The organism is Streptomyces subrutilus (assembly GCF_008704535.1).
GTDB classification, from domain to species: Bacteria; Actinomycetota; Actinomycetes; order Streptomycetales; family Streptomycetaceae; genus Streptomyces; species Streptomyces subrutilus.
Genome location: NZ_CP023701.1, coordinates 5997670 through 6111030 on the forward strand (window position 1 = coordinate 5997670; position 113361 = coordinate 6111030).

General features: G+C 73.3%; 106 protein-coding genes, 7 tRNA genes and 1 pseudogene (1 of these 114 only partly in view). 90 read left to right on the top strand and 24 right to left on the bottom strand.

Annotated features, from left to right (window positions below; all coding sequences use genetic code 11):
• The first annotated feature begins 53 nt into the window (after positions 1-53).
• The 5 genes from CP968_RS26610 (at position 54) to CP968_RS26630 (ending at position 6599) form a co-directional block, all read left to right on the top strand.
• Entirely contained in the window at positions 54-1247 is a 1194-nt protein-coding gene (locus CP968_RS26610; protein WP_150520405.1) for an argininosuccinate synthase, read from the top strand.
• 87 nt (positions 1248-1334) lie between these two features.
• On the top strand, positions 1335-2762 hold the full coding sequence (gene argH / locus CP968_RS26615; RefSeq protein ID WP_150520406.1) for an argininosuccinate lyase: 1428 nt from the start codon (positions 1335-1337) through the stop codon (positions 2760-2762).
• A gap of 199 nt (positions 2763-2961) precedes the next feature.
• Positions 2962-3510 (top strand): TetR/AcrR family transcriptional regulator, encoded by a 549-nt coding sequence (locus CP968_RS26620; protein ID WP_150520407.1) that lies wholly within the window; start codon positions 2962-2964, stop codon positions 3508-3510.
• On the top strand, positions 3510-5054 hold the full coding sequence (locus tag CP968_RS26625) for an MFS transporter (protein WP_150520408.1): 1545 nt from the start codon (positions 3510-3512) through the stop codon (positions 5052-5054). The genes CP968_RS26620 and CP968_RS26625 overlap by 1 nt, the downstream gene beginning before the upstream one ends.
• 69 nt (positions 5055-5123) lie before the next feature.
• Positions 5124-6599, top strand: a complete 1476-nt coding sequence (locus tag CP968_RS26630) for a membrane-associated oxidoreductase (RefSeq protein ID WP_150520409.1) — start codon at positions 5124-5126, stop codon at positions 6597-6599.
• A 15-nt stretch (positions 6600-6614) separates the two neighbouring features.
• Here the strand turns inward: CP968_RS26630 and CP968_RS26635 are convergent, their stop codons facing one another.
• A complete protein-coding gene (locus CP968_RS26635) occupies positions 6615-7322 on the bottom strand; it encodes a lysophospholipid acyltransferase family protein (protein ID WP_189829001.1) in 708 nt (235 codons plus the stop codon).
• A gap of 241 nt (positions 7323-7563) precedes the next feature.
• On the opposite strand from CP968_RS26635, the gene CP968_RS26640 reads away from it, so the two are divergent.
• From CP968_RS26640 to CP968_RS26650, 3 genes are all read left to right on the top strand, one after another.
• Positions 7564-8751, top strand: coding sequence for a glycerophosphodiester phosphodiesterase (locus CP968_RS26640; protein ID WP_150520411.1), 1188 nt, complete (start codon positions 7564-7566; stop codon positions 8749-8751).
• Positions 8752-8824: 73 nt separating this feature from the next.
• Positions 8825-9346, top strand: a complete 522-nt coding sequence (locus tag CP968_RS26645) for a sigma-70 family RNA polymerase sigma factor (RefSeq protein ID WP_150520412.1) — start codon at positions 8825-8827, stop codon at positions 9344-9346.
• A 37-nt stretch (positions 9347-9383) separates the two neighbouring features.
• Positions 9384-9890: a GNAT family N-acetyltransferase gene (locus CP968_RS26650; RefSeq protein WP_150520413.1), complete on the top strand. Its 507-nt coding sequence runs from the start codon at positions 9384-9386 to the stop codon at positions 9888-9890.
• A 48-nt stretch (positions 9891-9938) separates the two neighbouring features.
• On the opposite strand, the gene CP968_RS26655 is transcribed toward CP968_RS26650, so the two are convergent.
• Positions 9939-10355 carry a hypothetical protein gene (locus CP968_RS26655; protein ID WP_150520414.1) on the bottom strand — a complete coding sequence of 139 codons (417 nt, stop codon included), beginning with the start codon at positions 10353-10355 and terminating at the stop codon, positions 9939-9941.
• Positions 10348-10716, bottom strand: coding sequence for a hypothetical protein (locus tag CP968_RS26660; RefSeq protein ID WP_150520415.1), 369 nt, complete (start codon positions 10714-10716; stop codon positions 10348-10350). Before CP968_RS26660 ends, CP968_RS26655 begins: the two co-directional genes overlap by 8 nt.
• 68 nt (positions 10717-10784) lie before the next feature.
• On the opposite strand from CP968_RS26660, the gene CP968_RS26665 reads away from it, so the two are divergent.
• The 9 genes from CP968_RS26665 (at position 10785) to CP968_RS26710 (ending at position 22717) form a co-directional block, all read left to right on the top strand.
• Positions 10785-11438, top strand: a complete 654-nt coding sequence (locus CP968_RS26665) for an HAD-IA family hydrolase (protein ID WP_150520416.1) — start codon at positions 10785-10787, stop codon at positions 11436-11438.
• Between the two features lie 375 nt (positions 11439-11813).
• A complete protein-coding gene (locus CP968_RS26670; RefSeq protein WP_150520417.1) occupies positions 11814-12893 on the top strand; it encodes a methionine ABC transporter ATP-binding protein in 1080 nt (359 codons plus the stop codon).
• Positions 12890-13558: a methionine ABC transporter permease gene (locus CP968_RS26675; RefSeq protein ID WP_150520418.1), complete on the top strand. Its 669-nt coding sequence runs from the start codon at positions 12890-12892 to the stop codon at positions 13556-13558. Before CP968_RS26670 ends, CP968_RS26675 begins: the two co-directional genes overlap by 4 nt.
• Before the next feature lie 132 nt (positions 13559-13690).
• Positions 13691-14554, top strand: coding sequence for a MetQ/NlpA family ABC transporter substrate-binding protein (locus CP968_RS26680; protein ID WP_150520419.1), 864 nt, complete (start codon positions 13691-13693; stop codon positions 14552-14554).
• 197 nt (positions 14555-14751) lie between these two features.
• Positions 14752-15438, top strand: coding sequence for a GNAT family N-acetyltransferase (locus CP968_RS26685; protein WP_150520420.1), 687 nt, complete (start codon positions 14752-14754; stop codon positions 15436-15438).
• 79 nt (positions 15439-15517) lie between these two features.
• On the top strand, positions 15518-16720 hold the full coding sequence (gene cbiE / locus CP968_RS26690) for a precorrin-6y C5,15-methyltransferase (decarboxylating) subunit CbiE (protein WP_150520421.1): 1203 nt from the start codon (positions 15518-15520) through the stop codon (positions 16718-16720).
• A gap of 258 nt (positions 16721-16978) precedes the next feature.
• Positions 16979-20206: a nicotinate-nucleotide--dimethylbenzimidazole phosphoribosyltransferase gene (gene cobT / locus CP968_RS26695; RefSeq protein ID WP_150520422.1), complete on the top strand. Its 3228-nt coding sequence runs from the start codon at positions 16979-16981 to the stop codon at positions 20204-20206.
• 420 nt (positions 20207-20626) lie between these two features.
• Entirely contained in the window at positions 20627-21862 is a 1236-nt protein-coding gene (gene cobA / locus CP968_RS26705) for a uroporphyrinogen-III C-methyltransferase (protein ID WP_150520423.1), read from the top strand.
• 42 nt (positions 21863-21904) lie between these two features.
• Positions 21905-22717 carry a TrmH family RNA methyltransferase gene (locus CP968_RS26710; RefSeq protein ID WP_150520424.1) on the top strand — a complete coding sequence of 271 codons (813 nt, stop codon included), beginning with the start codon at positions 21905-21907 and terminating at the stop codon, positions 22715-22717.
• Positions 22718-22793: 76 nt separating this feature from the next.
• Here CP968_RS26710 and CP968_RS26715 read toward each other — a convergent pair whose 3' ends face one another.
• Positions 22794-23981 carry a serine/threonine-protein kinase gene (locus CP968_RS26715; protein WP_150520425.1) on the bottom strand — a complete coding sequence of 396 codons (1188 nt, stop codon included), beginning with the start codon at positions 23979-23981 and terminating at the stop codon, positions 22794-22796.
• Between the two features lie 552 nt (positions 23982-24533).
• On the opposite strand from CP968_RS26715, the gene CP968_RS26720 reads away from it, so the two are divergent.
• The 3 genes from CP968_RS26720 to CP968_RS26730 all read left to right on the top strand — a co-directional run bounded on the left by CP968_RS26720 (position 24534) and on the right by CP968_RS26730 (position 26397).
• Positions 24534-24719: a hypothetical protein gene (locus CP968_RS26720; RefSeq protein WP_150520426.1), complete on the top strand. Its 186-nt coding sequence runs from the start codon at positions 24534-24536 to the stop codon at positions 24717-24719.
• Positions 24720-24930: 211 nt separating this feature from the next.
• Complete coding sequence (locus tag CP968_RS26725) at positions 24931-26037, top strand: phosphotransferase (RefSeq protein WP_150520427.1); 1107 nt, start codon at positions 24931-24933, stop codon at positions 26035-26037.
• A gap of 66 nt (positions 26038-26103) precedes the next feature.
• Positions 26104-26397, top strand: a complete 294-nt coding sequence (locus CP968_RS26730; protein WP_150520428.1) for a TFIIB-type zinc ribbon-containing protein — start codon at positions 26104-26106, stop codon at positions 26395-26397.
• Between the two features lie 64 nt (positions 26398-26461).
• On the opposite strand, the gene CP968_RS26735 is transcribed toward CP968_RS26730, so the two are convergent.
• The 5 genes from CP968_RS26735 to CP968_RS26755 form a co-directional block, all read right to left on the bottom strand.
• Positions 26462-26533, bottom strand: a tRNA-Val gene (locus tag CP968_RS26735).
• Between the two features lie 51 nt (positions 26534-26584).
• Positions 26585-26656 (bottom strand) — tRNA-Val (locus CP968_RS26740).
• Positions 26657-26676: 20 nt separating this feature from the next.
• Positions 26677-26748: transfer RNA gene (locus CP968_RS26745), tRNA-Val, on the bottom strand.
• 1 nt (position 26749) lies between these two features.
• Positions 26750-26823, bottom strand: a tRNA-Cys gene (locus CP968_RS26750).
• 39 nt (positions 26824-26862) lie between these two features.
• Positions 26863-26935: transfer RNA gene (locus tag CP968_RS26755), tRNA-Gly, on the bottom strand.
• 179 nt (positions 26936-27114) lie between these two features.
• Here CP968_RS26755 and CP968_RS26760 point away from each other — a divergent pair.
• The 3 genes from CP968_RS26760 to CP968_RS26770 all read left to right on the top strand — a co-directional run bounded on the left by CP968_RS26760 (position 27115) and on the right by CP968_RS26770 (position 29922).
• Positions 27115-28200 (top strand): chorismate-binding protein, encoded by a 1086-nt coding sequence (locus CP968_RS26760; protein WP_167536853.1) that lies wholly within the window; start codon positions 27115-27117, stop codon positions 28198-28200.
• Positions 28197-29018 carry an aminotransferase class IV gene (locus CP968_RS26765; RefSeq protein WP_150520430.1) on the top strand — a complete coding sequence of 274 codons (822 nt, stop codon included), beginning with the start codon at positions 28197-28199 and terminating at the stop codon, positions 29016-29018. The genes CP968_RS26760 and CP968_RS26765 overlap by 4 nt, the downstream gene beginning before the upstream one ends.
• A gap of 61 nt (positions 29019-29079) precedes the next feature.
• The gene (locus CP968_RS26770) at positions 29080-29922 is read left to right on the top strand and encodes a GNAT family N-acetyltransferase (protein ID WP_150520431.1); all 843 of its coding nucleotides are present in this window, start codon (positions 29080-29082) and stop codon (positions 29920-29922) included.
• A gap of 24 nt (positions 29923-29946) precedes the next feature.
• Here CP968_RS26770 and CP968_RS26775 read toward each other — a convergent pair whose 3' ends face one another.
• Entirely contained in the window at positions 29947-30462 is a 516-nt protein-coding gene (locus CP968_RS26775) for a DsbA family protein (protein WP_150520432.1), read from the bottom strand.
• A gap of 197 nt (positions 30463-30659) precedes the next feature.
• On the opposite strand from CP968_RS26775, the gene CP968_RS26780 reads away from it, so the two are divergent.
• Positions 30660-31118, top strand: a complete 459-nt coding sequence (locus CP968_RS26780) for a hypothetical protein (protein ID WP_150520433.1) — start codon at positions 30660-30662, stop codon at positions 31116-31118.
• A gap of 114 nt (positions 31119-31232) precedes the next feature.
• On the top strand, positions 31233-31406 hold the full coding sequence (locus tag CP968_RS26785) for a hypothetical protein (RefSeq protein ID WP_189829002.1): 174 nt from the start codon (positions 31233-31235) through the stop codon (positions 31404-31406).
• Here CP968_RS26785 and CP968_RS26790 read toward each other — a convergent pair.
• Both CP968_RS26790 and CP968_RS26795 read right to left on the bottom strand, forming a co-directional pair.
• On the bottom strand, positions 31347-31973 hold the full coding sequence (locus CP968_RS26790; RefSeq protein ID WP_150520434.1) for a CGNR zinc finger domain-containing protein: 627 nt from the start codon (positions 31971-31973) through the stop codon (positions 31347-31349). The two genes, CP968_RS26785 and CP968_RS26790, sit on opposite strands and share 60 nt — an antisense overlap.
• A gap of 217 nt (positions 31974-32190) precedes the next feature.
• Positions 32191-32604, bottom strand: coding sequence for an SsgA family sporulation/cell division regulator (locus tag CP968_RS26795; protein ID WP_030011909.1), 414 nt, complete (start codon positions 32602-32604; stop codon positions 32191-32193).
• A gap of 177 nt (positions 32605-32781) precedes the next feature.
• Here CP968_RS26795 and CP968_RS26800 point away from each other — a divergent pair, with 177 nt between their 5' ends.
• Complete coding sequence (locus CP968_RS26800; RefSeq protein ID WP_150520435.1) at positions 32782-33228, top strand: TIGR02611 family protein; 447 nt, start codon at positions 32782-32784, stop codon at positions 33226-33228.
• Between the two features lie 46 nt (positions 33229-33274).
• Positions 33275-33346 (top strand) — tRNA-Val (locus tag CP968_RS26805).
• 59 nt (positions 33347-33405) lie between these two features.
• Here the strand turns inward: CP968_RS26805 and CP968_RS26810 are convergent.
• Positions 33406-34195, bottom strand: a pseudogene (locus CP968_RS26810) (SCO7613 C-terminal domain-containing membrane protein); the annotation flags it as partial.
• Between the two features lie 577 nt (positions 34196-34772).
• Here CP968_RS26810 and CP968_RS26815 point away from each other — a divergent pair.
• Complete coding sequence (locus CP968_RS26815; RefSeq protein ID WP_150520436.1) at positions 34773-35288, top strand: SRPBCC family protein; 516 nt, start codon at positions 34773-34775, stop codon at positions 35286-35288.
• Between the two features lie 38 nt (positions 35289-35326).
• A tRNA-Val gene (locus CP968_RS26820) sits at positions 35327-35398 on the top strand.
• An 85-nt stretch (positions 35399-35483) separates the two neighbouring features.
• Here CP968_RS26820 and CP968_RS26825 read toward each other — a convergent pair.
• Complete coding sequence (locus CP968_RS26825; RefSeq protein ID WP_150520437.1) at positions 35484-36209, bottom strand: 3'-5' exonuclease; 726 nt, start codon at positions 36207-36209, stop codon at positions 35484-35486.
• Positions 36210-36441: 232 nt separating this feature from the next.
• Between CP968_RS26825 and CP968_RS26830 the strand changes: the two genes are divergently transcribed.
• Positions 36442-37044: a DUF4365 domain-containing protein gene (locus tag CP968_RS26830; protein WP_150520438.1), complete on the top strand. Its 603-nt coding sequence runs from the start codon at positions 36442-36444 to the stop codon at positions 37042-37044.
• Positions 37041-38270: a hypothetical protein gene (locus tag CP968_RS26835; RefSeq protein WP_373304116.1), complete on the top strand. Its 1230-nt coding sequence runs from the start codon at positions 37041-37043 to the stop codon at positions 38268-38270. Before CP968_RS26830 ends, CP968_RS26835 begins: the two co-directional genes overlap by 4 nt.
• Before the next feature lie 183 nt (positions 38271-38453).
• On the opposite strand, the gene CP968_RS26840 is transcribed toward CP968_RS26835, so the two are convergent.
• Both CP968_RS26840 and CP968_RS26845 read right to left on the bottom strand, forming a co-directional pair.
• Positions 38454-38990, bottom strand: a complete 537-nt coding sequence (locus tag CP968_RS26840) for a DUF4232 domain-containing protein (protein ID WP_150520439.1) — start codon at positions 38988-38990, stop codon at positions 38454-38456.
• Between the two features lie 66 nt (positions 38991-39056).
• Complete coding sequence (locus CP968_RS26845; protein WP_150520440.1) at positions 39057-39554, bottom strand: GNAT family N-acetyltransferase; 498 nt, start codon at positions 39552-39554, stop codon at positions 39057-39059.
• Positions 39555-39720: 166 nt separating this feature from the next.
• Here CP968_RS26845 and thrS point away from each other — a divergent pair, with 166 nt between their 5' ends.
• The gene (thrS, locus tag CP968_RS26850; RefSeq protein WP_150520441.1) at positions 39721-41697 is read left to right on the top strand and encodes a threonine--tRNA ligase; all 1977 of its coding nucleotides are present in this window, start codon (positions 39721-39723) and stop codon (positions 41695-41697) included.
• An 81-nt stretch (positions 41698-41778) separates the two neighbouring features.
• A complete protein-coding gene (locus CP968_RS26855; protein ID WP_150520442.1) occupies positions 41779-42339 on the top strand; it encodes an HIT family protein in 561 nt (186 codons plus the stop codon).
• Positions 42340-42576: 237 nt separating this feature from the next.
• On the opposite strand, the gene CP968_RS26860 is transcribed toward CP968_RS26855, so the two are convergent.
• Entirely contained in the window at positions 42577-44241 is a 1665-nt protein-coding gene (locus CP968_RS26860; RefSeq protein ID WP_150520443.1) for a hypothetical protein, read from the bottom strand.
• Between the two features lie 151 nt (positions 44242-44392).
• The gene (locus tag CP968_RS26865) at positions 44393-46594 is read right to left on the bottom strand and encodes an elongation factor G-like protein EF-G2 (RefSeq protein WP_150520444.1); all 2202 of its coding nucleotides are present in this window, start codon (positions 46592-46594) and stop codon (positions 44393-44395) included.
• A gap of 256 nt (positions 46595-46850) precedes the next feature.
• On the opposite strand from CP968_RS26865, the gene pgsA reads away from it, so the two are divergent.
• The 18 genes from pgsA to CP968_RS26955 all read left to right on the top strand — a co-directional run bounded on the left by pgsA (position 46851) and on the right by CP968_RS26955 (position 65161).
• Complete coding sequence (gene pgsA / locus CP968_RS26870) at positions 46851-47516, top strand: phosphatidylinositol phosphate synthase (RefSeq protein WP_150520445.1); 666 nt, start codon at positions 46851-46853, stop codon at positions 47514-47516.
• Entirely contained in the window at positions 47516-48418 is a 903-nt protein-coding gene (locus tag CP968_RS26875) for a phosphatidylinositol mannoside acyltransferase (RefSeq protein WP_150520446.1), read from the top strand. The genes pgsA and CP968_RS26875 overlap by 1 nt, the downstream gene beginning before the upstream one ends.
• Positions 48418-49581 carry a glycosyltransferase family 4 protein gene (locus CP968_RS26880; protein ID WP_150520447.1) on the top strand — a complete coding sequence of 388 codons (1164 nt, stop codon included), beginning with the start codon at positions 48418-48420 and terminating at the stop codon, positions 49579-49581. The genes CP968_RS26875 and CP968_RS26880 overlap by 1 nt, the downstream gene beginning before the upstream one ends.
• Before the next feature lie 143 nt (positions 49582-49724).
• A complete protein-coding gene (locus CP968_RS26885; RefSeq protein WP_150520448.1) occupies positions 49725-50267 on the top strand; it encodes a LemA family protein in 543 nt (180 codons plus the stop codon).
• A 219-nt stretch (positions 50268-50486) separates the two neighbouring features.
• Positions 50487-51404 carry a pyridoxal 5'-phosphate synthase lyase subunit PdxS gene (pdxS, locus tag CP968_RS26890; RefSeq protein ID WP_150520449.1) on the top strand — a complete coding sequence of 306 codons (918 nt, stop codon included), beginning with the start codon at positions 50487-50489 and terminating at the stop codon, positions 51402-51404.
• A gap of 6 nt (positions 51405-51410) precedes the next feature.
• The gene (pdxT, locus tag CP968_RS26895; protein WP_150520450.1) at positions 51411-52004 is read left to right on the top strand and encodes a pyridoxal 5'-phosphate synthase glutaminase subunit PdxT; all 594 of its coding nucleotides are present in this window, start codon (positions 51411-51413) and stop codon (positions 52002-52004) included.
• Positions 52005-52061: 57 nt separating this feature from the next.
• On the top strand, positions 52062-52814 hold the full coding sequence (locus tag CP968_RS26900) for a YebC/PmpR family DNA-binding transcriptional regulator (RefSeq protein WP_150520451.1): 753 nt from the start codon (positions 52062-52064) through the stop codon (positions 52812-52814).
• Between the two features lie 139 nt (positions 52815-52953).
• On the top strand, positions 52954-53484 hold the full coding sequence (gene ruvC, locus CP968_RS26905) for a crossover junction endodeoxyribonuclease RuvC (RefSeq protein WP_150520452.1): 531 nt from the start codon (positions 52954-52956) through the stop codon (positions 53482-53484).
• Positions 53481-54113 carry a Holliday junction branch migration protein RuvA gene (gene ruvA / locus CP968_RS26910; RefSeq protein WP_150520453.1) on the top strand — a complete coding sequence of 211 codons (633 nt, stop codon included), beginning with the start codon at positions 53481-53483 and terminating at the stop codon, positions 54111-54113. Before ruvC ends, ruvA begins: the two co-directional genes overlap by 4 nt.
• A 108-nt stretch (positions 54114-54221) precedes the next feature.
• Entirely contained in the window at positions 54222-55298 is a 1077-nt protein-coding gene (ruvB, locus tag CP968_RS26915; RefSeq protein WP_150520454.1) for a Holliday junction branch migration DNA helicase RuvB, read from the top strand.
• 165 nt (positions 55299-55463) lie between these two features.
• Positions 55464-55931, top strand: a complete 468-nt coding sequence (gene yajC / locus CP968_RS26920) for a preprotein translocase subunit YajC (protein ID WP_150520455.1) — start codon at positions 55464-55466, stop codon at positions 55929-55931.
• Between the two features lie 155 nt (positions 55932-56086).
• Entirely contained in the window at positions 56087-57862 is a 1776-nt protein-coding gene (gene secD, locus CP968_RS26925) for a protein translocase subunit SecD (protein ID WP_150520456.1), read from the top strand.
• Between the two features lie 3 nt (positions 57863-57865).
• Entirely contained in the window at positions 57866-58921 is a 1056-nt protein-coding gene (secF, locus tag CP968_RS26930) for a protein translocase subunit SecF (RefSeq protein ID WP_150520457.1), read from the top strand.
• The gene (locus tag CP968_RS26935; protein ID WP_150520458.1) at positions 58918-59472 is read left to right on the top strand and encodes an adenine phosphoribosyltransferase; all 555 of its coding nucleotides are present in this window, start codon (positions 58918-58920) and stop codon (positions 59470-59472) included. Before secF ends, CP968_RS26935 begins: the two co-directional genes overlap by 4 nt.
• A 308-nt stretch (positions 59473-59780) precedes the next feature.
• Positions 59781-62204 (top strand): RelA/SpoT family protein, encoded by a 2424-nt coding sequence (locus CP968_RS26940; RefSeq protein ID WP_150520459.1) that lies wholly within the window; start codon positions 59781-59783, stop codon positions 62202-62204.
• 36 nt (positions 62205-62240) lie between these two features.
• The gene (locus tag CP968_RS26945) at positions 62241-63620 is read left to right on the top strand and encodes a serine/threonine-protein kinase (protein ID WP_150520460.1); all 1380 of its coding nucleotides are present in this window, start codon (positions 62241-62243) and stop codon (positions 63618-63620) included.
• Positions 63610-64035: an effector-associated constant component EACC1 gene (locus tag CP968_RS26950; RefSeq protein WP_150520461.1), complete on the top strand. Its 426-nt coding sequence runs from the start codon at positions 63610-63612 to the stop codon at positions 64033-64035. The genes CP968_RS26945 and CP968_RS26950 overlap by 11 nt, the downstream gene beginning before the upstream one ends.
• Positions 64019-65161, top strand: coding sequence for a caspase, EACC1-associated type (locus CP968_RS26955; RefSeq protein WP_150520462.1), 1143 nt, complete (start codon positions 64019-64021; stop codon positions 65159-65161). The genes CP968_RS26950 and CP968_RS26955 overlap by 17 nt, the downstream gene beginning before the upstream one ends.
• A gap of 88 nt (positions 65162-65249) precedes the next feature.
• Here the strand turns inward: CP968_RS26955 and CP968_RS26960 are convergent, their stop codons facing one another.
• Complete coding sequence (locus tag CP968_RS26960) at positions 65250-66479, bottom strand: DUF349 domain-containing protein (RefSeq protein WP_150520463.1); 1230 nt, start codon at positions 66477-66479, stop codon at positions 65250-65252.
• 189 nt (positions 66480-66668) lie between these two features.
• On the bottom strand, positions 66669-67451 hold the full coding sequence (locus CP968_RS26965) for a peptidylprolyl isomerase (protein ID WP_150520464.1): 783 nt from the start codon (positions 67449-67451) through the stop codon (positions 66669-66671).
• A gap of 153 nt (positions 67452-67604) precedes the next feature.
• Here CP968_RS26965 and CP968_RS26970 point away from each other — a divergent pair, with 153 nt between their 5' ends.
• From CP968_RS26970 to CP968_RS26985, 4 genes are all read left to right on the top strand, one after another.
• Positions 67605-68318: an MBL fold metallo-hydrolase gene (locus CP968_RS26970; RefSeq protein ID WP_150520465.1), complete on the top strand. Its 714-nt coding sequence runs from the start codon at positions 67605-67607 to the stop codon at positions 68316-68318.
• Positions 68319-68328: 10 nt separating this feature from the next.
• Entirely contained in the window at positions 68329-69591 is a 1263-nt protein-coding gene (hisS, locus tag CP968_RS26975; protein ID WP_150520466.1) for a histidine--tRNA ligase, read from the top strand.
• Between the two features lie 184 nt (positions 69592-69775).
• A complete protein-coding gene (locus CP968_RS26980) occupies positions 69776-70393 on the top strand; it encodes a vitamin K epoxide reductase family protein (protein ID WP_150520467.1) in 618 nt (205 codons plus the stop codon).
• A gap of 40 nt (positions 70394-70433) precedes the next feature.
• Positions 70434-71792: a replication-associated recombination protein A gene (locus CP968_RS26985; protein ID WP_150520468.1), complete on the top strand. Its 1359-nt coding sequence runs from the start codon at positions 70434-70436 to the stop codon at positions 71790-71792.
• 81 nt (positions 71793-71873) lie between these two features.
• On the opposite strand, the gene CP968_RS26990 is transcribed toward CP968_RS26985, so the two are convergent.
• Positions 71874-72794 carry a DUF2470 domain-containing protein gene (locus tag CP968_RS26990; protein WP_373304134.1) on the bottom strand — a complete coding sequence of 307 codons (921 nt, stop codon included), beginning with the start codon at positions 72792-72794 and terminating at the stop codon, positions 71874-71876.
• 55 nt (positions 72795-72849) lie between these two features.
• Between CP968_RS26990 and rpsD the strand changes: the two genes are divergently transcribed.
• Positions 72850-73461 carry a 30S ribosomal protein S4 gene (rpsD, locus tag CP968_RS26995; RefSeq protein ID WP_150520470.1) on the top strand — a complete coding sequence of 204 codons (612 nt, stop codon included), beginning with the start codon at positions 72850-72852 and terminating at the stop codon, positions 73459-73461.
• Positions 73462-73578: 117 nt separating this feature from the next.
• Here rpsD and CP968_RS27000 read toward each other — a convergent pair whose 3' ends face one another.
• Positions 73579-75780, bottom strand: a complete 2202-nt coding sequence (locus tag CP968_RS27000; protein WP_229886897.1) for an ATP-binding protein — start codon at positions 75778-75780, stop codon at positions 73579-73581.
• Between the two features lie 147 nt (positions 75781-75927).
• Between CP968_RS27000 and CP968_RS27005 the strand changes: the two genes are divergently transcribed.
• From CP968_RS27005 to nusB, 14 genes are all read left to right on the top strand, one after another.
• Positions 75928-76359, top strand: a complete 432-nt coding sequence (locus CP968_RS27005; RefSeq protein WP_150520471.1) for a DUF948 domain-containing protein — start codon at positions 75928-75930, stop codon at positions 76357-76359.
• A 5-nt stretch (positions 76360-76364) separates the two neighbouring features.
• A complete protein-coding gene (locus CP968_RS27010; protein WP_150520472.1) occupies positions 76365-76709 on the top strand; it encodes a DUF6167 family protein in 345 nt (114 codons plus the stop codon).
• Positions 76709-79378 (top strand): alanine--tRNA ligase, encoded by a 2670-nt coding sequence (gene alaS / locus CP968_RS27015; protein WP_150520473.1) that lies wholly within the window; start codon positions 76709-76711, stop codon positions 79376-79378. Before CP968_RS27010 ends, alaS begins: the two co-directional genes overlap by 1 nt.
• Positions 79378-79848 carry a Holliday junction resolvase RuvX gene (gene ruvX / locus CP968_RS27020; protein ID WP_150520474.1) on the top strand — a complete coding sequence of 157 codons (471 nt, stop codon included), beginning with the start codon at positions 79378-79380 and terminating at the stop codon, positions 79846-79848. The genes alaS and ruvX overlap by 1 nt, the downstream gene beginning before the upstream one ends.
• A 129-nt stretch (positions 79849-79977) precedes the next feature.
• Complete coding sequence (gene mltG / locus CP968_RS27030) at positions 79978-81780, top strand: endolytic transglycosylase MltG (protein ID WP_150520476.1); 1803 nt, start codon at positions 79978-79980, stop codon at positions 81778-81780.
• 6 nt (positions 81781-81786) lie between these two features.
• Entirely contained in the window at positions 81787-82614 is an 828-nt protein-coding gene (locus CP968_RS27035; RefSeq protein WP_150520477.1) for a shikimate dehydrogenase, read from the top strand.
• Positions 82615-82803: 189 nt separating this feature from the next.
• A complete protein-coding gene (aroC, locus tag CP968_RS27040) occupies positions 82804-83988 on the top strand; it encodes a chorismate synthase (protein WP_150520478.1) in 1185 nt (394 codons plus the stop codon).
• A 35-nt stretch (positions 83989-84023) separates the two neighbouring features.
• The gene (locus tag CP968_RS27045) at positions 84024-84506 is read left to right on the top strand and encodes a shikimate kinase (protein WP_150522149.1); all 483 of its coding nucleotides are present in this window, start codon (positions 84024-84026) and stop codon (positions 84504-84506) included.
• Positions 84503-85594 (top strand): 3-dehydroquinate synthase, encoded by a 1092-nt coding sequence (gene aroB, locus CP968_RS27050; protein ID WP_150520479.1) that lies wholly within the window; start codon positions 84503-84505, stop codon positions 85592-85594. The genes CP968_RS27045 and aroB overlap by 4 nt, the downstream gene beginning before the upstream one ends.
• Entirely contained in the window at positions 85591-86031 is a 441-nt protein-coding gene (gene aroQ, locus CP968_RS27055) for a type II 3-dehydroquinate dehydratase (protein ID WP_150520480.1), read from the top strand. The genes aroB and aroQ overlap by 4 nt, the downstream gene beginning before the upstream one ends.
• A gap of 100 nt (positions 86032-86131) precedes the next feature.
• On the top strand, positions 86132-87004 hold the full coding sequence (locus CP968_RS27060) for an AAA family ATPase (RefSeq protein ID WP_167536854.1): 873 nt from the start codon (positions 86132-86134) through the stop codon (positions 87002-87004).
• Positions 87005-87349: 345 nt separating this feature from the next.
• Positions 87350-88456, top strand: a complete 1107-nt coding sequence (locus CP968_RS27065) for an aminopeptidase P family protein (RefSeq protein ID WP_150520481.1) — start codon at positions 87350-87352, stop codon at positions 88454-88456.
• A 58-nt stretch (positions 88457-88514) separates the two neighbouring features.
• Positions 88515-89084, top strand: a complete 570-nt coding sequence (gene efp / locus CP968_RS27070) for an elongation factor P (protein ID WP_150520482.1) — start codon at positions 88515-88517, stop codon at positions 89082-89084.
• Positions 89085-89087: 3 nt separating this feature from the next.
• Entirely contained in the window at positions 89088-89522 is a 435-nt protein-coding gene (gene nusB, locus CP968_RS27075; RefSeq protein ID WP_150520483.1) for a transcription antitermination factor NusB, read from the top strand.
• A gap of 184 nt (positions 89523-89706) precedes the next feature.
• Here nusB and bldD read toward each other — a convergent pair whose 3' ends face one another.
• Positions 89707-90207, bottom strand: coding sequence for a transcriptional regulator BldD (gene bldD, locus CP968_RS27080; protein WP_030841550.1), 501 nt, complete (start codon positions 90205-90207; stop codon positions 89707-89709).
• Positions 90208-90479: 272 nt separating this feature from the next.
• On the opposite strand from bldD, the gene pyrR reads away from it, so the two are divergent.
• From pyrR to CP968_RS27150, 14 genes are all read left to right on the top strand, one after another.
• A complete protein-coding gene (pyrR, locus tag CP968_RS27085) occupies positions 90480-91082 on the top strand; it encodes a bifunctional pyr operon transcriptional regulator/uracil phosphoribosyltransferase PyrR (protein ID WP_150520484.1) in 603 nt (200 codons plus the stop codon).
• Between the two features lie 112 nt (positions 91083-91194).
• Positions 91195-92184 carry an aspartate carbamoyltransferase catalytic subunit gene (locus tag CP968_RS27090; protein ID WP_150520485.1) on the top strand — a complete coding sequence of 330 codons (990 nt, stop codon included), beginning with the start codon at positions 91195-91197 and terminating at the stop codon, positions 92182-92184.
• A 2-nt stretch (positions 92185-92186) separates the two neighbouring features.
• On the top strand, positions 92187-93473 hold the full coding sequence (locus tag CP968_RS27095; RefSeq protein WP_150520486.1) for a dihydroorotase: 1287 nt from the start codon (positions 92187-92189) through the stop codon (positions 93471-93473).
• Complete coding sequence (locus CP968_RS27100) at positions 93470-94051, top strand: PH-like domain-containing protein (protein ID WP_150520487.1); 582 nt, start codon at positions 93470-93472, stop codon at positions 94049-94051. The genes CP968_RS27095 and CP968_RS27100 overlap by 4 nt, the downstream gene beginning before the upstream one ends.
• On the top strand, positions 94048-95211 hold the full coding sequence (carA, locus tag CP968_RS27105; protein WP_150520488.1) for a glutamine-hydrolyzing carbamoyl-phosphate synthase small subunit: 1164 nt from the start codon (positions 94048-94050) through the stop codon (positions 95209-95211). The genes CP968_RS27100 and carA overlap by 4 nt, the downstream gene beginning before the upstream one ends.
• Positions 95204-98512, top strand: coding sequence for a carbamoyl-phosphate synthase large subunit (gene carB / locus CP968_RS27110; RefSeq protein WP_150520489.1), 3309 nt, complete (start codon positions 95204-95206; stop codon positions 98510-98512). The genes carA and carB overlap by 8 nt, the downstream gene beginning before the upstream one ends.
• A gap of 84 nt (positions 98513-98596) precedes the next feature.
• Entirely contained in the window at positions 98597-99706 is a 1110-nt protein-coding gene (locus tag CP968_RS27115) for a quinone-dependent dihydroorotate dehydrogenase (RefSeq protein ID WP_150520490.1), read from the top strand.
• Positions 99707-99720: 14 nt separating this feature from the next.
• A complete protein-coding gene (gene pyrF, locus CP968_RS27120) occupies positions 99721-100566 on the top strand; it encodes an orotidine-5'-phosphate decarboxylase (RefSeq protein ID WP_150520491.1) in 846 nt (281 codons plus the stop codon).
• A gap of 372 nt (positions 100567-100938) precedes the next feature.
• On the top strand, positions 100939-101262 hold the full coding sequence (locus CP968_RS27125) for an integration host factor (protein ID WP_008740406.1): 324 nt from the start codon (positions 100939-100941) through the stop codon (positions 101260-101262).
• A 61-nt stretch (positions 101263-101323) separates the two neighbouring features.
• Positions 101324-101887 (top strand): guanylate kinase, encoded by a 564-nt coding sequence (gmk, locus tag CP968_RS27130; protein WP_150520492.1) that lies wholly within the window; start codon positions 101324-101326, stop codon positions 101885-101887.
• 68 nt (positions 101888-101955) lie between these two features.
• A complete protein-coding gene (rpoZ, locus tag CP968_RS27135; protein ID WP_030879741.1) occupies positions 101956-102228 on the top strand; it encodes a DNA-directed RNA polymerase subunit omega in 273 nt (90 codons plus the stop codon).
• 118 nt (positions 102229-102346) lie between these two features.
• Positions 102347-103564 (top strand): bifunctional phosphopantothenoylcysteine decarboxylase/phosphopantothenate--cysteine ligase CoaBC, encoded by a 1218-nt coding sequence (gene coaBC, locus CP968_RS27140; protein ID WP_150520493.1) that lies wholly within the window; start codon positions 102347-102349, stop codon positions 103562-103564.
• Between the two features lie 194 nt (positions 103565-103758).
• Complete coding sequence (metK, locus tag CP968_RS27145) at positions 103759-104967, top strand: methionine adenosyltransferase (protein ID WP_150520494.1); 1209 nt, start codon at positions 103759-103761, stop codon at positions 104965-104967.
• 47 nt (positions 104968-105014) lie between these two features.
• The gene (locus CP968_RS27150; RefSeq protein ID WP_373304117.1) at positions 105015-107153 is read left to right on the top strand and encodes a primosomal protein N'; all 2139 of its coding nucleotides are present in this window, start codon (positions 105015-105017) and stop codon (positions 107151-107153) included.
• 229 nt (positions 107154-107382) lie between these two features.
• Here CP968_RS27150 and CP968_RS27155 read toward each other — a convergent pair whose 3' ends face one another.
• Positions 107383-107910, bottom strand: coding sequence for a hypothetical protein (locus tag CP968_RS27155; protein ID WP_150520496.1), 528 nt, complete (start codon positions 107908-107910; stop codon positions 107383-107385).
• 295 nt (positions 107911-108205) lie between these two features.
• On the opposite strand from CP968_RS27155, the gene fmt reads away from it, so the two are divergent.
• The 6 genes from fmt to CP968_RS27185 all read left to right on the top strand — a co-directional run.
• Positions 108206-109150 carry a methionyl-tRNA formyltransferase gene (gene fmt, locus CP968_RS27160; protein WP_150520497.1) on the top strand — a complete coding sequence of 315 codons (945 nt, stop codon included), beginning with the start codon at positions 108206-108208 and terminating at the stop codon, positions 109148-109150.
• A 61-nt stretch (positions 109151-109211) separates the two neighbouring features.
• Complete coding sequence (locus tag CP968_RS27165) at positions 109212-110690, top strand: RsmB/NOP family class I SAM-dependent RNA methyltransferase (protein WP_150520498.1); 1479 nt, start codon at positions 109212-109214, stop codon at positions 110688-110690.
• A gap of 139 nt (positions 110691-110829) precedes the next feature.
• A complete protein-coding gene (rpe, locus tag CP968_RS27170; protein WP_150520499.1) occupies positions 110830-111516 on the top strand; it encodes a ribulose-phosphate 3-epimerase in 687 nt (228 codons plus the stop codon).
• 138 nt (positions 111517-111654) lie between these two features.
• Positions 111655-112668 carry a sugar-binding transcriptional regulator gene (locus CP968_RS27175; protein ID WP_150522151.1) on the top strand — a complete coding sequence of 338 codons (1014 nt, stop codon included), beginning with the start codon at positions 111655-111657 and terminating at the stop codon, positions 112666-112668.
• A gap of 134 nt (positions 112669-112802) precedes the next feature.
• Positions 112803-113024, top strand: a complete 222-nt coding sequence (locus CP968_RS27180) for a CarD family transcriptional regulator (protein ID WP_053676605.1) — start codon at positions 112803-112805, stop codon at positions 113022-113024.
• A 49-nt stretch (positions 113025-113073) separates the two neighbouring features.
• On the top strand, positions 113074-113361 hold the 5' portion of the coding sequence (locus CP968_RS27185) for a guanyl-specific ribonuclease (RefSeq protein WP_150520500.1). The gene runs 189 nt beyond the window's last position; 288 of the gene's 477 nt are visible here — the first part of the coding sequence; it begins with the start codon at positions 113074-113076; its stop codon lies beyond the right edge, outside the window.

The window sequence follows — 113361 nt, forward strand, 5'->3', positions numbered from 1 at the left end:
ACGGAGTAGTGCATAGTTATGCCTGTCGTTGAATGCACCGTAAGGAGAAACCCGTGACCGAGCGCGTCGTACTCGCCTACTCGGGCGGCCTGGACACCTCCGTCGCCATCGGCTGGATCGCCGAGGAGACGGGCGCCGAGGTCATCGCCGTTGCCGTGGACGTCGGCCAGGGCGGCGAGGACCTGGACGTCATCCGCAAGCGCGCACTCGCCTGCGGTGCCGTCGAAGCCGAGGTCGCGGACGCCCGTGACGAGTTCGCCGACGAGTACTGCCTCCCGGCGATCAAGGCCAACGCCCTCTACATGGACCGGTACCCGCTGGTCTCGGCGCTCTCCCGGCCGACCATCGTCAAGCACCTCGTCGCCGCCGCCAACAAGCACGGCGCCTCGATCGTCGCCCACGGCTGCACCGGCAAGGGCAACGACCAGGTCCGCTTCGAGGCCGGCATCGCCGCCCTCGGCCCCGACCTCAAGTGCATCGCCCCGGTCCGCGACTACGCCATGACCCGCGACAAGGCCATCGCCTTCGCCGAGAAGGCCGAGCTGCCGATCGCGACCACCAAGAAGTCCCCGTACTCCATCGACCAGAACGTCTTCGGTCGCGCCGTCGAGACGGGCTTCCTGGAGGACATCTGGAACGCGCCGATCGAGGACATCTACGAGTACACCTCGAACCCGGCCGTCCCGCGCGAGGCCGACGAGGTCGTCATCTCCTTCAAGGCCGGCGTCCCGGTCGCCATCGACGGCAAGCCCGTCACCGTCCTCCAGGCCATCCAGCAGCTCAACGAGCGCGCCGGAGCCCAGGGCATCGGCCGGATCGACATCGTCGAGGACCGCCTCGTCGGCATCAAGTCCCGCGAGGTGTACGAGGCCCCGGGTGCGATCGCGCTGATCACGGCCCACCAGGAGCTGGAGAACGTCACCGTCGAGCGCGAGCTGGCCCGCTACAAGCGGCAGGTCGAGCAGCGCTGGGGCGAGATGGTCTACGACGGCCTGTGGTTCTCCCCGCTCAAGCGGGCCCTGGACGGCTTCATCAACGAGGCGAACCAGCACGTCACCGGCGACATCCGGATGACCCTGCACGGCGGCCGCGCCGTCGTCACCGGCCGGAAGTCCGACGAGTCGCTGTACGACTTCAACCTCGCCACCTACGACTCGGGCGACACCTTCGACCAGTCCAAGGCCCAGGGCTTCATCGAGATCTTCGGCCTCTCCTCGAAGATCGCGGCGCGTCGCGACCTCGCCTGAGTCGTTACCGCAGTACCACGGCCGGCTCCCCGTTACCTCCGCGGCGGGGAGCCGTCCGCACATCCACCGTCTTGAGGAGCAGTACCTGTGAGCAGCAACAACGGTGACGTCCGGCTCTGGGGCGGCCGGTTCGCCGACGGTCCCGCCGAGGCCCTCGCGAAGCTGTCCGCGTCGGTCCACTTCGACTGGCGCCTCGCGCCGTACGACATCGCCGGCTCGCGCGCCCACGCCCGCGTGCTGCACAAGGCGGGCCTGCTCACGGCCGACGAGCTCGACCGCATGACCGCCGGCCTGGACCTCCTCGAAGCCGACGTGGCCAGCGGCTCCTTCACCGGCACCATCGCCGACGAGGACGTGCACACCGCCCTGGAGCGCGGCCTGCTGGAGCGGCTCGGCGCCGACCTCGGCGGCAAGCTGCGCGCCGGCCGGTCCCGCAACGACCAGGTGGCCACCCTCTTCCGGATGTACCTGCGCGACCACGCCCGCACCATCGGCGGCCTGATCGCGGACCTCCAGGACGCGCTGGTCGGCCTCGCCGAGAGCCACGCGGACGTGGCCATGCCCGGCCGCACCCACCTCCAGCACGCGCAGCCGGTGCTCTTCGCCCACCACGTACTGGCCCACGTGCAGTCGCTGTCCCGGGACGCGGAGCGGCTGCGCCAGTGGGACACCCGCACCGCCGTCTCCCCGTACGGCTCGGGCGCCCTCGCCGGGTCCTCGCTCGGCCTGGACCCGGAGGCGGTCGCCGCCGACCTGGGCTTCGAGCGCGGTTCGGTCGGCAACTCGATCGACGGGACGGCCTCGCGGGACTTCGTCGCCGAGTTCGCCTTCATCACCGCGATGATCGGGATCAACCTCTCCCGGATCGCGGAGGAGATCATCATCTGGAACACGAAGGAGTTCTCCTTCGTCACCCTGCACGACGCCTTCTCCACCGGCTCGTCGATCATGCCGCAGAAGAAGAACCCGGACATCGCCGAGCTGGCGCGGGGCAAGTCGGGCCGCCTCATCGGCAACCTGACCGGTCTGCTCGCCACGCTGAAGGCGCTGCCGCTCGCCTACAACCGCGACCTCCAGGAGGACAAGGAGCCGGTCTTCGACTCCTGCGACACCCTGGAGGTCCTGCTGCCGGCCTTCACCGGCATGATGGCCACCCTCACGGTCAACCGGGAGCGGATGGAGGAGCTGGCGCCCGCCGGCTTCTCGCTCGCCACCGACATCGCGGAGTGGCTGGTCAAGCAGGGCGTGCCGTTCCGCGTGGCGCACGAGGTGGCCGGCGAGTGCGTCAAGGTCTGCGAGGCCGAGGGCATCGAACTCGACCAGCTGACCGACGCGCAGTTCGCGAAGATCTCCGAGCACCTGACCCCGGAGGTCCGCACCGTCCTCAACGTCAAGGGCGCCCTGGCCTCCCGCAACGGCCGCGGCGGCACCGCGCCGTCGGCCGTCGCCGTGCAGCTCACCGAGGTCAAGGCGGACCTGGTCATCCAGCACGCCTGGGCCGTGCACAAGCAGTAGGCGCGCAGCCGTCCCGCGGGGGCGGCCGGAGCGGGGCGGCCGGAGCCGTCTGCTCCGGCCGCCCCCGCGGCGTTTTCACGCCGGGCCCCGCTCCGCCGCCCAGTCCCGCAGGGCGTCGAAGTCGGCCCGGGCCGCGCGTACGCAGCCGATTTACTGATCGATTGAGACGTTGATGTCTCAATCGGGTTATGCTTGTCTCATGGCCATGGATCGTGACCAGGTGCTCCGCGACGCGGCGGCCCTGCTCTCCCGCAAATCGACCGCCACGATGGACGAGGTCGCCCGCACCGCCGGCATCGGGCGCGCGACCCTCCACCGGCACTTCGCCGGCCGCGACGCCCTCGTACGGGCCCTCGAAGAGCTCGGCATCCGCGAGTTCGAGGGGGCCTTCGACCGCGCCCGCCTCGACGAGGGCACGGCGGTCGAGGCCCTGCGGCGGCTCGTCGCCCAGGCCGAGCCCAACGCCCAGCTGCTGGCCTTCCTCGTCACCGAGAACCAGCTCTTCGAGGGCGAACAGGTCCACGAGGGATGGGCCCGCCTCGACGCGCGCGTCGGCGCGCTCTTCCGGCGCGGCCAGCAGGAGGGCGACATCCGCATCGACCTGAGCGCCGCCTGGCTCACCGAGGCCCTCTACGGCCTCATCGGCGCCTGCGCCTGGGCCGTCATGGACGGCCGGGTCGCCCCCAAGGACTTCCAGTACATGATCACCGAGTTGCTGCTCGGTGGAGCACGACGGAGTGTGGAGTGATGAGCCGTACCGAAGAGCTGAACCGGCAGAAGGGGGCGGAGGGCAAGAGCCCCGGGCGCTGGCTGGCGCTGTCCGTGCTCGTCCTGGCCGTCCTGCTGGTCGCCGTGGACGCGACCGTGCTCGGCCTCGCCACCCCGGCCCTCAGCGAGGACCTCAAGCCCTCCGGCACCCAGCTGCTGTGGATCGGCGACATCTACTCGTTCGTCATCGCCGGCCTGCTCGTCTCCATGGGCTCCCTCGGGGACCGCATCGGCCGCAAGAAGCTGCTCCTGCTCGGCGCCACGGCCTTCGGCGCCGTATCGGTCCTGAACGCCTACGCGAACAGCCCCGAGATGATGATCCTCGCCCGGGCCCTGCTCGGCGTCGCGGGCGCCACGCTGATGCCGTCCACCCTGGCCCTCATCCGCAACATCTTCCACGACCCCAAGGAGCGCAGCCTCGCGATCGGCATCTGGGGCGCCACCGCCTCGGCCGGCGCGGCGGTCGGCCCGGTCGTCGGCGGAGCCCTGCTCCAGCACTTCTGGTGGGGCTCGGTCTTCCTCATCAACCTCCCCGTGATGGCCGTGCTCGTCCTCGTCGGCATCAAGCTGCTGCCCGAGTCGAAGAACCCGGTCGCCGGCCCCTGGGACCTGGTCAGCGTCGCGCTCTCGCTGATCGGTGTCATCGGTGTGGTCTACGCGGTCAAGGACGCCGCCACCCACGGCCTTACCTGGGGCGTCTGGGCCGCCGCCGTCATCGGCGGAGGCTGCCTGTACGCCTTCGTGCGCCGCCAGTTCACCCTGCCGTCGCCGCTGCTGGACATGCGGCTGTTCAAGCACCGGGGCTTCTCCGGCGCCGTCCTCGCCGACCTGCTCACCGTCTTCGGCCTCTCCGGGCTGGTCTTCTTCCTCTCCCAGTTCCTCCAGCTCGTCCAGGGCCGCGACCCGCTGGAGGCCGGTCTCGCCGAGCTGCCCGCCGCCATCGGCGCGGTGGCCACCGGCCTGGTCGCCGGCCGCTACGCCCGCAAGTACTCGGTACGGGGCCTGGTCGCCGGCGGCCTCGGCGCCATCGGCCTGGCCCTCGCCGCGCTCACCGTGATCCACAAGGAGACCGGCTACCCGCTGCTCGGCGCGGCCCTGCTCGTCGTCGGCCTCGGCGCCGGCTTCTCCTTCACCGTCACCGCCGACGTGATCCTCTCCAGCGTCCCCAAGGAGCAGGCCGGCTCGGCCTCGGCCGTCTCCGAGACCGCGTACGAACTCGGCGCCGCCCTCGGCATCGCCCTGCTCGGCTCCATCGTCACCGGCGTCTACCAGGGCTTCACCGCCCCGGCCTCCGTCCCCGCGCCCGTCGCCGAAGCCGCCCACGAATCCCTCGGCGGCGCCGTCGAGGCCGCCAAGTCGCTGGACCCGGCCACCGCCGAGCAGATGGTGGGCGCCGCCCAGGTCGCCTTCGTCGACGGGCTGCGGCTCGCCTCGGGCGTCGGCGCCGTCGTCCTGCTGGCCACCGCGGTGGCCGCCTGGTTCCTGCTCCGCGGCCAGAGGCTCCAGGACGGCATCGAGCACTGACGCACCGCCAACGCACGGCGCCCCGAACCCTGTTGACAGTACGCCCGGACGCGGGACACCATCCCGGCGATGGAGATCAACGATCTGACCCCGGCCGAACGCCTCCTGTGGGAGGCGTTCCCGCGCGGCGGGCGCGTCGATTTCCGGACCGCCCCCGACGAGGACGCCGCCGGGGGCGCGGACTGGGGGCCCGAGCGCACCGTGCGCGCCGAGGTGGTCACGGCCCTGCTCCTGGGCGGCCCCCGCGCCCCGGGCCGGGTCGCCGGTCTCAACGTCCGGGGCGCCCGGATCACGGGCAAGCTGAACCTGAAGTTCGCCGTCGTCGAGCACGCCATCCGGCTGCGCGGCTGCTGGTTCGAACGCTCGCCCCTGGTCTACGGCGCCCAGCTGCGCGCCCTGGTGCTCAGCGACTCGGCGATGCCCGGCCTCACCGCCACCTCCGTCACCATCGAGGTCGTGCTGCGGCTGCCCTGCTGCACGATCACCGGGCCCGTCCGGCTCGCCGGCGCCCGCATCGCCGGCGGCCTCTTCCTCCAGCGCGCCGTCATCGGCACCCCGGGCGCCGCCGATCCGGGCGCCGAGCCGCCGCTCCAGTTCAACCACGCCGACATCGGCACCGACGTCATCGCCACCGACCTCACCGTCCACGGCCAGACCCGCGTCAACGGCGCCACCGTCGGCGGCCAGATCAACCTCGACGGCGCCCGCCTGCTCGCCCCCGGCGGCACCGCCCTGCACGCCGAGACCCTGACCGTCGGCACGGACCTGCGCGCCATGCGGATGGAGGCCCGCGGCCGGGTCAACCTGACCGGCTCGCGCATACCGGGCCAGCTCAACTTCGCCTACGCCCGGTTCGTCAACCCCGGCGGCGTCGCCCTGCGCGCCTCCAGCTGCCTGGTCGGCGAGGTCTGGCTGCGCTCCTGCGAAACCATCCAGGGCAGCCTCAACCTGCGGCGCTCCCAGTTCGACCGGCTGCACATGCCGCCCGAGACCTGGCCGGAGGAGATCCGCATCGACGGGCTCACCTACCGCGCCCTCGCCCCGCACCTCCCGGCCGCCCAGCGGCTCCCGGCCCTGGAGCGCGAGGAGTCGGGCTACGTCCCGTACGCCTACGAGCAGCTCGCCGCGTCCTACCGCACCGCCGGTGACGAGGCCGCCGCCCGGACCGTCCAGCTCGCCAAGCTGCGCCGCCACCGGCGCACCCTGCCCCGGCACGCACGGGCCTGGGGGCTGCTCCAGGACGTCACCGTCGGCTACGGGTTCCGGCCGCTGCGCGCGGCGGGCTGGCTGCTGGCGCTGCTGGTGACCGGGGCGGTCGCGTTCGCGCTGCACGCGCCGCGGCCGCTCAAGCCGGGGGAGGCCCCGGACTTCAACCCGCTGTTCTACACGCTGGACCTGCTGGTGCCGATCATCGGCTTCGGCCAGGAGTCGGCCTACGCGCCGGGCGGCTGGTACCAGTGGCTGTCGTACCTGCTGATCGTGACCGGCTGGATCCTCGCCACCACCACCGCGGCGGGCGTCACCCGGTCCCTGCAGCGACAGTGACCGGGTGACGCCCGGTCAGGCGGCCTTCGCCTTGGTGGCGTACATGTCCACGTACTCCTGGCCCGACAGCCGCATGACCTCGGCCATCACCGAGTCGGTGACCGCGCGCAGCACGTAGCGGTCGCGGTCCATGCCCTCGTAGCGGGAGAACTCCATCGGCTCGCCGAAGCGGATCGTGACCTTGCCCGGGCGCGGCATGCCGGCGCCGCCGGGCTGGAGCTTGTCGGTGCCGATCATCGCGAACGGGACCACGGGGGCGCCGGTCATCAGGGTGAGGCGGGCGATGCCGGTGCGGCCGCGGTACAGCCGGCCGTCGGGGGAGCGGGTGCCCTCGGGGTAGATGCCGAAGACCTTCCCCTCGTCGAGGATGCGGCGGCCGGTCATCAGGGCCGCGACCCCGCCGTTGGCGCCGTCGCGGTCGACGGGGATCATCCCGGAGCCGGTGAAGAACCACGCCATCAGCCGGCCCTTGAGGCCCTTGCCCGTCACGTACTCGTCCTTGCCGATGAAGTGGACCGTGCGGTCGCACACCAGGGGCAGGAGCATCGAGTCGATGAAGGTCAGGTGGTTGCCCGCGAGGATCACCGGCCCGGAGCCGGGAATGTTCTCGACGCCCTCCACACGGGTGCGGATCAGCGTACGGATGACCGGTCCGACAGTGGCTTTGATGAGCGCGGTACGGAACAACGTGGGCCCTCCGGCATCGAAAAGCGGTTCGCGCACACCGCCCCGCGGGCGGGGGTGCAGGTGAGGACGATACTCGCGGCCCGGGCCTGATCGCACATCGGGCTCACGTGTCGGATACGCAGTGTTGACGCGCGTTCCGGCCGTGTTCCGCCGCAGCACCCCCTCCCGACACCGCCCCTTGCCTACCATCGGCACGCCGACCGCGGGCCGTCGGGCGTTTCCGGGACAGCAGGGAGACCGGGACCGCGGGCCCCGTTCACGACGAGGAGTGGCAGTCATGGCACAGGGTGGGGCAGCGCGGCGCGCGGTACTGGGGGCGGCGGTCCTGGCGGCCGGTACGGGCATCACCGGACTCGCGGCGGGAACCGCGTCCGCGGCGCAGGCCGCACCCGGGGACGGGGGCCGCGGCGGCGGGCCGGACCGGGGGCTGCGGGACCTTCCGTACCCGACGGTCATCGGGCACCGCGGCGCCAGCGGGTACCGGCCGGAGCACACGATGGGCTCCTACCAGCTCGCCCTCGACCTCGGGGCCGACGTGATCGAGCAGGACCTCGTGCCGACCCGGGACGGGCACCTGGTGTGCCGGCACGAGAACGAGATCGGCGGCACCACCGACGTCGCCGACCACCCCGAGTTCGCCTCCCGGCGCACCACCAGGTCCGTCGACGGGGTCGCGGTCACCGGCTGGTTCACCGAGGACTTCACGCTGGCCGAACTGAAGCGGCTGCGGGCCAAGGAGCGCATCCCGGCCCTGCGCCAGCGCGGCACCCTCTACGACGGCCGGTGGGAGGTGCCCACCTTCGAGGAGGTGCTGCGCTGGGCCGACCGCGAGGGCGCGCGCCGCGGCCGGAAGGTCTGGCTGTACGTCGAGACCAAGCACCCCAGCCACTTCCGCTCGCTGGGCCTCGGCCTGGAGGAGCGCCTCGCCACCCTGCTGCGCCGCCACGGACGCGACGGCCGCGGCGCGCCCGTCATCCTCCAGTCCTTCGAACCGTCCAGCATCCAGCGGCTCGCCCGGCTGGTCGCCGCCCCGCGGGTGGTCCTGCTCTCCGCGGCGAACACCCGCCCGTGGGACTTCGAACTGGCCGAGGACCCCCGTACGGTGGCCGACCTCGTCACGCCCGCGGGCCTGAAGTGGATCGCGGGCTTCGCCCAGGGCATCGGCCCCACCATGGACCTGGTCCTGCCGCGCGACGCGGCCGGCGGGCTCGGCGCCCCCACCGGGCTGGTCGCGGACGCGCACGCCCGCGGGCTGGTCGTGCACCCGTACACCGCGCGCAACGAGAACTCCTTCCTCCCGGCCGAGTACCGCAAGGGCGCCGATCCGGCCGCCTACGGGGACGCCTTCGGCGCGTTCCGCCGCTACTTCGAGCAGGGCATCGACGGGATCTTCACCGACAACCCGGACACCGGACTGCTCGCGGCCGAGGACTTCCGCCCGGGCCGCCGCCCCGTCAACCGCTGAGCGGAGCTTCCCGTACGAGTGGGCCGGGCGCGACGGGGAAACCGCCGGGCCCGCCCGGTTCGTCCCGCCCGGCATGGACCTGTTGAAGGCTGATCTGCTCGACGAGCTCGGCCCGTTGCTCTCCGCCGAGGCGGCCGCGGAGGCCCCGGGCGCCGGAGTGGACCCCGCCGACCTGGAACAATCCGTCTGGGTCCGGCTGCTGGAGAGCGGCCCGGGCCCCCCCGACCCCACCGGCCGCGCCCGGTGGCTGCGCCGGGCCGTGCGCGCCGAGGCCCGCCGCGCCCGCCGGCGCGCACGGCGCGAAATCCCCTACGGTTCGGCCCCCGCGGACGCGGGCGGCGCCCCGGAGGACGCCCTGATGCACGGGGAGGCGAACCGGGCGCTGCGGTCCGCCGTCGCCCGGCTGCCCGGACGCTGTCCGGAACTGATGGGGGCGCTTCTTTCGCCAAGAGACCTCACCTACCGTGAAATCGCAGGAGAGTTGGGTATCTCACAAGGAAGTTTGGGGCCCGTCCGTTCCCGTTGCCTGGGATGTCTGCGCAGAATGCTGGCTGCAGAGGTTGCGGCTCCTGGCCTGCGGGGAAAGGAGCGGTAGACCACGGGGCTACCAGGTGAGCGGGAGGCATGCGCACATGGGCATGAGCGTGACCATATCGGCGGCGGCTGCCGAGGATGCCGAGCAGATCCTCAAACTGCAGTACCTGGCGTTCCAGCGCGAGGCCGAGCTCTACGGCAACTACCTCATCCAGCCGCTCACCCAGTCCCTGGACTCCCTGAAGGCCGAGCTGGCCGCGGACACGGTCCTCGTCGCCCGGCTCGGGGGCGAGGTCGTCGGCACCGTCCGCGGCAACGTCGACGGGGACGGCACCGGCCGGATCGCCAAGCTGTGCGTCCACCCGCGGCTGCAGGGCCACGGCCTCGGCGCGCGCCTGCTGCGCGCCGTCGAGGAGGCCCTCGCCGGCCACGACGGCACCGTCCGCTTCCGTCTGCACTCCGGTCACCGCAGCGAGTCCAACCTGCGGCTCTACCGCAAGGCGGGCTACCTCGCGGTCGGTGGACGCACGGCATCCGACGGGGTGCAGCTGGTGATCCTGGAGAAGGACGCCAAGGACCCGACCGAGTTCGCCGTCAGCGCGTAGGACGGGGCCCGGCTCCGGACCCCGTGTCCGGAGCCGTCCGCCCGCACGTCAGCGCCTGCGCCGCAGCCAGAGCATTCCGGTGACGGGCAGGATCACCGGGATGAACAGGTAGCCCATCCCGAAGTCCGACCACACCGTCGCGTCGGGGAAGGCCTCCGGCCGCACCAGGGTCCAGGTGCCCACGGCCAGCACGCCCGCCAGCTCCGCCGCGCAGCAGACCAGCGCCGCCTTGCGGGCCCGCTCCCCGCCCCGCACCAGCGAGTACGTGATGAAGGCGTAGGCCAGTGCGGCCACCCCGGAGAGCGCGTACGGCAGCGGGGCCCGGTCGAACTCCGTGGAGATCTGGTAGGCGGAGCGCGAGACCGCGCCCACCACCATCACCCCGTACAGCCAGACCAGCAGCAGGCCCGGTCCGGAGACGAGCCGCTTGCGGGCCGCGGGTGTTTCGGTCGTCGTGTCAGGCACCGGTGGTTCCCCAGATGTCGTAGAGCCGCACTTCGAGGACGGCCAGCACGACCGCGCCCGCGGCCACCGTCACCGAGCCCCACTTGGTGCGCTCGGTCAGCGAGAGCATTCCGGCGGCGGGCACGGCCGCGAAGGCGCCGATCAGGTAGGCCACGAAGATCACCGCGCCCTCGTCCGGCTTCCCGCCCTGCGCCAGCCTGACCAGCCCCACCACCAGCTGGGCCAGGACCAGCACGGTCACCACGGCCATGCCGATGAAGTGCCAGTCCTTGGTCGGCTGGTCCCGCCAGGCGGCATGGCCGCACCAGGCGGCGAGGGCGAGTGCGGCCACGCCGATGGCGACCGTCAGGGCGTCGAGCATGCAGCGAGGGTATTACGGGCCGAAAGACCCGATGCGCGCACCCCTGGGCCCGCGCTTGTCTGGAAGGTATGAAACTGCACGCCGACGCCCTCCTCTTCGACAACGACGGCACCCTCGTCTCCTCCATGGACTCCGTCCACCGCTGCTGGACCCGCTGGGCCCGGGAGTACGGGATCACCGAGGAGCGGTTCGCCGCGGTCGAACTGCACGGCCGACCCGCCGCCGAGATCATCGCCGAGCTGCTGCCCGCCGAGCGGCGGGCCGCCGCGCTCACCCGCATCGAGGCCCTGGAGGTGGAGGACGTGGCGGGCGGCGTCGTCCTGCTCCCCGGGACCGAGGAGCTGCTGTCCGCGCTCCCGGCCGGCCGCTGGGCGGTGGTCACCTCCGCCACCCGCCCGCTCGCCGAGGCCCGCCTGCGCGAGGCCGGCATCGGCGCCCCGGTGCTGGTGGCGGCCGACGACGTCACCCGCGGCAAGCCGGACCCCGAGCCCTTTCTGCTGGCGGCCGGGCGGCTCGGCGCGGACCCGGCCCGCTGCGTGGTCTTCGAGGACGCCCCGGCCGGTCTCGCGGCCGCCCGGGCGGCCGGCATGCGGACCGTGGCCTTGACCACAACGCACCCCGCCGGAGAGCTGCGCGCCGACCTGGTCGTACCCGACCTGTCCGCCGTGTCCGTGCAGGTCGGCGCGGGTGGCCTGACCATCGGGACGGACGGCCGGCCCTGACCGTTGTCGTCCGGTATGCGGTCGAAAAACGTCCGCATACCGGACGAGCTGGATCGTTCACGGGATACGTCTGCTTTACTTGGGCCCATGACCACGACGAGCAGCCGCACCCTTGCGACCGAGGCGACGATGACGCCCGGTGCTCGTTGTATGTGTCGAATGCGCGCCTTCTGAGGGCCCACCACCGCACCTCGCGCCCCGAAGCGAGATCGGCCGAGCCGCTCCGCCACCGCTCCCGGCAGCGCGGACCGTTCCTGCCCCCCGTGCGCGTCGACCCCATCGTCTTCTGACGGTTCGACCCGTATCGCGTCCCCAGATGTTTGCCCCGTGCATGGCACCCCGCTGCGCCGTGCACTCGACAGCGACGGAAATCCTGTGATCACCACATCGGGCCTCACGAAGGTCTACCAGTCCCGTGGCCGCGAGGTCACCGCCCTGGACGGCGTCGATCTCCACGTCCGCGAGGGCGAGGTCTTCGGAGTCATCGGCCAGAGCGGCGCCGGCAAGTCCTCCCTGATCCGCTGCGTGAACCTGCTGGAGCGCCCCACCACCGGCACCGTGAGCGTCGGCGGGGTCGACCTCACCGCGCTGGCCGGCCGCGGCCGCCGCGCCTCCAGGGAACTGCGCGAGGCCCGCAGCCGCATCGGCATGGTCTTCCAGCACTTCAACCTGCTGTCCTCGCGCACCGTCCGGGGCAACGTCGAGCTGCCCCTGGAGATCCTCGGCGTCTCCGGCCGCGAGCGCTCCCGCAAGGCCCTGGAACTCCTCGACCTCGTCGGCCTCGCCGACAAGGCCAAGGCCTACCCCGCCCAGCTCTCCGGCGGCCAGAAGCAGCGCGTCGGCATCGCCCGCGCCCTGGCCGGCGACCCCAAGGTGCTGCTCTCCGACGAGGCCACCAGCGCCCTGGACCCCGAGACCACCCGCTCCGTCCTCCAGCTGCTGCGCGACCTCAACCAGCAGCTCGGACTGACCGTCCTGCTCATCACCCACGAGATGGACGTCGTCAAGTCCGTCTGCGACTCGGCCGCCCTGATGAAGAAGGGCCGGGTCGTCGAGTCCGGCACCGTCGCCGAACTGCTCGCCACCCCCGGCTCCGAGCTCGCGGCCGAACTCTTCCCCGTCAGCGGCGCCGCCACCGGCCCCGACCGCACCGTCGTCGACGTCACCTTCCACGGCGACGCCGCCACCCGGCCGGTCGTCTCCCAGCTGGCGCGCACGTACAACATCGACATCTCGATCCTCGGTGCCGCGATGGACACCGTCGCCGGGCGCCAGATCGGCCGGATGCGCATCGAGCTGCCCGGCCGCTACGAGGACAACGTCGTCCCCGTGGGCTTCCTGCGCGAGCAGGGCCTCCAGGTCGACGTCGTCGACGCGGACGCCGAGGTCGAGGCGGACACCGACGCCGTACGCGACACCGAGACAGCCGCACTGGTCAAGGATGGTGCCAAGTGACCTGGTCCGAAATGCAGCCCCTGCTCAGCCAGGGCACCTACGACACCCTCTACATGGTGCTGTGGTCCACCCTGGTGACCGTCCTGGGCGGACTGCCCATCGGCATCCTGCTCGTCCTCACCGACAAGGGCGGCGTGCTGCAGAACCAGCCGCTCAACAAGGTCCTCGGCGTGATCGTGAACATAGGCCGCTCGCTGCCGTTCATCATCCTGCTGATCTTCCTGATCCCGGTCACCACGGCCGTCGTCGGCACCTTCATCGGCCCCACCGCGATGATCGTCCCGCTCGCCATCGGTGCCATCCCCTTCTTCGCCCGGCTCGTCGAGACGGCCGTCCGCGAGGTGGACCACGGCCTGATCGAGGCCGTCGAGTCCATGGGCGGCTCCGTCCCCACCCTGGTCGGCAAGGTGCTCCTCCCGCAGGCCCTGCCCTCCCTGGTCGCCGGCGTCACCACCACGGTCATCACCCTGGTCGGCTACTCCGCCATGGCGGGCGCCGTCGGCGGCGAGGGCCTCGGCTCCAAGGCCATCACCTACGGCTTCCAGCGCTTCGAGACCGGCTTCATGGTCGCCACCGTCGTGGTCCTCATCGTGCTCGTCACGGTGATCCAGCTGATCGGCGACGGCGTCGTCCGGCTCCTGGCCCGCCGCGGCCGCACCGCCTGAGACCACGGGCCGCACGGCCCGCCCCCACCACCGCACCACCACCGCACCACCCCCGAAAAAAGCCCGCACTTGTCGTGCTTGGGCCCCCACCAGCAAGTCCTCGGTACTTGTTCAGTCAGAAAGGCACTCTTCGTGCGCAAGAACATCAAGCTCACCGCCCTCGCCGCCACCGCCACCGCGCTCACCCTCGGCCTCACCGCCTGCGGCAGCTCCTCGGACCCGTCCTCCTCCAAGGCCGACGGCGGCAAGGCCGACGAGAGCAAGCCGCTCGTCATCGCGGCCTCCCCGAGCCCCCACGCCGACATCCTGAACTTCGTCAAGGACAAGCTCGCGGCGAAGGAGGGCCTCAAGCTGGAGGTCAAGGAGTTCACGGACTACGTCCTGCCGAACACCGCCACCGAGCAGGGCCAGGTCGACGGCAACTACTTCCAGCACAAGCCGTACCTCGACGACTTCAACAAGAAGAACGGCACGCACATCGTGCCCGTCGTGAACGTGCACCTGGAGCCCCTCGGCCTGTACTCCAAGAAGGTCAAGGCCCTCACGGACATCAAGGCCGGCCAGACCGTCGCCGTCCCCAACGACACCACCAACGAGGGCCGCGCGCTCCAGCTGCTCGCCGCGAACAACCTGATCACCCTCAAGGAGGGCGTCGGCACCAGCGCCAAGCTGTCCGACATCACCGACAAGAAGGGCCTGGAGTTCAAGGAGCTGGAGGCCGCCACGGTCCCGCGCGCCCTGAACGACGTGGACGCCGCCGTCATCAACGGCAACTACGCCATCGAGGCCGACCTGTCGCCCGCCAAGGACGCCCTGATCCTGGAGAAGGCCGAGGGCAACCCCTACGCCAACTTCCTCGCGGTCAAGGACGGCAACCAGAACGACCCGCGCGTCCAGAAGCTCGCCAAGCTCCTGAACTCCGACGAGGTCAAGAAGTTCATCGACGAGAAGTACCAGGGCTCGGTCGTGCCGGCCTTCGGCGCCCCGCAGTCCTGACCCCTCCCCGGCCCCGCGCGCCCCACCGGCGCGCGGGGCCGAGCGCTGCCCGCTCCCGGGCAACCCCGGCCCTGCGCCCACCCCGCCGGATGCTGCATGCTGTGGCTACGACCCGCACGAACGGTCCGCACCGACGGTCCCGCACCACGGTCGTCCCGCACCACGGTCGCACCACGGTCACAGGCTTGGAGCTGCGCATGACTACCACCTTTCCGGACGTCACCATCAGCACGGACCGGCTGGTACTGCGCGCCTTCGAGGAAGAGGACGCCCTCGCGCTCGCCGAGATGATGAACGACGAGCACGTCACCGCCTGGACCACCGCGCCCCACCCCTACACCCACGCCGACGCACACGCCTGGGCCACCCGCCGCTCCCACGCCGAACGCACCGAGGGCCGCGGCATCGTCCTCGCCGTCACCGAATTCCTCACCCAGCGCCTCGTCGGCATCGTCCACCTCCGCAACACCAACTGGCGCACCCGCGCCACCGAGGTCGGCTACGTCACCGCCCCCTGGGCCCGCGGCGAGGGCTACGCCAGCGAGTCCGTGCTCGCCGTCGCCCAATGGCTCTTCCGCGACCAGGGGTTCGAGCGCCTCGAACTGCGCACCGCCGCCGACAACACCGCCTCGCAGCAGGTCGCCCAGAAGATCGGCTGCATCAGCGAGGGCGTCCTGCGCAACGCCTGGATAGTGCGCACCCAGAACCCCGACGGCACCTGGGCCGACACCCGCACCGACCTCATCGTCTGGAGCCTGGTCCCCGAGGACCTCGACGACGCCGAGGGGTACGAGGGCTACGACGGGTACGACGCCTACGCGGGCGACGGTTTCGGCCGCCGCACCGGGGCGAGCGGCTTCGCCGTCGGCGCCGACTGGAACTGACCCGATGACCAGGTAGTCTCACCGTGCCCGACCCCCCTGACGAAGCCCCGCCTGACCGCACTCCAGGAGACTGACGACGATGGCCGACCGGGTCACGGTGATCGGCTGGGACGGCTCGCCCCTGACCGCGGCGGCCCGGTCCGCGCTCTCCGCCGCCACCCTCGTGGCCGGCGCCGCGCACCACCTCGCGCTGCCCGAAGTCCCGCCCACCGCCGAGCGCATCCGCCTCGGCAGCCTCGGCCTCGCCGCCCGCCGCATCGCCGGCCACCGCGGCACGGCCGTCGTCTTCGCCGACGGCGACCCCGGCTTCTTCGGCGTCGTACGGACCCTGCGCGCCCCCGAGCACGGCCTGGAGGTCGAGGTCGTCCCCGCCGTCTCGGCCGTCGCCGCCGCCTTCGCCCGCGCCGGCATGCCCTGGGACGACGCCCAGGTCGTCGTCGCCCACCCCCGCACCCTGCGCCGCGCCGTCAACGTCTGCCGCGCCCACGGCAAGGTCGCCGTCCTCACCTCGCCCGGCGCCGGCCCCGCCGAACTCGCCCTCCTGCTCGACGGGGTGCACCGCACCTTCGTCGTCTGCGAGGAACTGGGCACCGACAAGGAGCAGGTGAGCGTCCTCACCTCCGACAAGGCCGCCGACCACACCTGGCGCGACCCCAACGTCGTCATCGTCATCGGCGGCTCGCAGCAGGCCGCCCCCGCCGAACCGGGCTGGCGCCTCGGCCAGCACCCCGCTACCTCCGCCGCACGCGGCTGGGCCCGGCCCCAGGCCGACGCGGGGGAGGGGCAGACCTCCCAACTGCGCGCCGCCCAGCTCGCCCGGCTCGGCCCCCGCCCCGGCGACCTCGTCTGGGACATCGGCTCGGGCTCCGGCGGCGTCGCCGTCGACGCGGCCGCGCACGGCGCCGCCGTCATCGCCGTCGACGCCGACCCCCTCGCCTGCGAACGCGTCACCGCCGCCGCCCGCCGGCGCGGCGTACTGCTCCAGGTCGTCGCCGGACGCGCCCCGCACGTCCTGGAGGACCTGCCCGAGCCCGACGTCGTCCGCGTCGGCGGCGGCGGGGCCGAGGTCGTCGCCGCGGTCGCCGACCGCCGCCCCGAACGGATCGTCAGCCACGCCTCCACCCGCGACGAGGCGGAGGCCATCGGCCGCGCGCTCACCGAACACGGGTACACCGTCGAGTGCGCCCTGCTCCAGTCCGTGGACCTGGACCCCCGCACCTGGGCCGAACAGGACCGTTCCGTGGTCTTCCTGCTGTCCGCGGAACGCCCCCCGGCCCGCTGAGACGGGGGCCGGGGTAGGCTGGCCGATCGTCGTACCGCCCGGTGAACCGGGCACCGCGGCACGGCCGGACGCGCGACGTGGCGCAGTCCACAGCGGACCGCGGCGGTTATGGCCGCCGCGGTGGCGAACGGGCGCGACAATGCTTAGTGGTTGTCGTGGAGACGTCCGCGAGGCGAGCGCGTCGTACGGCGACCCCGCTCGTTGGTCACGTGGGCGCCGGGCGATCGAAGAGGCAACACCGATGGGCGAGGGGTACGCATGACTGACACCGGCCAGGTTCCGGGCGAGGGTCTCCCGGACAGTGCGGGCATGGTGGATCAGCAGGCCATCCCCGCCCCGGTCCAGATCCCGGCACCGGCTACCGGGAGCTACGCCTTCCAGGACCTCGTGGACGACCCGGCCGAACCGGAGGACGAGGAACTGCTGCTCATGCCGAGCGGCCAGGGCGCGTGGAGCGACCCGCAGGTGGTGCCGCCCGCCCCCGCCTTCCCCGCCCCGTCCTACGCGGACGCGCCCTACGGCGCCGAGCCCGCCTACCAGCAGGCTCCGGCCGCGTACGCCGAGCCCGCCGCGTACCCCGACTTCACCCGGCCCGCCTACCCCGAGGCCTCCTACAGCGCGGGTGCCCACGAGGCCGGCGGCCGCGACTCCGGCTCCCTCGACCTCGGCGGACTCGTCGGCCCGCCCCCGGTCGCCACCCCGATCCCGGTCGCGCCCGCCACCCCCATCCGCCGTCCGCTGCACATGGGCCCGCCCGTCCCCGAGGCCACCGGCGGCGTCGTACGGTCCCTCGCGGACCGCGGCCCGGCCGCCGCCCCGGCCCCCGCCGCCCCGAACGTCCCGACGCGCCAGGCGGGCCCGCCGACCACCGGCCCCGAGTACCTGGACATCCCCCGCGCGGAGCACGCCCCGCAGCTCGGCGAGATCCCGCCGCAGGCCGGCGCCCCGTGGACCCCTGAGCCCGCCTTCACCCCCGGACCGGCCCCCGAACCCGCCCCGGCCCCGGCCCCGGAGCCGGAGCCGGTGGAGGCACCCGCGGCGACGGTGGTCCGGCCCCCGGCCGCCGAGGACGCCCCGGCCCCCGAGGCCGAACCCCTCCCGGCACCGCCCGTCGAGGAAGCCCCGGCGGCCGAGGCCCCGGTGGCGGCCGAGCCGTTGGCGGAGCCCGCGGCCGAGACGGCCGAGCCCGAGGCACCCGCGGCAATCGAGGCACCCGCGGCATCCGAGGCACCCGAGGCGGCGCCGGTGCAGACCCCGGCGGCCGAGGCACCGGCGGAACCGGTCGAAGCGGCGCCCGCCGAACCCGAGACGGCGCCCGAGACGGCAGCCGCGGAAGCGCCGGAAGCGGACGCGACCGGCGCGGAGCCCGCCGACGGGGCAGTGGCGGCGGAGCCGGTCGCTCCGGCCGAGCCGGCCGGAGAGGCACCCCCGCCCGCGCCGGTGCCCGCACCCGAGCCCGAGCCCGCACCCGAGCCCGAGCCCGTACCCGCGCCCGAGCCCGCACCGGCGGCCCCCGCGGCCGAGGCGGTCACGGAGGCCGAAGAGGGCGCACCGGCGCGTGCCGCGGAGGCGGCCGAAGCGGAGGTGGAGACGCCGGTGGAGACGCGGGTCGAGGCTGCGCCGGCGGCACCGCACGAGGCGTCCACGGCACCGGACGAGGCACCGGCCGCGGCCGTCGCCGTGGCCGCGGACGTCCCGGCGGAGGCCGAGGCGGCGCCGGCGGCCGCGGAAGAGGTATCGATGGCCCAGGGCGGCGAAGCGGCTCCCGCCTACGCCGACGCCGAGCGCGAGGCGGTGCTGCGCGTGATGCGCGAGCGCCGCGACATCCGCAAGGGCTTCCGCACCGACCCCATCCCGCACGAGGTGCTGCTCCGCGTCCTGGAGGCGGCCCACACCGCACCCAGCGTCGGCCACTCCCAGCCCTGGGACTTCGTCGTCATCCGCTCGGCCGAGACCCGTCGCACGATGCACGAGCTCGCCGAGCGCCAGCGCGAGGCCTACGCCAAGTCGCTGCCCAAGGGCCGCGCGAAGCAGTTCAAGGAACTGAAGATCGAGGCCATCCTCGACACCCCGGTGAACATCGTCGTCACCGCCGACCCCACCCGCGGCGGCCGCCACACCCTCGGCCGGCACACCCAGCCGCAGATGGCCCCGTACTCGTCCGCCCTCGCGGTGGAGAACCTCTGGCTCGCCGCCCGCGCCGAGGGCCTCGGCGTCGGCTGGGTCAGCTTCTTCGACGAGCGCGAGATGGTCCGCGAGCTGGGCCTGCCCGAACACCTGGAAGTCGTCGCCTACCTGTGCGTCGGGTACGTCGACGAGTTCCCGGAGGAGCCCGAGCTGGCGCAGGCCGGCTGGTCCCAGCGCCGACCGCTGTCCTGGGTCGTCCACGAGGAGACGTACGGCCGTCGCGCGCTGCCCGGCGAGGAGCCGCACGACCTGCTCTCGGAGACCGTCGCCAGCATCCGGCCCCTCGACGCCAAGGCGCTCGGCGAGGCCTGGGAGCGCCAGAAGCGCATGACCAAGCCCGCCGGGGCCCTGGGCATGCTCGAAATCATCTCCGCGCAGCTCGCCGGGCTCTCCCGGGTCTGCCCGCCGCCCATCCCCGAACCGGCCGCCGTCGCGATCTTCGCCGGCGACCACGGGGTGCACGCGCAGGGCGTCACCCCCTGGCCGCAGGAGGTCACCACGCAGATGGTGGCCAACTTCCTGGGCGGCGGCGCGGTCTGCAACGCGTTCGCCAACCAGGTGGGCGCGGAGGTCTGCGTGATCGACGTGGGCGTCGCGGGCGACCTGCCGGCCACCCCCGGCCTGCTGCCCCGCAAGGTCCGCCCCGGCACGGCCGACCTCTCCGTCGGCCCCGCGATGAGCCGCGAGGAGGCCGTCGCCGCGATCGAGGTCGGCATCGAGACCGCCCGCGACCTGGTCGCGGCCGGCAACAAGGCCCTGCTCACCGGAGAGATGGGCATCGCGAACACCACGGTGTCCGCCGCGCTGATCTCCGTCTTCACCGGCGCGGACCCGGCCGAGGTCACCGGCCGCGGCACGGGCATCAACGACGAGACCCACGCCCGCAAGGTCGAGGTCGTACGCCGGGCCCTGGACCTCCACCAGCCGGACCCGGCCGACCCGGTCGGCGTCCTCGCGGCCGTCGGCGGCCTGGAGCACGCGGCCATCGTCGGACTGCTCCTCGGCGGAGCCTCCCTCCGCACGCCGGTGATCCTCGACGGCGTCAGCGCCGGCGCGGCCGCCCTGGTCGCCCGCGCCATCGCCCCCGAGTCCCTGTCGGCCTGCATCGCCGGCCACCGCAGCGCCGAGCCGGGCCACGTCGCGGCCCTGAACGCCCTCGGCCTGCGCCCGCTGGTCGACCTGGACCTCCGCCTCGGCGAGGGCACGGGCGCCCTGCTGGCCCTGCCGCTGGTGCAGAGCGCGGCCCGGGCGATGCACGAGGTCGCCACCTTCGACTCGGCCGGCGTGACGGAGAAGTAGCTCCCGCGGGGCTCCGCGGGGACGCCCGGCGCGTCCCCGCGGGCCCACCGGGCGGCCGACGGGGCCGGTACGGCCCGGGCCTGCGCCGGCCCGCAGCCGCCCCGGCGCAGGCCCGGCCCCGCCGCCCGGGCCACCGCCCCCGCGCGGACGCGTCCCACCGGCCGCGTTCCGCCCGGCGCCGCCGCCCCCCGGCCCACCGGCGCCGGGCCGCACCCCGCGGGCCGTACGCCCGCGGGCCCGGCCCTGCGCGTACGGCAGGGAGCGCGGCGCCCGCCCGGGGACCCGCCCCGCGCCCCCGCCGTAACGGCGCCGTAAGGTGGACCCGCGGCACATCACCGCACGTCAGTACCCTGAGTACCCGCCGCTCCAGCGCCGCAGCGGCACCCAGAGAACCCGCCGCCTCCAGGAGCCGCAACCGCCATGGCCGACACCCCCGCCTACCCCGTAGGACTCCGCCTGGCCGGCCGCCGTGTCGTCGTCATCGGCGGCGGACAGGTCGCCCAGCGCCGCCTGCCCGCGCTCATCGCGGCCGGCGCGGACGTCCTGCTGGTCTCCCCGTCGGCGACGCCCTCGGTGGACGCGATGGCGGAGACGGGCGAGATCCGCTGGGAGCGCCGCCGCTACCGGGACGGCGACCTCGCCGGCGCCTGGTACGCCCTGATCGCCACCCAGAACCGCGAGGACAACGAGCGCGCCTCCGCCGAGGCCGAACGCGAGCGCGTCTGGTGCGTCCGCGCCGACGACGCCTCCGCCGCCACCGCCTGGACCCCGGCCACCGGCCGCGTCGAGGGCGTCACCGTCGCCGTCCTGACCGGCAACGACCCGCGCCGCTCCGCCGCCGTCCGCGACGCGGTCGTCGATGGCCTGCGCGAGGGGACCCTCGCCGCCCCCGGCCACCGCCACCGCTCCACCCCCGGCGTCGCCCTCGTCGGCGGCGGGCCGGGCGACCCCGACCTGATCACCGTGCGCGGCCGCCGCCTGCTCGCCGAGGCCGACGTGGTCATCGCGGACCGGCTCGGCCCCCGCGACCTGCTCGACGAGCTCCCCCCGCACGTCGAGGTCATCGACGCCGCGAAGATCCCGTACGGCCGGTTCATGGCCCAGGAGGCCATCAACAACGCCCTGATCGAGCACGCCAAGGCCGGCAAGGCCGTGGTCCGGCTCAAGGGCGGCGACCCGTACGTCTTCGGCCGCGGCATGGAGGAGCTCCAGGCCCTCGCCGAGGTCGGCATCCCCTGCACCGTCGTCCCCGGCATCTCCAGCTCGATCTCGGTGCCCGGAGCCGCCGGCATCCCGGTCACCCACCGCGGTGTCGCCCACGAGTTCACCGTGGTCAGCGGCCACGTCGGCCCGGACGACCCGCGCTCCCTGGTGGACTGGGCCTCCCTCGCCAAGCTCACCGGCACCCTGGTGATCCTGATGGGCGTCGACAAGATCGGCCTGATCGCCGAGGCCCTCGTCCGGCACGGCCGGCCGGCCGAGACCCCGGTCGCGGTCGTCCAGGAGGGCACCACGGCCGCCCAGCGCCGCGTCGACGCCACCCTCGCCACGGTCGGCGAGCGGGTCCGCGCCGAGCAGGTCCGCCCGCCGGCCGTGATCGTCGTCGGCGAGGTCGTCCGCGTCGGAACACCGTCCCTCCCCACCGCCGGCGCCTGACAGGCCGTTGGCACCACACCCAGGACAAGGCAGTATCACCCTGTGGCTGATCTCATCACCGTCGAAGACCCCGACGACCCGCGCCTGCGCGACTACACCGGCCTGACCGACGTCGAACTCCGGCGCCGGCGCGAGCCCGCGGAGGGCCTGTTCATCGCCGAGGGCGAGAAGGTCATCAGACGGGCCAAGGACGCCGGGTACGAGATGCGCTCGATGTTGCTCTCCGCCAAGTGGGTCGACGTCATGCGCGACGTCATCGACGAGCTCCCGGCGCCGGTGTACGCGGTCAGTCCCGAGCTCGCCGAACGCGTCACCGGCTATCACGTGCACCGCGGAGCCCTCGCCTCCATGCAGCGCAAACCGCTGCCCACGGCGGAGGAACTGCTCACCACCGCCCGCCGGGTGGTCGTCATGGAAGCGGTCAACGACCACACCAACATCGGGGCGATCTTCCGCAGCGCCGCAGCCCTCGGCATGGACGCGGTGCTGCTCTCGCCCGACTGCGCCGACCCGCTCTACCGCCGTTCGGTGAAGGTCTCGATGGGCGCCGTGTTCTCCGTGCCCTACGCCCGCCTGGACGCCTGGCCCAAGAGCCTGGACTCGGTGCGCGGGGCGGGATTCAAACTGCTGGCCCTGACGCCGCACCAGAAGGCCTCGCCCATCGACGTGGCCGCCCCGCAGTCCCTGGACCGGGTCGCCCTGATGCTGGGCGCCGAGGGCGACGGCCTCTCCACGCAGGCGCTCGTGGCCGCCGACGAATGGGTGCGCATCCCGATGGCGCACGGCGTCGACTCGCTCAACGTGGGCGCGGCCGCGGCCGTCGCCTTCTACGCGGTGGCCCAGGGCCGCCCGTAGGAACCCCGCGGGCCCGCCCCGCCCGGACCGCGCCGGTACGGCGCGGACGGGTGGTCGCGCGCGGGGGAGCGGGGTCTCAGAGCTTCTGCGCCGCCGCGATGCCCAGCGCGACGATCAGGGTGACCACCACGAAGACGATCAGCCGCTGCCGCATCAGCTTCGGGTCGGGCCGGGACGGCCGCCGTCCCGCCCCCGTGGTGCGCGGCGCCGTACGGCCGCCCGTGCGGCCCGCGGTCGGCCGGGACGGCGGGCCGCCCGGATGGCGTGCGGACGAGGGCCGCGACTGCGGGCCGCCCTGGGGCCGGGGCGCGGTCGAGCTGCCGGTACGCCGCTCCGTGGGCTGGTCCGCGTACCGCTCCAGCCGCTCCGTCCCCTCGGGCCGGCGGCCCGAGGGCCGCTCGGTGCGGGCGCGCTGCGCCGGCGGGCGCCCGTCCGACAGCCCCTGGGCCTCGCGGGCCGCGATCTCCTTGAGCCGCATGGAGAGCTGGAGCGTGGTCGGCCGGTCCTCGGGATCCTTCGCCAGACAGGCCTGCACCAGCGGGGCGAGCGCGTCCGGCACCCCCACCAGGTGCGGCTCCTCGTGCACCACGCGGTACAGCATGACCTCGGAACTGCCGTGTCCGAAGGGCGAGTCGGCGGTCGCCGCGTAGGCGAGGGTGGCCCCGAGCGCGAACACGTCGGTGGCCGGGGTGACGGCGGCGCCGCGCACCTGCTCGGGCGCCAGGAAGCCGGGGGAGCCGACCGCCGTGCCCACGTGGGTGAGGGTGCTCGCCCCGGTGGCCCAGGCGATCCCGAAGTCGATGATCCGCGGGCCTTTGGGGGAGAGCAGGATGTTCGAGGGTTTCAGGTCGCGGTGGACGACCCCGGCCTCGTGCACGGCGACGAGCCCCTCGGAGAGCGCTGCGCCGATGGCGGCGATCTGCGCGGCCGCGAGCGGGCCCTCTTCCGCCACCTTGTCGTGCAGGGAGGGGCCGGGCACGTACTGCGTCGCGAACCAGGGCCGTTCGGCGTCGAGGTCCGCCGCCACCAGGCGGGCCGTGCAGCCGCCCCTGATGCGCCGGGCCGCCGACACCTCGCGGGCGAACCGCGAGCGGAACTCCTGGTCCTCGGCCAAGTCGGGCCGGATGACCTTGAGCGCGACGCGCTGGCCGCGCCGGTCCGATCCCAGGTAGACCACGCCCATGCCGCCGGCGCCGAGCCGCCGGTGCAGTCTGAACGAGCCGACGACACGCGGGTCCTCGCGCCGGAGCCGCATCATCGCCATGTCCACCCCGCTGACCGGTCGTCCTGTTGACCTGGCACAGCTTACGGACCATCCGGCATGCGTGCTCAGAGGCCGCGCCCTCGCCGGGGGATTCGCTCGTCAGTGCGGGACGGCACACGCGAGGGTCTTCCAGCGATATGGCCCGGTTGTCCGCACGGCCCGCCGTCCACGACCAAGGACCCCTGTGCGCAAGGGGATTGGGGTACGGGGGAGGTCACGCGGGCCGCCGGCGCCCCGCGGCCGCCGCACGCGCCTGGATTGGATCTTCCCGGGAGCCTGTGGAGGGACACGCGTGAACAGGGAGTGACGTAAGTGAGAGAAGTCACTACCCTCCGGTCATCCCCTCCGGGAAGACCCCGACAGCGGGCCGCACGTCTCCACCCAGGGGAGTACACGGGGGGTCCCCCGTCATCCTCCCGGAGGCCCGGCAATGGGTACGAGGGCATGAGGCCGGGAGCACCCCGCCCGCCTAGTCTTGAAGTCAAGCGGCGGGCGGAACACTCGTCCCCCGAGGTCACCAACCCGCCGCTGCCAAACGACAGGGAGAGGACCATGGCGGACACCGCCCGGCAGGGACGCAAGGCCTTCGCGTTCCACGGCCACGAGTCCGGTACGCGCCACCCGCTGGTGGCCGCCGCCATGGTCCTCCCCCTGGCCGCCCTCCTGCTCTTCCTCTTCGGAGGCTTCGAGCAGGTCGCGGCACAGGCGTCGTCCGTGGGACTGATGCCGGGGCGCTGAGCGGCGCCCCGGGTCCGGGAGAGCGGCCCGGACCGGGACATCGGACCGTCGAACCCCGTGGGGACGGGGGCGCGACGGCGGACGGCAGGTGAAGGGTGCTGCCCGTACGGCTGGGGAGTCGGACGGGCAGCACCCTTTTTCATGCCTTCCCCCGCCCCTCCCGCACGCCCCCGTACGCTCCTCCTCGGACGAGACGGCGGAGGGAGCCCGGATGACCGGCGACGACAGCGGCTGGCGCCGCCCGGCGGACCGGGGAGCCGAGGACCGCACGAGCCGCACCGGACTGCCCGCCGCCCTCGCGGCCTGGGGCCGCTCCGGCGCGCCCGCCCCGTACACGCTCCTCGCCGACCGGCCCGACGGGACCGTGGTGCGCTGCGGGGACACCGTGGCGAAGGCGCACGCCGCCGACAGTGACCCGGACGCCCTCGGCGTACGCCTGCGGATCGCGGCGAGCGCACCGCTGGCCGGAGTGCTGCTGCCCCCGCTGCGCACCGGGACCGTACGCGCGCGGCCCGCCTCCCTGTGGCCGTACGGCGCCCCGGTGGACCCGGAGCACCCCGAGCTCGCCCCCTGGGAGGCGGCCGGCCGGCTCCTGGCCGCCCTGCACCTGACCCCGCTCGGCTCGCTCCCCGGCCCCGTCCCGCCGATGCGCGGCCCCGCCAAGCTCGCCCGCGCCCTGGACCGCCTCGCCCGCGCGCAAACCACCGCCGACCACCGCCCGCCCGGCGGCACCGGGCCGCCGGCCGCCGACGCCCCGTTCGCCGCGCCGGCGGCCACCGCGGCCCCGCCCTCCTGCGTCCGCCGCCCGGTCGCGGGCATCCCGCACCCGGCCGGGACGGCCGCCGTGCGCGCCGCCGCCCGGTCCCTGCCCGCCTGGGTGCGGGGCGAGGCACCGGCCCCGGTCGGGGCCGCGCTCTGCCACGGGGACCTGCACCTGGGGCAGTTGGTCCGCTCGCCCGCCCCGGCCGGGCCCTGGCTGCTGATCGACGTCGACGACCTCGGCGTCGGCACGCCCGCCTGGGACCTGGCCCGCCCCGCCGCCTGGTACGCCGCGGGCCTGCTCGACCCCGGGGACTGGCTGCGCTTCCTCGACGCCTACCGCTGCGCCGGCGGCCCGGCCGCCGGCCCGCCCGGCAGCGATCCCTGGCCCGAACTGGACCTCGCCGCCCGCGCGCTCACCGTGCAGACGGCCGCCCTGGCCCTGGCCAAGGCAGCGGAGGACGGCCGCCGACTCGACGGCGGTGAGCGGCTGGTGGTGGACGCCTGCGCCCGAATCGCCGCCCTTCCGGCCGACTTGGAGTACGGGCTTCCGTCGTAGGGTGAGTTTCCCGCCACCGGGTACGCGTCCGGTGGCGGCATCCGACGGCGAGGAGTTGATCCGGTCATGCAGTGTCCGAAGTGTCACGCGATGATGCACACCTACACGCGCAACGGCGTCCAGATAGAACAGTGCAGCGGCTGCCGCGGCATCTTCCTGGACTACGGCGAGCTGGAGGCGCTGACCCGGCTGGAGGCCCAGTACACCGGCCAGCAGTACGGACAGGCCCCGCCCCCCGCGGCCCCGCCGGCCCCCTACCCGCCCCAGCACGCGGCCCCCGTCTGGGGCGCACCCCACCACGGCGGTCACGGGCACGGCCACCGCAAGGGTGGCTTCGGCCGGATGCTGTTCTCCTCCTGACCCGTGCCGCCCTCCCGCGCACGCGAAAGCCCCGGCCGTCGAGACGGCCGGGGCTTTCGGTCGGTGCGCGATACTGGGATTGAACCAGTGACCTCTTCCGTGTCAGGGAAGCGCTCTCCCGCTGAGCTAATCGCGCGGGATCCACGGCCGAGAGCCGCAGGTGGAACACGTGATGCGTAGTACAGCGTGCGCGATACTGGGATTGAACCAGTGACCTCTTCCGTGTCAGGGAAGCGCTCTCCCGCTGAGCTAATCGCGCGGGCGGTCCTCGCGGACCAGTGGACGATACTGGGATTGAACCAGTGACCTCTTCCGTGTCAGGGAAGCGCTCTCCCGCTGAGCTAATCGTCCTTGGAGGTGGAGACGGGATTTGAACCCGTGTAGACGGCTTTGCAGGCCGTTGCCTCGCCTCTCGGCCACTCCACCATGGAGCCGCAGGGGTTCTCGGGAAGATCCCCCACTTCGAGCGGACGACGAGACTCGAACTCGCGACATCCACCTTGGCAAGGTGGTGCTCTACCAACTGAGCTACGTCCGCAGGTCACCGTGTTCGCTCCGGGGGTTTCCCCTTCGCTCCCTGGCGACGAGTTGAACTCTAGCGGATTCCCGGGCCAGCTCAAAAACGCGTTTCCGCAGCGTGCTGCCGCTCGATCACCGCCGGTCACGCACCGGTCACCTCACCGGCGCCCCCGCGTCACCGGTCATAGACTCGCAGCCGTGCACGACCTGCCTCCCCTCGCCCGCTTCGGCGGCCTCCTCGCGACCGACCTCCGCGACGTCACCAGCGACCCCGCCGCCCTCGACTCCACCGGGTTCTGGGCGGTCGCGGCCGACTTCGAAGGGCGGCTGGTCTGCGCGCGCTTCGGGGACGTGCGCCCCGACCCCGTCCCGGCGCCCGTCCCGGGTGCCTGGCGCGGACCCGGCGCCGACGACTGGACCTCCTCGCTCGACCGGGCCGCGTACGTCTCCGGCGTCCGCCGCATCCGCGAGCACATCGCCGCGGGCGAGGTCTACCAGGCCAACCTCTGCCGGGTGCTGTCCGCCCCGCTGCCCGACCCGGCGGGCGCGGACGTGGACGCCCTCACCGCGCTGCTGGCCCGGGGCAACCCGGCCCCGTACGCAGGAACGATTCGGCTCCCCGCGCACGGCGTCGAGACGGCCACCGCCTCCCCGGAGCTCTTCCTGCGCCGCACGGGCCGCCGCGTGGAGTCCGGTCCGATCAAGGGCACCGGCCGCACCGCCGCCGACCTGCTCCCCAAGGACCACGCCGAGAACGTCATGATCGTGGACCTGGTCCGCAACGACCTCGGCCGGGTCTGCGCCACCGGCTCCGTCACCGTCCCCGAGCTGTGCGCGGTCGAGGAGCACCCCGGCCTGGTCCACCTGGTCTCCACCGTCAGCGGCGAACTCGCCGACGGGGCCGGGTGGCCCGAACTGCTCGCCGCCACCTTCCCGCCCGGGTCCGTCACCGGCGCGCCCAAATCCTCCGCCCTGCGGATCATCGAGGCCCTGGAGACCGCCCCCCGCGGCCCCTACTGCGGGGGCATCGGCTGGGTCGACGCCGACCGCGGCGCCGCCGAGCTCGCCGTGGGCATCCGCACCTTCTGGATCGACCGCACGCTCCCCGGCGGGCCCCGCCTGCTCTTCGGCACCGGCGCTGGCATCACCTGGGGCTCCGACCCGGACCGCGAATGGGCGGAGACCGAGCTCAAGGCCGCCCGGCTGCTGCGGGTAGCGTCAGGGAGCCATGAGGCCACTGGTGCCCATGGGACGAACGGCATGAGCGGAGGAACCGTACGGTGAAGATCTGGCTCGACGGAGCACTGCGGGACGCGGACGAGGCGAAGGTGTCCGTGTTCGACCACGGACTGACCGTGGGCGACGGCGTCTTCGAGACGCTCAAGGCGCAGCACGGCGAGGCCTTCGCGCTCACCCGCCACCTGGAGCGGCTGACCCGCTCGGCCCGCGGCCTCGGCCTGCCCGACCCCGATGCGGACGAGGTGCGCCGGGCCTGCGCGGCCGTCCTGGCCGCCAACCCGATGCCGCTCGGCCGGCTGCGCGTGACCTACACCGGCGGCGTCTCCCCGCTCGGATCCGACCGCGGCGACGCCGCGCCCACCCTGATCGCGGCGATGGCCCCCTCCGCCCGCCGCCCGGACACCACGGCGGTCGTCACCGTGCCCTGGGTCCGCAACGAACGCTCCGGGGTGACCGGCCTGAAGACCACCTCCTACGCGGAGAACGTCGTCGCCCTCGCCGCCGCCCACCGGGCCGGAGCCTCCGAGGCACTGCTCGCCAACACGGTCGGACGGCTCTGCGAGGGCACCGGCTCCAACGTCTTCGTCGTCCTCGACGGCGAACTGCACACCCCGCCGCTCGCCTCCGGCTGCCTGGCCGGCATCACCCGCGACCTCGTCGTCGAGTGGGCCGGCGCCAAGGAGACCGACCTGCCGTTCGAGGCGCTGGCCGAAGCCGAGGAGGTCTTCCTGACCTCCTCGCTGCGCGACGTCCAGGCCGTGGTGCGGATCGACGGTCGGGACACGGGCTCCGGCCCCGGCCCGGTCACCGCCGAGGCCGTGCGGGCCTTCGCGGCCCGCTCCGCCGCCGACCTCGACCCGTAGGTCCCGCCGGGCCGGGCCCCACCCCCTGTCCTTCGGGTCGCGGGGCGGGTAGAACTCGGGGGTGACCACCACCCTGCGGCCGACCCAGCCGCTCCGCCACCACGGCGACGGCGCCCGTTCACGGACCTACGAGGTCCGGGTGAACAGCCGCCACGTCGGCACCCTCGAACTGTCGATCGCCTCCGGCTCCCGCCCCTGGGTCGGGCTGATCCGGGACCTGCGGATCGAGGAGCCGGACCGGCGGCGCGGGCGCGGCACCGTCGCCGCGCTCGCCGCCGAGGAGGTGCTGCGGGGCTGGCACTGCACCTGCGTCGCCGTGTCCGTGCCCGCGGACGCGCGCGAAGCGCTGCGGATGGCGGAGTCCCTCGGCTACCGGGAGACCGGCCGGGTCATGGTCAAGGAGCTGCCGGCCGGACCGCCCGCGCTCCCGGACGGCAGCCGGGGCCGGGCGATGACCCCGGCCGAGTTCGACGCGTGGCTGGAGCCCGCCGTCGTCGCGTACGGCCGCAACCTCACCGCCCCCGGCATGACCGCCGAGCAGGGCGTCGCCGCCTCCCGCGCGGAGCACGCCCGGATGCTGCCGGCGGGGCGCGAGACCCCCGGCGCTTCCTTCCACGTCCTGGAGGGGCCCGGCGGCGGTGTGCTGGGCACCCTGTGGGTGGGGGAGCGGGACCTGCCGGGCCGCGGCCCCGTCCCCTACGTGTACGACGTCGAGGTCGCCCCCGGCCACCGCCGCCGCGGCCACGGACGCAGCCTGATGCTGCTGGCCGAGCACGCTGCCCTGGCCGCGGGCGCCCGGAGCCTGGGCCTGCACGTGTCCGAGGGGAACACCCCGGCCCGTCGGCTGTACGAGTCCCTCGGCTACCGGGACACGTCGGTCAACGCGATCAAACAGCTGATCTAGGCCGTCGCTTCCGGATCGCGCCGTCTAGGACGCGTCGTCGGCCGGCGCCCCGGCCAGCAGGCGGTCGGCGATCTCCTCGACGCGGGCGCGCAGGCCGTCCTGGCTCGCCCCGCCGTCGAGCCGCTCGCCGCCGATCACGTACGTCGGGGTGCCGGTGACGCCGATCGCCTTGCCCTCGGCCTGGTCGGCGTCGACGATCAGGATGTGCCGTCCGTCGATCAGGGCGGTGTCGAACTCCTCCACGTCCAGGCCCAGTTCGCGCGCCACGTCCAGCAGCACCGGCTCCCCCCGCCCGGCCAGCTCCGCGGTACGGGCCAGCACGGCCTCGGCGTACGGCCAGCCCTGCCCCTGCTCCACGGCCTCCTCGGCGGCCTGGGCCGCGGCGAAGGAGTGCTTGTGCTTCTCCAGGGGGAAGTGGCGCAGCCGGATGTCCAGCCGGTCGCCGTAGCGGGCCCGCAGGGCGCGTACGTCGTCCAGGGCGGTGAGGCAGTCCGGGCACTGCAGTTCGCACCAGACGTCGAGGATCACGGAATCGGTCATGCGGACAGTCTCCCAGCCCCGCCCCCGGCCCCCGACCGGCACCCGCCCCGCACCCGCCACGGGCCCTGGGGAGGAGGCGCGACCCGGAGATGTCCCGGAGATCCTCCCGCGGCGGGCCGTCGGCCTGGCCCGGGCGACGGGGGCCGGTGCACGATGGACGGGTACGGATCGCCCGTCACCGAGAGCCGGAGGACCGCATGCTGGCCGAGACCATCTGTTCCGCGGTGTCCGCGGCGGGCCTGGGCATCGCCGCGCTCACCGCCTACCGCAAGCGCTTCCTGGCCGCCACGCGGATCGCCGCGTACGCGCTGGTGCCCGTCGGGCTGGTGCTGACGGGCGTCGTGCAGTGGGCGACCGAGGTGGTGTTCAAGCCGACCGTCTGGGCCGGCTTCGGCCTGCTCGGCCTGGCCTGGCTGCTCTTCGCCACCACGCGCGCCGTCGAGCGCCGCCGCCTCGCGAAGGCGCCCGGACCTGCCGCGCCGCCCGAGCCGGTGCGGGGCGGACCGGCCCGTCCGGCCGTCGCACCGGCCGCCTCCCGCCCGGCCACCGGTACCGGGACCGGTGGGCGTCCCGAGGACCGCCGGCAGCCTCCGGCCGCCGCCGCCGGGGACGATTTCTCCGACATCGAGGCCATCCTCAAGAAGCACGGCATCTGACGGCGCCCCGCGTGGGGCGATCGCCGCAGGAACCACGAGATCGGGCGAACCACCCGGCCGGGAGAGGCGTATCGGGGGGTGGCGCCCCTCGGGCTGGGCCATCATCGGCCGGACATGCTCGACACATCGCACAGTGAGCCGTCGGTGCCCGCACCGGCGCCCGGAACCGTCGCCGACGAACCGCGAGGCTGCCTCTTCGCGCTCTCCCAACCGCCCCTGATGATCTTCCTAGCGGTGATCGGCACCCTGCTGCTGCTCGCCGCCGTGCACGACCTCTTCGTGCTCTGAGTCCGGTGCCTCGGCGCCGGCCCCCTTGCGGCGGGCCCGGTAGGCCGCCACGTGCAGCCGGTTGCCGCAGGTCCGGCTGTCGCAGTAGCGCCGGGAGCGGTTGCGGGAGAGGTCCACGAAGGCGCGCCGGCAGTCCGGGGCCTCGCAGCGGCGCAGCCGCTCCTGCTCCCCGGAGACGACGATGAAGGCCAGGGCCATCCCGCCGTCGGCCGCGAGGTGGTCGCCCACCGACGCGCCCGGGGCGAAGTAGTGCACGTGCCAGTCGTAGCCGTCGTGGTCGGTCAGCTGCGGCGTGGTGCCGGCCGTGGCCACGAGCTCGTTGATCAGCACGGACGCCGCGCGCGGGTTCGGCGCGGCGAAGACCTGGGCGAACTTGGCGCGCACGGTCCGCACGCCCGCCAGGTCCCGGGCGCCGAGCTCGCCGACGTCGCTGATCGCGTACTCCTGGACGAAGCCGCGCAGCGAGCCCAGGGTGGCGAGGCCGTCGGGCTGGTCGGCCTCGGCCGCGGTGTTCACCAGCGCGACGACGACGTCCAGCGCGCGACGGGTGTCGTGGGGGATCTGCACGGGTCTCCCTGGGGGCCGGGGCCTGCCTGCGACGACGGGGCCGCCGCCGTGTGGTGGCCGACTCTAGCGGGTCCGCCCCGCGGCCCCGCCCCCCACGCGCACCGGCGCCGCCCCCGCGGGTGGCTTCCGCGGAGACAGCGCCGGTACACACGTATGTGGTTGTCCGACACGCACCGTCGCCCCGAGTCGGACGGTGTCGTGCGGTGGTAGGCCTGGCTCAGCTTTCGGCCAGGATGTGGGAGAGCTCCTTGTCGAGGTCGAAGTGCCGGTGTTCGGTCCCGGGTGGGACCGCGGCGTCCGTCCGCTTGAGGAACGACTCGAGTGCTCGGGCGGGTGCTTCGAGCAGTGCTTCTCCCTCCGGTGAGCTCAGGGCGATGCAGACGACGCCCTGACCGTGGCTGCGGGACGGCCAGACGCGGACGTCGCCGGTACCGGTGGGCCGGTGGAGGCCCTCGGCGAGGAGGTCGCGGGCGAATACCCATTCGACCGTCTCCTCGGCGCCGGTGTGGAAGGTGGCGTGCACGGCGTAGGGGTCGGCCGTGTCATACCGCAGGCCCGCGGGAACAGGCAGTGAGGACTCGCTCGACACAACGAGGCGCAGGTGCAGCTCGCAGCTGACCGTGGTGTTCATAAGCGCCAGGGCCTTTCGCTCAGTGTGCGCTCGGGGATTCGCACGTCGGCGAAATCGACATGCCACCTACGGTGCCGTTGTAAACCCCTCTGACCGTTTTGCGGACCTCTGGGTCCCTCGTACGGCGGATCCAAACCAGCATTCACGTGTGCTTCCGGCTCCGGTAGATTCGAGCCCATGAATACGGGGAGTGACCGCGGGGCCCACGAGCCCGCAACCGGTGAATCCAGCAGTGGGGCCGTCGAGGAGACGCCGCACGTGTCCAAGGCGCCGGCCTTCATCAAGGCCCGCCGCAGCCTGCACCTGAGCTGGCAGGTCGGCGTCTTCGTCGTCGGCCTCGCCGTCATCGGCGCGGGCATCGCCATGCTCGTGCTGCCCGGACCGGGCTGGGTGGCCATCTTCGCGGGCCTGGCGATCTGGGCGACCGAATTCGCCTGGGCCCACCTCGTCCTGCGCTGGACCAAGCGCAAGGTCACCGAGGCGGCCCAGAAGGCCCTCGATCCCAAGGTGCGCCGCCGCAACATCATCCTGACCAGTGCGGGCCTCGTCATCGCGGCCGCGCTGATCGCCTTCTACCTGTGGAAGTACGGGCTCGTCCTGCCCTGGGACATCACCGACCAGTGATGGTCGGGGAGCACCGCTGACATGCGGTAATGTTTGCGGTGCGTCCGGGCGATTAGCTCAGTGGGAGAGCACTTCGTTCACACCGAAGGGGTCACTGGTTCGAACCCAGTATCGCCCACCCGGACCAGGGGCCCGGAGGCTGTCACAGTCTCCGGGCCCCTGGCGTTCGCGCCCCCGTCACCGCAGCCGGCCGAGCGCCTCCCGCAGTCGCCGCGCGTCGGCCAGCCTCTTCGTACGTGGCCCCCACCGCCAGCAGCAGCAGGCCCGCCAGGGCCGGCGGCAGCCAGCGCGGCAGGGCGCCCGCCACCTGCACCACGTACGGGGCCAGCTCGTGCAGCGCCACCGACGCCGGCACCGCCCCGCCCAGCAGCAGCGGTGCCTGAAGCCCGCTCCGGGCACCCGCCAGGGTCAGCGCCAGCGCCGCCAGGCCCAGCAGCAGCGGGCGCTGCCAGTGCGGGTCGCCCCAGGCCGCCAGCAGGCTCGGCAGCAGCGTCGCCGCCAGACCCGGCCCGTACGCGGTCCAGGACGAGGCCTCCGGGTCCCTCCGGCGCCGCAGGAGGCCCACCGCGAGGGCGGGCACCGTCACCGGCAGCGCGTACGCCTCGGGCGTCGTGACCCCGTCCATCGCCAGCCGCACCCAGGCCGCCGTCGCGAACAGCGCCCCCGCCGCGAGGCCCAGACCCCGCCGGTCCGGGCGCACCGCCGCCCCCGCGCAGACCACCCCCGCCAGCGACAGGGCCGCGGCCAGGGCCCCGGGCCGGGTGAGCGCCAGCGCCGGCGCCAGGATCCCGGCCGCCCCCGCCGCGACCTCCGCCGGAATCCGTACGGCCCCCAGCCGCGGCCCGAGCGCGGCCACCGCCGCCGGTACCGCGAGCACCGGCAGGCCCCACCAGGCCACGGCCAGGTCCGTCAGCGCGGCCGCCGCGACCAGCAGCCCGGCGGCGTACCCGACCGCGCCCACAGCGGCCGCCGCCCGGACCGCGCGCGCCGCGGGCCCGTACGCCGCTCCGGCGGCGCAACCCGCGCCCAGCAGGCCCCAGACCGCGAAGGCGGCCGTCCGGCCGTCCAGCGCGCCCAGGGACAGGAGCAGGGCCCCTCCCGGCGCGCACCCGGCCGCCACCGGCCCGACGCCCCGCCCGGCGCCGCCCCCGGAGCTCCGGCCGACGGTGTGCGGGGCCAGGAACCCGGCCGCCGAGCGTCAGCAGGACGGTCTGCGCGCTCGGCGCCGAACCGTCCCCGGCGGGCCCGGAAGCGCCGGCGCGGCCCGCGGGCGGGCCCCAGGGCGGCGCGCCGGCCCGGGGCGTCGCGTACAGCAGCCGCAGCAACAGGTCCCGGCGCCCGAGCAGCAGGGCGCGCCGGGCGTCGAGCAGGACCAGCTCGCGGTCGATGAGCGCCAGCTCCTCGGCCGGCGGTGGGGGCGTGTTCATGCTCCGGAGTGTGCTGCCGTACGACCGCCGGGAGGTCGGCGGGCGTACTCGGACGCGTCTGAGTACCGTTGCGGCGAACCGGGGATGCGGGCGCGGTCCACGGGCCAGACTCCTCCCATGGACCTGAACCGCCTGAACCGCCTGAACCGCCTGAACCCGTGGGACCGTTGGAGCCGCTACCGGTTCCGCAGCGTGTGGGACCTCGACGCGCCGCCCGCCCGCGTCTACGCCGAGCTGGAACAGCCGGGGCAGTACCCGCTGTGGTGGCCGCAGGTGCGCCGGGTCGAGCCCGTCGACGACCGCACCGGGACCGCGCTCGTCCGCTCGGTCCTCCCGTACGTCCTGCGCGTCACCGCCACCGAGCTGCTGCGCGACCCCGTCCGGGGCGTCCTGGAGGTGGCCCTGCGCGGTGACCTCGACGGCTGGGCGCGGTGGACCGTACGGGCGCGCGGCGCGGCCGGCGGCGGGCGGACGCGCGCGCTGTACGAACAGGAGGTCGAGGTGCGGCGGGCCTCGATGCGCCGGCTCGCGCTCCCGGGACGGGCGGTGTTCCGGCTCAACCACGCGCTGATGATGCGCGCCGGACACCGCGGATTGCAGAGCCGGTTGGGCGGCTCGCCGGAAGCGGTTTGAACCAGCCCCGGGCCTTCTGTATTGTTCGGTGCGTTCCCGGGCGATTAGCTCAGCGGGAGAGCACTTCGTTCACACCGAAGGGGTCACTGGTTCGATCCCAGTATCGCCCACCGGGAGAGGCCGGTCCGTCAGTCGACGGACCGGCCTTCCGCATGTACGGGCCCCCGCGGAGACCGCTCGGGCGCGGGGCCGCGCTCAGGCAGCCGCCGTCAGGTCGGGCCGCAGCGGCCAGTGCGGATCGACCGGCTCCGGGGTGCCCTGCCGCGCGAACCAGGCCTGCAGGCCGCGCGCCTGCGCCGCGTGCCACACCTGCTGGAGCGTGTGCAGCTCGGCCGGCGTCAGCCGCTCCAGCCGCCCCGAGAACCGGCGGCCCACCGCCCGGACGAGCTCCAGCGAGGCCATCGCGTCCGCCGCCGCGTCGTGCGCCGACTCCAGCTCTATCCCGTAGTGCGCGCACAGGTCCGTCAGCGTGCGGCGGCCCTTGCGGTACCGGTCCAGGTGCTTGTCCAGCACCCGCGGGTCCAGCACCGCCAACGGGCGGTCGTCCAGGTACCGCGACAGCGACGAGGCCCGGTGCCTGCGCAACTCCCGGTCCAGCAGCGTCAGGTCGAACGGCGCGTTCATCACCACCACCGGCCGGCCCGCCGCCTGCTGCTCCCCGAGCGCCCGGGCTATCTCCTCCACCACCGGCGCCGGCCAGCGGCCGTTCAGCTGGAGGTGCTCGTCGGTCAGGCCGTGCACCTCGGTCGCGCCCGGAGGCACCGGGACGCCCGGGTTGACGAGCCACCGGGTGGAACGCACCCGGCCGCCCGCGCACTCCTGCACGACGAGCGCGGCGGACACGATCCGGTCCTGCTCGACGTCCACCCCGGTCGTCTCGGTGTCGAATGCGGCCAGCGGGCCCTCGTACCAGCGTGTCATGGCGAACTCCTCGTCCCCGGTCGGCAGTTGGGGCGCAGCCGGGCGGCGCCGCCTCGGACCGTGTCGTCCTTGCCCGAATCGGTGATACCCGGGCTGTTTGCCCCGTACGCCGTTTGCCGGGGTCCGTCTGCGGAGACAACTACTCCGGGGCGCCGTGCACATGACCGGCCGTCACCCCCCTCACCACCACCCACCACCCACGGCAGAGCCCGGAAGGCATGGGGAGCCGGCCATGGCGCTCGCGCAGCCCGAACAGGGCGGGGTACTGGCGGGGCGGATCGATCCGCGCACCGGCACGCCGGCCGGAGCGCGGAACGGACCGCTGCGCGGCGCCCTCGCCACCACCGCCTGCATGGAGACCCTCCAGGTGGGCTACCTGCACGCCGTCGCGGCCGCGGCCGGCTGCTCGCTGTCCCAGCCCTTCCCGGACAACGGCATCGACTGGATCGTGAGCCACGGCGCCCCCGAGCACGTCGTGGACGACGAGGTCACCATCAAGGTGCAGTTGAAGGCGACCTACCAGATACCGCCGAGGCCGGCCGGGCCCGCCTTCTCCTTCACCCTCGACAACGAGCACCTGGTGAAGCTGGCCCGCTCCCCGGTCGCCGTCCACAAGATCCTCGTCGTGATGCTCGTCCCGCGGGAACGGGCGGACTGGCTCGCCGCCGGGCACGACCGGCTCGACCTGCGGCACTGCTGCTACTGGACCAATCTCGCCGGGCACCCCGCGACCGGCCGGCGCCGGACCACGGTGCGGATTCCGACCACGCGGATCTTCGACGACCGGGCGCTGTGCGAGATCATGACCCGGGTCGGGTCGGGAGGGACACCCTGATGCACCAGCCCCAGCACCAGCCCCCGCACCAGCACGCGCCGGGCCCCGAAGCGCCGCCGTCCCCCGAGTGCCCCCCGGACGGCCCCGACCCGGCGCAGGTCGACCCCCGGGTGCTGGGGGCCCTGCTCGGGCGCCACGGCTGGCTGCGCCGCGGCGGCGCGGTCGGACGGTACGGGCGCTGGTCCCCGCCCGGACGGCCCGGCACCAGCCTGCTGGTACCCGAGAGCCGGGCCTTCCCGGACTGCGCCGACCTGCTGGAAGAGGCACTGGCCGCACTCGCGCACGGCGGGCTGCCCTCCGCGCGCGAGGTGCTGCTCGGGCTGAGCGTGCCCGGCGACGAGATCCGCTGGGAGCGGGAGATCCCGCAGGGGCCGTCCGGGCTGCGCGACGAGGCCGCCTGGCCGCTACAGGAGCAACTGCGCTCGGCCGCCCGCCGGATGCTGCTGGCCGGGGCCCTCGCCGACCGCGCCCGGGCCGGCTACTACGGGGCCCGCCACCAGGCGCAGGCCGAACGCAGCCTGGACCGGGTCCTGGTGGGCCCCTCCCCGGACGGTCGCCGGCTCACCGCCCACCTCCCCGTGGACGGGGGCCGCGGGCCGGTGGTCCGGCTGCACCACGCCCTGCACGCGGCCCGCGAGGCGGTGGACTACCGGTGGGCGACGGGCGGCATGGACGCCTTCGACGCGGCGGTCGCGGCCGGGGTCAGCCGCGAGCTGGCCGAGGCGCTGATCGCCCTGGTGCGGGGGTCGGAGGGGGCGCGCGTCACCCTGGCGTGGGCGCCCGCCGCCGGGGTCCCGGCGGGCTGCGCGGCCCGGCCCGAACCGGTGGAGTTCTCGCCCGGCGACCTCGCGGTGCTCCGGGAGGCCGCCGCCCGCTACACCCGGGCCGAGCCCGCCGTCGCCGTCCGGCTCGCGGGGGCCGTGGTGCGGATGCGGCGCAAGGGCTCCGGGGGAGGGGGCACCGTCCGGCTGCGGGTGCTGGCCGGCGCGGAGGTGCCGTACGTCAGGGCCGCGCTCGACGAGGAGGCGTACCGCATCGCGGGCCACGCGCACCTGGTGGGACTGCCGGTGCGCATCAGCGGCCGCCTCCAGCGCCGGGGCGGCTTCCGCAGGCTCACGGGCGCGGCGGACGTGGCCCCGGTGCCGATGGACGAGGTCGAGCGGGACCGGCTGATGAAGTCGTTGGACGCGGCGTTCGACCCGGAGGACGCGCTGCCGTCCGACTAGGCCGTCTCTTTCGGATCTTGTCGGCCGAGCCCGCGGCGTCTGGTGCCGTGGCTGGGCGTGCTGCCGGGGCGCTCGCGTACTGGACGTACGTGGTCGCCTCGGCAGTGCGGCCAGGCACGGTGCCAGGCGTCGCGGGCCCGGCACGATCCGAAAGAGACGGCCTAGGCCCCCGGCTGCGCGGTGTCAGCGGAAGGCGGTCGCGCGGACCGCTCCGCCGCACAGGGCGAACTCGCCGCCGTCGGACGGGGCGACCTGGAGACGGGCGCCCGCGACGCCCACGACGAGCGACGGGGCCACGGTCGGGTCGGCGCCGGAGGCGCAGTAGCCGTCCGCCTCGCCGCGGACCGGGGTGAAGGCGAGCACCGTGACGGCCTTGCCCCCGGTGGCCAGGTGCACCGCGCGGGCCGCGCCCTGGTGGGTGACGGCCAGCGGCTTGTTGCGGTCCGGCGAGCCCTGGCCCGCGAGGGCCACCGTCGGGAAGCCGCGCAGTTCGCACGGCGCGCCCTTGTTGACCACCGTGAACCGCACCTGCGCACCGGTGCGCTGCGCCGCCCCGGCCGTGAGCTGGGCGGCCTTGCAGGCCGCCGCCGGGGCCGCGGGGGCCGCGGCGGCCACCGCGGTGGCCGCCGCCGGGCCGGCCAGCAGCAGGGCCGCCGCCGGGCCGGCCAGCAGCAGGGCCGTCGCCGTCGCGGCCAGGGCCGCTCTCCTCGTGGACCTCATGGGGGTCTCCTCTCGGTACCGGCAGGGCCCCCTCCACCACCATCCCACGGGGCCCGCGCGGCGGCGCTACGGACCGGTCGCGGCCCGCGAGAAGGACGCCATGCGCAGGCCCGGCACCGGGGAGAAGTCGGCCCCGCGGACGAAGCCGAGGCGCTCGTACAGCCGCAGCGCGGGGGCGTTGGCGGCGCCGGTGGCGACCTCGACGGGGCGGTCCGCGAACACTCCGGCCAGCGCGTGCTCCAGCAGCAGCGAGGCGACGCCCCGGCGGAACCGGGCCGGATCCACGCACAGCCGGTCCACCCGCACCGGGCCGCCGCGCACCGGGGCGTCCGGCTCCCGTGCCCAGGCGAGGAAGCCCGCGAGCGCACCCTCCGCGGACACCGCGCCCAGCCAGTGCAGCGGCCGCGCGCGCAGCTCGGCGAGGCTCTCGCGCAGGGCCGGGATGCCGTCGAAGCCGATCAGCTCCGCCTCCACGCCGTACGCGGCCCGACCGATCCGGTGCACGGCGGCGGCGGTGGCCGCGTCGGCCAGGTCCAGCGGGCGGACGTGTGCGGGCGGCGGCATGCGGGCCCCTCCGGTGGTCGGCAGCGGCCCCACGCTACCGGTGGGCGGACGGGCGGGCCGCGGCCGGGGCGGGCCCGCCCGTAACCGTTTACCGGCGCGGCGCTCGGCTCGGTACGATTCACGGGCGCAGTGTTCGCTCGCGCACCCCCTGAGTCAGGAGAGACCGGTGTCAGACGTCCGTGTGATCATCCAACGCGATTCCGAGCGGGACGAGCGCGTGGTGGCCACGGGCACTACGGCGGCGGAGCTCTTCGCCGGCGAGCGCACCATCGTGGCCGCGCGCGTCGACGGTGAGCTGAAGGACCTCGCGTACGAGGTGAAGGACGGCGAGAGCGTCGAGCCGGTGGAGATCTCCTCCGAGGACGGCCTGAACATCCTGCGCCACTCGACCGCCCACGTCATGGCGCAGGCCGTGCAGGAGCTGTTCCCCGAGGCCAAGCTGGGCATCGGCCCGCCGGTCCGGGACGGCTTCTACTACGACTTCGACGTCGAGCGGCCCTTCACCCCCGAGGACCTCAAGGTCATCGAGAAGAAGATGCAGGAGATCCAGAAGCGCGGGCAGCGCTTCGCCCGCCGCGTGGTCTCCGACGAGGCCGCCCGCGAGGAGCTCGCGGACGAGCCGTACAAGCTGGAGCTCATCGGCATCAAGGGTTCCGCGTCCACCGACGACGGCGCGGACGTGGAGGTGGGCGGCGGCGAGCTGACCATCTACGACAACCTGGACGCCAAGACCGGTGACCTGTGCTGGAAGGACCTCTGCCGGGGACCCCACCTGCCCACCACCCGGAACATCCCCGCGTTCAAGCTGATGCGCAACGCGGCCGCCTACTGGCGCGGCAGCGAGAAGAACCCGATGCTCCAGCGCATCTACGGCACCGCCTGGCCGTCCAAGGACGAGCTGAAGGCGCACCTCGACTTCCTCGCCGAGGCCGAGAAGCGCGACCACCGCAAGCTCGGCGTCGAGCTCGACCTCTTCTCCGTCCAGGACGAGATCGGCTCCGGCCTCGCCGTCTTCCACCCGCGCGGCGGCACCATCCGCCGGGTCATGGAGGACTACTCGCGCCGCCGGCACGAGCAGGAGGGCTACGAGTTCGTCTACACCCCGCACGCCACCAAGGGCGCCCTCTTCGAGAAGAGCGGCCACCTGGACTGGTACGCGGAGGGCATGTACCCCCCCATGCAGCTCGACGGTGGTACCGACTACTACCTCAAGCCCATGAACTGCCCGATGCACAACCTGATCTTCGACGCGCGCGGCCGCTCCTACCGCGAACTGCCGCTGCGCCTCTTCGAGTTCGGCACCGTGTACCGGTACGAGAAGTCGGGCGTCGTGCACGGCCTGACCCGCTCGCGCGGCTTCACCCAGGACGACGCGCACATCTACTGCACCAAGGAGCAGATGGCGGCGGAGCTCGACCGCACCCTGACCTTCGTGCTGAACCTGCTCCGCGACTACGGTCTGACCGACTTCTACCTGGAGCTGTCGACCAAGGACCCGGAGAAGTTCGTCGGCTCGGACGAGGTCTGGGAAGAGGCCACCGAGACCCTGCGCCAGGTCGCCGAGAAGCAGGGCCTGCCGCTGGTCCCGGACCCGGGCGGCGCCGCGTTCTACGGCCCGAAGATCTCGGTGCAGTGCCGCGACGCCATCGGCCGCACCTGGCAGATGTCGACCGTGCAGCTGGACTTCAACCTGCCGGAGCGCTTCAACCTGGAGTACACCGGCCCGGACGGCTCGCGCCAGCGCCCGGTCATGATCCACCGCGCGCTCTTCGGCTCCATCGAGCGCTTCTTCGCCGTCCTGCTGGAGCACTACGCGGGCGCCATGCCGCCGTGGCTGGCGCCGGTCCAGGCCGTCGGCATCCCGATCGGCGACGGGCACGTGGAGTACCTGCAGGAGTTCGCCGCCGAGGCGAAGAAGAAGGGCCTGCGGGTCGAGGTGGACGCCTCCTCCGACCGCATGCAGAAGAAGATCCGCAACCACCAGAAGCTCAAGGTCCCGTTCATGATCATCGTCGGTGACGAGGACATGGCCGCGGGCACCGTCTCCTTCCGCTACCGCGACGGTTCGCAGGAGAACGGCATCGCCAAGGACGAGGCGCTGGCCAAGCTGGCGCAGGTCGTCGCGGACCGCGTCCAGGTCTGATCCACGGCGCCCCGCACGGGCCGGGCTCCCGGAAAGTGATCACTTTCCGGGGGCCTTCCTCGTTCGCCGGAGCGAGGTCATATGCTGCGTCCTATGACGATTGAGCCGGAGCAGCAGGTCGGTGTGGGCACGCAGGACGCGTTCCAGCGTCTGTGGACGCCCCACCGGATGGCCTACATCCAGGGGGAGAACAAGCCGACCGGCCCGGAGGCCGGGGACGGCTGTCCCTTCTGCGCGCTTCCGGACCTGTCCGACGAGGACGGGCTGATCGTCGCGCGCGGCACGCACGTCTACGCGGTGCTGAACCTCTACCCGTACAACGGCGGCCACCTGATGGTCGTCCCGTTCCGGCACGTCGCGGACTACACCGAGCTGGACGACGCGGAGACGGCCGAGCTCGCGGAGCTGACGAAGCGGGCCATGACCGCGCTGCGCAAGGCCTCCGGGGCGCACGGGTTCAACATCGGCATGAACCAGGGCGCGGCCGCCGGCGCCGGCATCGCCGCCCACCTGCACCAGCACATCGTGCCCCGCTGGGGCGGGGACACGAACTTCATGCCGGTGGTCGGCCACACCAAGGTGCTGCCCCAGCTCCTCGCGGACACCCGCCGGATGCTCGCCGACGCCTGGCCCGTCGACTAGCACGCCCCGTGGCACGTCCCGGTGGGGGAGAGCACCGGGACGACGTGCTCGGCACGGTCCGAGGGCGACGGCCTAGGCCGTCTCTTTCGGATCTTGCCGGGCCCGCGACGCCTGGCACCGTGCCTGGCCGCACTGCCGAGGCGACCACGTACGTCCAGTACGCGAGCGCCCCGGCAGCACGCCCAGGCACGGCACCAGACGCCGCGGGCTCGGCCGACAAGATCCGAAAGAGACGACCTAGCCGTCGTACACGTCCGCCTTGCGCGGGGACGGCTCCTGGACCATGCCGCTCATGATCGAGGAGCGGGTGCTGAAGCGTTCGGTGTCGACGCCGTTCTCCTCCAGGACCTTGAAGGCCGCGGCGTGCACCGAGCGCAGTACCGGCGCCACCGTGCGCAGGGCGTCGTCGGCCATGAAGCGGTGGCGCCACATCGAGCCGGCCCACACGTGGCGGACGCCGAAGGGCTCGGGCAGGACCAGCTTCCCGCCGAGGTGCTCCAGGAGCGGCGGGTACCAGGTGAGCGGGGCCCGCACGGCCAGGCGCACGACCTCGTTCGCGTCCACCAGCGGCAGCCGCCGCTCCGTGGTCTCCCAGAAGCGGATGCTCTTGGGCACCTCCACCGAGGGGGTCTTCGACTTCGAGGTGAACAGGCCGTGGACCGGGCCGAGGGCGTGCGCGGTCACGTCCACGCGCAGGGTTTTGTAGAGCACGGTCACGGTCACCAGCATCGTGATGACCAGCTGGCCGTCCCAGAGCGGGTACTGGATGCCCAGGTAGTGCCGGTTGCCCGCGTTGAACTGCTGCTCGTTGCAGATCCGGGTCACTTCGTGCGGCTTGACCAGGAAGGTGTCGATGTTCTCGCCGGTGGGCCGGGCCACCTCGCCCGCGCCCTCGCCGACCGGGGTGACGATCCAGTGCTGGATCGAGGCGGGCGGGAAGCCGCCCGTGTGCAGGGGGCCGCGCTCCAGCTTGCGGAGCTGGGCGTCGATCGCGCGTATGACGTCCCAGCTGCGGAACGGGTGGATCTCGCCGCCCTCCGCCTTCGGCACGAGCTCCTCGGCCATCTGCCAGCTGCCCCAGCGGGTGCCCATGCCGAGGATGCCCTTGGAGCCCGCGTAGAAGACGGAATTGCTGCGGTCCTCGGCGGTGAGCTTGGCGAGCTGGTGGCGCAGGTCCTCGCGGGCCTTCTCGTCCGGGTTGCCCGGTACGGCGTCCGGGATCTTGGCGGCGACGCCGCCGCCCGACAGCAGCCCGTCCCAGCGGGAGCGCAGGTCGGCCGCGGTGGACTCGCAGATCCGCCGGGCCAGGAACCAGCCCACGGCCGGTGCGATGATCATCGCGCGGAGGTATATGCCGAGGAAGCCCGTGAACGGCAGCCGGAACATCAGGACGGCCACCAAGAGGGCCACGCCCACCAGGAGCGCGGTGCCCATCCATGACGCCCGCTTGCCGCCCGAGGCGAGGGACTTGCGGAGCTGGAAGAGGCCGAGCCACAGGAGCAGCCCGGGCAGGAAGACCACGCCGCAGACCAGCACGATCAGCCGGAGCTTGCGGTCGCGCTCCCTGCGGATGTGGGAGGCGGCCAGACAGTGCTCGACGACGGTCTGCGGGTCCGCCCCGAAGGACTGGATCAGCGGCTTGCGGCCGGGGCCGAGGGTGCGGGCCTCGACGGCGCGGCAGAAGGCCTCGCCGAGGCTGGGCTCGAAGAGGGAGAGCCTCGGGGGCTTGACCGTGGAGGCGTGCTGGTCGCTGTTGGCCCCGAGGATCGCCTCCAGCTTGGTGTCCTGCGCGCCGTCCCGATACGCGGCCGAGGCCAGCGCGTTGGTCGCCGCGGTCTGCCCACCGCCCCCCTGCAGGGGAACCTGGGCTCCGGGCCTGAAGTCGAATCCGTCGTCCGCCACCGCTGCCCCCATCACTGTCCGCCGTGCTCTTCGGTGCGCCGACGAGCCTATCGGCGGTTCCCGCCCCGTGGTCATGGGACAGGGAAATGCCGCCCACCGCAAGCGGGTTGGATGGGCGGTTGATCCACTGCCGTGCCAACTGTCTTCCCCGTCAGGACCGTTCGCGCACCTTCTCGGCCAGCTGGGGCGGTACGGGTTCGTGGCGGACGTAGGCCCGGGTGAACAGGCCGGTGCCGTGCGAGACGGAGCGCAGCTCGATCGCGTAGCGGCCGATCTCGGTCTCGGGGACCTCGGCCCGCACCCGGCTGCGCCCGGGACCGGCCTGCTCGGTGCCCACCACGCGGCCGCGGCGGCCCGCCAGGTCGCTCATGACCGGGCCCACGTACGCGTCGGGGACCACGACGGCCAGCTCGGCGACGGGTTCCAGCAGCTGGACCCGGCCCTGCGCGGCGGCCTCCCGCAGCGCCATGGCCCCGGCGGTCTGGAAGGCGGCGTCGGAGGAGTCCACCGCGTGCGCCTTGCCGTCGAGCAGCGTGACGCGGACGTCGACCAGGGGGTGGCCGGCGCCGAGGCCGCGGGCGGCCTGGGCCCGTACGCCCTTCTCCACGGACGGGACGAACGGGCGGGGCACGGACCCGCCCACCACCTTGTCGACGAACTCGACGCCGCTGCCCGGCGGGAGCGGCTCGACCTCGATCTCGCAGACGGCGAACTGGCCGTGGCCGCCGGACTGCTTGACGTGCCGGCCGCGGCCGGCGGCCCTGGCGCCGAAGGTCTCGCGCAGGCCGACCTTGTGCGGGACCGGGTCCACCCGGACGCCGTAGCGGGTGCGCAGCCGCTCCAGCGCGACGTCCTGGTGGGCCTCGCCCAGGCACCACAGGACCAGCTGGTGGGTGAGCGGGTTCTGCTCCAGCCGCAGCGTGGGGTCCTCGGCGACCAGGCGGGCCAGGCCCTGCGAGAGCTTGTCCTCGTCGGCCTTGCCGTGGGCCTCGACGGCGAGGGGCAGCAGCGCGTCGGGCACCGCCCAGGGCTCCATCAGGAGCGGCCGGTCCCGGGACGAGAGGGTGTCGCCGGTCTCGGCGCCGGTCAGCCGGGCCACGCAGGCGAGGTCGCCGGCGACGCACCGGTCCAGGGGGCGCTGCTGCCGCCCGAAGGGCGAGGTGAGCGTGCCCACGCGCTCGTCCGTCCCGTGCGGGGCGCGGTCCTCGTGGGCGCGGCCGGCCGCCCCGTGCCCGCAGACGTGGACGGGGGCGTCGGGGCGCAGGGTGCCCGAGAAGACGCGGACCAGGGAGACCCGGCCGACGTACGGGTCGGAGGAGGTCTTGACGACCTCGGCGAGCAGCGGCCCGTCGGGGTCGCAGACGACCTCGGGGCGGGCCGCGCCGTCCGGGCCGGTGACGGCGACGGCGGCGCGCTCCAGGGGGGTCGGAAACCCTCCGGTCACCAGTTCGAGCAGCTCCACGGTGCCCAGCCCCTGCCGGGCGCCGGCGGCCGCCGGCGCGGCGAACAGGACGGGGTGGAAGGTGCCCCGGGCGACGGCGCGCTCCAGGTCGTCGACGAGGGTCCCGAGGTCGACGTCCTCGCCGCCCAGGTAGCGGTCCATCAGGGTCTCGTCCTCGCTCTCGGCGATGATCCCCTCGATGAGGCGGGAGCGGGCGCCGTCGATGAGGGCGCGCTCGGCCGGCTCCGGGTCGCGCTCGGTGCGCTCGCCGGAGGAGTAGTCGTACACGCGCTCGGAGAGCAGGCCGAGGAGGCCGGTGACGGGGGCGTGGCCGTCGGGGCCGGCGGGCCCGTGCAGCGGCAGGTAGAGCGGGAGGACGGCGTCGGGGTCGTCGGCGCCGAAGGCCTCGCCGCAGACGTCCGTCATCCGGGCGTAGTCGGCGCGGGCGGCCTCCAGGTGGGTGACGACGATGGCGCGGGGCATCCCGACCGCCTCGCACTCGTCCCAGACCATCCGGGTCGCGCCGGACAGGCCCTCGGCGCCGTCGGCGGCCGAGACCACGAACAGGGCCGCGTCCGCGGCGCGCAGACCGGCCCTGAGTTCTCCGACGAAGTCGGCGTATCCCGGCGTGTCCAGGACGTTTATCTTCATTCCGCCCCAGGTGACGGGGACGAGGGACAGCTGTACGGAGCGCTGCCTCCGGTGTTCGATCTCGTCGTAGTCGGAGACGGTGGCGCCGTCCTCGACGCGTCCGGCCCGGCCCACCGCACCGGCGGTCAGGGCCAGGGCCTCGACCAGGGTGGTCTTGCCGGACCCGCTGTGGCCGACCAGCACGACGTTGCGCACGGACGAGGGATGGTCGGCCGTCGGCGCCCTGCCGGCGGCTCCGGATTGGTGTGATGTGGCTCCCATGGTGTTCGTGCCTCCCGATGGTGTCGGTGAGGAGGGGAATACGGGGTTCTTCGAGCTTTGCACCGGTGTCACACCGCGTCCATACGTCGTACCGCGTGCGTACGGCCGGCCCACCACGAGGCGTCGGTGGGATGAAGTACGCCCCGCCCGGCCCCGACCGGCGGGTGCGCGGCGTCCGGGAGGGCGGCGTGCTGGCTACGATGGGCCAGCCGGTGGCCGTGGTGGCCGTGCGGCCCAGCGACCCTCCGGGAAGGCCATGCTGAACAAGTACGCGCGTGCATTCTTCACGCGTGTTCTCACGCCATTCGCCGCATTTCTGCTCCGGCGGGGGGTGAGCCCGGACGCGGTCACCCTGATCGGCACGGCCGGAGTGATGGCCGGAGCGCTGGTCTTCTTCCCCCGGGGAGAGTTCTTCTGGGGCACCATCACCATCACCCTCTTCGTCTTCTCCGACCTGGTGGACGGGAACATGGCCCGCCAGGCCGGCATCTCCAGCCGGTGGGGGGCGTTCCTCGACTCCACCCTCGACCGCGTCGCCGACGCGGCCATCTTCGGCGGCTTCGCGCTCTGGTACGCGGGCACCGGCGACGACAACGCGCTGTGCGCGGTGGCGATCTTCTGCCTGGCCAGCGGCCAGGTGGTCTCGTACACCAAGGCGCGCGGCGAGTCGATCGGGCTGCCGGTGGCCGTCAACGGACTCGTGGAGCGCGCCGAGCGGCTGGTCATCTCGCTGGTCGCGGCCGGCCTCTCCGGACTGCAGACCTTCGGGGCGCCGTCCTGGATCGGGGTGCTGCTGCCGGTCGCGCTGTGGATCGTCGCGGCGGGCTCGCTGGTCACGCTGGTCCAGCGGGTGGTCACCGTACGCCGCGAATCGGCCGAGGCCGACGCCGCCGCGGCCACCGCCGAAGGGGGCGCCGCCTGATGGGCACCGCACGGGACAAGCTGGTCGACGGGCTGTACGGGCTCGGCTGGGCCGGGGTCAAGAAGCTGCCGGAGCCGGCCGCGGTCGCCCTCGGCCGCCGCATCGCGGACTTCGCGTGGAAGCGGCGCGGCACGAGCGTGCTGCGCCTGGAGTCCAACCTGGCCCGGGTCGTCCCCGACGCCGGGCCCGAGCGGCTGCGCGAGCTGTCGCGGGCCGGCATGCGCTCGTACATGCGGTACTGGATGGAATCCTTCCGGCTGCCGGCCATGGACCCGGGCCGGTTCTCCACCGACGTCGAGATGAAGGACGAGCACATCCTGCGCGAGGCCCTCGCCTCCGGGCGCGGGGTCGTCGTCGCCCTCCCGCACCTCGCCAACTGGGACCTCGCCGGCGCCTGGGCCATCGGCCACATCGGAGTCCCGTTCACCACCGTCGCCGAGCGGCTCAAGCCCGAGACCCTCTACGACCGCTTCGTGGCCTACCGCGAGAGCCTGGGCATGGAGGTCCTGCCGCACAACGGCGGTGCCGCCTTCGGCACCCTGGCCCGCCGGCTGCGCTCCGGCGGGCTCGTCTGCCTCGTCGCGGACCGGGACCTGTCGGCCTCCGGCATCGAGGTGGACTTCTTCGGCGCCACGGCCCGCATGCCCGCCGGCCCGGCCCTGCTGGCCCAGCAGACGGGCGCGGTCCTGCTCCCGGCGACCCTGTACTACGGGGACACGCCCAAGATGTACGGCCGGATCCACCCGGCGGTGGAGGTGCCCGAGGCCGGGACCCGGATCGAGAAGACCGCGGTGATGACCCAGGGCGTCGCCGACGCCTTCGCCACCGGCATCGCCGAGCACCCCGAGGACTGGCACATGCTCCAGCGCCTGTGGCTGGACGACCTGGAGGAGCGCCCGTAGTGAAGATCGGCATCGTGTGCCCGTACTCGTGGGACGTGCCGGGCGGCGTCCAGTTCCACATCCGCGACCTGGCGGAACACCTGATCCGCAGCGGCCACGAGGTGTCGGTGCTGGCCCCGGCCGACGACGAGACCCCGCTGCCGCCCTACGTGGTCTCGGCGGGACGGGCGGTGCCGGTGCCGTACAACGGGTCGGTGGCCCGGCTGAACTTCGGGTTCCTCTCCGCGGCCCGGGTGCGCCGCTGGCTGCACGACGGCGTCTTCGACGTCATCCACATCCACGAGCCCGCCTCGCCCTCGCTGGGGCTGCTGTCCTGCTGGGCCGCGCAGGGCCCCATCGTGGCCACCTTCCACACCTCCAACCCGCGCTCGCGGGCCATGATCGCCGCGTACCCGATCCTGCAGCCGGCACTGGAGAAGATCAGCGCCCGGATCGCGGTGAGCGAGTACGCGCGCCGGACCCTGGTCGAGCACCTGGGCGGGGACGCCGTGGTGATCCCCAACGGGGTCGACGTGGACTTCTTCGCCCGGGCCGAGCCCAAGCCCGAGTGGGGCGGCCGGACCCTCGGCTTCATCGGCCGCATCGACGAACCCCGCAAGGGGCTGCCGGTGCTGATGGCCGCCTTCCCGAAGATCGTCGAAGCCTGCCCGGACGTCCGGCTGCTCGTGGCCGGCCGCGGCGACGAGGAGGAGGCCGTCGCCTCCCTCCCGGCCGACCTCCGCTCCCGGGTCGAGTTCCTCGGCATGGTCTCGGACGAGGACAAGGCCCGGCTGCTGCGCAGCGTGGACGTCTACGTCGCCCCCAACACCGGCGGCGAGAGCTTCGGCATCATCCTCGTCGAGGCCCTGTCGGCGGGCGCCGCGGTCCTGGCGTCGGACCTGGACGCCTTCGCCCAGGTCCTGGACCAGGGCGGCGCGGGCGACCTCTTCGCCAACGAGAACGCCGACGCCCTCGCGGCCGGCGCGATCGCCCTGCTGCGCGACCCGGCCCGCCGCGCCGAACTGAGCGCCCGCGGCTCCGCGCACGTGCGCCGCTTCGACTGGTCCACGGTCGGCGCGGACATCCTGGCGGTCTACGAGACGGTCACGGACGGCGCGGCGGCGGTCGCCGCCGACGAGCGCGTCCCGCTGCGCACCCGGCTGGGCTTCTCGCGCGAGGCCTAGGCCGTGTCGTCGCGGGCCGGGCCGGGAGGGCCCGGCCCGCCCCCGGCCGCCCGTGCCCGTGAACCGGACCGCCCGCCCGCGCGGGGCCTTCCGCACGGGCGGGACGCGCGGGGCGCGGGAGCGGGAGGGTAGTGTCGCGGCCCGTGATCGAAACCCTTGTCTGGATCGCCCTGGCCCTCGGTGTCGTGGGGGTCTACCTCAGCTGGACCGCCGGCCGCCTCGACCGGCTGCACTCGCGGATGGACGCCGCGCGGGCCGCGCTCGACGCGCAGCTCGTGCGCCGGGCCTCCGTGGTGCTGGAGGTGGCCACCTCCGGCGTGCTCGACCCCGCCTCCTCCCTGGTGCTCTACGAGGCCGCGCACGCCGCCCGCCAGGCCGAGGAGGAGCACCGCGAGGTCGCCGAGAGCGAGCTCAGCCAGGCCCTGCGGGCGGTCTTCGCCGACGCCGACCAGGTGGAGGCGCTCAAGGCGGCCCCCGGCGGGGCCGAGGCCACCGAGGAGCTGGCCGCGGCCGTCCGCCGGGTTCCCATGGCGCGCCGCTTCCACAACGACGCCGTACGGGCCGCCCGCGCCCTGCGTCGGCACCGCAAGGTCCGCTGGTTCCGACTGGCCGGGCACGCGCCCTTCCCGCTCGCCTTCGAGATGGACGACGAGCCCCCGGCGTACCTGGCGGACCGGCCGGTCTGAACCGGGCGGGGGCCGGAGGGACGGACGGGCGGACGAGGCGGACGGGCGCACGGGCGCACGGGCCGATCCGGGTCGCGGTGGCGTGGTAAAGGGCCGCGCGGGACAAGTCGAGGGGCCACCGGCTCCACATTGGCCCTTGCTGTGGACTGGTCGGTGGGGTTTTCTCGGCCCAGTAGCAGTCGTCGTTCCCTCCGCATTCCCTTCGAGTGAGGTCACCCCGTGAGCACGCTTCCCACCTCCCCCCAGTCCGCTGAGTCGGCCATCGGCACCTCCCGCGTGAAGCGCGGCATGGCCGAGCAGCTCAAGGGCGGCGTGATCATGGACGTGGTCAACGCCGAGCAGGCGAAGATCGCCGAGGACGCCGGCGCCGTGGCCGTCATGGCCCTGGAGCGGGTCCCGGCCGACATCCGCAAGGACGGCGGCGTCGCCCGCATGTCCGACCCCAACATGATCGAAGAGATCATCGAGGCCGTCTCGATCCCCGTCATGGCCAAGTCCCGCATCGGCCACTTCGTCGAGGCCCAGGTGCTCCAGTCCCTCGGCGTCGACTACATCGACGAGTCCGAGGTCCTGACCCCGGCCGACGAGGTCAACCACTCCGACAAGTGGGCCTTCACCACCCCCTTCGTCTGTGGCGCCACCAACCTGGGCGAGGCCCTGCGCCGCATCGCCGAGGGCGCGGCCATGATCCGCTCCAAGGGCGAGGCCGGCACCGGCAACGTCGTCGAGGCCGTCCGCCACCTGCGCCAGATCAAGAACGAGATCGCCCGCCTGCGCGGCTACGACAACAACGAGCTCTTCGCCGCCGCCAAGGAGCTGCGCGCCCCGTACGACCTGGTCAAGGAGGTCGCCGAGCTCGGGAAGCTCCCGGTCGTGCTGTTCTCCGCCGGTGGCGTCGCCACCCCGGCCGACGCCGCGCTGATGCGCCAGCTCGGTGCCGAGGGCGTCTTCGTCGGCTCCGGCATCTTCAAGTCGGGCGACCCGGCCAAGCGCGCCGCCGCCATCGTGAAGGCCACCACCTTCTTCGACGACCCGAAGATCATCGCGGACGCCTCCCGCAACCTGGGCGAGGCCATGGTCGGCATCAACTGCGACACCCTCCCCGAGTCCGAGCGCTACGCCAACCGCGGCTGGTAACCGGTCATGACCCGTACCCCCGTGATCGGTGTCCTGGCCCTCCAGGGCGACGTACGGGAGCACCTGATCGCCCTGGCCGCGGCGGACGCCGTGGCCAGGCCGGTCCGGCGTCCCGAGGAACTCGCCGACATCGACGCCCTCGTGATCCCCGGCGGCGAGTCCACGACCATGTCGAAGCTCGCCGTGCTGTTCGGCATGCTGGAGCCGCTGCGCGAGCGCGTCCGCGCCGGCCTGCCCGTCTACGGCACCTGCGCCGGCATGATCATGCTGGCCGACAAGCTCCTCGACGGCCGCGAGGACCAGGAGACGCTCGGCGGGATCGACATGATCGTCCGCCGCAACGCCTTCGGCCGCCAGAACGAGTCCTTCGAGGCGAAGGTCGACTTCGCGGGCATCGGGGGCGGCGCCGTCGAGGGCGTGTTCATCCGCGCCCCGTGGGTCGAGTCCGTCGGCGCGGCCGTCGAGGTCCTCGCCACGTACGACGGCCACACGGTCGCCGTGCGCCAGGGCAACGTCCTGGCCACCTCGTTCCACCCCGAGCTCACCGGCGACGACCGCGTCCACGCGTACTTCGTCGACATGGTGCGCGCGGGGCTGTGACCGGGTCCCGGTAGGATCCGAGGCGAACATTGTTGGTGACGCGAAGGAGACAGGCAGATGTCCGGCCACTCTAAATGGGCTACGACGAAGCACAAGAAGGCCGTGGTTGACGCCAAGCGCGGCAAGCTCTTCGCGAAGCTGATCAAGAACATCGAGGTCGCGGCCCGGATGGGCGGCGCCGACATCGACGGCAACCCGACCCTCTTCGACGCCATCCAGAAGGCCAAGAAGAGCTCGGTCCCGAACAAGAACATCGACTCCGCGGTCAAGCGCGGCGGCGGCCTGGAGGCCGGCGGCGCCGACTACGAGACGATCATGTACGAGGGCTACGGCCCGAACGGCGTCGCGGTGCTCATCGAGTGCCTCACCGACAACCGCAACCGCGCCGCGTCCGACGTGCGCGTCGCGATGACCCGCAACGGCGGCTCGATGGCCGACCCGGGCTCGGTCTCGTACCTGTTCAACCGCAAGGGCGTCGTCATCCTGCCCAAGGGCGAGCTCTCCGAGGACGACGTCCTGGAGACGGTGCTGGAGGCGGGTGCCGAGGAGGTCAACGACCTCGGCGACAGCTTCGAGATCATCAGCGAGGCCACTGACATGGTCGCGGTCCGCACCGCGCTCCAGCAGGCGGGCATCGACTACGACTCGGCCGACTCGAACTTCCTGCCGACCATGCAGGTCGAGCTGGACGAAGAGGGCGCGCGCAAGATCTTCAAGCTGATCGACGCGCTGGAGGACAGCGACGACGTGCAGAACGTCTTCGCCAACTTCGACGTCTCGGACGAGGTCATGGAGAAGGTCGACGCGTAACGGCGTCCACCGCCCACCCTTCGAACGGCGGGCCGACGGGGACACACCCCGGCGGCCCGCCGTCGCGTTGTGCGCGATGTCGGTGGGGCCCGATAGCCTGCACGAACACGGACGGGCGATCGAACGGACAGGGGGCAGGGTGCGGGTACTCGGTGTGGACCCCGGGCTGACGCGGTGCGGTGTCGGCGTGGTCGACGGAGTCGCCGGACGGCCCCTCACCATGATCGCGGTCGGGGTCGTCCGCACCCCGGCCGACGCCGAACTCGGCCACCGGCTCGTCGCCATCGAACAGGGCATCGAGGAGTGGCTCGACACCCACCGGCCCGAAGTCGTCGCCGTGGAGCGGGTGTTCAGCCAGCACAACGTCAGCACCGTGATGGGCACCGCCCAGGCGAGCGCCGTGGCCATGCTCTGCGCGGCCCGCCGCGGCATACCCGTCGCCCTGCACACCCCGAGCGAGGTCAAGGCCGCCGTCACCGGCAGCGGCCGCGCCGACAAGGCCCAGGTCGGCGCGATGGTCACCCGGCTGCTGAGGCTGGCCGAGCCGCCCAGGCCCGCCGACGCCGCCGACGCCCTCGCCCTCGCCATCTGCCACATCTGGCGCGCCCCCGCCCAGAACCGCCTCCAGCAGGCGGTCGCCCTGCACGCCTCGAAAGGCCGTACCCGATGATCGCCTTCGTCAGCGGCCCGGTCGCCGCGCTCGCCCCCGCCCTGGCCGTCATCGAGGTCGGGGGAGTGGGCATGGCCGTGCACTGCACGCCGAACACGATCGCCGGACTGCGCACGGGGGAGCCGGCCCGGCTGGCCACCTCCCTGGTCGTGCGGGAGGACTCCCTCACCCTGTACGGCTTCGCCGACGACGACGAGCGGCAGGTCTTCGAACTGCTGCAGACAGCGAGCGGCGTCGGCCCCCGGCTGGCCCAGGCCATGCTCGGCGTGCACAGCCCCGACGCGCTGCGGGCCGCCGTCGCCACCGGCGACGAGAAGGCGCTGACGGCGGTGCCCGGCATCGGGAAGAAGGGCGCCCAGAAGCTCCTCCTGGAACTGAAGGACAAGCTGGGGGCCCCGCTGGGCACCAGCGGCCTCGTCGGCGCCCAGCGCGCCGCCGCCACCGGCCCCGCACCCTGGACCGAGCAGCTGGCCGCCGCGCTCATCGGGCTCGGCTACGCCTCCCGCGAGGCCGAGGAGGCCGTCTCCGCGGTCACCCCGCAGGCCGAGGAGGCCATCGCCGCCGGCGGCGCGGCCCCCGTACCGCAGCTCCTGCGGGCCGCCCTGCAGACGCTGAACCGGGCCCGCTAGCCGCGCGCCGGCGCGCCCGGCGCGCGGCTAGCGGGCCCGGCGGGCCTCGGCCGCCCCCACCGCGACCGACCCGCACAGACCCCGTACGCACCGAGAAGGCAGACATTCGTGAACTGGGACGACGACACCGAGGCCACCGCCGAAGCCGACCGCCTCGTCGCGGCCTCGGCGGACGGCGAGGACACCGCCGTCGAAGCGGCGCTGCGCCCCAAGGACCTCGGTGAGTTCGTCGGCCAGGAGAAGGTCCGCCAGCAGCTCGACCTCGTCCTCAAGGCGGCCCGCCAGCGCGGGGCCACCGCCGACCACGTCCTGCTCTCCGGCGCGCCCGGCCTCGGCAAGACCACCCTTTCGATGATCATCGCGGCCGAGATGGGCGCCCCCATCCGGATCACCTCCGGCCCCGCCATCCAGCACGCCGGCGACCTCGCCGCGATCCTCTCCTCCCTCCAGGAGGGCGAGGTCCTCTTCCTCGACGAGATCCACCGCATGTCGCGGCCCGCCGAGGAGATGCTCTACATGGCCATGGAGGACTTCCGCGTCGACGTGATCGTCGGCAAGGGCCCCGGCGCCACCGCGATCCCGCTGGAGCTGCCCCCCTTCACCCTGGTGGGCGCCACCACCCGGGCCGGCCTGCTGCCCCCGCCGCTGCGCGACCGCTTCGGCTTCACCGGGCACATGGAGTTCTACGCGCCCGAGGAGCTGGAGCGCGTCCTGCACCGCTCCGCGCGGCTGCTCGACGTGGAGATCGACACGGCCGGCGCCGCCGAGATCGCCGGCCGCTCCCGCGGCACCCCGCGCATCGCCAACCGGCTGCTGCGCCGGGTCCGCGACTACGCCCAGGTCCGCGCCGACGGCGTGATCAACCGCGAGGTGGCCGGTACCGCCCTCCAGGTGTACGAGGTCGACGGGCGCGGGCTCGACCGGCTCGACCGGGCCGTGCTGGAGGCGCTGCTCAAACTGTTCGGCGGCGGCCCCGTCGGCCTGTCCACGCTGGCCGTGGCCGTGGGGGAGGAGCGGGAGACCGTCGAGGAGGTCGCCGAGCCGTTCCTGGTCCGCGAGGGCCTGCTGGCGCGGACCCCGCGGGGACGGGTGGCGACGCCCGCCGCATGGGCCCACCTGGGACTCGTACCGCCCCGGCAGGGCGGGAGCGGATCAAGCGGACAACAGGGCCTCTTCGGGGCCTGACGGCGCGGACGTTCGCCCCCTCAGGAACTGCGATGCCATGCTGGGCGTTGTTCCATCGGTGCGGACTCGCCTAGACTCCGCCGATGCCGACCCTTCGGGTCGGCATGCCCACCCCCGTAGAAAAGGCCGCCGTCCGCGTGCGGTCGTGCGAAGGATCTCCGTCCCGTGAATCTCGTGACCTTCCTCCCGTTCATCGTGCTCATCGGGGCGATGTTCCTGATGACCCGCTCCGCCAAGAAGAAGCAGCAGGCGGCCGCGCAGATGCGCAACGACATGACGCCCGGCACCGGTGTCCGCACCATCGGCGGCATGTACGCCACGGTGAAGGAGATCGGGGACGACACCGTCACCCTTGAGGTGGCCCCCGGCGTCCACGCCCTGTACGCGAAGAACTCCATCGGCGCCGTCCTGGAGGACGAGGAGTACAACCGCATCGTCCACGGCACCGCGGACGTCACCCCGACCGACACGCCGGTCGTACCGGACGACGCGTCCTCGCTGACCGAGGCCCCCAAGGCCGACCTCACCAAGGACGAGGGCGAGGCTCCCAAGCTCGACCTGGGCAAGAAGGACGACTCCGAGGACGACGGACCCAAGGACGGCCGGACCGACGGCGAGGCCGGCGCGAAGTAGCGCGCGGCCGGGGACCGCGGGGGCGCCTGACCGGCGGCCGTCGCGGTTCCGGTCAGTGACCCACTTCTGCGGGGGGCAGGGGTCCCCACCACACATTTCGTGGCCGTCCGCGCGCTGACCCGGCGCGGGGCGGTTGGACAGGGAGAAACGACAAGGTGGCAGCACCGAACAAGGGCCGGCGGCCCACGGGGGCTCAGGGGAGGCCGGGGCGCGCCCTGGCGATCATCCTGATCGCGATGGTGGCGCTCACCGCGGGGATGTTCCTCTCGAAGCAGACGACTCCCCGGCTCGGCATCGACCTCGCGGGCGGCACGAGCATCACGCTCAAGGCCAAGAGCGAGCCCGGCAAGCCGGACGCGATCAACGAGACCAACATGAACACGGCGGTCGGCATCATCGAGCGCCGCGTCAACGGTCTCGGCGTCTCCGAGGCCGAGGTCCAGACGCAGGGCAAGGACCACATCATCGTCAACATCCCCAAGGGGATGAACGAGAAGCAGGCCCGCGAGCAGGTCGGCACCACCGCCCAGCTCTACTTCCGCCCGGTCATCGCCTTCGCCGACGGCGCACCCGCCGTGCCCGAGGGCACCCCGAGCCCGGCCCCTTCCGCCAGCGGCTCGGGCGCTCCCAAGGCCGAGGGCAGCACCTCGCCCACGCCCTCCCCGTCGTCCAGCGCCACTTCCCAGGGCCGCGCGCTCAGTGAGGCCCTCAAGGCCCCGAACGCCCCCTCTCCCTCGCCCACGGCGAGCGAGTCGAAGAAGGCAGACGACAAGGCCCCGTCGCCCTCCGCGTCCACGACGCCGGGTCCCGACGAGGCCGCGGCGGCCGACCTGCAGGCCAAGTTCGCCAAGCTCGACTGCACCGACGAGGCGCAGCGCGCCGCCGTCAAGGGCGCCAAGCCCGAGGAGCCCACGCTCGCCTGCGGCCAGCGCGGCGGCACCTGGGGCAAGTGGGTCCTCGGCCCGGCCGGCGTCGAGGGCAAGAACGTCAAGAGCGCCAAGGGCGTCATCGACCCGCAGTCGGGTCAGTGGATCGTCACGATGGACTTCAACGACAAGGGCAGCGACGACTTCGCGAAGGTCACCGGGGAGCTCGCCGCCAAGCAGCCCCCGCAGAACCAGTTCGCGATCGTCCTCGACGGCGAGGTCGTCTCCGACCCGTCCGTGAGCACCGCGATCACCGGCGGCAACGCCCAGATCTCCGGCGGCTTCACCCAGCAGTCCGCGCAGGACCTGGGCAACATGCTCTCGTACGGCGCCCTGCCGCTCTCCTTCAGCGAGGACAGCGTCACCACCGTCACCGCCGCCCTCGGCGGCGAGCAGCTGCGCGCCGGCCTGATCGCCGGAGCCATCGGCCTGCTCCTCGTCGTGATCTACCTGCTGGTCTACTACCGCGGACTGGCCTTCGTGGCCATCGTCAGCCTCATGGTCTCGGCGGTGCTGACCTACACGATCATGGCGCTGCTCGGCAAGGGCATCGGATTCGCGCTGAACCTGCCCGCGGTCTGCGGCGCGATCGTGGCCATCGGCATCACGGCGGACTCGTTCATCGTCTACTTCGAACGCATCCGCGACGAGATCCGCGAGGGCCGCACCCTGCGACCGGCCGTCGAGCGCGCGTGGCCGCGCGCCCGGCGCACCATCCTGGTCTCCGACTTCGTGTCGTTCCTGGCGGCCGCGGTGCTCTTCATCGTCACCGTCGGCAAGGTGCAGGGCTTCGCCTTCACCCTGGGGCTGACCACCCTGCTCGACGTGGTCGTGGTGTTCCTCTTCACCAAGCCGATCATGACGCTGCTGGCCCGCACCACCTTCTTCGCCAGCGGTCACCCGTGGTCCGGGCTGGACCCGAAGCGGCTCGGCGCCAAGCCCCCGCTGCGCCGGTCCCGCCGCACCGGTTCCGCCCCCGCACCCGTCGACGTAAAGGAGGCGTGAGAGATGTCGAAGCTGGGAGATCTCGGCGCCAAGCTGTACCGCGGTGAGGTCGGCTACGACTTCGTCGGCAAGCGCTTCCTCTGGTACGGCGTTTCCATCCTGATCACCATCACGGCGATCGTGGCCCTGGCCGTACAGGGCCTCAACATGGGCATCGAGTTCAAGGGCGGAGCCGTCTTCACCACCCCGAAGACGGCCGTCTCGGTCGCCAAGGCCACCGAGGACTCGGAGGCGGCCTCCGGCCACGACGCGATCGTCCAGGAGCTCGGCACCGGCGGCCTGCGCATCCAGATCTCCGGTCTGGACACCAACGCCGCGGCGGACGTGAAGAAGCAGCTCGCCACCGACCTCAAGGTCAACGAGGCGGACATCAACGCGGACCTGGTCGGCCCCAGCTGGGGCGAGCAGATCGCGAACAAGGCCTGGACGGGCCTCGGCATCTTCATGGTGCTCGTGGTGATCTACCTGGCCATCGCCTTCGAGTGGCGGATGGCCGTCGCCGCCCTCATCGCCCTGATCCACGACCTCACGATCACCGTCGGCGTGTACGCGCTGGTCGGCTTCGAGGTCACCCCGGGCACGGTCATCGGTCTGCTGACGATCCTCGGTTACTCCCTCTACGACACCGTCGTCGTCTTCGACGGTCTCAAGGAGGGCTCGAAGGACATCACGAAGCAGACCCGCTTCACCTACAGCGAGATCGCCAACCGCAGCATCAACGGCACGCTGGTCCGCTCGATCAACACGACGGTCGTGGCGCTGCTCCCGGTCGGCGCGCTGCTCTTCATCGGCGGCGGCTTCCTGGGCGCCGGCATGCTGAACGACATCTCGCTGTCGCTGTTCGTCGGTCTCGCGGCCGGTGCGTACTCCTCGATCTTCATCGCGACCCCGCTGGTCGTGGACCTCAAGGAGCGCGAGCCGGCGATGAAGGCCCTCAAGAAGCGGGTGCTCGCCAAGCGGGCGGCCGGGGCCGACAGGGGCGACTCCGCGGACGGCGGCCCCGAGGGCTCCGACGAGCCGCAGGCCGTCGCGCCGGGCCGGCCGGGACGGCGCCGATGACGGCGGCGCTCCCGCAGTCCGCGCGCGAGCTGCTGCTCAGCCGGATCAGGGACGTACCGGACTACCCGAAGCCGGGTGTGATGTTCAAGGACATCACCCCGCTGCTGGCGGACCCGAAGGCGTTCGCCGCGCTGACGGACGCGCTGGTGGAGCTCGCCGGGCGGTACGGCGCGACGAAGATCGTCGGGCTGGAGGCGCGGGGGTTCATCCTGGCGGCTCCGGTGGCCGTGCAGGCCGGGATCGGCTTCGTGCCGGTGCGCAAGGCGGGCAAGCTGCCCGGCGCCACGCTCGCGCAGTCCTACGAGCTGGAGTACGGGACCGCGGAGATCGAGGTCCACGCCGAGGACCTGTCGGCCGGTGACCGGGTCATGGTCATCGACGACGTGCTGGCCACCGGCGGCACCGCCGGCGCCTCGCTGGAGCTGATCCGGCGGGCCGGAGCGGAGGTCGCGGGCGTGGCGGTCCTGATGGAGCTGTCGTTCCTGCCGGGGCGCAAGCGGCTGGACGGGGCGCTCGGCGGGGCACCGCTGGACGCGCTGATCGTGGTCTGATCGGACCCCGTGCGCGGTTTCGGATCGCATCCGAACGCGTCTGGGCGCGTCTGTGACCGTGCCTGACCGAAGCTGTTCGCGAAGCGGCGGCCACCCGGGACCTCCGGGTGGCCGCCGCTTCGTGCGTCGGGCCCCGGCCGGGCGTCGCCGGTCGGCTCCCGCGGCCGGGAACCCGTACCGGGACCGCCCGGGCCCGGGCTCGGCGAACGGCCTGGCGCAACCCTCGCTACCATGGGTTATCCGGACCTGACCGGGGCACCGGATCCTCCCCCCGGACGCCGCCCGGGGGGACCCCCAGAGGAGCGCTCTTGCCAGACGAGGTCCAGCCAATCTCCGCCGCGCAGCCCGACCCGCAGGCCGAGCCGGCCGCGGCACCCGCCGCCACGCCCCCGCCGGCCCCGCCGGTCAAGCCCGCGCCGGCGAAGTCGGCCGGGTCCTCCAACCGGGTGCGCGCCCGTCTGGCGCGCCTCGGCGTGCAGCGCTCCAACCCGTACAACCCGGTGCTGGAACCGCTCCTGCGCATAGTCCGCAGCAACGACCCGAAGATCGAGACGTCGACGCTGCGCCAGCTCGAACAGGCCTACCAGGTCGCCGAGCGCTGGCACCGCGGCCAGAAGCGCAAGAGCGGCGACCCCTACATCACCCATCCGCTCGCGGTGACGACCATCCTCGCCGAGCTCGGGATGGACCCGGCCACCCTCATGGCCGGCCTGCTGCACGACACCGTCGAGGACACCGAGTACGGGCTGGAGGACCTGCGCCGCGACTTCGGCGACGCGGTGGCCCTGCTCGTCGACGGCGTCACCAAGCTCGACCGGGTCAAGTTCGGCGAGGCCGCGCAGGCCGAGACCGTGCGCAAGATGGTCGTCGCCATGGCCAAGGACCCGCGCGTCCTGGTCATCAAGCTCGCCGACCGCCTGCACAACATGCGCACCATGCGCTACCTCAAGCGGGAGAAGCAGGAGAAGAAGGCCCGCGAGACCCTGGAGATCTACGCCCCGCTGGCGCACCGGCTGGGCATGAACACCATCAAGTGGGAGCTGGAGGACCTCGCCTTCGCGATCCTCTACCCCAAGATGTACGACGAGATCGTCCGGCTGGTCGCCGAGCGCGCCCCCAAGCGCGACGAGTACCTCGCCGTGGTCACGGACGAGGTCCAGGCCGACCTGCGGGCCGCCCGCATCAAGGCCACCGTCACCGGGCGCCCCAAGCACTACTACAGCGTCTACCAGAAGATGATCGTCCGCGGCCGCGACTTCGCGGAGATCTACGACCTGGTCGGCATCCGCGTCCTGGTGGACACCGTCCGGGACTGCTACGCCGCCCTCGGCACGGTGCACGCGCGGTGGAACCCGGTCCCCGGCCGGTTCAAGGACTACATCGCGATGCCCAAGTTCAACATGTACCAGTCGCTGCACACGACGGTCATCGGGCCCAGCGGCAAGCCCGTCGAGCTGCAGATCCGCACCTTCGACATGCACCGCCGCGCCGAATACGGCATCGCCGCGCACTGGAAGTACAAGCAGCAGACCGTCGCCGGCACCTCCAAGGTGCGCACCGACGTCCCGCAGGCCGCCAAGGGCAGCGCCGGCCACGACACGGTCAACGACATGGCCTGGCTGCGCCAGCTGCTGGACTGGCAGAAGGAGACCGAGGACCCCGGTGAGTTCCTCGACTCGCTGCGCTTCGACCTCTCCCGCAACGAGGTCTTCGTCTTCACGCCCAAGGGCGACGTGATAGCGCTGCCCGCCGGCGCCACGCCCGTGGACTTCGCGTACGCCGTCCACACCGAGGTCGGTCACCGGACCATAGGGGCCCGGGTCAACGGCCGCCTCGTCCCGCTCGAATCCACCCTCGACAACGGCGACCTGGTCGAGGTGTTCACCTCCAAGGCGGAGGGCGCGGGCCCGTCCCGGGACTGGCTGGGCTTCGTCAAGTCCCCGCGCGCCCGCAACAAGATCCGCGGATGGTTCTCCAAGGAGCGCCGCGACGAGGCCATCGAGCAGGGCAAGGACGCCATCGCGCGCGCCATGCGCAAGCAGAACCTGCCGATCCAGCGCATCCTCACCGGCGACTCCCTGGTCACCCTCGCCCACGAGATGCGCTACCCGGACATCTCCTCCCTGTACGCGGCGATCGGCGAGGGCCACGTGGCCGCGCAGGGCGTCGTGCAGAAGCTGGTGCAGGCCCTCGGCGGCGAGGAGGCGGCCAACGAGGACATCGAGGAGAGCATCCCGCCGGCCCGCGGCCGGAGCAAGCGCCGCAACAACGCGGACCCGGGGGTCGTGGTCAAGGGCGTCGACGACGTGTGGGTCAAGCTGGCCCGCTGCTGCACCCCGGTGCCCGGCGACCCGATCATCGGCTTCGTCACGCGCGGCAGCGGCGTCTCGGTGCACCGCGCGGACTGCGTCAACGTGGACTCGCTGTCCCAGCAGCCCGAGCGGATGCTGGAGGTCGAGTGGGCGCCCACCCAGTCCTCCGTCTTCCTCGTGGCCATCCAGGTCGAGGCGCTGGACCGCTCCCGGCTGCTGTCGGACGTCACCCGCGTCCTGTCCGACCAGCACGTCAACATCCTCTCGGCGGCCGTGCAGACCTCCCGCGACCGGGTGGCCACCTCGCGGTTCACCTTCGAGATGGGCGACCCCAAGCACCTCGGGCACGTCCTGAAGGCCGTACGGGGTGTGGAGGGCGTCTACGACGTCTACCGTGTGACCTCAGCACGGAGGCCCTGACCGCCGTACACGCCGAAGCCGCCCCGGGGGGAACACGTGGCCGCAGTCTTTCCGCGCGCGCTCACCGCGCGGTTCAGCCCGCAGTCCGTGCTCGGCCGGGGCGGCATGGGCACGGTCTTCGCCGCGCGGGACCTGAAGCTGGGGCGGCGGGTCGCCGTCAAGCTGCTCACCACCCACGGGCAGGTGGGCGCCGAGGCCGCCGAGCGCTTCGAGGCCGAGGGCCGGGCCCTGGGACGGATCAGCCACCCGTCCGTCGTGGCCGTGTACGACACGGGCTTCGCCGACGGGGCCCCCTACCTGGTCATGGAGTTCCTGGACGGCACCGACGTCACCGACCTCGTCGGCCGGACCGGCCGGCGGACCGCGGAGCAGGCCCGGCACATCGCGCTGGAGACGCTGGCGGGGCTGGAGGCCGCGCACGACAGCGGCGTCCTGCACCGGGACGTGAAGCCCTCCAACATCAGGGTCACCGCGAGCGGCCGGGTGGTCCTGCACGACTTCGGCCTGGCCCGGCTGAGCGACCAGGACGCGGTCACCGCGCCGGGCGAGCTGATCGGGACACCCCTGTACATGGCCCCGGAGATCGTCACGGGCCGGCCGCCGTCGGCCGCCTCCGACGTCTACGGGGTCGGGCTCTGCCTCTACTTCATGCTGACGGGGACCGTGCCCTTCGGCGCCCCGGACGGCACCGTCGCCTCGCTGCTCGACCAGGTCGTCTACCGCGGCCTCCCCCCGCTGCGGCAGCACGTGCCGGGGGTGTCCCGCGCGATCGAGGAGGCCGTGGGCGCCCTCGCCGCCCGGGACCCGGTGCTGCGCCCCGGCACCGCCGCCGCGGCCGCCGCCGTGATCCGCGCCGGATTCCCGCCCGAGCTCCGGCCCGCCGAGCCCCGGTCCGCCGAGCCCGGGCCCGCCGAGCCCGCAGCCGTCCGGGACCGGGACGCGCGCACGTCGGAGACCGCCCACGAGAGCGCCCCCGTCGCGCTGCCCGGGCCGGGACCCGGCGCGGACCGGCACCGGGACCGGGAGCCGGCCCCGCGCCCCGAGGCGCAGCCGCGGTACGACTGGCGGGCCGTCGACGTCGTCCCGGCGCGCCGGCCGGCCGCCGAGCAGCCCGCCCTCAGCGACGTCACCCGGCGCCTCTTCCACAGCCGGATGACCGAGCGCACGGCCCTCTCCCGGCAGCGCGAGGCCGTCGGCCTGGTCCTGCGCGGCGACCTCCGGGAGGCCGCCGACGTGCTCGCCGGCGTCGCCCCGTACTGCCACGAGACGCTCGGAGCCGACCACCCCACCACGCTCGCCTGCCAGTACTGGCAGGCGGTCTGCCACGCCCGGCTGGGCGCGCCCGACAAGGCGGTGGAGCTCTTCGCCCGGGTCAGCGCCCACAACGGACAGGAGAGGGACACCGATGACGCATGAGCTCGCATTACGGGTCGACGAGCGCGGCCCGGGCGCCGGGGCGGAGGACGAACTCCGCTCCCTGCTGCGCTGGCTGACCGCAGACGAGACCCTGGCCGGCGGCCTGCGCACCCGGCTCGTCCACGACCCCGACGGGGCGCCCGACACCGACGTCGCCGCCGAACCCATGGGATTCGGCCTCGACCTGCTCCAACTGGCCGTCGGCAGCGGCCTGTCCACCGGCTCGCTGGTCTTCGCCGTACTCCAGTGGCAGGCCTCCCGGCGCCCCGCACCCGACCTGACCGTGCGGCGCGGCGACTACGAGGTCCGGCTGACCGGCGACGCCGCCCGCGACCCCGACGCGCTGGCCCGGGTCCTCGCCGCCCTGGAACCGGCGGACGCCACGGGAGCCGGGGACGATGACGGGACTGCCTGACCCGGCGGCCTCCCGGGCGGTCCTCGTCGGCAGCTCCGCCTACCGCCACCTGCCCGCCCTCCCCGCCGTCGAGGCCAACGTCAAGGACCTCGGCGCCGAGCTGTGCGACGCCACCGTCTGGGGCCTGCCCGAACAGCACTGCACCCTCGTCCGGGACCCCCAGCACCCCGCCGAGCTGATCGACCCGGTCCTGCGCGCCGGCGAGGAGGCCACCGACACCCTGATCGTCTACTACGCCGGGCACGGGATGCGGGACACCGACTCCACCGACCTCTACCTGGCCCTGCACGGCTCCCGCGAGAACACCGGCTACACCGCCGTGGCCTACCAGCACGTCCGCTCCGCCCTGCGCGCCTCCCGGGCCCGGCGCAAGATCGTCCTGCTCGACTGCTGCTTCAGCGGCCGGGCCGCCCGCACCCTCGCCGGGGAGCAGCACGAGCTGGCCGGCCAGGTCGCCGTCGACGGCGCGTACGTCCTCACCGCCTCCCCGCGCGACCGGGTGGCCCTCGCGCCCGACGGCGAGCGCCACACCGCCTTCACCGGCGAACTGCTGACCATCCTGCGCGACGGCATCCACGACGGGCCCGAACTCCTCGACCTCGACATCCTGCACCGCACCCTGGCCGCCCGGCTGCGCGTCAAGAACCGGCCGCAACCGCAGTGCTCGCAGGAGAACGGCATCGGCCGGCTCCGGCTGGTCCGCAACCGCGCCCGGGCCGTGCGCGGCGCGCCGGCCGGGCCCGTCCTGGCCGCCGACGTCCGCACCGCCATGGTCTCCGCGGGCCTCGGCCTCGCCCGTACCCTGCGCGCCGCCGGCCGCACCCGCGACGCCCTGCCCGTGCTGCGCCTGGCCCTGCGCGAGCGGCTCCCCGACGGCGAGGGGAACCTGCTCGCCGCCCAGCTGGAACTGGCCGACATGCTGGAGGAGACCGGCCAGACCCGCGAGGCCATCGAGGTGCTGGAACAGGCCTTCCAGCAGGTCCACCGGTTCTACGGGGCCGAGGCCGTCCGCGTGTGCCGGCGCCTCGCCGCGCTGCTCCAGGAGTCCGGGAACCACCTCCAGGCCTGCGAGGTGCTCGAACACGCCCTGGACCTCCTCCAGGACGGCAGCCGGGCCGCGGGATAGCCCGGCGCGGCCCGCGCGCGGCCCCGGACACGGCAGGGCCCCGGTACGGGACGTCCGTACCGGGGCCCTGCGCGCGGGCGGCGTCCGCTCAGCCGCCGAACTCCTCCAGGCCCTTCAGCGCCTGGTCCAGCAGAGCCTGGCGGCCCTCCAGTTCACGGGAGAGCTTGTCGGCCTTCGCGTTGTTGCCGGCCGCGCGGGCCGCGTCGATCTGGCCGCGCAGCTTGTCCACGGCCGCCTGCAGCTGACCGGTCAGACCGGCCGCGCGCGCCCGGGCCTCCGGGTTGGTGCGGCGCCACTCGCCCTCCTCGGCCTCCTGGATCGCGCGCTCCACGGTGTGCATCCGGCCCTCGACCTTCGGCCGGGCGTCGCGCGGCACGTGGCCGACGGCCTCCCAGCGCTCGTTGAGGGAGCGGAACGCGGCACGGGCCGCCTTCAGGTCGGTGACCGGGAGGAGCTTCTCGGCCTCCTCGGCCAGCTCCTCCTTCAGCTTCAGGTTCTCCACCTGCTCCGCGTCACGCTCCGCGAAGACCTCGCCGCGCGCCGCGAAGAACACGTCCTGGGCGCCGCGGAAACGGTTCCACAGGTCGTCCTCGGACTCCCGCTGCGCCCGCCCGGCCGACTTCCAGTCGGTCATCAGCTCGCGGTAGCGGGCCGCCGTCGGACCCCAGTCGGTCGACTTCGACAGCGACTCGGCCTCCGCGACCAGCTTCTCCTTCACCTTGCGGGCGTCCTCGCGCTGCGCGTCCAGCGAGGCGAAGTGCGCCTTGCGGCGCTTGGAGAAGGCGGAGCGGGCGTGCGAGAAGCGGTGCCACAGCTCGTCGTCCGACTTGCGGTCCAGCCGCGGCAGACCCTTCCAGATGTCCACCAGGGCACGCAGCCGCTCGCCCGCGCTGCGCCACTGGTCGCTCTGCGCCAGCTGCTCGGCCTCGACGACCAGCGCGTCCTTGGCCGTACGGGCCTCGTCCGCCTGCTTGGCCTTCTGGACCTTGCGCTCCTCGCGCCGCGACTCCACCGTCGCCACCAGCTTGTCGAGCCGCACCCGCAGGGCGTCGAGGTCGCCCACGGCATGGTGCTCGTCCACCTGGGTCCGCAGGTGGTCGATCGCCGTCTGCGCGTCCTTGGCGGACAGATCGGTGGTCCGCACCCGCTTTTCGAGGAGGCCGATCTCGACCACCAGGCCCTCGTACTTGCGCTCGAAATAGGCCAGGGCCTCCTCAGGGGTCCCCGCCTGCCACGAGCCGACGACCTTCTCGCCATCGGCAGTACGCACGTACACGGTGCCCGTCTCGTCGACTCGGCCCCACGGGTCGCTGCTCACAGCGCCTCCTCCACCTGATGCCTCCGAGGGGTTCACCCCCTGGGCATCGTCCACAGTTTCCTGGGGCGGGCAGCGCCCGCCCTGCACAACGCCAACATAGGCGACCGCCGGGCCGGCTGTCCGCATCCCGCACGACGGAATATCGCCGCACGGAGCGCGCTCCGGCCGGTCCGGTGGCCGCCGGGCCCGTCACTTCCGGGTGACGGTGCCCTTCTCGATCTTCACCTCGGTCTTCGGCGCCCCGTCCTGGCCGCCGTCGGCCGTTCCGGCCTTGGCGACCTCCTCCAGGACCTTCACGCCGGCCGCGTCGATCTTGCCGAACGGCGTGTACGACGGGGCCAGCGGGCTGTCCTTGTACACCAGGAAGAACTGGCTGCCGCCCGAGCCGGGCTGGCCGGTGTTGGCCATCGCCACCGTGCCCGCCGGGTAGACGACCTGGCCCTGCTCGTTCGCCTTGCCGAGCGACTCCAGGTTCTCGTCCGGGATCGTGTAGCCCGGTCCGCCCATGCCGGTGCCCTGGGGGTCGCCGCACTGCAGAACGAAGATCCCGCTCGTCGTCAGCCGGTGGCACTTCGTGTTGTCGAAGTAGCCCTTGTCGGCGAGCGACTTGAAGGAGTTCACCGTCTGCGGGGTCTTCGCCGCGTCCATCTCGAAGGTGATGGCGCCCGCGCTCGTCTTCAGGTCGAAGGCGTACTTCGCCTTGGCGTCGATGGCCATCGCGGGGGAGGGGGACTGCTGGGGCGTCGGCGAGGACGACGGGGTCGCCGCCGGATCCGCCACCGCGTCCTTCTTGTCCGAGTCGAAGACACCGCCCACGACGAGGCCGACCAGCGTCGCGGCCACCACGGCCACCGCGGCGCCGATCACCGCCGCACGCCGGCGCGACTTCTGCCGGGCCGCGGCCCGACGCTCCTGCTGGCGCTCGTACTTCTCTCGGGCGAGCTGTCGCCGCCGCTGATCGCTCGTGACCACCGGGTCGTCTCCTTGTGCGTGTCTGGTACCGCTGTCCGGGCTGGGATAGGCCGTACCGTATATGGGTTCGCTGTGTAATGAGCGGCGCCGGTAGGCTCTGAGCAGCAGGATTCCGATCCGCTGCCTCCCGCCGGACGACGATTGAGGACGAACGTGCTGATTGCCGGTTTCCCCGCCGGGGCCTGGGGGACCAACTGCTACGTGGTCGCCCCCGCCGCCGGCGAGGAGTGCGTCATCATCGACCCTGGTCACCAGGCCACCGAAGGGGTCGAGGAGACGCTGCGCAAGCACCGGCTCAAGCCCGTGGCGGTCGTGCTGACCCACGGCCACATCGATCATGTGGCCTCCGTCGTCCCGGTCTGCGGAGCACACGACGTCCCCGCGTGGATCCACCCCGAGGACCGCTACATGATGAGCGACCCGGAGAAGGCCCTCGGCCGCTCCATCGGGATGCCGCTCATGGGCGAGCTGACCGTCGGCGAGCCGGACGACGTCCGCGAGCTGACCGACGGCGCCGGCCTGAAGCTGGCCGGAATGGACTTCTCCGTGGCGCACGCGCCGGGCCATACCAAGGGGTCGGTGACCTTCCGGATGCCCGAGCTGGCCGACGTCCCGCCGGTCCTCTTCTCGGGCGACCTGCTCTTCGCCGGCTCCATCGGACGCACCGACCTGCCCGGCGGCTCCCATGCCGAGATCCTCGCGTCGCTGGGCCGCGTGTGCCTGCCGCTCGACGACTCGACCGTGGTCCTGTCCGGACACGGTCCCCAGACCACCATCGGCCGCGAGCGCGCGACCAACCCGTACCTGCGGGAGGTCGCGGCCGGCCTGGCAGCGGACCCGACGGCCGCTCCACGACGAGGAATGTGACGAGAGTTTCGTGAGTACTTTTCAGGCCCCCAAGGGCACGTACGACCTGCTGCCGCCCCGGTCCGCGACCTTCCTCGCGGTCCGCGAGGCCATCGCGGCGCCGCTGCGCAACTCGGGCTACGGGTATGTGGAGACCCCGGGCTTCGAGAACGTCGAGCTGTTCTCGCGCGGTGTCGGCGAGTCCACCGACATCGTGACCAAGGAGATGTACACCCTCACCACCAAGGGCGGCGACCAGCTCGCCCTGCGCCCCGAGGGCACCGCCTCCGTGCTGCGCGCCGCGCTCCAGGGCAACCTGCACAAGGCCGGCCTGCTCCCCGTCAAGCTCTGGTACTCCGGTTCGTACTACCGCTACGAGCGGGCCCAGGCCGGCCGCTACCGCCACTTCTCCCAGGTGGGCGCCGAGGCGATCGGCGCCGAGGACCCGGCGCTCGACGCCGAGCTGATCATCCTGGCCGACCAGGCGTACCGCACCCTGGGCCTGCGCAACTTCCGCATCCTGCTGAACTCCCTGGGCGACAAGGAGTGCCGCCCGGTGTACCGGGAGGCCCTGCAGGCGTTCCTGCGCGGGCTGGACCTCGACGAGGAGACCGTCCGCCGCGCCGAGATCAACCCGCTGCGCGTCCTCGACGACAAGCGGGAGTCCGTGCAGGAACAGCTCACCGGCGCCCCGATGCTGCGCGACTACCTCTGCGACGCCTGCAAGGCGTACCACGAGGAGGTGCGGGCGCTGGTCACGGCGGCCGGAGTCGCCTTCGAGGACGACGAGAAGCTGGTGCGCGGACTGGACTACTACACCCGGACCACCTTCGAGTTCGTCCACGACGGCCTCGGCTCGCAGTCCGCGGTGGGCGGCGGCGGCCGCTACGACGGCCTCTCCGAGATGATCGGCGGACCCGCCCTGCCCTCGGTGGGCTGGGCGCTGGGCGTGGACCGCACGGTCCTCGCCCTGGAGGCCGAAGGCGTCGCGCTGGACATCCCGGCCGCCACCTCGGTCTTCGCCGTGGCGCTGGGCGAGGAGGCCCGGCGGGTGCTCTTCGGGAAGGTCACCGAGCTGCGCCGGGCGGGCGTCGCGGCCGACTTCGGCTACGGCGGCAAGGGCCTCAAGGGCGCCATGAAGGACGCGAACCGGTCGGGAGCCCGGTTCGCCGTGGTCGCGGGCGAGCGGGACCTCGCCGAAGGGGTCGTGCAGTTCAAGGACATGGCGTCCGGCGAGCAGACCGCCGTACCGCTGGCCGAGCTGGTCGACACCGTACGGGCCCGCCTGGCCTGACGGCCGCCGCCGACGGGCGCACGGGCCCGGGGAAGCGCCGCACGGCGCCGCCCCGGGCCCGTCCCGCACCCGCGTCCACGGGCCGCCCGTGCGCCCGTCCTTATGCCCATCGAACGGTGGGCAGCGCGCCCCGTACGGCAGAATGGCCCGTGCTTGTTGACCTTGCAGATGTGGAGCGGGCGGTATGACGACACGAGGTACGGACGCGGACACCGCCCCGAGGACGACGGTCGGGGGCAGCCGGGCGCTGGCCCTGCTGCTGGTGATCACGGGGGCCGCGGGCCTGCTGGCCGCCTGGGTGATCACGATCGACAAGTTCAAGCTGCTCCAGGACCCGAACTTCACCCCGGGCTGCAGCCTGAACCCGGTCGTCTCCTGCGGCAACATCATGAAGAGCGAGCAGGCCGAGGTCTTCGGCTTCCCGAACCCGATGCTCGGAATGGTCGCCTACGGGATCGTGATCTGCGTCGGCATGAGCCTGTTGGCCGGGGCCCGGTTCCGGCGCTGGTACTGGCTCACCCTCAACGCGGGCACCCTGTTCGGCGTCGTCTTCTGCGCCTGGCTGACCTACCAGTCCCTGTACAACATCAACTCGCTCTGCCTGTGGTGCTCCCTGGCCTGGGTCGCCACGATCGTCATGTTCTGGTACGTCACCTCGCACAACGTCCGCGAGCGGCTGCTGCCCGCCCCGGGCTGGCTGCGGGCCTTCTTCTCCGAGTTCACCTGGGTGCTGCCCGTCCTGCACATCGGGATCATCGGCATGCTGATCCTGACCCGCTGGTGGGACTTCTGGACCTCCTGAGCCCGGCCGCGCTGTCAGCGGGCTCGCATAGGCTTCCGGTGTGGAACCAGATCTCTTCACCGCCGCAGCCGAGGAACGCCAGGAGAAGGACCCGTCGAGCTCTCCGCTCGCCGTCCGGATGCGTCCGCGCACCCTGGACGAGGTCGTCGGGCAGCAGCACCTGCTGAAGCCCGGCTCCCCGCTGCGCCGGCTCGTCGGCGAAGGGGCCGGCGGCCCGGCCGGCGCCTCGTCGGTGATCCTGTGGGGCCCGCCCGGCATCGGCAAGACCACCCTCGCGTACGTGGTCAGCCAGGCCACGCAGAAGCGGTTCGTCGAACTGTCCGCGATCACCGCCGGCGTCAAGGAGGTCCGCGCGGTCATCGAGGGCGCCCGGCGCGCGGCCGGCGGCTACGGCAAGGAGACCGTCCTCTTCCTCGACGAGATCCACCGCTTCAGCAAGGCGCAGCAGGACTCGCTGCTCCCGGCCGTGGAGAACCGCTGGGTGACCCTGATCGCGGCCACCACGGAGAACCCGTACTTCTCGATCATCTCCCCGCTGCTCTCGCGCTCGCTGCTGCTGACGCTGGAACCGCTCACCGACGAGGACCTCGGCGCCCTGATGGCGCGGGCGCTCACCGAGGAGCGGGGCCTGGGCGGCGCCGTCACCCTGCCCGCCGACGCCCGGGCGCACCTGCTGCGGATCGCCGGAGGCGACGCGCGACGCGCCCTGACGGCCCTGGAGGCCGGGGCCGGATCGGCCATCGCCAAGGGCGAGGACGAGATCACCCTCCAGACCGTGGAGGAGGCCGTGGACCGGGCGGCCGTGAAGTACGACCGCGACGGCGACCAGCACTACGACGTGGCGAGCGCGCTGATCAAGTCGATCCGCGGCTCGGACGTGGACGCGGCGCTGCACTACCTCGCGCGGATGATCGAGGCGGGGGAGGACCCGCGGTTCATCGCCCGGCGCCTGATGATCTCGGCGAGCGAGGACATCGGCCTCGCCGACCCGACCGCCCTGCCGCTCGCGGTGGCCGCGGCCCAGGCGGTGGCCATGATCGGCTTCCCGGAGGCCGCGCTGACCCTCTCGCACGCCACGATCGCGCTGGCGCTGGCCCCCAAGTCGAACACCGCGACCACCGCGATCGGCGCGGCCTTGGCCGACGTCCGGGCCGGCCTGGCCGGCACGGTCCCGCCGCACCTGCGCGACGGTCACTACAAGGGCGCGGCCAAGCTGGGCCACGCCCAGGGCTACGTCTACCCGCACGACGTGCCGGGCGCCATCGCCGCCCAGCAGTACGCCCCGGACGAGATCCACGGCAAGCGGTACTACGAGCCGACGCGGTACGGGGCCGAGGCCCGCTACGCGGACGTGGTGGAGAAGGTCCGCGAGCGGCTGCGCGGGGCCGGCGGGTCCTGACCGCCGGGCGGCGGGCCGGCGCGGTGCCCGGGCGCGCGGCCACGGGACGCCGCCGCCGACCCCTGTCCGCCGCCGCAGCGTCTAGTGCGAGGCGGCCGAGAAGAGGGTGTGCATCGCCCGGCGCAGGCCGCAGATGTCCGCGACCGGCTCGGGGAAGTCGAAGCGGGCGTCGAAGGAGCCGGCCGAGCCGCCCAGGAAGCGCACGCGCAGGCCCAGCCGGTCCAGGGCGAGCGGCACCGCGGCCATGCCGTCGGCCTCCCGGGAGCCCAGCAGGCCGCACAGTTCGGCGATCCGCTCGCCGTGCGCCGCGGACAGGTGCTGGAGCAGCTCCGTCTCGTGGGCGACCATCGGGTCCGGCTCGGCCGCGGCCAGGTCCTCCGGCTCCACGTGCTCGGCGCCCCACAGGTCGTCCACCGTGATTTCGCCGACCTCCAGGCGCAGCAGCATCCACGCGGGCCGGACGCCGGAGGGGGCTCCGAGCGGGAGGTCCGGCGCCTCGGACAGGCCCAGCAGTTCGCCCACCGGCCGGCGCTCGGCGAGCAGTGCGGCGCAGGCCGCCCGGTCGTCCCCGCGCACCGGTGTCAGCCACCCGGCCAGCCACGCGCGGCCTCGGATACGATGGGGCACGGACACCGGCGCCACGTCCGTGATCTCGATCACGGCGGTGAGGTCGTCGTCCTGGGCGTGAGCGGCTGCCCTGGCAGCCGCGGATTCCCCGGAAACAAGGAGAATCACGTCCCCGTCCGGGGTGACGGTCCGTGCGACCGGCATCCCCGTCCCGAACTCGACCGGCTCCTGGCTGTCAGGAGCACCCGGCAGCGTGAGGGATACTGAGGCGTTGGACTCTACGAGGGTTCGTACGCGTTCGGCTCCGGTGAGCTGCCGAACGCCTTCCCTGGGACGCGGCTGACCTTGCCTATCGTCGTCGAAAGCAGATTCCGTTTCGTTGGAATCTGAACTTCGACGCGCACTGGGCAGGGGGATCCCATGTGGTCGAGACATTACGTCCTCCTCGCTAAGGTAAGCCTCACCTAACTTACATGGAGGTAGGTTCCACGTGAACCAGAAGCGACCCAAGGTCAAGAAGTCGCGTGCCCTCGGCATTGCGCTGACCCCGAAGGCCGTCAAGTACTTCGAGGCCCGCCCCTACCCGCCGGGCGAGCACGGCCGTGGCCGCAAGCAGAACTCGGACTACAAGGTTCGTCTGCTGGAGAAGCAGCGTCTGCGCGCGCAGTACGACATCTCCGAGCGCCAGATGGCCCGCGCGTACGACCGCGCCAAGAAGGCCGAGGGCAAGACGGGCGAGGCGCTGGTCGTCGAGCTCGAGCGTCGCCTCGACGCCCTGGTCCTGCGTTCGGGCATCGCCCGCACCATCTACCAGGCCCGCCAGATGGTCGTTCACGGCCACATCGAGGTCAATGGTGGCAAGGTCGACAAGCCGTCGTTCCGTGTCCGCCCGGACGACGTCGTGACCGTGCGCGAGCGCAGCCGCGAGAAGGTTCCGTTCCAGGTCGCCCGTGAGGGTGGCTACGCAGGCGAGGGCGAGACCCCGCGCTACCTGCAGGTCAACCTGAAGGCCCTGGCCTTCCGCCTGGACCGCGACCCGAACCGCAAGGAAATCCCGGTCATCTGCGACGAGCAGCTCGTCGTCGAGTACTACGCCCGCTGATGCAGGCGTAGCCCTCACAGGCTGGTCGGAGCCCGTCGTCCCCTCCGGGGGGCGGCGGGCTCCCTGCCGTTGCGGCCCGGGCCCCGGACGGCCGCCGGGGCCGCCGTCCGGGGCCCGCTACGGCTGGTCGGCGGCCGCCCGCCGTCCGCGCGCGGCCCCCAGCGGCCCGCCGCGGCCCGACGGGCGCGGCGACGGAACGGCCCCGCCCCGCTCCCCGGGAGTCCGCAGGGCCCGCGCCACCAGCACCTCGCGGCCCAGCCCCCGGCCCTCGGCCGCGCGCGCCGCGTAGCCCTCCGCGCCCAGCGCCTCGGCCGCCCGCTCCCGGCACGCCAACCGCGGGGCGTTGAAGTACCCCGAGCCGAACAGCCGCAGCCCCACCCCGCCCCACAGCGGCTCCGCCGCGCCCTGGAGCACCGCGGCCTCGGCCGGATCGCCCTCCACCGCCGTCACCAGGGCCAGCAGCTCCAGCGCCAGGACCAGCCCCACCAGGTCGTGGAAGGCGTGGTTGATCCGCACGCACTCGGTCAGCAGCCGCCGCGCCCCGGCCGTGTCCCCCGCGTCCAGGGCCGTGTACCCGAGGACGTACAGGGCGTACGCCTTGGTCCAGCGCTCCCCGCGCTCCTCGCACACCTCCCGCACCTCGCCGCAGAGCGCCGCCGCCCCCGCCAGGTCCCCCTGGAAGGCCAGCGCCATCGCCAGCTCCACCTGGCACATCAGCACGTTGCCGTTCAGCTCCCCGACCGCCCGGTAGCGCTCCAGCGCCGTGCCGAGCAGCTCGCCGGCCCGCGCCATGTCGTCCGAGACCAGCGCCAGGCAGCCCAGCCGGTGGACCGCGTAGGCGGCCGCGACCCGGTTGTCCGAGCGGACCGCCGCGTCCCGGCACTCGTACAGGGCGCTCATCGAGGCGACCGCGTCCCCCTGCAGCGCCGCGACGTAGCCGAGCACCCACAGGGCCTTCAGCCGCGAGGTCTCGTAGTCCACCGGCCGGTCGCCGCCCTCCAGGGTCCGCTCCAGCCAGTGCCGGCCCTCCGCGAGCCGCCCGCAGCCCGCCCAGTAGAACCACAGGGTCCCCGCCAGGTACTGGCCCAGGTGCAGTCCGTCCGGCTCGTCCAGGCAGCACTCCAGCGCGAGCCGCAGGTTCGCCAGCTCCACCCCCACCAGGGCGGCGACCTCCTCCTGGCGCGGGCCGAACCAGTCCAGCTCGCACCAGGTCGCCAGCCCCACGTACCAGTCCCGGTGGCGCCGCCGCAGCCGCCCGGCGTCACCCGTCGACTCCAGCCAGCCCGCTCCGTACAGGCGTACGGTCTCCAGCATCCGGTAGCGCACCCCGGCGGGCGTCTCCTCCCGGACCAGCAGGGACTGGGCGATGAGCTCTCCGACCAGGTCCAGCACGCCGCCCACCGGCAGGTCCGGACCCGCGCACACGTACTCCGCGGCCTCCAGGTCGAACCGCCCCGCGAACACCGACAGCCGAGCCCACAGCAACCGCTCCGCCGCCGTGCACAGCTCGTGGCTCCAGCCGATCGTCGTCCGCAGCGCCCGGTGCCGGGGCAGCGCACCGCGGGCGCCGCCCGTCAGCAGCGCGAAGCGGTCCTCCAGCCGGGCCAGCACCTGCTCCGCCGACAGCGTGCGCAGTCGGCCCGCCGCCAGCTCCAGGGCCAGCGGGATGCCGTCCAGCCGGGCGCACAGCTCGGCCAGCGCCGCCCGCTCCGCCACGTCCGGCGCGAAGCCCGGGTCGGCCGCCCTGACCCGCTCGACCAGCAGCGCGAGCGCCTCCTCGGGGGCAGGCGGGGCCAGCGGGAGGACGCGCTCGCCGTCCAGGTCCAGCGGCCGTCGGCCCGCCGCGAGCACCCGCAGCCCGGGCGAGCGGCGCAGCAGCTCCCGCACCAGCACGGCGGTCTCCTCCACCACCTGCTCGTAGCCGTCCAGGACCAGCAGCAGCCGCCTCCCGGCGAGGTGTTCGGCCAGGACGGCCCGGGGCGGCCGGACGGTGTGGTCGGTCAGCCCGAGGGCCTCGGCAAGGGCGATCTCCAGCAGCGCGGCATCCCGTACGGAGGCCAGCTCGGCCAGCCACACGCCGTCGCAGTAGCGTTCCTGCTCCTGCGCGCGGCCCCCCGAGGACGCCCCCGCAGACACCGCCGCGGCCGCCGCGAGCACCAGCCGCGACTTGCCCACCCCGCCCACGCCGGTGACCGTGACCAGCCGCGACGACTCCAGCAGCCGCCCCAGCCCGGCCAGTTCCGCACCCCGCCCGACGAACGGGCCCGGCTCCGAGGGAAGATTGCCCCGGGCGGCGTTTCGAAGGGGTCTGTGTCGCATGGGACACGGAGAGTACTGGTCCGCACGCGATGGGTACAAGGCGATCCCGCCCGGCCCGCTTTTCCGGTACTGCCGGGGATCTCGGGCGCGATAGGGTCGTAGGGCGAATCTTTCAGCAGTTCAGGTACAGACAGAGAGCGGTGTGACGTGTCCGGTGGAGAGGTGGCCGGGATCCTCGTGGCCGTCTTCTGGGCGATCCTGGTCTCGTTCCTCGCCGTGGTACTGGTGAGGCTGGCGCAGGTGCTCAAGGCGACCGGCAGGCTGGTGGCCGAGGTGACCGACCAGGCGGTGCCGCTGCTGGCGGAGGCCTCCACGACCGTCCGCTCCGCGCGCACCCAGCTCGACCGGGTAGACGCGATCGCGAGCGACGTCCAGGAGGTCACCTCCAACGCCTCCGCGCTCTCCTCCACCGTGGCCTCCGCCTTCGGCGGCCCGCTGGTCAAGGTCGCGGCCTTCGGCTACGGCGTGCGCAGGGCGCTGGGCCGCAACCAGGACGGCGCGCCGCAGAAGACCCCCCGCCGCACCGTGATCGCCGGCCGTACGGTCCCGGCGGCCCGGCGCCGGAAGCAGAAGGGCTGACCGCCATGTTCCGCCGAGCCTTCTGGTTCACCGCCGGCGCGGCCGCCGGCGTGTGGGCCACCACCAAGGTCAACCGCCAGATCAAGAAGCTGACGCCGGAGAGCCTCGCCGCCCAGGCCGCCGACAGGGCCGTGGAGGCGGGACACCGCATCAAGGACTTCGCCCTCGACGTCAAGGCGGGAATGACCCGGCGCGAGGACGAGCTGAACGACGCACTGGGCCTGACCCGGGACCCCGACCGGCCCGACAACGTCACCGCGCTTCCCGGGCCGCGCCGGCTGCACGCCCTGGAGAACGACCAGGACATCCACCGATCGAAGTTTTCGTACAACCGGAATGAGGACCACTGATGGAGTCGGCTGAAATCCGCCGCCGCTGGCTGAGCTTCTTCGAGGAGCGCGGTCACGCCGTTGTCCCTTCGGCGTCGCTCATCGCGGACGACCCGACTCTGCTGCTGGTCCCGGCCGGCATGGTGCCGTTCAAGCCGTACTTCCTCGGCGAGGTCAAGCCGCCCGCCCCGACGCTCACCAGCGTCCAGAAGTGCGTGCGCACGCCCGACATCGAAGAGGTCGGCAAGACCACCCGCCACGGCACCTTCTTCCAGATGTGCGGCAACTTCTCCTTCGGCGACTACTTCAAGGAAGGCGCCATCAAGTACGCCTGGGAGCTGCTCACCAGCTCCGTGGCGGACGGCGGCTACGGCCTGGAGCCGGAGAAGCTCTGGATCACCGTCTACCTCGACGACGACGAGGCCGAGCAGATCTGGCGCGACGTGATCGGCGTCCCGGCCGAGCGCATCCAGCGCCTGGGCAAGAAGGACAACTTCTGGTCCATGGGCGTCCCCGGACCCTGCGGCCCCTGCTCCGAGATCAACTACGACCGCGGCCCGGAGTTCGGCGCCGAGGGCGGCCCCGCCGTCAACGACGAGCGCTACGTGGAGATCTGGAACCTGGTCTTCATGCAGTACGAGCGCGGCGCCGGCGACGGGAAGGAGGACTTCCCGATCCTCGGCGACCTGCCGTCGAAGAACATCGACACCGGTCTCGGCCTCGAACGCCTCGCGATGATCCTGCAGGGCGTGCAGAACATGTACGAGACCGACACCCTGCGCGTGGTGATGGACAAGGCCACCGAGCTGACCGGCGTGCGCTACGGCGCCGCGCAGGGGACCGACGTCTCGCTGCGCGTGGTCGCCGACCACATCCGCACCTCCGCCATGCTCATCGGCGACGGCGTCACCCCCGGCAACGAGGGCCGCGGCTACGTGCTGCGCCGCATCATGCGCCGCGCCATCCGCAACATGCGCCTGATGGGCGCCACCGGCCCGGTCGTCCAGGAGCTCATCGGCGTCGTGATCGACACGATGGGCCTGCAGTACCCGGAGCTCGTCACCGACCGCAAGCGCATCGAGACCGTCGCGCTCGCCGAGGAGGCCGCGTTCCTCAAGGCCGTCAAGGGCGGCACGAACATCCTCGACACCGCCGTCACCGAGACCAGGGCCGCCGGCGGCACCGTCCTCTCCGGTGACAAGGCCTTCCTGCTCCACGACACCTGGGGCTTCCCGATCGACCTCACCCTGGAGATGGCCGCCGAGCAGGGCCTCTCCGTGGACGAGCCCGGCTTCCGCCGCCTGATGCAGGAGCAGCGCGACCGGGCCAAGGCCGACGCCAAGGCCAAGAAGACCGGCCACGCGGACATGTCCGCCTACCGGGAGATCGCCGACGGCTCCGGCGCCACCGAGTTCACCGGCTACGCCACCACCCAGGGCGAGTCCACCATCGTCGGCCTGCTGGTCAACGGCGCCTCCTCGCCCGCCGCCTCCGAGGGCGACGAGGTCGAGGTCGTCCTCGACCGCACCCCCTTCTACGCGGAGGGCGGCGGCCAGCTCGCCGACCAGGGCCGCATCCGGCTCGACTCGGGCGCGGTCATCGTCGTCCGCGACGTGCAGCAGCCCGTTCCCGGCGTCTCCGTCCACAAGGGCAGCGTCCAGGTCGGCGAGGTGACGGTGGGCGCCTCCGCGTACGCCGCCATCGACATCCAGCGCCGCCGGGCCATCGCCCGCGCCCACTCGGCCACGCACCTGACCCATCAGGCCCTGCGCGACGCCCTCGGCCCGACCGCCGCCCAGGCCGGCTCCGAGAACTCGCCGGGCCGCTTCCGCTTCGACTTCGGCTCCCCGAACGCGGTGCCCGGCTCGGTCCTCACCGACGTCGAGCAGAAGATCAACGACGTGCTCTCGCGCGAGCTGGACGTCACCGCCGAGATCATGAGCATCGACGAGGCGAAGAAGCAGGGCGCCATCGCCGAGTTCGGCGAGAAGTACGGCGAGCGCGTGCGCGTCGTGACCATCGGCGACTTCTCCAAGGAGCTGTGCGGCGGCACCCACGTCGGCAACACCGCCCAGCTCGGCCTGGTGAAGCTGCTCGGCGAGTCCTCCATCGGCTCCGGCGTGCGCCGCGTCGAGGCCCTCGTCGGCGTGGACGCGTACAACTTCCTCGCCAAGGAGCACACGGTCGTCGCCCAGCTCCAGGAGCTCGTCAAGGGCCGTCCGGAGGAGCTGCCGGAGAAGATCGCCTCCATGCTCGGCAAGCTGAAGGACGCCGAGAAGGAGATCGAGAAGTTCCGCGCGGAGAAGGTCCTCCAGGCCGCCGCCGGCCTCGCGGCCGGCGCCCAGGACGTCCGCGGCGTCGCCGTCGTCACCGGTCAGGTGCCGGACGGCACGGGCGCCGACGACCTGCGCCGGCTGGTCCTCGACGTGCGCGGGCGCATCCAGGGCGACCGTCCGGCCGTCGTGGCCCTCTTCACCGTGGCGAACGACCGCCCGCTGACCGTCATCGCCACCAACGAGGCCGCCCGCGAACGCGGCCTGAAGGCCGGCGACCTGGTCCGGGCCGCTGCCAAGACCCTCGGCGGAGGCGGCGGCGGCAAGCCCGACGTCGCCCAGGGCGGCGGTCAGAACCCGGCCGCCATCGGCGACGCCATCGCGGCCGTCGAGCGCCTCGTGGGGGAGACGGCCTGATGACGCTGCGCCGCGGCCGACGACTGGCCGTCGACGTCGGGGACGCCCGGATCGGGGTCGCCTCGTGCGACCCCGACGGGGTGCTCGCCACGCCGGTGGAGACGGTTCCGGGACGGGACGTCCCGTCCGCCCACCGGCGGCTGCGGCAGCTCGTCGCGGAGTACGAGCCCCTCGAAGTGGTGGTCGGGCTGCCCCGTTCGCTCAGCGGGCGGGAGGGGCCGGCCGCGGTCAAGGTCCGCGCCTTCGCCGTCGAACTGGCCAAGGGCATCAAGCCGGTGACCGTCCGTCTGGTCGACGAGCGGATGACCACCGTCACCGCGGCGCAGGGCCTGCGGGCCTCCGGCCGGAACGCGAAGAAGGGCCGGTCGGTCATCGACCAGGCGGCCGCCGTGGTGATCCTGCAGAACGCGCTGGAGACCGAACGGGTATCAGGTAATCCGCCTGGCGAGTGCGTCGAAGTGGTTGTCTGATCGCGATACGGTAACGTTCCGCGCCATGAGGCGGCATTCGAACAGCCGTCGCCCACCACTCGAAGAGGCTGAACCGGGTGTCGCGGATGACCCAATCCGCGGCCTTCGTCTCGCGGCTCTAGGGGACCGATGACCGAGTATGGCCGGGGCCGTGGCCCTGAACCGTGGCACCCCGAGGACCCCCTGTACGGGGACCAGGGGTGGACCGGGCACCCGACCCAGCAGGGCCAGGTGCCCTACGCCGGTGCCCAGCAGGCGTATCCGCAGGAGCCGCAGTACCAGGACCCGCAGCAGTACCAGCAGGACCCCGCGTACGCGCAGGCCCCCCAGCAGGGGTACCCGCAGGAGCCGCAGTACCAGGACCCCTCGTACCCGCAGGAGTACCAGCAGCACCCCGAGCCGCAGCAGTACCCCGTCGAACCCGGGTTCGACGACCGGCGGTACGCCGCGCCGCAGTACGCCCAGGCGCAGCAGGGCTACGCCCCTGCGCAGCAGGCCCCGCAGCAGGCCCAGCCGCAGCAGCCGGTCTACGACTCGCAGGGCTGGGACACGGGCCAGGGCCAGTACGTCGCCGCCGCCGCGCAGGCCGACGCCTACGCCGGGGTGGACCCGTACGCCCAGCAGCCGGTCAACGGCTACCCGGGGGAGACCCCCGACCTCTACACCACCGCGGAGGCCTATCCGCCCCCGCAGCCGCCCGGCCGCCGCCACCTGGAGCCGGACCCGGCCGAGGAACCGCAGGGCTCCGACCTGCTCACCGAGGAGCGCGATCCGGCCGACGGCGGCGGGGACGACGGGAACGGGACCGGCGGCCGCCGGGGCGGACGCGCGAAGGGCGACAAGCCCAAGCGCAGCGGCGCCGCCTGCCTGGTCGCCAGCCTGGTCATCGTCACGGTGCTCGGTGGTGGCGGCTACTACGGCTACACGTACCTCAAGGACCGGTTCGCCGCGGCGGAGGACTACGCCGGCTCCGGTACGGACGAGACCGTCGACGTCGAGATCCCCAAGGGCTCGGGACTGGGCCAGATGGGCCGCATCCTCAAGAAGGCCGGTGTCGTCGCGAGCGCCCAGGCCTTCGTGGACGCCGCCAACGCCAACCCCAAGGGCAAGTCGATCCAGCCTGGCATCTACCCGCTGAAGAAGCGCATGTCGGCCGCCTCCGTGGTCGAGCTCATGACAGACCCGACCAAGCTCCAGGTGCTCACCGTCACCGAGGGCATGCGCAACGCGGCGGTCTACGAGGCGATCGACCGCAAGCTCGGCAAGTCCGTGGGCACCACCCAGGAGATCGCCAAGCGCGAGGTCAAGAACCTCGGCCTGCCGGCGTGGGCCAACAACGACCCGAGGCTCATGGACCCGCTGGAGGGCTTCCTCCTCCCGATGCGCTACGACCTGAGCAAGGACAGCAGCCCCGAGTCCCTGCTCAAGGAGATGGTCAAGAACGCGACCGACAAGTACGCGGAGCTGGGGATCGAGGGCAAGGCCAAGAGCCTGGGCCTGGAGAACCCGCTCCAGGTGATCACGGTCGCCAGCCTCGTCAACGCCGAGGGCAAGAACCACGACGACTTCCGGAAGATGGCGGAGGTGGTCTACAACCGCCTCAAGAAGACCAACGACGTCACCAACCAGAAGATCGAGTTCGACTCGACGTACAACTACATCAAGGGCCAGAGCGAGATCAACTTCAACCTCAAGGAAGCCCGGAAGTTCGACCACCCCTACAACACGCACTTCGTGAAGGGGCTGCCCCCGGGCCCGATCGGCAACCCGGGCACGGACGCGCTGACCGCCACGCTCAACCCCGACCACGGCGGCTGGATGTTCTTCGTCTCGGTCGACGGCGACAAGACGAGCTTCACCCAGACCTACGACGAGCACCTCAAGCTCGTCGAGGAGTTCCAGGAACGGCAGAAGCAGAAGAACGGCGGATAGCACGACATGTCACGGATACGGGCCGCGGTGCTGGGCTCGCCCATCGAGCACTCGCTCTCACCGGTGCTGCACCGCGCCGCCTACCGGGAGCTCGGCCTCGACGACTGGACCTACGACCGGTTCGAGATCGACGAGGCCGCGCTCCCCGGATTCGTGGCGGGGCTCGGCCCCGAGTGGGCCGGGCTCTCGCTGACCATGCCGCTCAAGCGGGCGGTCATCCCGCTGCTGGACGCGGTCAGTGACACCGCCGCCTCGGTGAAGGCGGTCAACACGGTCGTCCTCACCCCGGACGGCCGCCGCCTCGGGGACAACACCGACGTCCCCGGGATCGTCGCCGCGCTCCACGAGCGCGGCATCGACGAGGTGCCCTCCGCCGCCGTCCTCGGCGCCGGCGCCACCGCCTCGTCGGCGCTGGCCGCCCTCGCGCGGATCTGCACCGGCGAGGTCACCGCGTACGTGCGCTCGTCGGCCCGGGCCGACGAGATGCGGGAGTGGGGCCGGCGGCTGGGCGTCGACGTGCGCACCGCCGACTGGTCCGCGGCCGCCGCGGCGCTGACCGCCCCCCTGGTCATCGCCACCACCCCGGCCGGGGCCACCGACGAGCTCGCCGGAGCCGTGCCCGAGGCCCCCGGCACCCTCTTCGACGTCCTCTACGACCCCTGGCCCACCGCTCTCGCCGCCGCCTGGACGGCGCGGGACGGCGCCCTCGTGGGCGGCCTGGACCTGCTGGTCCACCAGGCCGTGCTCCAGGTCGAGCAGATGACCGGCCGTCCGACCGGCCCGCTGGCGGCCATGCGCGCCGCCGGCGAGGCCGCGCTCCGCGCTCGTCACTGAGCCCCCGGTCCGCGCGCTCCGGACGCCCCCGCGCGGGGCCGTCCGGAGCGCGCGGCGGGCCCCGCCCGTCCGCCAACTGGACCGGAGGCCGTCCCACCGGCCCGGACATGGGAGGATCGGGTACGGCGGGTCAGGGCCGCGCACCCGATCGCGCCGTCGCAGTGCCAGGCGCGAGCATGAGGAGCATCGTTGAGCAGGTTGCGTTGGCTGACCGCGGGAGAGTCGCACGGACCGGCACTGGTCGCGACGCTGGAGGGTCTTCCCGCCGGCGTCCCGGTCACCACCGAGCTGGTGGCCGATCACCTGGCCCGGCGCCGGCTCGGCTATGGCCGCGGTGCCCGGATGAAGTTCGAGCAGGACGAGATCACCTTCCTCGGCGGTGTCCGCCACGGGCTGTCGCAGGGCTCGCCCATCGCGGTCATGATCGGCAACACCGAGTGGCCCAAGTGGGAGACGGTCATGTCGGCCGACCCGGTCGACCCCTCGCTGCTCAAGGACACCGGCCGCAACGCGCCGCTGACCCGTCCCCGCCCCGGCCACGCCGACCTGGCGGGCATGCAGAAGTACGGCTTCTCCGAGGCCCGGCCGATCCTGGAGCGCGCCAGCGCCCGGGAGACCGCCGCCCGCGTCGCGCTCGGCGCCGTCGCCCGCTCCTTCATCAAGGAGGCCGCGGGCATCGAGATCGTCTCGCACGTGGTGGAGCTGGCCGCGGCCAAGGCCCCGTACGGCGTCTACCCGACCCCCGCCGACGTCGACCGGCTCGACGCCGACCCGGTGCGCTGCCTCGACGCCGACGCGTCGAAGGCGATGGTCGCCGAGATCGACCAGGCCCACAAGGACGGCGACACCCTCGGCGGCGTCGTCGAGGTCCTCGCCTACGGCGTGCCGGTCGGCCTCGGCTCGCACGTGCACTGGGACCGCCGGCTCGACGCCCGCCTCGCCGCCGCCCTCATGGGCATCCAGGCCATCAAGGGCGTCGAGGTCGGGGACGGGTTCGACCTGGCCCGCGTACCCGGCTCGAAGGCTCACGACGAGATCGTCTCCACCCCCGAGGGCCTCAAGCGCACCTCCGGCCGCTCCGGCGGCACCGAGGGCGGCCTGACCACCGGTGAACTGCTGCGCGTACGGGCGGCGATGAAGCCCATCGCGACCGTGCCGCGCGCCCTCGCCACCGTGGACGTCGCCACCGGCGAGGCCACCGTCGCCCACCACCAGCGCTCCGACGTCTGCGCCGTGCCCGCCGCGGGCATCGTCGCCGAGGCCATGGTCGCCCTGGTGCTGGCCGACGCCGTCGTCGAGAAGTTCGGCGGCGACTCGGTCCCCGAGACCCGCCGCAACGTCCGCTCGTACCTCGACAACCTGCAGATCCGGTGACCCCCGCCGGACCACTGGTCGTCCTCGTCGGGCCCATGGGCTCCGGCAAGTCCACGGTGGGGGCGCTGCTCGCCGAGCGGCTCGGCGTCCCCTACCGGGACAGCGACGCCGACATCGTCGCCGCGCAGGGCCGGGAGATCGCCGACCTGTTCGTGGACGAGGGCGAGCCGTACTTCCGCGCGCTGGAGCGGGAGGCCGTCGCGGCCGCCGTCGCCGCGCACACCGGGGTCCTCGCGCTGGGCGGCGGCGCCGTCCTCGACGAGGGCACCCGCGGCCTGCTGGCCGGCCTGCCCGTCGTCTACCTGTCGATGGACGTCGAGGAAGCCGTACGCCGCGTGGGCCTGGGCGCGGCCCGCCCGCTGCTCGCGGTCAACCCGCGGCGCCAGTGGCGCGAGCTGATGGACGCCCGGCGCCCCCTGTACACCGAAGTCGCGCGCGTCGTGGTGGCCACCGACGACCGCACCCCCGAAGAGGTCGCCCAGGCGGTCCTCGACGCTCTGGAGTTGAAGGACGTATGACAGACCAGGTGACGCGGATCCAGGTGGGCGGCAGCGCCGGCCACGACCCGTACGACGTGCTGGTCGGGCGGCAGCTGCTCGGGGAGCTCGGCTCCCTGATCGGTACGCGGGCCAAGCGCGTCGCGGTGATCCACCCCGAGGCGCTGGCCTCGACCGGTGAGGCCCTGCGCGACGACCTGGCCGAGCAGGGCTTCGAGGCGGTCGCCATCCAGGTGCCGAACGCCGAGGAGGCCAAGACCGTCGAGGTGGCGGCGTACTGCTGGAAGGCGCTGGGGCAGTCCGGCTTCACCCGGACCGACGTGATCGTCGGCGTCGGCGGGGGAGCCACCACCGACCTGGCCGGCTTCGTCGCGGCCTCCTGGCTGCGCGGGGTGCGCTGGGTCGCGGTGCCGACCACCGTGCTGGCGATGGTCGACGCGGCGGTCGGCGGCAAGACGGGTATCAACACCGCCGAGGGCAAGAACCTCGTGGGCGCCTTCCACCCGCCGGCCGGCGTCCTGTGCGACCTGGCGGCGCTGGACTCCCTGCCGGTCAACGACTACGTCAGCGGCCTCGCCGAGATCATCAAGGCCGGCTTCATCTCCGACCCGGTGATCCTCGACCTGATCGAGTCGGACCCGCAGGCGGCCCGCACGCCCGCCGGCCCGCACACCGCCGAGCTCATCGTGCGGTCCATCCGGGTCAAGGCCGACGTGGTCTCCAGCGACCTCAAGGAGTCCGGACTCCGCGAGATCCTCAACTACGGCCACACCCTGGCGCACGCGATCGAGAAGAACGAGCGCTACAAGTGGCGCCACGGCGCCGCCGTCTCCGTCGGCATGGTCTTCGCCGCCGAACTGGGCCGCCTCGCGGGCCGCCTCGACGACGCCACGGCCGACCGGCACAAGGCGGTCCTGGCCTCGGTCGGGCTGCCGCTGACCTACCGCGGCGACCAGTGGCCCAAGCTGCTGGAGACCATGAAGGTCGACAAGAAGTCCCGCGGCGACCTGCTGCGGTTCATCGTCCTCGACGGGCTGGCGAAGCCGACCGTCCTGGAAGGCCCCGACCCGGCCGTGCTCGTGGCCGCGTACGGAGAGGTCGCCGCGTGAGCCGCCGCGTCCTGGTGCTGAACGGCCCGAACCTGGGCCGGCTCGGCTCGCGCGAGCCCGACGTGTACGGGGCCACCTCGTACCAGGGGCTCGTCGAGAGCTGCCGCTCGCTGGGCGGGGAGCTCGGCTTCGACGTCGAGGTCCGCGAGACCAACGACGAGGGGGAGCTCGTGCGCTGGCTGCACGAGGCGGCGGACGGCAAGATCCCCGTGGTGATCAACCCGGGGGCCTTCACGCACTACTCGTACGCGATGCGGGACGCGGCCGCCCAGCGCACCGCGCCCCTCATCGAGGTGCACATCTCCAACCCGTACGCCCGCGAGGAGTTCCGGCACACGTCGGTCATCGCCGCGGTGGCGACCGGCACGGTCGCGGGCTTCGGCATCGGTTCCTACCGGCTGGCGCTGCGCGCGCTGGCGGAGGAGACCGCGGCCTGACGTCCGGCCCGGGGGCCCGGCGGTCCTGGTGGACCGTCGGGCCCCCGGGGTCATATAACGTTCTCGCATCAGTCGCCGGAACGAGACGGAGTGGCAGCGGATGCAGCAAGGAGTGGGGGGCGGCGGCGCGGGCTGGGGACAGCCGGGACCGCATCCGGCGGCGCCCCCGCAGCCGCCGGGGCCCCCGGGACGCGGCTGGCCGGGCCACGCACCGACGCCGCCCCCCGGGGCCGGACACCACGGACCGCCGCCGGGAGCCGGCCACCACGGACCGTCCTCCGGGACGGCGCCCGGCGCCGCGCACCACGGCCCGCCCGCCGGGCCCCCGCACCCGGGCCCGCCCACGATCCCGCTGGCCCCCGTGCCCGAGGCGACCGGGCACGTCCCGCTGCCGCCGGCCGGGCCGGGCACCGGGGGGGCCACCCTCGCCGTGCTGCTGATCGGCCCGGCGGGCGCGGGCAAGACCACGGTGGCCCGCCACTGGGCCGGCACCCGTCCGGTGCCGACCGCGCACGTCAGCCTGGACGACGTACGGGAATGGGTCTGCTCGGGCTTCGCGGACCCGCAGGCCGGCTGGAACGAGCACTCCGAGGCCCAGTACCGGCTGGCCCGCCGGACCTGCGGTTTCGCCGCCCGGAACTACCTGGCCAACGGCATCTCCTGCATCCTCGACGACGCCGTCTTCCCGGACCGGCCGGTCGTCGGACTGGGCGGCTGGAAGCGGCACGTGGGCCCCGGCCTGCTGCCCGTGGTGCTGCTGCCCGGCCTGGAGATCGTCCTGGAGCGCAACGCGGCCCGCTCCGGCAACCGCAGGCTCTCCGACGAGGAGGTCGCGCGGATCCACGGCCGCATGGCCGGCTGGTACGGCTCGGGCCTGCCGATCATCGACAACTCCCACCTCGACGTCGAGGGCACCGCCCGCGCCCTCGACGAGGTCCTGGCCCGCGCCATAGCGGCCCCCACGGCCTGGTAGCCGCGCGGCCGGGCGGCCGGGGCCTCCCGGCCGCCCGTACCCGCAGCCGCCCGTACCCGCAGCCGCCCGTACCCGCAGCCGCCCGTACCCGCAGCCGCCCGTACCCGCAGCCGCCCGTACCCGCAGCCGCCCGTACCCGCAGCCGCCCGTACCCGCAGCCGCCCGTACCCGCAGCCGCCCGTACCCGCAGCCGCCCGTACCCGCAGCCGCTCCTACCCGCGCCCGCCCCTACCCGGGGCCCCGGGCCCGGCGCGGGTCCGCCGGGGTCGGGCGGACCGCCCGCCGTTGCCCCTGCCGGCCGCGCTCGCCGGGCCGGATGCGCGGGTCGCTCGTACGCTCGAAGACATGTCAGACGTGTACGCCGCCCGCCGGGACCTGCTCCGCGACCGCTGCGCCGCAGCGGGCAACGCCGCCGCGCTGATCTCGCGGCCGGCGAACGTCCGCTACCTGTCCGGTGCGTCCCCGCTGGGCGCCGTCCTGCTCGTCGGCCCCGCCGAGGACGTGCTGTTCTGCACCGGCGCCCCCACGGGCGAAGCCGACGAAGGCCGCCTCGACGACGGGCTGCGGATCTCCGTCCTGCCCGCCCCCGGCAGCGACCCGGCCGTCGCGGCCGCCGACATGGCGGCCGCGGTGCGCGCGGACTCGCTGGCGGTGGAGGAGCACCACCTGACCGTCGGCCGGCACCGCGCGCTGCGCTCGGTGGCCCCCGCCCTGCGCCTGGCCGACCTGGGTTCGGCGGTCGAACAGCAGCGCCTGGTCAAGGACGAACAGGAGATCGCCTGCCTGCGGATCGCCGCCGAGATCGCCGACCAGGCCCTCGGGGAGCTGCTGGAGTCCATCCTCGTCGGCCGCACCGAACGCCACCTGGCCCTGGAGCTGGAGCGCCGGCTCGTCGACCACGGCGCCGACGGCCCCGCCTTCCCCACCTCCGTCGGCACCGGCCCCCACTCCGGCCGTTCCCGTCACCGGCCGTCGGACCGGCGGGTGGAGGAGGGCGACTTCCTGACCGTCAGCCTCGGCGCGAACTACCGCGGCTACCGGTGCGAGATCGGCCGCACCTTCGTCATCGGGACCACGCCCGCGGACTGGCAGATCCAGCTCTACGACCTCGTCTTCGCCGCTCAGCGGGCCGGACGGGAGGCCCTGCTGCCGGGGGCCGCCTACCGTGACGTGGATCATGCGGCCCGCTCGGTGCTGGACTCGGCGGGCCACGGCGAGGCGCTCGCGCCGTCGACCGGGCACGGGGTGGGTCTCGAAATCGACGAGGACCCGCAGCTTGCACCTACGGCCATGGGTAAACTGGACGCTTGCGTGCCGGTCACCGTCGAACCGGGGGTTCACCTCCCGGGCCGGGGCGGTGTCCGGATCGATGACACGCTCGTCGTGCGCCCCGAGGCGGACGGCGGTCCCGAGCTACTCACCATTACGACCAAGGAGCTGCTCGCGCTCTAGTCCGGCCGCCGGACTGTGCGCGCACCCGTGGTCTTCCAGTGCAGGAGATTCCGCAACCGTGGCTTCCACGAACGACCTCAAGAACGGCATGGTGCTGAAGCTCGACGGGGGCCAGCTCTGGTCCGTCGTCGAGTTCCAGCACGTCAAGCCCGGCAAGGGCCCGGCCTTCGTGCGTACCAAGCTGAAGAGCGTCATGTCCGGCAAGGTCGTCGACAAGACGTTCAACGCCGGCACCAAGGTCGAGACGGCCACCATCGACCGCCGTGACATGCAGTTCTCGTACATGGACGGCGACTACTTCGTCTTCATGGACATGAGCACCTTCGACCAGCTCATGGTCGACCGCAAGGCCGTCGGCGACGCCGCCAACTTCCTCATCGAGGGCTTCACCGCCTCCGTCGCCCAGCACGAGGGCGAGGTGCTCTACGTCGAGCTCCCGGCCGCGGTCGAGCTCAAGATCGAGCACACCGACCCGGGCGTCCAGGGCGACCGCTCCACCGGTGGCACCAAGCCCGCCACCCTGGAGACCGGTTACGAGATCCAGGTGCCGCTGTTCGTCACCACCGGCGAGACGGTCAAGGTCGACACCCGCACCAGCGACTACCTCGGCCGGAAGAGCGGCAACTAACCCGTGGCTGCTCGGAGCAATGCGCGCAAGCGCGCCTTCCAGATCCTGTTCGAGGCCGACCAGCGCGGCGTGCCCGTGCGCGAGGTCCTCGCGGACTGGATCCGCCACTCGCGGTCGGACGACCGGCAGCCGCCGGTCAGCGACTTCACGATGGATCTCGTCGAGGGTTACGCCGACAAGGTGAACCGCATCGACGACCTGATCGTCACCTACGCCGTGGACTGGGAACTCGACCGCATGCCGGTCGCGGACCGCAACATCCTGCGGCTCGGTGCCTACGAGCTGATCTGGGTGGACGACACCCCGGACGCCGTGGCCATCGACGAGGCCGTCCAGCTGGCCAAGGAGTTCTCGACGGACGAGTCCCCCTCGTTCGTGAACGGGCTGCTCGCCCGGTTCAAGGAGCTGAAGCCGAACCTGCGCCGCAGCGAGAGCTGACCGCGCACCCACCGGCTCCGCGTCCTTCCGGAAGGGCCCGCAACGCAGCGCGTTGCGGGCCCTTCCGGCTGCCGCGGCCCCGGCGGACCCCCGGGAGCACGAAAAACCGGTGGGTGGCCGGGACCCCTTACGAGGTCCCGGCCACCCACCGGTAAACGTTTCTGCTGGGCCCGGGCCCGAGGACTCAGGCGTCCTCGTGGGCCACGGCGCGCCGGGCGTCCGCGTCCAGCACGCCCCAGCTGATCAGCTGCTCGGTCAGGACCGAGGGCGACTGGTCGTAGATGACGGCGAGAGTGCGCAGGTCGTCCTGGCGGATCGACAGCACCTTGCCGTTGTAGTCGCCTCGCTGGCTCTGGATGGTCGCCGCGTACCGCTGGAGCGGGCCGGCCTTCTCGGCGGGCACGCCCGCCAGGCGCTCCAGGTCGAGGCGCAGCTTCGGCGGCGGCTCGGCCGCTCCGCCGGGGGTCGTGCCCGGCAGCAGCTCCTGCACCGGCACCCCGTAGAAGTCCGCCAGCTCGGCAAGGCGCTGGACGGTCACGGCGCGGTCCCCGCGCTCGTAGGAACCGACCACGACGGCCTTCCAACGGCCCTGGGACTTCTCCTCGACACCGTGGAGGGAGAGGCCCTGCTGGGTGCGGATGGCGCGGAGCTTGGCCCCGAGCTGTTTGGCGTATTCGCTGGACATAACGCTCCCGGACGCTGTGACGCTGTGACGACATGGACAACGTGCGGCTCCGCCGCGCGGCTGGTAACTCACTGTGAGGTTACGCAGCGTTACTTGGATGCGTCAAGCCGAACGGTTGCCCAGGCCCCCTCCCGGCGACCCTCCGCCGCCCCCTGCGCGAGCCCCGGCGCCGGCCCGGTGGCGGGCCTCCGCCGGCACCCTGGTACCGTGTGAGACGTACATCAGACGTCCTTTAAGGTCCGTCCCGTGAGGCGGAGAAGGAGGTCCTTTTCATGGACACTCAGAACGACGCCCGAAACGGCTCCGAGCCGGGCCGGACCGACGCGGCGCGCCCCGTACTGGAGGCGCAGGACATCGCCCGGGTCCTGACCCGCATCGCCCACGAGATCGTCGAACGCGCCAAGGGCGCCGACGACGTGGTGCTCCTCGGCATCCCCACCCGCGGCGTGTTCCTCGCCCGCCGGCTGGCCGCCAAGCTCGAAGAGATCACCGGTACGAAGATCCCGGTCGGCTCCCTCGACATCACCATGTACCGCGACGACCTCCGGATGAAGCCGGCCCGCGCCATCGGCCGGACCGAGATCCCGGGGGACGACCTCGACGGCCGCCTCGTCGTCCTCGTCGACGACGTGCTCTTCTCCGGCCGCACCATCCGCGCCGCCCTCGACGCCCTCGGCGACCTCGGCCGCCCCCGGGCCGTCCAGCTCGCCGTCCTCGTCGACCGCGGCCACCGCGAACTGCCGATCCGCGCCGACTACGTCGGCAAGAACCTCCCGACGTCGCTCCGGGAGACCGTCCGGGTCCTGCTCCAGGAGGAGGACGGCCGAGACGCCGTGCTGCTCGGCCAGCGGACCCCCGGGACGGCCGGGCAGTAGCCCGCACCGCCGGCACGGGTCCCCGCGGGGTCCGCGCCGCAGTCCGCCCTGCCCCGCCCGCACCCGGCATGCCGTCGGCCTGCCCGCCCTCCCGACCTACGGAGCCATCCAGATGAAGCGCCACCTCATCTCGGCCGCCGATCTCACGCGCGACGACGCCGTCCTGATCCTCGACACCGCCGAGGAGATGGCCCGCGTCGCGGACCGGCCGATCAAGAAGCTGCCCACCCTGCGCGGCCTCACCGTCGTCAACCTCTTCTTCGAGGACTCGACCCGCACCCGGATCTCCTTCGAGGCGGCCGCCAAGCGCCTCTCCGCCGACGTCATCAACTTCTCCGCCAAGGGCTCCTCCGTTTCCAAGGGCGAATCCCTGAAGGACACCGCGCTGACCCTGGAGGCCATGGGCGCCGACGCGGTGGTCATCCGCCACCACGCCTCCGGCGCCCCCTACCGGCTCGCGACCTCCGGCTGGATCGACTCCGCCGTGGTCAACGCCGGCGACGGCACCCACGAGCACCCCACCCAGGCCCTGCTGGACGCCTTCACCATGCGCCGCCGCCTCGTCGGCCGCGACGCCGGCCTCGGCAAGGACCTCGACGGCCGCCGCATCACCATCGTCGGCGACGTCCTGCACAGCCGCGTCGCCCGCTCCAACGTGCAGCTGCTGCACACGCTCGGCGCGCAGGTCACCGTGGTCGCCCCGCCCACGCTCGTGCCGATCGGCGTCGAGAGCTGGCCGTGCGAGGTCTCCTACGACCTCGACCGGGTGCTGCCGCAGTCCGACGCCGTCATGATGCTGCGCGTGCAGCGCGAACGCATGAACGCCGCCTTCTTCCCGACCGAGCGCGAGTACTCCCGCCGCTACGGGCTCGACGGCGACCGCATGGCGAAGATGCCCGAGCACGCCATCGTGATGCACCCCGGCCCGATGAACCGCGGCATGGAGATCACCGCCCAGGTCGCCGACTCCGACCGCTGCACGGCCGTCGAGCAGGTCGCCAACGGCGTCTCCACCCGGATGGCCGTCCTGTACCTGCTGCTCGGAGGCTCCGAGCCCGCCGTCACCACCACCCCCGCCGCCCGCACCGAGGAGAGCAAGTAACGATGAGCAAGATCCTGATCCGTGGTGCGAAGGTGCTCGGCGGCGAGGCGCAGGACGTCCTGATCGACGGCGAGACCATCGCCGAGGTCGGCACCGACCTCCAGGCCGGCGACGCGACCGTCATCGAGGCCCGGGGGCAGGTCCTCCTCCCCGGCCTCGTCGACCTGCACACCCACCTGCGCGAGCCTGGCCGCGAGGACTCCGAGACCGTCCTCACCGGCACCCGCGCCGCCGCCGCCGGCGGCTACACCGCCGTCTTCGCCATGGCGAACACCTTCCCGGTCGCCGACACCGCCGGCGTCGTCGAACAGGTCTGGCGCCTGGGCAGGGAATCCGGCTACTGCGACGTGCAGCCCATCGGCGCCGTCACCGTCGGCCTGGAGGGCAAGCAGCTCGCCGAGCTCGGCGCCATGCACGACTCCGCCGCCCGCGTCACCGTCTTCTCCGACGACGGCAAGTGCGTGGACGACGCCGTGATCATGCGCCGCGCCCTGGAGTACGTGAAGGCCTTCGGCGGCGTCGTCGCCCAGCACGCCCAGGAGCCCCGCCTGACCGAGGGCGCCCAGATGAACGAGGGCGTCGTCTCCGCCGAGCTCGGCCTGGGCGGCTGGCCGGCCGTCGCCGAGGAGTCGGTCATCGCCCGCGACGTCCTGCTCGCCGAGCACGTCGGCTCCCGCGTCCACATCTGCCACCTCTCCACCGCCGGCTCCGTCGAGATCGTCCGCTGGGCCAAGTCCCGCGGCATCGACGTCACCGCCGAGGTCACCCCGCACCACCTCCTGCTCACCGAGGAGCTCGTGCGCTCGTACAACGCCGTCTACAAGGTCAACCCGCCGCTGCGCACCGAGCGCGACGTGCTGGCCCTGCGCGAGGCGCTCGCCGACGGCACGATCGACATCGTCGCCACCGACCACGCCCCGCACCCGCACGAGGACAAGGACTGCGAGTGGGCCGCCGCCGCCATGGGCATGGTGGGGCTGGAGACCGCCCTGTCCGTCGTCCAGCAGACGATGGTGGAGACCGGACTGCTCGACTGGGCCGGCGTCGCGGAGCGGATGTCCTTCGCCCCGGCGCGCATCGGCGGCCTGGAGAACCACGGCCGTCCCGTCTCGGCAGGTGAACCCGCGAACCTGACCTTGGTGGATACCTCGTACCGTGGTGTCGTGGACCCCGCACAGTTCGCCTCCCGCAGCCGCAACACGCCCTACGAGGGTCGCGAGCTGCCGGGACGCGTCACACACACCTTCCTGCGGGGCCGGGCAACGGTCGTGGACGGGACGCTGGCGTGACACCTGCAGTAATCCAACTGGCCGCAGAGGCCGCCGAACGACGGTCGGCGGAGGTGACGGACTGGGGCGAACGCATCGCCTGGGTCGTCGGGCTCCTCGTCTTCATCGCGTTCGTGTACTGGCTCATGCGCCAGGGCTGGAAATGGCGCGGCGCCCTGCAGAACGACCTGCCGGAGCTGCCCGCCGCCCCCGACGGCCTCCCCGAGCACCGGCTGGCCCTGACCGGCCGGTACCACGGGTCCACCACCGCCGGGCAGTGGCTCGACCGGATCGTCGCCCACGGCCTGGGCGTCCGCAGCCGGGTCGAGCTCACGCTCACCGACGCGGGCCTGGACGTGGTCCGACCGGGTGCCACCGACTTCTTCGTACCGGCCGCGCAGCTGCGCGGCGCCCGCCTCGACAAGGGGATCGCGGGCAAGGTACTCACCGAGGGCGGTCTCCTCGTCGTCACCTGGGCGCACGGCGACAAGCTGATCGACTCCGGATTCCGCTCCGACCGCGCGGCCGAACACGCCGCCTGGGTCGAAGCCGTCAATCTCATGAACCAATCCATCACGACGGAAGGCGCCGAACGATGACGACCTCCACCAGGGGAGCAGCCAAAGCTCCCGCCGTACTCGTCCTGGAGGACGGCCGCATCTTCCGCGGCCGTGCCTACGGCGCTGTGGGGGAGACCTTCGGCGAGGCCGTGTTCTCCACCGGCATGACCGGCTACCAGGAGACCCTCACCGACCCGTCGTACCACCGGCAGGTCGTCGTGATGACCGCCCCGCACGTGGGCAACACCGGGGTCAACGACGAGGACCCCGAATCCTCCCGCATCTGGGTCGCCGGGTACGTCGTGCGCGACCCCGCCCGGGTGCCGTCCAACTGGCGCTCCCGGCGCTCGCTGGACGAGGAGCTCGTCCGGCAGGGCGTCGTCGGGATCTCCGGCATCGACACCCGCGCCCTCACCCGCCACCTGCGCGAGCGCGGTGCCATGCGGGTCGGCATCTTCTCGGGCGACACCTGGACCGGCGTGCGCGACGAGGCCCTGCTCGCCCGGGTCCAGGCCGCTCCGCAGATGAAGGGCGCCGACCTCGCCGCCGAGGTCGCCACCAAGGAGGCGTACGTCGTCCCCGCGATCGGCGAGAAGCGCTTCACCGTGGCCGCCGTCGACCTCGGCATCAAGGGCATGACCCCGCACCGGATGGCCGAGCGCGGCATCGAGGTGCACGTGCTGCCCGCCACCGCCACCGTCGAGGACGTGTACGCGGTCGAGCCGGACGGCGTGTTCTTCTCCAACGGCCCCGGCGACCCCGCCACCGCCGACGGCCCCGTCGCCGTCATGCAGGGCGTCCTGGAACGGCGCACCCCGCTCTTCGGCATCTGCTTCGGCAACCAGATCCTGGGCCGCGCGCTCGGCTTCGGCACGTACAAGCTGAAGTACGGCCACCGCGGCATCAACCAGCCGGTGCAGGACCGCACCACCGGCAAGGTCGAGATCACCGCGCACAACCACGGCTTCGCCGTCGACGCGCCCCTCGACAAGGTCTCCGACACGGCCTACGGCCGCGCCGAGGTCTCCCACGTCTGCCTGAACGACCAGGTCGTCGAGGGCCTCCAGCTGCTCGACCAGCCGGCCTTCTCCGTCCAGTACCACCCCGAGGCGGCCGCCGGCCCGCACGACGCCGCGTACCTCTTCGACCGCTTCACGTCTTTGATGGAAACCGCCCAGATGGAGGCCGAGCGTGCCTAAGCGCACCGATATCCAGTCCGTCCTGGTCATCGGCTCCGGCCCGATCGTCATCGGCCAGGCCGCCGAGTTCGACTACTCCGGCACCCAGGCCTGCCGCATCCTCAAGGCCGAGGGCCTGCGGGTCATCCTGGTCAACTCCAACCCCGCGACGATCATGACCGACCCGGAGATCGCCGACGCCACGTACGTCGAGCCGATCACCCCCGAGTTCGTCGAGAAGATCATCGCGAAGGAGCGCCCCGACGCGCTCCTGCCCACCCTCGGCGGCCAGACCGCGCTGAACACCGCGATCTCCATGCACGAGCAGGGCGTACTGGAGAAGTACGGCGTCGAGCTCATCGGCGCGAACGTCGAGGCCATCAACAAGGGCGAGGACCGCGAGCTCTTCAAGGGCGTCGTCGAGGCCGTCCACGCCAAGATCGGCCACGGCGAGTCCGCCCGCTCGGTGATCTGCCACACGATGGACGACGTCATCAACGGCGTCGAGACCCTCGGCGGCTACCCCGTCGTCGTGCGCCCGTCCTTCACCATGGGCGGCGCCGGCTCCGGCTTCGCCCACGACGAGGACGAGCTGCGCCGCATCGCCGGCCAGGGCCTCACGCTCTCCCCGACCACCGAGGTGCTCCTGGAGGAGTCCATCCTCGGCTGGAAGGAGTACGAGCTGGAGCTGATGCGCGACACCAAGGACAACGTGGTCGTCGTCTGCTCCATCGAGAACTTCGACCCGATGGGCGTCCACACCGGCGACTCGATCACCGTCGCCCCCGCGATGACGCTCACCGACCGCGAGTACCAGCGGCTGCGCGACATCGGCATCGCGATCATCCGCGAGGTCGGCGTCGACACCGGCGGCTGCAACATCCAGTTCGCGATCGACCCGGCCGACGGCCGCGTCATCGTCATCGAGATGAACCCGCGCGTCTCGCGCTCCTCGGCCCTCGCGTCGAAGGCCACCGGCTTCCCGATCGCCAAGATCGCCGCCAAGCTGGCCATCGGCTACACCCTCGACGAGGTCCCCAACGACATCACCGAGAAGACGCCGGCCTCCTTCGAGCCGTCCCTCGACTACGTCGTCGTCAAGGCCCCGCGCTTCGCCTTCGAGAAGTTCCCGGCCGCCGACGCCACCCTCACCACCACCATGAAGTCGGTCGGCGAGGCCATGGCCATCGGCCGCAACTTCACCGAGGCCCTCCAGAAGGCCCTGCGCTCCCTGGAGAAGAAGGGCTCCCAGTTCACCTTCGTCGGCCCCGTCGGCGACAAGGAGGAACTGCTCGCCACCGCGGTCCGCCCCACCGACGGCCGCATCAACACCGTCATGCAGGCCATCCGCGCCGGCGCCACCCAGGAGGAGGTCTTCGCGTACACGAGGATCGACCCCTGGTTCGTCGACCAGCTCTTCCTCATCAAGGAGATCGCGGACGAGCTCGCCGCAGCCGAGAAGCTCCACCCCGCGCTGCTCGCCGAGGCCAAGCGCCACGGCTTCTCCGACGCCCAGATCGCCGACATCCGCGGCCTGCGCGAGGACGTCGTGCGCGAGGTCCGCCACGCGCTGGGCGTCCGCCCGGTCTACAAGACGGTCGACACCTGCGCCGCCGAGTTCGCCGCCAAGACCCCGTACTTCTACTCCTCGTACGACGAGGAGTCCGAGGTCGCGCCCCGCACCAAGCCCGCGGTGATCATCCTGGGCTCCGGCCCGAACCGCATCGGCCAGGGCATCGAGTTCGACTACTCCTGCGTCCACGCCTCCTTCGCGCTGCACGACGCCGGGTACGAGACCGTGATGGTCAACTGCAACCCCGAGACCGTCTCCACGGACTACGACACCTCCGACCGCCTGTACTTCGAGCCGCTGACGCTCGAAGACGTGCTGGAGATCGTCCACGCCGAGTCGCTGGCCGGCCCCATCGCCGGCGTCATCGTCCAGCTCGGCGGCCAGACCCCCCTCGGTCTCGCCCAGGCGCTCAAGGACAACGGCGTCCCCGTCGTCGGCACCTCCCCGGAGGCCATCCACGCCGCCGAGGACCGCGGCGCCTTCGGCCAGGTCCTCGCCGACGCCGGCCTGCCCGCGCCCAAGCACGGCACCGCCACCACCTTCCCCGGTGCCAAGGCCATCGCCGACGAGATCGGCTACCCGGTCCTGGTGCGCCCGTCCTACGTGCTCGGCGGCCGCGGCATGGAGATCGTCTACGACGAGACCCGCCTGGAGTCGTACATCGCCGAGTCCACCGAGATCTCCCCGACCCGCCCCGTGCTGGTCGACCGCTTCCTCGACGACGCGATCGAGATCGACGTCGACGCGCTCTACGACGGCCACGAGCTCTACCTCGGCGGCGTCATGGAGCACATCGAGGAAGCCGGCATCCACTCCGGCGACTCCGCCTGCGCGCTGCCCCCGATCACCCTCGGCGGCTACGACATCAAGCGCCTGCGGACCTCCACCGAGGCCATCGCCAAGGGCGTCGGCGTCCGCGGACTGATCAACATCCAGTTCGCGCTGGCCGGCGACATCCTCTACGTCCTGGAGGCCAACCCGCGCGCCTCCCGCACCGTCCCCTTCACCTCGAAGGCGACCGCCGTCCCGCTCGCGAAGGCCGCCGCCCGCATCTCGCTCGGCACCACCATCGCCGAGCTCCGCGAGGAGGGCCTGCTCCCGAAGAACGGCGACGGCGGCACCCTGCCGCTCGACGCGCCGATCTCCGTCAAGGAGGCCGTCATGCCGTGGTCGCGCTTCCGCGACATCCACGGCCGCGGCGTCGACACCGTCCTCGGCCCGGAGATGCGCTCCACCGGCGAGGTCATGGGCATCGACTCGGTCTTCGGCACGGCGTACGCCAAGTCGCAGGCCGGCGCCTACGGTCCGCTGCCCACCAAGGGCCGCGCGTTCATCTCCGTCGCCAACCGCGACAAGCGCTCGATGATCTTCCCGGCCCGCGAGCTGGTCGCCCACGGCTTCGAGCTGATGGCCACCTCGGGCACCGCCGAGGTGCTGCGCCGCAACGGCATCAACGCCACCGTGGTGCGCAAGCTCAGCGAGGGCGAGGGCCCCAACGGCGAGAAGAACATCGTCCAGCTGATCCACGACGGCCAGGTCGACCTGATCGTCAACACCCCGTACGGCACCGGCGGCCGCCTCGACGGCTACGAGATCCGTACGGCCGCGGTCGCCCGCAGCGTCCCGTGCCTCACCACGGTGCAGGCGCTGGCCGCGGCCGTGCAGGGCATCGAGGCGCTCGGCCACGGCGACGTGGGCGTCCGCTCGCTCCAGGAGCACGCGGAGCACTTGACCGCAGCCCGCGACTAGCAGCCCGTACAGGGGAGGGGGACACCGGGATCGCCGAGGCGACGGGTGTCCCCCTCTTCATGAGCGCAGAAGGACCTCCCCGCGATGTACAAACTCTTCTTCCGCCTGGTCTTCAAGCGGATGGACCCCGAGCAGGCCCACCACCTGGCCTTCCGCTGGATCCGCCTCGCCGCCCGCGTCCCCGTCCTGCGGACCTTCCTCGCGGCCTGGCTCGCACCGCGCCACGCGGCGCTGCGCACCGAGGCGCTGGGCCTGCGGATGCACGGCCCCTTCGGGCTCGCGGCCGGCTTCGACAAGAACGCCGTCGCCATCGACGGCATGTCCATGCTCGGCTTCGACCACGTCGAGATCGGCACGGTCACCGCGCGGGCGCAGCCGGGCAACCCCAGGAAGCGGCTCTTCCGTCTGGTCCCGGACCGCGCGCTGATCAACCGCATGGGCTTCAACAACGAGGGCTCGGCGGCCGTCGCGGCCCGCCTGGCGGCCCGTACGCCGGTCTTCCGGACCGTCGTCGGCGTCAACATCGGCAAGACCAAGGCCGTCCCCGAGGAGGAGGCCGTCGCGGACTACGTGGCCTCCACCGAGCGCCTGGCCCGCCACGCCGACTACCTCGTCGTCAACGTCTCCTCGCCCAACACCCCCGGCCTGCGCAACCTCCAGGCCACCGAATCCTTGCGGCCGCTGCTGTCGGCCGTGCGCGAGGCCGCCGACCGGTCCGTCACCGGCCGCCGGGTCCCGCTCCTCGTCAAGATCGCCCCCGACCTCGCCGACGAGGACGTGGACGCGGTCGCCGACCTGGCGCTGGAGCTCGGCCTGGACGGCATCATCGCCACGAACACCACCATCGCGCGCGAGGGACTCGGACTGCGGTCGGCGCCCTCCCTGGTCGCCGAGACCGGCGGCCTGTCCGGCGCCCCCGTCAAGGAGCGCTCCCTGGAGGTCCTGCGCCGCCTGTACGCCCGTGTGGGGGACCGCCTGGTCCTGGTGGGCGTCGGGGGCATCGAGGACGCCGAGGACGCCTGGCAGCGCATCCTGGCGGGCGCCACCCTGATCCAGGGCTACAGCGCCTTCATCTACGAGGGCCCGTTCTACGCCCGCGCCGTCCACAAGGGCCTGGCCGCGCGCCTGGCCAACAGCCCGTACGCGACGCTCGCCGACGCGGTGGGCGCCGAGACCCGAAAGGCCGCGCTGTGAGCCCCGTGACCCCCGTGAGCCCTTCCGCGACCCCCTTCGGCGCCCGCCTGCGGGCGGCCATGGACGCCCGCGGCCCGCTGTGCGTCGGCATCGACCCGCACGCGGCCCTGCTGGACTCCTGGGGCCTGGCCGACGACATCGCGGGGCTGGAGGCCTTCTCCCGCACCGTCGTCGAGGCGCTGGCCGACTCCGTGGCGGTCTTCAAGCCGCAGGCGGCCTTCTTCGAGCGGTTCGGCTCGCGCGGGGTCGCGGTGCTGGAGCGGACCGTGGCGGACGCGCGGGCGGCGGGCACGCTGGTGGTGATGGACGCCAAGCGGGGCGACATCGGCTCCACCATGGCCGCGTACGCCTCGGCCTTCCTGGACCCGGCCTCGCCGCTGTTCTCGGACGCGCTGACGGTCTCCCCGTATCTCGGCTACGGCTCGCTGGCGCCGGCGGTCGAACTGGCCCGGGCCTCGGGCGCCGGCCTGTTCGTCCTGGCGCTGACCTCCAACCCCGAGGGCGCCGAGGTCCAGCGGGCGGTCCGCGGGGACGGCCGCACCGTCGGCGCGACGATGCTCGCCCACCTGGCCGCCGAGAACGCGGGCGCCGACCCGATGGGCTCCTTCGGCGCGGTCGTCGGCGCCACCCTCGGCGACCTGTCCTCCTTCGACCTGGACATCAACGGGCCGCTGCTGGCCCCCGGCATCGGCGCGCAGGGCGCGACCGCCGCCGACCTCCCGCGGGTCTTCGGCGCGGCCGTGCGCAACGTCGTCCCGAACGTCTCGCGCGGCGTCCTGCGCCACGGTCCGGACACCGCGGCGCTGCGCGCCTCGGCGGAGCGGTTCGCGGACGAGGTCCGCACGGCCGTCGCGGCGTAGGGCGTGCGGGCCGGACCCGGGGGCGGCGCGGCCGCACCCGGGTCCGGATCCGCCCTCGCCGGCACCGCGCGGAGGTCCCGCGGGGGCCTCGGCGGAGCCCGTCGGACGCGCGCCTCGCACGACCTGACGAAATTCGAACGCTCTTCATCGGACAAAACCGGGGTAGTTTGTCCGTAATACACGGTTCGGTGGAGGCTGACCAGGACTTTTCGTCCGTTCTCGCTGACTGGAGCGGTCCTGGCCGCTAGTCTCCGACCAGAGTGAACGCGCAGCGAAGCAGTTCCACCGCTGTTCGGGAGCTCGCCTGGTGTGGTGCCTTCGGGCAGCCCACCGGTCCGTATCCGACAGTTCGACATCCGAGGTGACGTAGGCGTGGCTCTTCCGCCCCTTACCCCTGAACAGCGCGCAGCCGCGCTCGAAAAGGCCGCCGCGGCTCGCCGGGAGCGGGCCGAGGTGAAGAATCGACTCAAGCACTCCGGCGCCTCCCTCCAGGAGGTCATCAAGACGGGCCAGGAGAACGACGTCATCGGCAAGATGAAGGTCTCCGCCCTGCTGGAGTCCCTGCCTGGCGTGGGCAAGGTGCGCGCCAAGCAGATCATGGAGCGTCTCGGCATCTCCGAGTCCCGGCGTGTCCGAGGTCTCGGCTCCAACCAGATCGCCTCTCTGGAGCGTGAGTTCGGCACCCCTGCCGGCTGACGTGTTGCCCGAAGTGCGTCCGGCGTTCTCAGGCAGTCCCGAGAAGCTGGATAATCGCTCTATGGCAGCAGAGGTTCGTCCGCGGCTGACCGTGCTCTCCGGCCCCTCAGGGGTCGGCAAGAGCACGGTCGTCGCGCATATGCGCAAAGTCCACCCCGAGGTCTGGCTCTCGGTGTCGGCCACCACCCGCAAGCCGCGGCCCGGTGAGCGACACGGGGTCCACTACTTCTTCGTCAACGACGACGAGTTCGACAAGCTGATCGCCAACGGCGAGCTGCTGGAGTGGGCCGAGTTCGCGGGCAACCGCTACGGCACACCGCGCGGCGCGGTGCTGGAGCGCCTGGAGAACGGCGAGCCGGTCCTGCTGGAGATCGACCTCCAGGGCGCCCGGCTGGTCCGCGAGTCCATGCCCGAGGCGCTGCTGGTCTTCCTCGCCCCGCCGAGCTGGGACGAGCTGGTCCGCCGGCTCACCGGCCGGGGCACCGAATCGGCCGAGGTCATCGAGCGCCGCCTCGCGGCCGCCACGATCGAACTGGCTGCCGAATCCGAGTTCGACACCACCCTGGTCAACACCTCCGTCGAGGACGTGGCCCGCGAGCTGCTAGCCTTGATGGAAGTTGTCTGATAGTTGATCGATGTTCTCGAATCGATCGATGAATGTTTGATCTTTCACCCATCTTCGGAAGGTAGAGCGTGTCCTCTTCCATGACGGCGCCCGAGGGCATCATCAACCCGCCGATCGACGAGCTGCTCGAGGCCACGGACTCGAAGTACAGCCTCGTCATCTACGCGGCCAAGCGGGCGCGCCAGATCAACGCGTACTACTCGCAGCTCGGTGAGGGCCTGCTGGAGTACGTCGGCCCGCTGGTGGACACCCACGTCCACGAGAAGCCGCTTTCGATCGCGCTGCGCGAGATCAACGCGGGTCTGCTGACCTCCGAGGCCATCGAGGCCCCGGCCCAGTAGGCACCGAGAGTTCCTTTCACCACAGGCCCGGCAGCACCTCTGCCGGGCCTGTGGTGTGTCATGGGCGGGTACGGTGATCAGCGCCGAAGGCGCCGGACGAGGCGAAGGGGAGTGCACGGTGGGCAAGCCGAAGGTCGTACTGGGGGTCAGCGGCGGCATCGCCGCCTACAAGGCGTGCGAGCTGCTGCGCAGGCTGACCGAATCAGGACACGAGGTGCGGGTGGTGCCGACGGCGGCCTCCCTGCACTTCGTCGGCGAGGCCACCTGGTCCGCCCTGTCCGGGAACCCGGCCTCCACCGAGGTCTGGGAGAGCGTCCACGAGGTCCCGCACGTGCGGATCGGACAGTCCGCCGACCTCGTCGTCGTCGCCCCGGCCACCGCCGACCTGCTCGCCAAGGCCGCCCACGGCCTGGCCGACGACCTGCTCACCAACACCCTGCTCACCGCCCGCTGCCCGGTGGTCTTCGCGCCCGCGATGCACACCGAGATGTGGGAGCACCCCGCCACGCAGGAGAACGTCGCCACCCTGCGCCGGCGCGGCGCCGTCGTCATCGAGCCCGCCGTCGGCCGGCTCACCGGAAAGGACACCGGCAAGGGGCGGCTGCCCGACCCCGAGGAGATCTTCGAGGTCTGCCGCCGGGTGCTGGCCCGCGGGGCCGCGCCCGAGGCGGACCTCGCCGGGCGGCACGTGGTGGTCAGCGCCGGGGGCACCCGGGAGCCCCTGGACCCGGTGCGGTTCCTGGGCAACCGCTCCTCCGGCAAGCAGGGCTACGCCCTGGCCCGTACGGCCGTCGCGCGCGGGGCCCGGGTCACCCTGGTGGCGGCCAACACCGCGCTGGCCGACCCCGCCGGAGCGGACGTCGTCCGGGTGGGGACGGCCCTGCAGCTGCGGGAGGCCGTGCTCAAGGCCGCCGCCGACGCGGACGCCGTGGTGATGGCCGCGGCCGTGGCCGACTTCCGCCCCGCCGCGTACGCGGACGGGAAGATCAAGAAGAAGGACGGGGAGGAGCCCGCGCCGGTGGCGCTCGTCCGCAACCCCGACATCCTCGCGGAGGTGTCCGCCGAACGGTCCAGGGAGGGCCAGGTCGTCGTCGGCTTCGCCGCCGAGACCGACGACGTGCTCGCCAACGGCCGGGCCAAGCTGCACCGCAAGGGCTGCGACCTGCTGGTGGTCAACGAGGTCGGCGAGGCCAAGACCTTCGGTTCCGAGGAGAACGAGGCGGTGGTCCTGGCCTCCGATGGCTCCGAGGTGCAGGTGCCCCACGGGCCCAAGGAAGCGCTGGCCGAGGTGATCTGGGACCAGGTGGTCCCGCGGCTGGCTCCCCGACGCGCCTGACCCGATCCCTTCTCCTCGCCCCGTCCGTGCGACAGAATGGAGTGCCGCAGGTCACACGACTCCCATAGGGCGAGACGGGTGGTCCCGCGTACGGTGGCGACCGATAAACTGCATTCGGAACGTGATCGGGCGCAGCCCCCGATGTGGTTCCGCCCAATGATCAGCCAGCAGCCGCTGCAACCCCAGGGAGCGATGTGTCCCGCCGCCTGTTCACCTCGGAGTCCGTCACCGAGGGCCACCCCGACAAGATCGCTGACCAGATCAGCGACACGATCCTCGACGCGCTCCTCACCGAGGACCCGACCTCGCGTGTGGCCGTGGAGACCCTCATCACCACCGGTCTCGTGCACATCGCGGGAGAGGTGACGACGAAGGCCTACGCCCCGATCGCGCAGCTCGTCCGCGAGAAGATCCTCGACATCGGCTACGACTCCTCGAAGAAGGGCTTCGACGGCGCCTCCTGCGGCGTGTCGGTGTCCATCGGCGCACAGTCCCCGGACATCGCGCAGGGCGTCGACACCGCCTACGAGACGCGGGTCGAGGGTGACGAGGACGAGCTCGACAAGCAGGGCGCCGGCGACCAGGGCCTGATGTTCGGCTACGCCTGCGACGAGACCCCCGAGCTGATGCCGCTCCCGATCCACCTGGCGCACCGGCTCTCCCGCCGCCTGTCCGAGGTCCGCAAGAACGGGACCATCCCGTACCTGCGTCCCGACGGCAAGACCCAGGTCACCATCGAGTACGACGGCGACAAGGCCGTGCGCCTGGACACCGTCGTCGTGTCCTCGCAGCACGCCGCCGACATCGACCTGGACTCGCTGCTCGCGCCCGACATCCGCGAGTTCGTCGTCGAGCACGTGCTGAACCAGCTCGTCGAGGACGGCATCAAGCTCGACACCGAGGGCTACCGGCTGCTGGTCAACCCGACCGGGCGTTTCGAGATCGGCGGCCCGATGGGCGACGCCGGCCTCACCGGCCGCAAGATCATCATCGACACGTACGGCGGCATGGCCCGCCACGGCGGCGGCGCGTTCTCGGGCAAGGACCCGTCCAAGGTGGACCGCTCCGCCGCGTACGCGATGCGCTGGGTCGCCAAGAACGTCGTGGCCGCCGGGCTGGCCTCGCGCTGTGAGGTCCAGGTCGCCTACGCGATCGGCAAGGCCGAGCCGGTGGGCCTGTTCGTCGAGACCTTCGGCACCGCCAAGGTGGAGGTCCAGAAGATCGAGGACGCGATCGGCGAGGTCTTCGACCTCCGCCCGGCCGCGATCATCCGCGATCTGGACCTGCTGCGCCCGATCTACGCCCAGACCGCCGCCTACGGCCACTTCGGCCGTGAGCTGCCGGACTTCACCTGGGAGCGCACCGACCGCGTGGACGCCCTGCGCGCGGCCGCCGGTCTCTAGGACCGCCCGACGGACGGCCCCGGACCTCCTGGTCCGGGGCCGTCCGCATGCCGTGGCTGTCCGAGCGGTTTGGTAAGAATGCTGGTGTGAGCAGCGCGAACGATTCCCCGCCGGAGCAGCTGGCGCTGATCCGGGAGATGGTCGCCGAGGCGAAGGCCAAGGCGCCCAAGGCGAAGCCACGCACCTGGCGCGGGGCCGCCCTCGCCGAGGAGCTGCCCGTCGCGCGCGTCCTGGTGAACAAGGGGGTCCTCCACCTCGACCAGCTCTGGGACTACGCCGTCCCCGCCGAGCTCGCCGAGGCCGCGCAGCCCGGCGTCCGCGTGCGGGTCCGTTTCGGCGCCGGCTCCCACCAGGTGCACGGCGGCCGCCGCGAGGGCGGCGGGCTGATCGACGGCTTCGTCGTCGAGCGCCGCGCCGCGTCCGACTACCCCGGCGCGCTGGCCGCCCTGGCCCACGTGGTCTCGCCCGAGGTCGTGCTCGGTCCCGGCATGCTGGCCCTGGCCCGCGCCGTCGCCGACCGGTACGCGGGGAGCCTCGCCGACGTGCTCCAGCTCGCCCTGCCCCCGCGCAACGCCCGCGCCGAGGCCAAGCCCTCGCCCGAGCCCCTGCCCCCGCCCGCCGCGCCCGCCCCCGGCGGCTGGGAGCGGTACGGCGCGGGGCCCGCCTTCCTGCGCGCCCTGGCCACCGGCGGGACCCCGCGCGCGGTGTGGACCGCGCTGCCCGGCCCCGGCTGGGCCGACGAACTGGCCCGCGCCATGGCCGCCGCCCTCGCCTCCGGCCGCGGGGCCCTCGCCGTCGTGCCCGACGGGCGGACCGCCGCCCGGGTCGACGCGTCGCTGACCGCCCTGCTCGGGGAGGGCCGGCACGCGCTGCTCACCGCCGAGTCGGGACCCGAGAAGCGCTACCGGCAGTGGCTCGCCGTCAGCCGGGGCTCGGTACGGGCGGTCGTCGGCACCCGGGCGGCGATGTTCGCACCCGTACGGGACCTCGGACTCGTGGCCGTCTGGGACGACGGCGACTCCAGCCACGCCGACGACCGGGCGCCCTTCCCGCACGTACGGGAGGTGCTGGAGCTGCGCTCGGTCAGCGACGGCTGCGCCTTCCTCGCCGGGAGCACCAGCTGCACCGTCGAAGCGGCCCAGCTCGTCGAGTCGGGCTGGGCCAGGCCTCTGGTCGCGAGCCGGGAGACGGTGCGCGAGTGCGCCCCGCGCATCCGCACGGTGGGCGACGAGCTGCTGGCCCGCGACGGGGCGGCGCGGGCCGCGCGGCTGCCGAGCCTGGCGTGGGAGACCGTGCGGGAGGGGCTGAGGACCGGTCCCGTACTGGTCCAGGTGCCGCGGCGGGGCTACGTGCCCCGGCTGGCCTGCGAGCGGTGCCGCACCCCGGCCCGGTGCACGGTCTGCGCCGGGCCGCTGGAGGCCGCCGACGAGCGGGAACTGCACTGCGGGTGGTGCGGGCGCGGCGAGCCGTCGTGGCACTGCGAGGAGTGCGGCTCGTTCCGGCTGCGGGCCCAGGTCGTGGGCGCCCGGCGCACGGCCGAGGAGCTGGGGCGGGCCTTCCCCGCCGTGCCGGTGCGGACCTCGGGCCGCGACCACGTCCTGGACGAGGTGCCGGACGGCCCGGCGCTGGTGGTGTGCACCCCGGGAGCGGAGCCGGTCGCTGCGGGCGCCGGGTACGCCGCCGCGCTGCTCCTGGACGGCTGGGCGATGCTGGGCCGGCCCGACCTGCGGGCCGGGGAGGAGGCGTTGCGGCGGTGGATCGCGGCCGCCTCGCTGGTCCGGGGGGAGGGGCAGGTCGTGGTGGTCGCGGAGCCGACGCTGCGGCCGGTCCAGGCGCTGGTGCGGTGGGACCCGGTGGGGCACGCGGTCCGGGAGCTCGCGGAGCGGGCCCAGCTCGGCTTCCCACCGGTGTCCCGGATGGCGGCCGTGGCCGGGCGGGGCGAGGCCGTGCAGGCCTTCCTCGCCGGAGCGGGACTGCCGGCCGACGCGGAGGTGCTCGGGCCGGTGCCGCTGCCCGGGCGGCGGGGCGAGCCCTCGGCGGGGGAGCGGGCGCTGGTGCGGGTGCCGCCCGGCAGCGGCGCGGCCCTGGCCGCGGCCCTCAAGGCGGCGCAGGCCGCACGGATGGCGAAGGGGGGCCCGGCGGCCGACGCGGTCCGGGTCCGCATCGACCCACCGGACATCGGCTGACCGGACGCCCGCGACCCGCGCCCGCGCGGGGCCGCCGGTCCGGTACGGCCCCGTCGGCGGGCCCTGACGGCCGGCCCGGTCGGGCCGGGGACTGGCCGACGGCCACGCCCGGTCCTGGTCCGGGGCATCGAGCCGGGCATGCGGCGGGTCCGGGGGGTGCGGCTCGCGCCCGGGCGAGGGCCGGGTGCCGCGGAGCCGGGGGGTGCGGGCGGGCGGAGCAGGCGGTCCGTCAGCCGGTGCGGGGGCCCGGGAAGGCAGGGGGTCGGGGGGCGCCGGTCACGGCCTGGGGCTCCTCGCGGACCGGCTGCGGCGGGACCGAGCGGGCCGCGGGGACCGTGGGCAGCGGGCCCAGGGTCCGGGTGGTGGCGGCCGCCTCGGCCGGCGGTTCCGCCGCGGCTTCGGCCGTCTGCGCCCGCCGGGCCCCGTAACGCCGGTGCACGGCCTGCTTGGTCACGCCGAGCGCCGAGCCGACCGCGTCCCAGGAGAAGCCCAGCGAGCGGTCGAAGTCCACGGCGGCGGTGACCAGCGTCTCGACGCTGTCGCGCAGCTCCTGCGCGAGACGGACGGTGGGCGCGGGCGCCCGGCCGTAGACGACGAAGCCCGTGGCGGGACCGGAGCGGCGCGGGCGGTACACGTTGCCGAGCTGGGCGGTGAGCGTACGCAGGGCATCCACCTGCCGGCGAACCCGCTCGATGTCCCGTACCAGGAGGTGCAGGCTGGCCCGGGCTTGGGCGTCGTGGGTGGCGTGGTCGGCCATGAAGAAGCCTCTCGAACCGGTGCTGAAGGGCGGATCGGGCCGCAGACACCGTTCAACGACGCGGCCCGTTTTGGTCAATCTCTCTTGACCAACGCTCCACCCGGCGCCCAGGTCACGCTGTGGGGGCGTGTCGGCATATGCGAGAGGCGCGCGGCCGTGCGTACGCCCCCTCGCCGCCCCCGGGGGCCCGGACGGCGGCACGGCGGCCGCCCGGGCCGACCGCACGACGCGCCCCGGGCGCACGCCCCATAGACTGACGTGCTGCTGACAGCCGAGATAGCGAGGTAGGACCCCAGTGAAGCTCGTCTTCGCAGGCACCCCCGAGGTCGCCGTGCCCGCCCTGGACGCCCTGATCGCCTCCGGGCGCCACGAGGTCGCCGCCGTCGTCACCCGGCCCGACGCTCCGGCCGGCCGCGGCCGCCGCCTCGTCGCCAGCCCGGTCGCCGAGCGCGCCGAGGAGGCCGGGATCGAGGTCCTCAAGCCCGTCCGGCCCCGCGACCCCGACTTCCAGGCCCGGCTGCGCGAGATCGCCCCCGACTGCTGCCCGGTCGTCGCGTACGGGGCGCTGATCCCCAAGAGCGCCCTCGGCATCCCCCGGCACGGCTGGGTCAACCTCCACTTCTCGCTGCTGCCGGCGTGGCGCGGCGCCGCCCCCGTCCAGCACTCGATCATGGGCGGCGACCAGGTCACCGGCGCCTCCACCTTCCAGATCGAGGAGGGACTGGACTCCGGACCGGTCTACGGCGTCCTGACCGAGGAGATCCGGCCCACCGACACCAGCGGCGACCTGCTGACCCGGCTGGCCTTCGCCGGGTCCGGGCTGCTCGCCGCCACCATGGACGGCATCGAGGACGGCACCCTGCGCGCCGTCCCGCAGCCCCTCGACGGGATCTCCCTCGCACCCAAGATCACCGTGGAGGACGCGCGCGTCGACTGGACGGCCCCGGCCCTGCGCGCCGACCGCGTCGTGCGCGGCTGCACGCCCGCCCCGGGTGCCTGGACCGTCTTCCGCGGGGAGCGGCTCAAGCTGATCTCCGTCGGCCTGGTCGCGGACCGCACCGACCTGGAGCCGGGCGTCCTGGCCCCCGCCAAGAACAACGTCCACGTGGGCACCGGCTCGCACGCCGTGGAGCTGCTGTGGGTGCAGCCGCAGGGCAAGAAGCCGATGCGCGGCGCCGACTGGGCCCGCGGGGTGCGGATCGCTCCCGGGGAGCGGCTCGGCGGCGCCGACGTAGGCTGAGGGTCCCTTCCCGTCGTCCTCGCAGCACGCGCAGCACTCGTACCTCCGGAGCACCTTTCACGTGAGCGAACAGCCCCGCCGTCACCCCGCCGCAGCCACGGGCGCGGGCGGCAAGCCGGCCAAGCAGGCCCGGCCGCACCGCAGGCCCAAGAAGGACCCCGTCCGCAAGCTGGCCTTCGACGTGCTGCGGGCGGTGGACGAGCGCGACGCGTACGCCAACCTCGTGCTGCCGCCGCTGCTGCGCAAGGCCCGCCAGGACGAGGCCTTCCAGGCCCGGGACGCGGCGCTGGCCACCGAGCTGGTCTACGGGACGCTGCGCCGCCAGGGCACCTACGACGCCGTCATCAAGGCGTGCATCGACCGGCCGCTGCGCGAGGTGGACCCGCCGGTCCTCGACGTGCTGTCGCTCGGCGCGCACCAGCTGCTGGGCACCCGCATCCCGCCGCACGCGGCGGTCTCGGCCACCGTGGAGCTGGCCCGGGTGGTGCTCGGCGACGGGCGCGCCAAGTTCGTGAACGCCGTGCTCCGCAAGATCACCGCGCACGACCTGGAAGGCTGGCTGGAGCGGGTCGCCCCGCCGTACGAGGACGACGCCGAGGAGCACCTCGCCGTCTACCACTCGCACCCGCGCTGGGTCGTCAGCGCCCTGTGGGACTCCCTGGGCGGCGGCCGGGCCGGCATCGAGGACCTCCTCGAAGCCGACAACGAGCGGCCCGAGGTGACGCTGGTCGCCCGGCCGGGACGGTCCACGGCGCAGGAGCTGCTGGAGGCCGTGGGCGAGGACTCGGCGCTGCCCGGGCGCTGGTCGCCGTACGCGGTGCGGATGGCCGAGGGCGGCGAGCCCGGCGCCCTGGAGGCGGTCCGCGAGGGCCGCGCCGGCGTCCAGGACGAGGGCAGCCAGCTGGTGGCGATGGCCCTGGCCGCGGTACCGGTCGAGGGGCGCGACGCGCACTGGCTGGACGGCTGCGCGGGCCCGGGCGGCAAGGCGGCGCTGCTCGCGGCGCTGGCCGCGCAGCGCGGGGCCTTCCTGCTGGCCTCCGAGAAGCAGCCGCACCGGGCGCGGCTGGTGGCGAAGGCGCTGGCCGGCAACCCGGGCCCGTACCAGGTCATCGCGGCGGACGGCACCCGGCCGCCGTGGCGGCCGGGCTCCTTCGACCGGGTCCTGATGGACGTCCCGTGCACGGGCCTGGGCGCGCTGCGGCGGCGCCCCGAGGCGCGCTGGCGGCGGCGGCCGGAGGACCTGGAGGGCTTCGGGCCGCTCCAGCGGGCCCTGCTGCGCGAGGCGCTGTCGGCGGTGCGGGTCGGCGGGATCGTGGGCTACGCGACCTGCTCGCCGCACCTCGCGGAGACCCGGGTCGTCGTGGACGACGTCCTGAAGGGCCGCGGCGCGGGCGCCGCCCCGGTCTCGGCCGAACTGGTCGACGCCCGGCCGTACATGGCCGGCGTACCGGCGCTGGGCGACGGCCCGGACGTCCAGCTCTGGCCGCACCTGCACGGCACGGACGCGATGTACCTGGCCCTGCTGCGGCGCACGGCGTAGCCCTGCGCCGCCGGCCGTTCCCGACCGGGAACGGCCGGCGGCGCAGGGCCGAGGGGCGGCCGCCGGGGGCGGGGCCGGGGGGCCTTCGGACTTCCGGGGCCGTGGCCGGAACGGGCCGGGGGCATGGCACGCTTGGGGCATGGCCGCTCAGATCAATCCCAGCATCCTGTCCGCCGACTTCGCCCGCCTCGCCGACGAGGCCCGGGCCGTCGAGGGCGCCGACTGGCTGCACGTCGACGTCATGGACAACCACTTCGTCCCGAACCTGACCCTCGGCGTGCCCGTCGTCGAGTCGCTCAGCCGGGCCACGGAGATCCCGCTGGACCTGCACCTGATGATCGAGGACCCGGACCGCTGGGCGCCGCAGTACATCGAGGCGGGGGCCGGATCGGTCACCTTCCACGCCGAGGCCGCCGCCGCGCCGGTGCGCCTCGCGCGGGAGATCCGGGCCAAGGGGGCGCGGGCGTCGATGGCGCTCAAGCCCGCGACGCCGATCGAGCAGTACGAGGACCTGCTCCCCGAGCTCGACATGGTGCTGATCATGACGGTCGAGCCCGGCTTCGGCGGGCAGTCCTTCCTGGACATCATGCTCCCCAAGATCCGCCGCACCCGTGAGCTGATCGCCAAGCACGGCCTGGAGATGTGGCTCCAGGTAGACGGCGGGGTCTCGGCCTCCACCATCGAGCGGTGCGCGGAGGCCGGAGCGGACGTCTTCGTGGCGGGCAGCGCGGTCTACGGGGCGGCCGACCCGGCCGCCGCCGTGCGCACGCTGCGTGAGCAGGCGGACGCGGTCATCGCCGCGACCCCGTGGGCGTGCGGCCACTGAGCCAAGCCTGGGTGAACAGCTCGGTGAACGGATGCCGTCCAGGCTGATCAACCGCCGTCGGATCTGACAGGATGAACGGCGAGTCGAGAGTGTGAACACGAGAGTGTGAACAGCAGTGAGGAGAACGCGGTGTCTGCAATGTCGGCGGGACGGTCAGCCCTGCGGATGGGACCCGCGGAGCTGGTGCAGGCGGCGGCCATGGCGCGTCGCTTCTACCTGGAGGGCAAGTCCAAGATCCAGATCGCCGAGGAGTTCGGCGTGAGCCGCTTCAAGGTGGCCCGGGTCCTGGAGACCGCCCTGGAGCGCGACCTCGTGCGCATCGAGATCCGGGTGCCGGCCGAGCTGGACGCGGAGCGCTCCGACGCGCTGCGCGCCCGCTACGGGCTGCGCCACGCGGTCGTCGTGGAGTCCCCGGCCGATGCCACCGAGGACGCCCCCGACCCCGAGAACCTGGGGGCCGTCGCCGCCGACCTGCTCGGCGAGCTGGTCAACGAGGGCGACGTCCTGGGCCTGGCCTGGGGGCGCTCGACCATCCACATGGCGGCCTCCCTGCACCGGCTGCCGCCCTGCACCGTGGTGCAGCTGACCGGTGTCTACGACGCGGGGACCGCCGAGCGCGGCTCGGTCGAGGCCGTGCGCCGCGCCGCCCAGGTCTCGGGCGGCGACGCCCACCCGATCTACGCGCCGATGCTGCTGCCGGATCCGGCGACCGCCGCGGCGCTGCGCGGCCAGACCGGCATCGCGCGCGCCTTCGAGTACTTCGACAAGGTGACGGTCGCGGCCGTCTCCATCGGATCGTGGGAGCCGGGCATCTCAACGGTCCACGACATGCTGACCGACGAGGAGCGGGCCCACTACGCCTCGCTGGGCGTGGCCGCGGAGATGTCCGCGCACCTCTTCGACGCCGAGGGCCGGCGGGTGGGACGCGACCTCGGCGAGCGGTGCATCACCGTCGAGGCGGACCGGCTGCGCCGGATCCCCGAGGTGGTGGCGATCGCCGGCGGGCTGCGCAAGGCCTCCGCGATCGGCGCCGTCCTGCGGTCCGGTCTGGTGACGAGCCTGGTCACGGACACCGCGGTGGCGGACTACCTGCTGACGGAATCGGAGCCGGGTCTGCGGCCCGCGCTGGACCGGGCCGACCCGGACGACTGAGCGGCACCCGGCGGACCTTGACGGGCCGGCCGGGCCCGTGGCCTGCACCGAGACCTCTCCGGGCGCGGATGGTGCCGGAATTGAGATCCGACCGGCGGCCCCCTCGGCGGCCTGCTGGGCGCATACTGGTTCCAATGACAAAGTCAGCAGTACCTCGCCGCCATTTGCCGTCCAGCCCGTTCAAGGCCCCCGTGGAAGCGCCCTTGAGGCACTTCAACGTCGGCGACCGGGTCACTCACGACGAGCACGGCCTCGGCCGTGTCGTCGGAATCGAGGAGGGGATCGCCGTGCTCGTCGACTTCGGCTCCGTCCAGAAACGAATCCTGAGTCCCTACACCAAGATGGCCGCGCTCTGAGGCCACGGGGCGATTCGCGAGCGAATCGGATATTTGGCACGATCGGTGCATGATCTTTCGGAACGTGCCCCGATCGTTGCCGCGTGTGCTGGGGGCCCTGTTCCTCTGTGCCGCGCTGGTCGGTGCGGCGGGCTGCGGCGGGACGAAACCCGCGCCTGCCGCCGCCAGCGCCAGTAGTCCGCGCGCCACCGCCGACCCCAGCGTCGTCCCCACGGCCGCGCCGAGCGCCGCGCCGGGCTGGGCGAAGGGGCTGGTCGTCGTACGGGCCGAGGCGCTGCCGCAGCAGGCCCGGGAGGTGCTCGCGCTCATCGACAAGGGCGGGCCGTACGCGTACCGG

What these genes read in the sequence shown, in the direction of transcription:
- CP968_RS27060 (WP_167536854.1), top strand. Translation starts at nt 86,132, where the DNA reads ATGCAGCAAGGAGTGGGGGGCGGCGGCGCGGGCTGGGGACAGCCGGGA.
- CP968_RS26665 (WP_150520416.1), top strand. Translation starts at nt 10,785, where the DNA reads ATGAAACTGCACGCCGACGCCCTCCTCTTCGACAACGACGGCACCCTC.
- CP968_RS26950 (WP_150520461.1), top strand. Translation starts at nt 63,610, where the DNA reads ATGACGCATGAGCTCGCATTACGGGTCGACGAGCGCGGCCCGGGCGCC.
- CP968_RS27000 (WP_229886897.1), bottom strand. Translation starts at nt 75,780, where the DNA reads ATGCGACACAGACCCCTTCGAAACGCCGCCCGGGGCAATCTTCCCTCG.
- CP968_RS26785 (WP_189829002.1), top strand. Translation starts at nt 31,233, where the DNA reads ATGCTCGACACATCGCACAGTGAGCCGTCGGTGCCCGCACCGGCGCCC.
- CP968_RS26825 (WP_150520437.1), bottom strand. Translation starts at nt 36,209, where the DNA reads ATGACACGCTGGTACGAGGGCCCGCTGGCCGCATTCGACACCGAGACG.
- CP968_RS26795 (WP_030011909.1), bottom strand. Translation starts at nt 32,604, where the DNA reads ATGAACACCACGGTCAGCTGCGAGCTGCACCTGCGCCTCGTTGTGTCG.
- ruvA (WP_150520453.1), top strand. Translation starts at nt 53,481, where the DNA reads ATGATCGCCTTCGTCAGCGGCCCGGTCGCCGCGCTCGCCCCCGCCCTG.
- pyrR (WP_150520484.1), top strand. Translation starts at nt 90,480, where the DNA reads ATGGACACTCAGAACGACGCCCGAAACGGCTCCGAGCCGGGCCGGACC.
- CP968_RS26625 (WP_150520408.1), top strand. Translation starts at nt 3,510, where the DNA reads ATGAGCCGTACCGAAGAGCTGAACCGGCAGAAGGGGGCGGAGGGCAAG.
- CP968_RS27150 (WP_373304117.1), top strand. Translation starts at nt 105,015, where the DNA reads ATGCCGTGGCTGTCCGAGCGGTTTGGTAAGAATGCTGGTGTGAGCAGC.
- CP968_RS27175 (WP_150522151.1), top strand. Translation starts at nt 111,655, where the DNA reads ATGTCGGCGGGACGGTCAGCCCTGCGGATGGGACCCGCGGAGCTGGTG.
- CP968_RS26815 (WP_150520436.1), top strand. Translation starts at nt 34,773, where the DNA reads ATGGACCTGAACCGCCTGAACCGCCTGAACCGCCTGAACCCGTGGGAC.
- CP968_RS27115 (WP_150520490.1), top strand. Translation starts at nt 98,597, where the DNA reads ATGTACAAACTCTTCTTCCGCCTGGTCTTCAAGCGGATGGACCCCGAG.
- bldD (WP_030841550.1), bottom strand. Translation starts at nt 90,207, where the DNA reads ATGTCCAGCGAATACGCCAAACAGCTCGGGGCCAAGCTCCGCGCCATC.
- CP968_RS26875 (WP_150520446.1), top strand. Translation starts at nt 47,516, where the DNA reads ATGGGCACCGCACGGGACAAGCTGGTCGACGGGCTGTACGGGCTCGGC.
- pgsA (WP_150520445.1), top strand. Translation starts at nt 46,851, where the DNA reads ATGCTGAACAAGTACGCGCGTGCATTCTTCACGCGTGTTCTCACGCCA.
- CP968_RS26775 (WP_150520432.1), bottom strand. Translation starts at nt 30,462, where the DNA reads ATGACCGATTCCGTGATCCTCGACGTCTGGTGCGAACTGCAGTGCCCG.
- cobT (WP_150520422.1), top strand. Translation starts at nt 16,979, where the DNA reads ATGACTGACACCGGCCAGGTTCCGGGCGAGGGTCTCCCGGACAGTGCG.
- CP968_RS27180 (WP_053676605.1), top strand. Translation starts at nt 112,803, where the DNA reads ATGACAAAGTCAGCAGTACCTCGCCGCCATTTGCCGTCCAGCCCGTTC.
- CP968_RS26935 (WP_150520458.1), top strand. Translation starts at nt 58,918, where the DNA reads ATGACGGCGGCGCTCCCGCAGTCCGCGCGCGAGCTGCTGCTCAGCCGG.
- carA (WP_150520488.1), top strand. Translation starts at nt 94,048, where the DNA reads ATGACGACCTCCACCAGGGGAGCAGCCAAAGCTCCCGCCGTACTCGTC.
- alaS (WP_150520473.1), top strand. Translation starts at nt 76,709, where the DNA reads ATGGAGTCGGCTGAAATCCGCCGCCGCTGGCTGAGCTTCTTCGAGGAG.
- CP968_RS26645 (WP_150520412.1), top strand. Translation starts at nt 8,825, where the DNA reads ATGGACCTGTTGAAGGCTGATCTGCTCGACGAGCTCGGCCCGTTGCTC.
- CP968_RS27010 (WP_150520472.1), top strand. Translation starts at nt 76,365, where the DNA reads ATGTTCCGCCGAGCCTTCTGGTTCACCGCCGGCGCGGCCGCCGGCGTG.
- CP968_RS26865 (WP_150520444.1), bottom strand. Translation starts at nt 46,594, where the DNA reads ATGGGAGCCACATCACACCAATCCGGAGCCGCCGGCAGGGCGCCGACG.
- CP968_RS26990 (WP_373304134.1), bottom strand. Translation starts at nt 72,794, where the DNA reads ATGTCTCGACCACATGGGATCCCCCTGCCCAGTGCGCGTCGAAGTTCA.
- CP968_RS26855 (WP_150520442.1), top strand. Translation starts at nt 41,779, where the DNA reads ATGCTGCGTCCTATGACGATTGAGCCGGAGCAGCAGGTCGGTGTGGGC.
- CP968_RS27045 (WP_150522149.1), top strand. Translation starts at nt 84,024, where the DNA reads ATGGGCTCCGGCAAGTCCACGGTGGGGGCGCTGCTCGCCGAGCGGCTC.
- ruvX (WP_150520474.1), top strand. Translation starts at nt 79,378, where the DNA reads ATGACGCTGCGCCGCGGCCGACGACTGGCCGTCGACGTCGGGGACGCC.
- CP968_RS27155 (WP_150520496.1), bottom strand. Translation starts at nt 107,910, where the DNA reads ATGGCCGACCACGCCACCCACGACGCCCAAGCCCGGGCCAGCCTGCAC.
- CP968_RS26845 (WP_150520440.1), bottom strand. Translation starts at nt 39,554, where the DNA reads ATGCCGCCGCCCGCACACGTCCGCCCGCTGGACCTGGCCGACGCGGCC.
- CP968_RS26630 (WP_150520409.1), top strand. Translation starts at nt 5,124, where the DNA reads ATGGAGATCAACGATCTGACCCCGGCCGAACGCCTCCTGTGGGAGGCG.
- aroB (WP_150520479.1), top strand. Translation starts at nt 84,503, where the DNA reads ATGACAGACCAGGTGACGCGGATCCAGGTGGGCGGCAGCGCCGGCCAC.
- gmk (WP_150520492.1), top strand. Translation starts at nt 101,324, where the DNA reads ATGGCAGCAGAGGTTCGTCCGCGGCTGACCGTGCTCTCCGGCCCCTCA.
- CP968_RS26715 (WP_150520425.1), bottom strand. Translation starts at nt 23,981, where the DNA reads ATGGCGATGATGCGGCTCCGGCGCGAGGACCCGCGTGTCGTCGGCTCG.
- CP968_RS27090 (WP_150520485.1), top strand. Translation starts at nt 91,195, where the DNA reads ATGAAGCGCCACCTCATCTCGGCCGCCGATCTCACGCGCGACGACGCC.
- CP968_RS26830 (WP_150520438.1), top strand. Translation starts at nt 36,442, where the DNA reads ATGGCGCTCGCGCAGCCCGAACAGGGCGGGGTACTGGCGGGGCGGATC.
- CP968_RS26685 (WP_150520420.1), top strand. Translation starts at nt 14,752, where the DNA reads ATGACTACCACCTTTCCGGACGTCACCATCAGCACGGACCGGCTGGTA.
- rpe (WP_150520499.1), top strand. Translation starts at nt 110,830, where the DNA reads ATGGCCGCTCAGATCAATCCCAGCATCCTGTCCGCCGACTTCGCCCGC.
- secF (WP_150520457.1), top strand. Translation starts at nt 57,866, where the DNA reads ATGTCGAAGCTGGGAGATCTCGGCGCCAAGCTGTACCGCGGTGAGGTC.
- cbiE (WP_150520421.1), top strand. Translation starts at nt 15,518, where the DNA reads ATGGCCGACCGGGTCACGGTGATCGGCTGGGACGGCTCGCCCCTGACC.
- CP968_RS26955 (WP_150520462.1), top strand. Translation starts at nt 64,019, where the DNA reads ATGACGGGACTGCCTGACCCGGCGGCCTCCCGGGCGGTCCTCGTCGGC.
- CP968_RS26980 (WP_150520467.1), top strand. Translation starts at nt 69,776, where the DNA reads ATGACGACACGAGGTACGGACGCGGACACCGCCCCGAGGACGACGGTC.
- CP968_RS26725 (WP_150520427.1), top strand. Translation starts at nt 24,931, where the DNA reads ATGACCGGCGACGACAGCGGCTGGCGCCGCCCGGCGGACCGGGGAGCC.
- CP968_RS26840 (WP_150520439.1), bottom strand. Translation starts at nt 38,990, where the DNA reads ATGAGGTCCACGAGGAGAGCGGCCCTGGCCGCGACGGCGACGGCCCTG.
- CP968_RS26730 (WP_150520428.1), top strand. Translation starts at nt 26,104, where the DNA reads ATGCAGTGTCCGAAGTGTCACGCGATGATGCACACCTACACGCGCAAC.
- CP968_RS26660 (WP_150520415.1), bottom strand. Translation starts at nt 10,716, where the DNA reads ATGCTCGACGCCCTGACGGTCGCCATCGGCGTGGCCGCACTCGCCCTC.
- CP968_RS26800 (WP_150520435.1), top strand. Translation starts at nt 32,782, where the DNA reads ATGAATACGGGGAGTGACCGCGGGGCCCACGAGCCCGCAACCGGTGAA.
- CP968_RS27065 (WP_150520481.1), top strand. Translation starts at nt 87,350, where the DNA reads ATGTCAGACGTGTACGCCGCCCGCCGGGACCTGCTCCGCGACCGCTGC.
- CP968_RS26620 (WP_150520407.1), top strand. Translation starts at nt 2,962, where the DNA reads ATGGCCATGGATCGTGACCAGGTGCTCCGCGACGCGGCGGCCCTGCTC.
- mltG (WP_150520476.1), top strand. Translation starts at nt 79,978, where the DNA reads ATGACCGAGTATGGCCGGGGCCGTGGCCCTGAACCGTGGCACCCCGAG.
- CP968_RS26900 (WP_150520451.1), top strand. Translation starts at nt 52,062, where the DNA reads ATGTCCGGCCACTCTAAATGGGCTACGACGAAGCACAAGAAGGCCGTG.
- CP968_RS26780 (WP_150520433.1), top strand. Translation starts at nt 30,660, where the DNA reads ATGCTGGCCGAGACCATCTGTTCCGCGGTGTCCGCGGCGGGCCTGGGC.
- CP968_RS26720 (WP_150520426.1), top strand. Translation starts at nt 24,534, where the DNA reads ATGGCGGACACCGCCCGGCAGGGACGCAAGGCCTTCGCGTTCCACGGC.
- CP968_RS26640 (WP_150520411.1), top strand. Translation starts at nt 7,564, where the DNA reads ATGGCACAGGGTGGGGCAGCGCGGCGCGCGGTACTGGGGGCGGCGGTC.
- pdxT (WP_150520450.1), top strand. Translation starts at nt 51,411, where the DNA reads ATGACCCGTACCCCCGTGATCGGTGTCCTGGCCCTCCAGGGCGACGTA.
- CP968_RS26650 (WP_150520413.1), top strand. Translation starts at nt 9,384, where the DNA reads ATGGGCATGAGCGTGACCATATCGGCGGCGGCTGCCGAGGATGCCGAG.
- cobA (WP_150520423.1), top strand. Translation starts at nt 20,627, where the DNA reads ATGGCCGACACCCCCGCCTACCCCGTAGGACTCCGCCTGGCCGGCCGC.
- CP968_RS27095 (WP_150520486.1), top strand. Translation starts at nt 92,187, where the DNA reads ATGAGCAAGATCCTGATCCGTGGTGCGAAGGTGCTCGGCGGCGAGGCG.
- CP968_RS27035 (WP_150520477.1), top strand. Translation starts at nt 81,787, where the DNA reads ATGTCACGGATACGGGCCGCGGTGCTGGGCTCGCCCATCGAGCACTCG.